The following is a 115343-nucleotide window of genomic DNA, read 5'->3' as shown; positions in this document are numbered from 1 at the left end:
TATCCATTACGTTTGTAAAACTTAGTGCCTTCAACAGTCGTATGATTATCATGTCCGTCAAACACATGGACACCTTCATCTAAAACTTCAGTGCCTTCAGCATTCATTTTATTTACCGTAAGTATACTTTTAACACCGGCTCTACTTCCTGCGTAAGCATGCGAAAGATATACGTCTCCATTATCATCCCATAAAGGACTAGGATCTATAAGTCCTTTGCCTTCCATGACTAATACTGGTTTATCCCAATCTCCATGAGGGTCTTTAGTTTTTACCATGTAAATTCCAAAATCTGGATCGCCCCAATAAATATAAAGTTCATTATTATGGTACCGAATACTTGGTGCCCAAATACCATTTCCGTGTTGAGGGACTTTAAAGGTGTCGTAAGGTACTTGTTGTTTTACGGCATAGTTTATTAATTTCCAGTTTACCATGTCTTTAGAATGAAGAATAGGTAATCCTGGAGCCGAATTAAAGCTGGAAGACGTCATATAATAATCATCTTCAACTCTTACAACATCTGGATCTGAATAATCAGAATATATTATAGGGTTTTTATATGTTCCATCTCCATTATCGGCTACCCAAACTTCAGATACATAATGTTTTTTTTGCGCAAATATTAAAGAGGTACTAATTAGTGTTAATAAGAATATATATCGTTTCATCGGTTATATTTTTGGCTTTAGATATTGTTCATTTACTATCTAAGTAAAAATGAAATTGTGAATGCTTTGTGTTTTTAGTAATATACTTTTTCAACACTTATTATACTAAATAATTTTGATAACAAAAGTTTAGATAATTCTATTACTATCTTTTGTTTCCGTAATAATACTTCAGCACACCCTATAGTTATTGGGTGTGCTGAAAGTTTAAATTTATCTATTTAATTCTAAAGCAGCCAAAATAAATGGACCAGTACCATGTAAATTGTTTACTTTTTTTGCTTCACTAATGTAATATTCAAAAGAACCATCTCTATATGGATTTCCTCCTAAACCTGCTCCTTTACAAGTTTGAGTAAGATGAATTTCTCCATCTTCGTCTACTTTAATCAATTCTTTTATAAGTCCATCAAAAGCTTTGTTTGCAGCACCTTTAAAGCTTTCTGGTAAATAACCTTTGTTAACACCTTTAGCAAATGCATAAGCAAACATTGCTGTTCCTGATGATTCTAAATAGTTGCCTTTTCTATCTGCTAGATCGGGAATTTGATACCAAATACCTGTTGAGTCTTGTACTTTTACTAAAGCTGTTGATAAGTCATTTAAATAGCCAATTAAATTGTCTCTTTTTGGATGGTCTTTTGGTAAATAATCTAATACATCAACTAATGCCATAGCATACCAACCTAAAGAACGCGACCAGAAGTTTGGTGATTTACCAGTTTCTATATCTGCCCAACCCATTTTCTTGCTTTCATCCCAAGCATGGTATAATAAGCCTGTTTTTTCGTCTAATGTTTGTTTATAGCTTAAGTCGAATTGGTGCACCACATCATCAAAGTTTTTGCCATCTTCATATTCTGAAATGTATTTAGCATAAAATGGTTGCCCCATATATAACCCATCTAACCACATTTGGTTTGGATATATTTTCTTATGCCATAAACCTCCAGAATTAGTTCTTGGATGTCCTTCAAATTGCTTTCTTAATGTCTTAATAGCTGTTAAATATCTTTCATCTTTTGTTTTTTCATAGATGAAGAAAAGAATTTTACCAGCATTAATATTATCAATGTTATATTTTTCCATTTTATAACCTTGAATAGTTCCAGTGCTATCAATTAAATCATCGACATATCCTTTTTCATATTCAAAATATTTTTCATTACCAGTTTTTTGATACAGTTTTTCAAAAGATAAGCCTAATAACCCATGTTTGTAATTCCAGTTTATTTTAGCGTGATTATCTACAGCGCTTGCTTTAGGAAAACGTTTCATGATAGATAACGCCATGCGTTCTGACCATTTTAAGTTTTCTGGAACAGCTTTTTCTATTGTAGTAGTTTCTTCTTGAATAGTTTCTTTTTTAGAATCTTTACAAGATGTAGCAAATACCCCTAGAGTTATAGCAATAAGAGCGATGTATTTAGTTGAAGTTTTCATTTTATATTAGTTTATTGTATTCGTTCTTTCTAATGATTCTAATTTTTTGTTTAAGTCAGTAATAAAAGCTTCTTCGGTTTTAATACCATTAGTTTCTTGTTCCCAAGCTCCTAAAAAGTAATATGTTAAAGTCTTAGTAGACGGTTTAAAAATAACTAAGTTGTCATCAATACCTTCTTTCTGTTCTGCTACTTCATCAAGTTTGTAAAACAATGCCATTCCTAAATTATCTGGAGGACTTGTTACGGTCTGTACGCCATAAGTTGCAATATATGCCCATTTTTCACCTTCCTTTTTTTGAAGTGCTAAACCGTGTTTTACAATACCAGTACATAATCCAGAAACTTCTTTTGAAGGTGTTAATTCTACTTTGGTAAATCTGTCTTGCGGATAAATAGTAAGTTTTGATTTTAAATCGATGCTTTCATTACCAGATTCCCATTCTGTGTATTCTATATTTACAGAAGAACTACTTTCTGAGTTTTCAACACTAGCAAAGGTGTTTTTTACTTTTTGAAAATGAACAACAGTATCGGCAACTATGCGTCCGTAACCACCAATTCCCATTGATTTTCCTGCTTTCAATATATCTTGTCCCCAAGGAGCATCTTCATGATACGAATCAAATCCATCTTGACCAACATATGGTAGCACTAACGAATCTACTTTCTTTCCATATATATCAATAGCATTTCTCCAGTCTAAATATAAGCGATATCCTATTTTGCTATTCTCCCAACCTGGGCCTTCATAGCGAATATACCAAGTGTGGTCTGTATGTTCAGCTGGAACTTGAAGTGAATCTACATTTTTGAATGTTCCGTCTATATATTCCTTATGACCTCTTGAGCCATCAACCCATTTTCCTCCTACTGCAACAGAAATTTCTGCATAACTTTTAGAAGTTATTTGTGTTTCAACTGCATCATTCGAGGTTTCTATTGGAATGTCAGATTTTTTTTCTTTACAAGAAAAAAGACTCAAAAACACTATAGATATAATTGCTAAGTTTTTCATGATATAATTTTGCTTATAGTTTGTTTAGTATTGTTTTCCGTTTATAGTGGTGTTTTTAAATATAATAGGCTCTGAATTTTCAACAGATAAAGGTGTTTTAGCTCCTTTTATATGTACATTAGTTAATGTCACATTTTTAACTAGATTTTCTTCTCTTCCTTTAATTAAAATACCATATTTACCTCCATTTTCTACTTCAATATCTTGAAGGTGTATGTTCTTTATTGAGGGAATAAAATTTCCTTCTTGGTTAGCATAAATGCCATAGTAGGTATTGATTTTTAAAACAGCTTCTTTTACTTGACCAACTTTAATATTTTTTACATAAACGTTTTCAACAAATCCACCTCTTAATGTGTTTGTTTTGATTCTTATGGCTCTATCTAAATTAGGGCTATCCATTTTGCAATTTCTAACGTAAACATTTCTTACTCCAGCCGAAATTTCGCTGCCCATAACAACGCCTCCATGACCATCTTGCATATCGCAATTTTCAATTACTATATTTTCACTTGGAATATTTATACGTCTACCTTCTTCATTTCTTCCTGATTTAATAGCAATACAATCATCACCAGTATCAAACGTGCAATTTGTAATATGAACATACTTTGAATATTCTGGATCGCAACCATCATTGTTTGGTCCATGGCTACTAACAGTTACACCATCAACTCTAACATAATTACATTTAATAGGATGTAAAACCCAAAAAGGAGCGTTTGTAAAAGTAACACCCTGTATCAATACATTATCACATTCAAAAGGTTGAAAAAACAATGGACGTAGTTGATGCCCTTCTCCAAAAGTGCGTTCGGCAACTGGTGTTGCGTTTTCGTTCATAGTACGTAACCTCGGTAAATTGTGGTCGTCTCTTTGGTGAGGTTCTCCTTCTATGTTTCCATATCTTTTAGCTCCACACCATGGCCACCAATTTTCTCTGTCTGCTTGACCATTAAAAATTCCTTTACCCGTTACAGCAATATTGTTTTGCTTGTAAGCATAAATAAGTGGCGAGTAATTCATTAATTCAACAGCTTCATAAGATGTATGAACAGCAGGCAAATAAGCACTTTTGTCTGTTGTAAATAATACATTGGCACCTTCTTCTAGATGAAGATTAACATTGCTTTTTAAAACGATTGGGCCAGTTAAAAAGTTGCCAGAAGGAATAACTACTTTACCTCCACCAGAGATATTACAAGAATCAATAGCCTTTTTTATGGCTTGTGTATTTAAAGTTTTACCATCTGCTATAGCCCCAAAATCAATAATATTTAAAGTTTTCTCAGGAAATTCTAGTTTTTTTATTTCTCTGATAATTTTATCAGCAGCAGCAAATGTGTCTATTTCTGGAACCTTTTCTTCATTTGCTTTTTCTTTACAAGAGTTTAAAGAGGCTGCAAAAATTGCAAGACAGAATAATAAGTTTAGTGTTTTTTTTGTGTTTAGTTTCATTGATTTTAGTTTAATTACAATCGATTGTACTAAGGTAAGAAAGTTGATATACTTGGCATAACTTTCTTTTAAAAGATTTATAAATTCAATAAAAAACTATTGTTTTTTTATCAAAACTATAATTTTGGTATCCAATTGTCTTTACCTTTTAAGACTTTATCTAAAGTATATTTTTCGCTTTCTTTTTTAGATAAATTTTTAGCCCATTTTACCCGCTTTTTAGAAGATCCAGGTCCAGTAGAGTTATATTCAGCGTAGCAAGTTGTAAGTTCTGCATTAGTTTTATTCCAATTATGCCAACCTTCAGGTTTTATATGTTTATCCATATAGCAGTTTAACCAAATTGTTTGTGCATAATCCCTCCATGGCCTGCCTAAATAAAAAGTATTTTCTAAAGCGCTTCCGGTTAATTTACAGTTATTAAAAACCATACCATATGCACTTTCTTTATTGGTTGAAGCAGCTGTTATGTATCCTCTATTTTTACTATGGATCTCACAGTTTTCAAAATAGCCCGTAGACCATCCAAAAATAAAATCGACAGTGCCTTCTATATAACAATCTTTGTAATATTGCCTGCTTTGGTTTCCGTGAAGGTAAAGCGTGTCTTGATTTCCTAAGAAGTTGCAGTTTTGAAATATAACTCTATCTCCATCAACGCGTACTGCAACTGCTTGACCAATTGGACCTGCGCTGTTTTCAAAAGTGATATTTTTAGCTTTGAAATTATTTCCAAATACATAGAAAGAAGTAGAACCCGTTGTACCTACTTCTTCTCCAAAGGTATTATGTTTCTGTGCGAAATCATCATAGGTTAAAATAGTTTTATCTTTATCTTCTCCTACAAAAGTGACATTGGTTTTTGAAGTTGGTAAAATTAATTTTTCTTTATAAATACCATTTTTAATATAGATTTTAGTTTCATTTTTTCTAAAATCTGGAACACTATTTATAGCTTCCTGAACCTTTGTAAAGTCACCTGTTCCATTTGAAGCTACAACAAAGTCATATTTAATACCTTCAATTATTCTTTTTTTTTTAGTCGAACTATTAACTAAAGAATGGCTATAAATTTCAATATTTGTGTAGTTTTTGTCTAAGGTGTTTAAATGAGAATCTTTAGCATTAGGGTTTAAGTTGTTTTCTAGTTCCCATTCATTAGGTATGCCGTCTTTATCAGAATCTAATTGAGCTTGTTCTGTTTTTAAAATGGGCCACCCACCAACATCTTGTTGAGAATCTATAATGCCTTTTTTATAATTAGCACTTCCTTCTTTTGTGTTATGCACTATTCTAGCATCAACAGCATCTCTTTGTTTGCTAGCGCCAGCTTCTTTTAAAACGCTTTCGTATGCTTCTATAGCACTTTGCGTTGCAATATTATCTGAAATATTAATTTCAGTATCTAATTTAGCTTCTAGCGGATTATCACATTGAACACCACCATTCCAATTATTTTTTGTAATATCTTCATAGTCATTAACAAAATTTCCATCTACATAAAACTGTCCGTAAGGTTCTGAAGGGCTTACTATTCTATCTAGTTTCGATGATGTTGTTGCCGGTCCCGATTTAAAATAATTATTCACCAAATTGTATGTGCCTTTTTCTCCGCCATAAATATTATTTGCTCCCCAGTTATAAATGACATTATTTCTGAAATCTACAAATTCATTTTCAGAATTTTCAGTAGTAGAAGAACCACTAAACCTAGGGTTTCTACTATTATTACTTACAATTAAGTTATGATGAAAAGACGCTTTTACGCCTCCCCAAATACCGCCGTACCCATGCGCGCCTTTTTCGTGTACCGATTTATTTAAAGCTTCAGAAATAATGCAGTATTGCAATGTAAAATCTTTGTTGTTGTAAAAAGAAGCATTTTCATCTGTTCCCCAACTTATCGAGCAATGATCTATAATTACATTTTTTGTGTTATTGCAACCTAAAGCATCACCTTCATAATTATTTACATCGCCCATTCTAAATCTCAAGTATTGCACAATAACGTTATCTGCTTTTATAGTAAAAGAATAACCTTTAAGTGTAATACCATCACCAGGAGCTGTTTGTCCTAGAATGGTCAAATCACCTTTTCCTTTGTTTACATCAAGTTTAGATTTTAATTCTATAGTTCCGGAAATAGCAAATACAATTGTTCTAGGTCCTTTTTTTTGAATACCTTTTCTAAAGCTTCCTTCGCCTTCATCATTTAAATTTGTAACAGTATAAATGATGCCACCTCGACCACCAGTTGCATGTTTTCCAAAACCTCTTGCGGTTGGGAATGCTAGTTGTTGTGCGAAATTAATGTTGAGAAAGAATAGGATTAGTGTAATTAATAAACCCGTTTTTTTAATCATAATTAATTTTTTATTCTTTAAATTAAATTTAAGTAAAATTAAAAAGGGGGTATGCATAAATGATGCATCCCCCCTTTAATGTTTATATAACAAACTTATTATTTTAATTAACTTTTATTAAAGTCTCCAACGTGGGTCTCCCACTTGATTGTCTAATAATGTTTGATTTGTAATCGTAAAGTCGCCTTCTAAAGCATTTACGAAACCAGGATCTAATTCAGTAAAGGTACCTGTATCAAAAATAAATTGGCTACTATCATAAAAACCAGGAGCATTAAAGTAATTGTTATTATCGAATATTGGATTTTCATCAACTCCAGTTCTATCAGCGTAACCTTCAGAGTCTGTTTCAGTAATTAACATGTTTTTAACAGTAACTAAGTTCGTTTGAAATCTTACATATAGTATTCTTCTACTAGAGCTATCAGAACAGCCATATAGTGTACAACTATCTAATAAAATATTACATATGGCATTACCGTTTGAGGTGCCAGCAGCATCTAGTCTAATAAAATCACGCCCTGGAGCACAGTTATTAAACGTACTTGTTTTAACTGTAAGGTTTAATAAATCTGAGTTTCTAAAATCTATAAAATCACCTCCAGAAGTTAAGATGTTAGTTACAATGCAATTCTCAACAGTTACTGATTGCACTATGGCGTCAGTTACATTACCAGCGATAAAAGAACGGGAAAAATCATGAACTATACACCCGCTAATCAATAATGAATTATAGTTGCCAACTCCAGTATATCTAACTACATCAGAAGTAGATAGATTTCCATTTAAATCTAAATTAATTAAATTTAAATCTGTTGTGCCATCATTAACTTGAAAATTAATTGCTAACAAAGGCTTGCTGTAACTTAGTAAGCCTCTTATTGTAATAGATTTATCTAAGTTTGCAGTTCCCGTTTGTGCTGAGTAATCTCCAGCTTCTAATAATAAAACATCTCCAGAAGCGGCATTTGTAATCATTTGTAGTATATCATCATTAGTAGATACTAAGGTTCCAGTTGCAGGATCTACTTCGGTATTAAATGCAGCTGTTCCTCTTACCTTTGTGTTATTATAAAGAATAACTGAAGTTTCCGCATCCGAAGTTAAGCCTTCTACTGTAGCTAAACCATCTGCTTTTTCTTGAGCTGTAATATCATGTCTAATATCTCCAGGTTGAATAATAAAATGTGAAACATTTAAACCGCCTTCCCATCTTAAAATTGCTTTATCATACTGTATATCTCCAATTTCAGAGGGTAGCATGATTTGTTCAGATAAAGTTTCTGCCTCACCTAATGCCCATGAAGAATCATTTAATCCTCTTAGACTAACCCCTTTTACTCTTATTGAGTAAACTGTTTCACCTTCTAATCTAATTGTGATAGGTAATTGATCAGCAGTAACTTGTTCATTTAAGAAAATAGTAGAAAACGTTGGGTCGTCTGCACTAAACTCTACAATATAATAATCCATATTGTCATTTGTAGTCCAGTTTAACTCTACACTTGTCTGGGTTCTAACATTTGCTGTTAAATTTACAGGCGCAAATTCTCTATTTATAGATAATTCTTCTATTACATCTTCATTATAACCGCAACTTATAACAGTTAATGCTATTATTGTTGTGAATAATGTATTTAATATATATTTTATTTTCATAATAACTTAATATTTAGTTTTGAGATTTTTTTAATAACCGTAATCGTTTACCAATTTATTATTACTTCCATCAATAAATACTTGCCATATAGGCCAAAATTGTTTAGTGTCTGGGTCAACCCCTTCTTTGAAAAGAGAATTTATTTCTTCATCAGGCAGTTCTGTCCAATCTTTAGCTGAATATTCTGCTCCTGGATCAGTTGTTTCACCTCTATTTAAACCGTATATTTCTAATGTCTCGTTATCTGCAGCATATTTGTAATATAAAGTTGTTGGTACGTCTACATAATCTCCCATACGAAGTTGTAAGTCAGTCATTTTTTGTTTTGCTTGCTCTAAATTAGTGCCAAGTAAATTCCATCTTATAAGTGCTAGTTTGCGTTCCATTTCACCTGTAAATTCATATTTATGTTCATTTACAATGGCATTAAACATATCTTCTTTACTTGTTAGTGCATCAACATAGTTATCGACTTTTACAGGATGATTTTCTAAAGCAAATGCTCTTTTACGAATCTCTTTTAAGTAAGGTGCCGCTGCCGAAGGGCCTTCAATTTCATTTGCAGTTTCTGCTGCCATTAAAAGAATTTCAGCATAGCGCATATACATTTTGTTAATACCATCATCATTAGATGAAGTTACCCGTCTATTCATCCACTCATAGCGGTACTTACCAAAATACCATCTGTTTAGTCCAACTAGAGTTTGTTGTGAAAATTCACTTAAATCAGCAGTTCCCCATTCATAAGGAACGCAAGTTAAATCTCTTCTATTATCTGATTCATCATAGTCGTAAAATACGAATGGTAAAGGACCTGCGATACCACCTCTTGCTTGAGCGGTGTGTTGATCTACACTACGATGACGAATAGCAAATGAGAAATTTACACGTCCACGACCATCGGCAAACGGCATTTCCCATAAAGATTCACCTCCAGAATTTGTGTCTTCTTCATTTAGTTTTCTCCAAACAGTTTCAAATGAAGGCTCTAATTGAGCTGTACCACTTGAAATAACTGAACGGCATTCATCAAGTGCTAATTTATACATTTTTGCAACCGATAAATCTGGATCATTACTTCTTCTAACTCCCTCATTAGGATATTGTTGAAATCCGCTAGCTGCTAATGCTAAACGAGCTCTAAGCCCTTTTACAAAAGCTTTGTTTATTCTTTCAACAGAAGATGTAGAAGAACTTTCATTTGGCCAAGGCACTAATGTTGCCGCTTCTCCTAAGTCTGCAATAATTTGCTTATAAATGATTTCACGATTTGATTTTTCTATATATAAAGTTTCTGAATTTATAGGTTCAAATCGCGCAGGAACATCACCCCATGTTTTAAGTAAGTCCCCATAAAATAATGCACGGTAGGTTAAAGCAACACCTAATAAGCGACCAAATTCGGTTCCAGGCTCTGGATTACCAAAATTACGGATACCTTCAATTGATTTGTTAGCACGTTCTATACCTATGTAAATTTCGTTCCAAGAACTATTATTTCTATCCATTTGCGCATTATTCGCTTTGGTGTCATATATCATAAGCTCACCTGTAGAATTCCCTACCGAAGACGAATTGTAATTCCATTCCGTATCTGTATTAAAACCATAAAAAGGAATATGACGACCTCTATATGAGTTTGTATGTGCTATTATTTCAATAATACCGTCAATAGCACCTTGTGCTAAATCAGTGTTTGAGAAAATCACTTCATCATCTAAAGTTGATTTTGCTGGTGCTTCTAAAAACTCTTCGTTAAATTCTTGGCAGGCATTAAATAGTCCTATTATAATGGCTCCCGAAATTATTATTTTTATTATGTTTTTCATTTTCTGTAGGATATATTATTAAAAATTAAGGTTTAACCCGAAAACAAACTGTCTACTTCTTGGGAATGGAGAATAATCTACTCCTGGAGTTAGCGGTGTTCTTCTTCTAGTAGAAACCTCAGGATCTAGACCTGAATAATCAGTAATAATAAATACATTATTAGCTGTAGCGTAAAATCTTAAATTAGATACTCCTAGTGGAGATAGAAATCTATCTGGAACTGTGTAACCTAGTGTTAATGTGTTTAGTCTTAAAAACGAACCGTCTTCTACAGCCCAGTCACTAAAAACATATCGAGGCATATAAGGCGACCACATAGTTGTATTTGCGTTTAGTGCTTCTAATTGTGTAGGATCTGTAACTAATTGACCAGTAGCTGGATTTAAATTTGTCCATCTATTACCATCTGCCATAATAGAGCTTAGGTTTCTGTATTGAGCATTATTATTAGAGGTTGTAAACTCAATTTTATTAGCATTATAAACATCATTTCCAATACTGTAACTAAATGCTGCTGATAAATCAAACCCATGAACTCTTGCGTTAATTATAAATCCGCCAGTAACATCAGGGTTAGAATCTCCTATAATGGTTTGGTCATTAATATCAACAATGCCATCAGGTGTACCATCTGGTCCGCTAATATCTTTTAATTTCATAGTTCCTGGAGTTACATCTCCTAACCATTCATTGTTAACCACTCCAGATTTTAAGCTATAAGTTTCTGTAGTAGCATCATAATCAAAATCTGAAACCTCATAACGGCCATCATTTTGAAAACCATACATAACACCTAGTGGTTCTCCGACAGTAATTAAGAAATCATTTCCTATTTGAGAAGATGCCCAATTTGTGTTTTGACCAAAATCATCTAAGTCTCCTAGAGAATTTATTCTGTTTCTATTCATCCCTGCATTAAAAGAAAAGCTTAGTCCGTAATCTTCTTTTTCAATTGCAGATATATTTAAACTAGCTTCTAAACCTTCATTTTGTACTTCTCCTAAATTTCTGTATTGATTAACGTAACCAGAACCTGGAATCGGGAATCTTATTAAAAGGTCTTGAGTAACATTTTTATAAGCTTCAACAGAACCACTAATACGTCCTTTAAATAGACTAAAATCTAAACCGGCATTTTGTGTTACTGTAGTTTCCCATTTTAAATTAGGATTAGCTAAAGTACTAGCTGGTCTCCAATAGTTTGAAAATGTATTTATTTGAGATGTTGCGGTTGATTGATAACTTTGTATTGTTTGTCCAGCTGGTATATTATTATTTCCAGATTCACCATAACTGATTCTAAGTTTAAGTGTATTTATCCAATCTGCATTTTCTAAGAATTCTTCTTCTGAAAGTTTCCATGCAAAAGCAGCAGATGGAAAATACCCCCAACGGTTATCACCTAAAAATTTACTTGAAGCATCAGCTCTATAAGTAGCTGTTATAAGATAACGATTTTTGAAGTCATAATTTAAACGACCAAAAAACGATAATAATTTATCATCTGGACTGTAAAAATCATCTACTAATAAAGGGGTTCCTTGGCTTGTTAAATTTCTTGTTGTTTGAAAATCAAAAAGTTTTGGATAACCATTTATAGCGGTTGTAAGCTCGTTTTTCTTTGTAATTATCATTTCTTCACCAAGTAGTAATTTTAAACTGTGGTCTTCGTTATTTAAAAGCTTTTCGAAGTTATAGTTTAAAGTGTTTGCATTTCTAAACCTAACGCGTTTTTCATCGCTAGATACTAAAGATGGTGCTCCTTGATTTTCAGCAGATGGGACATTGTTTGCATAGTATGTTGATCGTCCGTAAAAACGGTAGTCTAAATCATTACGGTTGTCTAGACCTAAATCCATTTTGTATTTAAGATTTTCAGTTATTTCCCAAGAAAAACTACCAACCATATTGAAGTTTTTTCTAAGTTTTAACCTTTGATTATCATCAACAGCTACAAAAGGATTTACTAAATAACTTGATAAAGCCTCATCTGTATTATCTGTAGTTAAACCTGGAAGTGGAATAGGAGAATAGCCTACACTATGTCTTAAACGCGCATCAGCAGAAGATACTTCATTTTGTTCATTAGCTCCACCACCATTAATCTCAGTATCAGAGTAACGTAAGGTAAATGATAAATCTACTTTGTCGCTGGCTTTGCTTTTTAAAGATAATGATAAGTTATTCCTTTTAAAATTTGAACCAATCATAATGGCCTTTTCATCGTATCTGGCGTAATTAAAATTAAAATTAAATTTTTCAGAACCACCTCGAATTGATAAATCACGACTTTCAACCTCTCCCATTTGGCCATAAATTTGTTTTTGCCAATTAGTGCCTTCCTGTCCTATATATTGGTCGTAATCTTGCCATAACCCAAAAATATTTTCATAAGAATCTAAATTATCTGAGCCATTACGAAGCAACGCATATTCGTATTGCCATTTAACAAAATCTTCAGGACTTTGAGTGTCTATAGTGTTTGCAATTTTCTTTACACCATAGAACATATTAAAGTTTGCAGTAACTTTACCTTCTTTTCCGCTTTTTGTTGTAATAATAACAACTCCATTTGCGCCTCTTGAACCATAAATAGCTGTAGATGATGCATCTTTTAATATTGAAATATTGGAGATATCTGAAGATGAAACATCGTTAATACTGTTTACAGGAAACCCATCCACAATAATTAAAGGCGAACTATCTTGGGTAATAGAACCACCACCACGTATTCTTATTTTTATTTCAGCATCAGGAGATCCTTCAGCAGATGCTACTTGTACACCGGCCAAACGACCTGTTAAAGCTTCGGCAACGTTGGCAATAGGTTGCTCTTTTAAATCTGATCCAGAAATAGATACTACTGAACCTGTTAAATCAGATTTTTTAGCACTACCATATCCAATAACAACCACTTCTTCTAGAGCAGCTGTATCAGGTTGAAGTTTAACATTTATTACAGTTTTTCCTGCAACATTAACTTCTTGAGTTTTGTAACCAACATAAGAGAAAATTAAAATGGCATCATCATTTTCTATAGTTAATGAATATTTACCGTCAAAATCTGTCGCGACTCCATTTGTTGTCCCTTTAACAAGAATTGTTACACCAGGAAGTGGGTCTTCAAAGTCCCCACCGTCTGTTACAGTTCCAGTAATTTTTCTTTCTTGTTTAGTTTTAGTAATAACTATCTTATTGTTTTCAGTTAAATTAAAATTAAAATTTCCAGTAGAAAGGCTTTCTTTTAGTAATTCATTTGCATTAATAGATCCTTTTTTAATTTGCACTTTAGGAGCATCTTTAAATAGGTCTTCTTGATAAATAAAGGTGTAATCTGTTTGATTTCTTAGTAAATCAAAAATTTCATCAATAGTTACAACCTTGTCATTTTTAATTAAAATTTTAGTGTTTTGAGAGAAAATATCTCCAGATGAAAAACTAAAAACTGTGGTGCAAAATAAGAGTAAAAAAATCCTCATAATAGTTTGTAGTATTTTTTTCTTAAAATGAAAAAAAATGTTAATAAAATTAAATTCCATAAATTTGTTTGTTAGTTGATTATGTAGTTAGTTAATGAGTTAAAAAAAAGGGGATGTCTTCGTTACTGTCCAAGGTATTAGATTTATTCCCTTTATTTTAGAACTATAGTTTTGTCTTTTATTTCATAGTCATTTATAAAGTTAGTCTTTTTAATTGTTAGTAGTATTTCTTCAATATTATCATTTTTACTTAGCACCCCATTAAATTTTACTTTTTCAAGTTCAGAATTAGTAAAAACAACAGTAACGTCGTACCATCTAGATAAAACGGTCATGATTTCTTTTAATGGCTTACTTTTAAAACTAAACAATCCTTTTTTCCATGAGGTTTCACTGTAAATATCTACTGTGTTAATGGTTATGTTTTTATCTTTTACGTTTAACTTAGATTGTTGATTTGGAGTTAGGTTTTTTTTAAAAAAAGAATTGCTAACAGTTACTTTGCCTTCTACTAAAGTTGTATATATGTCTTCACCTTTATAGGCTTTGATGTTGAACTCTGTTCCTAAAACTTCTATCTCTTGGTTTTTGTTAATTACTCGAAACTTAGATCCGTTATGATTTGTACTAGGTGATACATCAAAATAACCTTCACCATAAACAAGTTCAACTTCTCTAGTGACACCTTCAACAAATGCAACAGGGTATTTTAATTGAGATTCTGAGTTTAACCAAATTTCAGTTCCATCAGATAGTTTTACATGAAACTGTCCTCCTCTAGGAATAGTTAGATAATTATAAGTAATTTCCCTACGCTTATTGCTGTCTACGTTGTATATTAATTCCTTTCCGTTACTTTTTACTTTGTCGGTTTTAAAAGTGTTTTCTTCATCTAAAACAACAACACCGCCATCGCCAAGTGTTAGAGTTGCTTTGTCTTTTCCAATTTCAATGTTATTATTAATTACTACTGGAGAAATTTTTTCTAATGGAATGGACTTAATTGAATTATTAATGTTTTTGTTGCCAAAAAAATAAGTCGATGTCATTATTCCAATAATTATAGCAGCTGCATATTTAAGTGTAGACTGTTTTTTCAATCTGTAAACAATTGATTTATGCTTTTTAATCTTTAACAATAGTTTTTCAATACTTCTTTTTGCTTCAGGATTATTCATGCCGTAGTTTATCGCATAATGAGTTTGTACGTAATCTTTAAACACTGTTTCATTTGTAGGGTCTTTAATCCATTCAGAAAGTATATCTAAATCGACTGCCGTCGCCGATTTAGTTATATATTTTACTATAAGTTTTTCAATCTTTTGGGTCATAATTTTGTGTGATTCACATATTACATAACAAGGCTAATTTTAAGAACCCTTGCTTTTTTAATACTTTTTTACATTTTTGTTGTTTTTTTTTGCAATATTTGAAAATAATATAATTCTTCAACATTGTCTACTTTATATAAAGATAACACAATTCTTATAAGTCATCTTATTAAGGGTGACGAAAGCGCATATGCATATTTAATACAGACTTATAATAGACCAATCTTTGTTTATGTTTTAAGTTTGACTAATGATCATGATCAATCTGAAGATATTGTTCAGAATGTTTTTTTTAAGGTTTGGCTTTCTAGAAAAAAATTAAATATTAATTTTTCTATAAAAAGTTTTTTATATAAAGCGGCTTACAACGAATTTATTAATCAATACCATAAAAACAGAGCTATTTCTAATTTAGAAAAAGTGTATATGGATGCTATACAAGAAGCTGCTGATGATAAAAACACAGAGTTGTTAGAAAAAAAAATAGCTTTGGTTAATAAGGGGATTAAGCAATTGCCAAAAAAATGTAAAGAAACCTTTTTGTTAAGCAAAAAGGAGGGGCTTACAAATATTGAAATTGCAGAACACTTAGGTGTTTCAATAAAAACAGTAGAAGGACACCTTACTAAGGCGTATAATTTATTGCGCGAAAAAGTTGGTGGTCAATTAAAAGAAATTTTATTTTTATTATTTGGAATGCCAAATAAATTTAGGTTAAATTAATTCACACTCTAATATTTAGTTTAACCAATAATAATTAAAGTCTTTCTCATCTTAATTTGATTTTTTACACTTTCTTTAAATTGAAATTAATAAAGTCCTTTATATTAAATTTCTAGAATAGGTGTATTGATAATAATTCTTAAAGATTTAATGTTGAAATTTTTATCAATGTAATCGATTACTTAAAATATTTATCTACTTTTGAAAGATTTTACAAAATTGACCATCGCTTAAAAACAACATTGTTTTATTCTTAAAAAATTAATATTTGTGATAAAATAATTATATAAGGCAAATCTATTTAATAACAGGAAAAAGCACATAATATTTTAAATTCATAATTGTTATTTATATAAAAACCAGAATGATAAAACAACTAAACAATACCATAAAAACAACTTTTATAATGTTATTTAAAAATCTACTTTTTGTGTTTCTGCTTTCTCTAACTAGTGTTTATGCTCAAAACCCAGTAGTAAAAATGGATTTTGATCAAGCAGGAAGAAATGAATCTGAAGTCAATCAAACTGGATATACACCATGGGTTATTTCTGGAGCTTCAAGCAGTAGTAAAACTGAAAACGGAATAACCTTTACCGTAACTAAAGTTGGGCCTTTTGGAAATCAATTAAGTTCTAGTTGGTTCAAAACAGGAATACAAGCTTCGGATGAAGGTAAATTAGTAAATGATGGCATTACTGTTAAAGATGGAACAGCAGACCAAGGCGGGCAAATTGAGTTTAGAATAAGTGGTTTAGACGCAGGAACTCATTCTTTACTTGCTTATATAAATCAAACCTCTAGTGATGCTTTTACTTATAGTCCAATAGATGTTTCTTTAGATGGAAACTTGATTGAAGATAATGTGGTACCAACTGTTAGGGCTGCTAATTCAGCTGAAGCAAAATCGGTATATATAACTTTTCAAGCGACAGCTAATACAGACGTTGTTGTTTTATTTGCAGCAGAAACTTCTGGGACTGAAGAAGTGAAAAATGTATTGATTAACGGATTTGAATTAAATACTCCTAATATTTTTGATCAAGCAACCAGTCCTATTCCAGAACACAATAATGAACACGTAGAATTAGCTTCTGGTAACGTTTTGTTACAATGGACTCCTGCTGTTAATACAGTTACACAAAATATTTATTTTGGAACAGATCAAGTTGCTGTAGAGAATGCTGATACCACTTCATTAGAATATAAAGCAAATCAAAGTAATACTAATAATACTTATCAGATAAATGGGTTATATACTGGAGAAACTTATTTTTGGCGAGTAGATCAAATAGCATCTGGTGGTAATATAACTAAAGGTAATATATGGCGTTTTCGACCTGCAATACTCGCATTTCCAGGAGCAGAAGGATATGGTCGTTTTGCCCGTGGTGGTCGAGGAGGAAAAGTAGTAGCTGTAACAAATTTGAATGATAGTGGTCCAGGAAGTTTACGCGAAGCTATAACTAACGATATAGGTCCTAGAACTATTGTTTTTAATGTGTCAGGGATTATAATACTGTATTCTCGTTTGGTTTCAAATCAACCTTATGTTACTATAGCAGGTCAAACAGCTCCAGGTAAAGGTATAACCATTAGAAGAGCTCCTTTAGGTATAACCGGAGACGATAATGTTGTTCAACATTTAAGAGTTCGATTAGGTGGTGGACAAACTTTTGATGGTATGGGTTTAACAGGTGGAGATTATAGTATTATTGATCATTGTTCTATAAGTTGGACAATTGATGAATCATTTAGTTCACGTGGCGGTCATAATATAACATTACAACGAACTTTAATTTCTGAAGCTTTAAATGCTGCTGGACATCAAAATTATCCAGTAGGGACAGAACACGGATATGCAGCTACTATTGGTGGTGATATTGGTAGTTTTCATCATAATTTATTAGCACATAATTACGGTCGTAATTGGAGTTTAGGTGGTGGGTTAGATGGTAGTGGTGCTTATGCTGGTAGGTTAGATATAACGAATAACGTTGTTTATAATTGGGGAGCAAGATCTACTGATGGTGGAGCAAAGGAAGTTAATTTTGTTAATAATTATTATAAGCCTGGAGCAGGAACAACAGCTCTTTATGCATTGAAAGCTCAGAACGAAAAATTGGGTACTGGTGCGCAACAGTATTATTTTGTAGGTAATGTAATGCCTGGATATTTTGATGAAACGAATCAAGAAGACGGAAGAAAAGCTTCTGGAGATGCTGTTGATGTGAATGGTGTTCCTTTTAATAACTGGGTGAATACACCATTTTTTCCTTCGCATGTAACAACACAATCTGCAGGTGAGGCTTATAAAATTGTGCTTTCAGATGTAGGTTGTATTCAACCCGTATTTGATGATCATGATAAAAGAATAATTACAGAAACTTTAGGCGGAACGTTTACTTATAGAGGGAGTGTAACTAATAAACCAGGTTTTCCAGATAACGAAGCAGATGTTGGAGGATATGAAGATTATCCTTTTATAACAAGACCAGCTAGTTGGGATTCTGATAATGATGGATTACCAAATTGGTATGAAGAAATTATAGGAACTAATATTAACTCTGGTCTTGGTGATTTTTCAGATTCTAATGCTGATAATGATTTAGATGGTTATACGAATCTTGATGATTATTTACAATGGATGTCTAAACCTCATTATAGTACTTTATCGGGAGAAAAGATAGATATTAATATTCAAGAATTATCAAGAGGATTTGAGAGCAGTCCTTCATACCAAATATCTAACGTGGTTAATGGAGCCTTTAATTTAGTTGGCAATGTGGTTGAGTTTACACCAACAACAACAGGCTTAGCGTCTTTCGATTTTACTGTTACCGATTCAGCTGGAGATAGTATGACGCGTTCTGTAAATATTCTTAATGGCTTCGATTTATCATTATCAATTAAAAAAAGTAAAGTTTCAGAAGTAAAGGTTTGGCCTATTCCAAATAAAGGAACTTTTTCCATAAAAATGAAGGATAGTAGTGCTAATTCTGAATATGAAATATTTGATATTTTAGGAAAGGAAATTTTGAATGGTACTATTAAAAAAGGCATTATTGAAAATGTAAATTTAAATAAAAGTGGTATTTTTATTTTAAAAGTTATAGAATCTAGTTCTAAACAAGTTATACATACTCAAAAAATAATAGTGCAATAGTTTTTTTATGATGTGAAAATATCAATTAAGGTTTTAATTTTTTTAAGCTTCGGTTTTTTTTGTAACTCCGTTATGTTTTCACAAAAACATATAGGCTATTTATATAAAGATCTAGAGTTTTTTGGTAGTCATATTATATATAAAGGACAAAAGATTCCTTTAGGGGAACACGCATTTTTTATTGACGGTCAACTTTCAAATGAAGAAGTTGATAAATATAAGTATGTATATAATTCTATAAATGAAGCGGTTAAACATCTAATCGATGGAACTGAAGTTTCTCCAATGAGACTTTATATTGCTCCATGGGTATATTGGATTGATAATCCAGATGATCCTGAAATTCGTTTACCAAAAGAGGGTAGTAGGACTCCATTTGGCCTTGAAATTAATTGTGAGTGGTTAAGTTTTCAAGGTTTATCTGATAAACCTGAAAATGTTATTATTGCTTGTAATCGTGGGCAAACAATGGGGTCGAAAGGCAATTTTACTATGCTAAATATTAAAGGGGATGGTGTTTATGCAGAAAATATAACCTTTGGTAATTATTGTAATATAGATTTGGTTTATCCGCTTAACCCCAAATTAAATCGAAAAAAAAGAGGATCGGCTATAGTACAAGCTCAGCTTATATTTTCAAATGGCGATAAAGTAGTTGCCAGAAACACACATTTTATTAGTAGACTTAATCTTGGTCCTTTTTGGGGAAGTAAGCGTACTTTGTTTGATAGATGCCATTTTGAGTCAACAGACGATGCTTTAAATGGTCGAGCAATTTATCTTAATTGTACTTTAGAAGTGTATTCATCCAAACCATTTGGTCATACATCAGGAACTGGTGCTGTCTTTTTTAATAGCGCTATTCAATCTTTTACTCGAGGGAAACAATATTTTGTGAAAGGGAGAGGGCCTGTTACAGCAATTGATACTCGGTTTTCTGCTAAAAATTTAGATTACCTAGGGTGGCGAGATATTCCAGATATTGAATCTCGTTATTATCAATATAATGTTAGTTTGAATGGGAATTCATTATCTATGAGTCACGATTATGATTTTGCTACTGTAGATTTAACAAACAAAAGTTTACTAAATGCATACCGATTTGAGTATAAGAATAAAGTGATATATAATACTTATAATTTATTACGTGGAGATGATGATTGGGATCCTATGGGTGTAAAAGAGTTGGTTGAAAAAGCAGAAAAAGAATCAACTAAAAATTATTCTAATGTACCAACTCAATTAATTATTAAACCAACTCGTCAAACCATTGAAACAGGTAAAGATAGCTTGTTATTAAAATCTACTTTGTATCGTTTTGGTAATTATGATTTTACTGGTGAAAAAATAAGTTGGTCAATAGACTCCCAATATCAATCTTTTGTAAAGTTGAAAATAAAAGAAGATGGTACCTGTTTAGTGATTCCAATAAATAATAAAAATGAAACTCAAAAAGTTGTTATTAATGCATCTACAGCTTCTGGACTAGAAGCTGCAAGTGTACTATATGTGAAACCTTCATTCGTAGTTCCACCAGAATTCATAAAGCTTCCTAAAATAAATAAAGAAGCGGAAGCTTTAAAAGTAGATTACTCTCTAGATATGGATTTTGAAGATCAGTCACTAATAAGCTGGTATAGATGTAAAGATGCTAAAGGTAGTCATCCAATTGAAGTGTCAATTTCCAGATTTAATAAACCAATGAAATCTTATAAATTATCTTTAGGAGATGTGGGTTATTATATCATGGCTAGTGTTTCTCCAAAACATTTACGTTGTCATGAAGGAACTCCAAGAAAGATTGTTTTTAAACATAAAATATCAAAAAAAGATATTAATAATAATTTTAAAGTTTTAATTCCCAATCTTGAAAATATGTCGGCAAAATATCAACCTGAAATTCTTCAAGGATTTTGGACACTTGATAGCTATGCTCCAACAGATACAAAAGATTTTAATTGGGAAGCTGATAATACTCAAGATCCTTGGTATTATGGAGAAGGTATCAATGGAGCAGCTAAAAATAATGGTTTTGTGCAAAATATCAAAGGAGCTCGTATGCGTTACACTCCGGTTGGTGATGCGTTTAGAGATATGAAAATTAGTTTTACAGCTGTTCCATCTAAAACTGCAGGTCAAGGTTTTAGTAGTGCCAGAGCTCAATATATGGATGTTGGTATTAAAATGGATACTAAAAGCATGAATGGGTTTGCGCTTCGCTTAATAAGAACTACCAAATACAGTGATGCTATCGATTTTATTTTAATGAAATATGAAAAGGGAAATGCAACACCTATTAGTGAGCCTATTTCAACAACATGTTACCGTCCAAATTGTGTAATTTCTGTTGAAGTAAAAAATAACAAGTTAATTGTTCATGCCGAAAATACTTTAGAATATTTTACTAAACATGATAGTGCTGAGGTTTCAAAAACGGTAGATTTACAAGTAGATATTAGGCCTAATAATTTTGGTGGTGTAAGTTTTCAGCATACCGGAACTGTTAGAAGTGGTGCAACTTTGATAAAAGATTTAAAAATTGAATGGTTTAATTAATAATGAAAATCAACTAAAATGAAAAAACAAATAATAGCTTTAATAATGCTTTTTTTGAGTTCTATAACTTTTAGTCAAGAAAAAGACTCTATTTCACGTTTTGCTTCCATTATAAAAAAGAATGTTTATAAAGATTATAAAAATATGTATCGCCCTGGTAGTGGTTCGCTTGTTTATCCATTTCTAACACCAGGAAGTAATCAATATGATAATGTGTTATGGGATTGGGATTCATGGTTAAGTAATATAGCGCTTAGACAAATATTAACAGATGTTGGTACGTCTAAAGATAAAGAAGAAGCCATTAAATATGAGCAAGGATGTGTGTTAAACTTTTTGCATTATGGAGATTGGGATGGCTATTTACCAATAGTTATTTGGGAAGACTCTAAACCTAGAGATATTATGCCAGAGAACATTTATGATGTTAATATGCATAAACCTGTCTTAGCTCAACATGCAGCATTTATTACAAAAACAAATAAAGGAGATGCTGAGTGGATTCGCGAAAAATTTTATCATTTACAGGCATTTGTAAACAATTATAAATCGCATCACCGTAATAAAGCCACTGGGTTATATTATTGGCAAAATGATGTTGCTATTGGTGTAGATAATGATCCGAGTACTTTTTTTAGACCAGCAAAAAGTTCAGGATCTATATATTTAAATTGTTTTATGTATAAAGAACTGCTGGCAATGGTTTATTTAGCAAATCAGTTAAATCAAGCTGAGATTGGTAAAGAGTTTGCAGAAGATGCTAAAAATTTAAAAGCTGCTATTCAAGAACATTGTTGGGATGAACGCGATGGTTTTTTCTATAGTGTCGATCTTAATTTAACGCCTGCAAAAAACAGATTAGACAATACATTAGGAAAAGATTTTATGATTCATAGTGGCTACCCGCGTGATTACGATTGCTTAATTCAACGTATAGAAGTGTGGTCTGGATTTTTAGCGCTTTGGTCTGGTATAGCAACACCAGAACAAGCTGATCGTATCGTGAAAGAGCATTTTGCCGACCCAAAAACATTTAACTCTCAATCTGGAGTAAGAACACTTTCTAAAATGGAAAAAATGTATAGTATGCGTGCTAGTGCAAATCCATCAAATTGGAGAGGGCCTATTTGGGGAGTTTCAAACTATATGGTTTTTAAAGGTTTAAAAGATTATTGTTATAATGCAGAAGCTAAAGAACTAGCTTTAAAAACTGTTTGCCTTTTTGGGAAAGATTTTGAAAAAAATGGAGCCTTACACGAGTATTATGAGCCAGAAACTGGCGAGCCTCTCTTAAATAAAGGCTTTCAAAACTGGAATTATTTGGTTTTAAATATGATAGCTTGGTTAGAAGGAAATCCAACTGTTGAAGAGTTTTAAAAGTTTCAGTTTCTTTATAGATTTATTCCAACTTGTTTTCAGATTCATTTGTTTTATTTACCAATATTAAAAAATGAACCCATACAAGTTGCGTTCAAAACTTTCCTAATAAAAATATAAAAGATGAAACAATTTATTGTAGTATGTTTATTTGTTTTCTTGGCTAAACATGCTGTAGCACAGAACAATATTCAATTAAACCCAATTAAAGATGGTGTTTATAAATGGGATGATCTTTCTGTAAATAAAGGAGAAGATAGAGAGTCTAGAAATATATTTGAAGGCGTATCTCCTCATTTTGAATACCTAGAAATTCATGCTACTACCCAATACCCTGGAGCTAAACCTAACAAACCAAATGCAAATGATGACATTGAAGAATGTATTATTGTAAAGGAAGGTTTAATGAAAGTAACTAATGAAGGGAAAACCGAAATTATAGGTGCCGGTGGTGTTGTGTTATTTATGCCTAAGCAGGTACACTCAATTGAAAATGTTGGAGATGGTAACTTAATATACTATATAATGAGTTACAAATCTAAAAACCCTATTAATATAGAACGCGGAGAAATCAATGGTGGTTCTCAGTTTTTTAATCCTGAAAAACTCGTTTATAGGACTAGTTCTAAAGGAGGTGGTATGGCTTATTTTGATAGAGCTACAGCAATGTGTGAACGTTTTGAAATGCACATAACAGAATTAAATAAAAAAGGTCCGAGTCATAAGCCGCATACTCATATTGAAACCGAAATTATTTTGGTAATATCTGGTGATACAAAAATGACGATTGATGGAAAAGTATATGAAGGTACAGCAGGAGATTTATATTTTGCAAACTCTCAGTTACTACATGGTATAAGTAATGCAAGTGATAGATCTTGTAAATATTTCGCTTTTAAGTGGAATTAATTTTAAACCCCAAACAATTAAAAAAATAATGAAATTTTTAAAATTAGTTACACTTGTTTTATTCTTTAACAATATGCAAGTATATGCCAAAGTTTCAAAAGAAAACATTGTCATAAAAGACGGCTATAATATGGTTGTTGCAAAAGATGGTAGTGGCGATTATACATCCATCCAAGATGCTATTTATGCTGCTAAAGCCTTTCCTTATCAGCGTGTTATTATCAATATAAAAAATGGTGTTTATAATGAAAAAGTGCATGTGTATTCTTGGAATACATATGTGTCTTTGATAGGAGAAAGTAAAGAAAAAACTATCATTACTTTCGACGATTATTTTAGTAAGCTTAATTTAGGCAGAAATAGCACATTTCATACATCTACGGTTTTAGTTGAAGGCGATGATTTTATAGCTAAAAACCTGACTATTAAAAACACTTCTGGTCCTGTTGGTCAAGCAGTAGCATTATCAGTAAATGCTAATAGATGTTACTTTGAAAATTGTGCTTTTTTAGGATTTCAAGATACACTTTACACAGCAGGAGAAGGCTTTAAACAATATTTTAAAGATTGCGATATAGAAGGTAGTGTCGATTTTATTTTTGGAGAAGCCACTGTGCTTTTCGAATCTTGTATAATAAATAGTAAGACTAACTCATATATTACTGCTGCTTCAACGCCTAAAGGCGAAAAATTTGGATATGTATTTAAAAACTGTAAGCTAACTGCCGATGAAAATGTAACCGATGTCTATTTAGGACGTCCATGGCGTTTGTATGCAAAAACGGTATTTATTAAATGTGAAATGGGTAAGCATATAAAACCAGAAGGTTGGCATAATTGGTCTAAAAAAGAGGCGGAATCTACAACACTTTATGCTGAATATAATTGTACAGGACAAGGCTCTAAAACAGAAAGTAGAGTAGAGTGGTCGCATCAATTAAAAAAGTCTCACGCAAAGAAATATACCAAAGAGAATATTCTATACGATAAGTCTATAAATTTTGGATGGTTCTCAAATGAGAAATAGAATAATATATAAATTGGTTCTTGTTCTGTTTTTTGCATTCAATTTATATGCGCAAGATAATAGTAAGTTAAAGGTGTTTGTTGATGGTGAAATCCCAGATTTCGATTATGTAAAAAGAACTTTAGCATTTGTTGATTTTGTTTCAGACCAGAATGTTTGTGATGTCTATGTGCTTACTAGTAATAGGTCGACCGGTGGTAATGGCGATTTTTATTATTTTGTGTTTACAAATAAAACATCGGCTTCTAATGATACTTTTGAATTGAATTGTGTCACGTATGCAAATGACACAACAGATGATATAAGGTCTAAATTTACAGAAACACTAAAGTCAGGTCTTGTTCCTTTTCTAAATAGAGGACATGCAAAATATAGTATTGCTGTTAGTCCATTGAAACCAGAAGATGAAAACAGTTTGCCTAAAGTTGATAAAAATAAGAATCCTTGGGATTTTTGGGTGTTTAATTTAGGTTTGTCCGGGGAATTTAATTTAGAAGAGCGTAAAAAAGAATATGCTTATGAATTAGAGTTTAAGGCGAATAGAATAACAGATATTTGGAGAATACGTAATGATTATAGATTTAAAAAAGAAGAGGAGATAATAACTAGAATTAAAGATTCAGAATCTACAGATATACGGGTTCTAAATCAACAGAAGCGAATTAGATCAAGAATTGTTTATAGCTTATCAAATAATTGGTCTGCAGGGCTATTTTTTTTAAATTCACAAGACACTTACAAAAATATTAGATATAATTCGAGTATAGCTCCTGCTATAGAATATAATATATTTCCTTGGACAGAAGTCTCAAGAAGAGCTTTTACAATTTCATATTCTTTAGGTGTTTCATGGTTTGGTTATAACGAAGCAACAATATTTAATAAAACTTCAGAACAGCGTTTGAGACAAAAATTTGAAACAGAATTAGAGGTTATTGAAAAATGGGGCGTTATAGGAATAAAATTAGAAGGAACACACTATTTTCCTGAGTTTAAAGATTATTCTATCGATTTAGATGTTAATTTATCATTTAGAATTGCACGAGGTCTGTTTTTAGAATTTGGTATGGAAGCAAACAAAATTAATGACCAATTTTATTTGCCATTAAGTGAACTTAGTGATGAAGAGTTGTTATTAAATGTTAGAAAACTACCAACGTCCTATGAGATTTCTGGTGATATAGGAATTAGATATCAATTTGGTTCTATTTTTAATAGCATTGTAAATCAAAGACTTTAATACTATTTTGTTTATAATGTTATTCTTTTTTCAATCCTAATTTATGTCCAGCAACCGCATAATAAAGTATAATAATATAACAAGGTAATAAAATCCAGTAGCCTTTAGTAGAAGCCGTTGCAGTAGCTAGAGCTTCGTTCATACCATCAACTAAATAAGCTGCTTTGTTTCCATCAACTAAACGTCCGTACAAAGGAGGGATAATAGCGCCACCAGAAATTGCCATTATTAATAGGGCGGAGGCTGTTTTAGTAAATTTACCTAAACCTTTTAGTGTTAAGGGCCATACCGCTGGCCAAACTAAAGCGTTTGCTATACCTAATGCTGCTACAAGTAAAACAGATGTAAATCCAGTTGTAAAAACAATACAGAAAGACAATATAATACCTAATAAAGCACTTAGTTTTAAAGCCGTAGTCTGACTAATAAATTTTGGTATTAAAATGGCTCCTAAAGCATAAGTAGCTACCATGGCCATTAATGTAAAAGTTGTGAAAAATTTAGCGTCTGTAGCTGGAATTCCTAAGGAAATACCATAGGCTATAATAGTGTCTCCAGCAATTACTTCAACACCAACATACATGAATAATGTTAAAACCCCTAACCATAAATGTGGAAACTGAAAAATACTGGTTTTAGTTGTGACACCGTCTTTAGACTCTTTAATAGGTTCTGCTTCAACGTGTGGAAGCGGAGCTTTTCTAATTAATATAGCTAATACAAATAAGACAATTGCCATAACTATATAGGGTGTAACAACACTGTCTGCCATAGTATCTAACAATTGAGCTTTTTCAGAAGCAGATACAGTAGTTAATTTTTCATTAATTTCATCAATACCAGATAATAAAAGCGCTCCAAAAATAAGTGAACCTAAGGCTCCTGCAACTTTGTTAGCAATTCCCATGATTGAAATACGCTTAGCAGCACTTTCAATAGGGCCTAAAATGGTTATATAAGGGTTAGATGCTGTTTGTAGCAATGTCATACCTGCACCTTGAATAAATATACCTCCTAAAAACATCCAATAGGTTCTGGCTTCAGCTGCAGGTATAAATACTAAAGCTCCTAATCCCATAATAAATAATCCTAAAGACATACCTTTTCTATATCCCGTTTTTTCTAAAATATAAGACGCCGGTAATGCCATAACAACAAATGAAATATAAGATGCAGATGCTACTAAAAGAGATTGCGCTGAGGTTAATTCACTTATAGTTTTCATAAAAGGAATTAAAGCACCATTAATCCAAGTTACAAAACCGAAAATAAAAAATAGTCCGGCTATGATTAGAATTGGAATGAGTGTGCTGTTTTTTTGTTCTACTGATTGGTTCGTGTTTGGCATATGAATTAACTTTTTAAAACTATCTTAAATAGAAATGAAATATTTTTGTTTGTAATTATGAAGCAATTTAAACTTTTCTAATTTATTATTAATCAATATATCAAAAATCAATTATTGATTGCATCTATATGTTTTTGTTTATTTGATTATAAATTGAATCTAATTGAATATTTATTTTTTCACAAATATCTTTAGATTTACCCATTATGGTAATTTGAAGGTTGTTATCTGTTTTATATTTATTAATGTATTTAATACTGAGCCACCCGTTAGGGTAATGTACTTTTAATCCTTCAGACTCATCTTGAAGAAATAAATCAAATTCTCCTGAAACCCAATTAATAAACTTAAAATAAATATCGATAGTTTCTATCAATTCTATCTTAACCAATTTATAATAAGGTTTTGAATATACTATATCATCTTTAAAATCCATATTTTCTATATGACCAATTATTTACTAACGTAAATTAAAGTAAAAGAAGAACTGAAAGTTCAGTTCTTCTTTTAGAAAAAGTAACTAATCTAAACATTATTGAAAACAAACTTCTTTTCAATTTTTATTCACAATAAAAAAAAGAAAAACATAAGGAAAAACTAAACTATTTCGACAGACAACATTTGAATAAAGACCAAGGATAAAGCAGAAATAATTTGCATTACTAATAAAAAACGAAAAGGAGTGATTTCTTTTGAAACCCCTCCTTTTTTAAAATTAAACTAATATTTTTAACTCTTTAATAGAGTTTTATCTGTACTTAATTTACATCCCACCAAAGATTAGTATCTCCTTTATCAGCACCTCCTAGTTGAGATATTCCTTGTGTTACTCCTTCTTCATTAGTGCTATATGAATTAGGAAGATATGTGATACGCTTCATTACACCAAAACCAATTGTTGGATCTTCTGTTGTTATTAATGGGTATAAAATATCAGCATCTGTTCTACGTAAATCAGCCCAAGCTTCCCAAGATTCAGGAAAAAGACCTAAATACTTTTGAACAGCTATTTGTTTTAATTGTTCAGCTTCAGTTCCAGCCCAAGATACAGGTACATCTACTGGAGGAGTTGAATCTGAATAATCACTGCCACGAACTGGAACTGCTCCAGATGTAGTTCCTGCAATATATGTATCAATAGCTGCACTATCAGTTATTCCCCATTGATTCATAGACATTTTTATACCATCTTCATAAAGTGTTTTTGCTGTTCCAGACATATTCCAACCTTTTAAAACACCTTCTGCACGGTTAAAATAAGATTCTGAAGTCATCATAACTTCTATATCTTTTGTTGCTGCATCAGAAAAAGTAGTTTCTTGGTTAGTTAAACTTAAATTACCACCTGTTCTATCTAGTGATGCACCACCTCCATTAGGAAGACCAACATAATCTTCTATAGGGTAAGCCTCTCCTACAGGAGGCTCTGCTGCACTAGACATTGGAGCAAACCATTCACGCATTCTAGGGTCATTATAACCCTTAAGTATACTTTCCATTGATGCTGTCATATAGAACCCCCAATATTTTGCGATATCTACAAAGTTGTTATACGTATCTGAAGTTACATGGAAATAAGCACTGTCATCGTTTGATTCCATTATACCAGCCGCTACAGCTGCTTCAGCATGTGTTTTAGCAGTAGAAGCATCTACATCAGAAACTCTTAAAGCTAAACGTAATCTAAGTGAATTAGCAAATTTTCTCCATTTCTCAACATCTCCACCATATATTTCATCATAATCTCCAAAAACGGCTACTGTTGATTTTGAAGAAGAAGATAAGGTTGTATTAGCAGCTTCTAAAAGATTGAAAAAATCTGCGTACATTGATTCTTGAGAATCATACGCTACAGTCGAACCACCTTTTCCTGCGTCTGTATATGGTACTGGTCCCCAATGGTCGGTGAACCTATGAAACATATAAACTTTCCATATATCTGTAATTGCAGTTGCTTCTGCATTTCCTTCTGTAGCTTTATAAGTATTCAATAAAGATGGTACTGCTATGGTATAAAATCTTAACCAACCTCTACTTCTCCATCCATCGTTGATACCATTAGCATCAGTTTGTGCCGCCCAACCTGGTGTCATATAGTGTGCAAAAACTGTTGAATGCAATGAGGTTGCAAGTCCATAAGTTCCATAATCATCACCTGGAAGACTCCAAGACGCATTTCCTGTTCCTTTATACAAGGCATTTGCAAATGTTGGTCCAGCAAGCGTTCCATCTAATTGATCTGATGTCAGAGAGTTTGGATCACTATTAATTTCATTGAAATCTGAAGTACATGCAGTTATTTGAAACAACATAGCTACTGCAAATAATCTAATTATATTTTTTTTCATAATTTTTTTTTTAAAAGTTGAACTTTACATTAAATCCAAAGTCTCTAGTCGTTGGAATATTAAAAGATTCTATCCCTTGTAAGTTTCCAACACCTACACTTGCTTCTGGATCAAAGTATTTAGCCTTATTAGTTATAAAAAATAAGTTTCTACCAACTATTGAAAAGTTTACACCTGTAAATGGTGTTTTATTTAAAAATTTACGAGGTAAAGAATAACCAAAAACTAATTCTCTTAATCTAATATTTGTTGCATCAAAAACAAAATCTTCTGCAGATCTTGGATCTCTACTAGCTACTTGCGACCAATAATCTTCTGCTGTAATTGATGTTGTATTTGCTGTAAATGATCCACTACCATCGTCTACTACACCATCAACAACAAAACCATCTCTACCAGCTAAAGTAATATCACTTGTACCAACACCTGCCATTCTTGCTTGTGAATATGAAACAACCTCACCACCTATACGAAAATCAATAAGGAAACTAAGTGTAAAATCTTTATATCTGAATCGGTTGCTTAAACCAGCTGTCCAATCTGGATTATAATTACCAGCTAAAACATCAAATCCTGATGTGAATACAGGTAAACCACTTGTACCATCAACAATAATTTGTCCATCATCTGTACGTTCAAAACCTCTTATATATAAGTCTCCAAATTCACCTCCTTTTTTCACAATAGATTGTGCTAATCTTTCAGATCCAGTTGCTAAGTTTAATTCATCTCTATCTTCTAAGATACTAATTACTTTTGTTCTATAAGTTGCAAAGTTTGCTGTTGCATCCCAAGAGAAATCTGTAGTATTAACAATATTTGCATTTAAAACAATCTCGACACCTTTGTTTTCTATTTCTCCACCATTTACTACTTGATTAGAGAATCCAGAAGTTTGAGGCACATTGATTGTGAAAATTTGATCTACAGTATTAGTTTTAAACCAAGTAAAATCTAAGCTAATTTTGTTCTTAAAAAGACGTGAATTAAAACCAAATTCAGTAGAACTTGAAATTTCAGGTTTAAGATTAGGGTTATTTAATAACGTTGAAGCCTGAACAACACCTCCGTTAAAACCATAGAAACCTAATCTATTTGCCAAAAGATACGGCTCAGTATCATTACCTACTTGTGCATAAGAACCTCTTACCTTTAAATAAGATAGAATATCAGATTCTATGTTAAACATATCTGTAATTACACTAGATATACCAATTGAAGGATAGAAGAAAGATCTATCTGCTTCAGGTAGAGTTGAAGACCAATCATTACGTGCAGTAACATCTAAAAACAGGTAATCTTTATATCCAAGTTGAGCTGAACCATATAAAGAATTGATTTTCTTTTCTCTGAATATAGGTGATACTGTATTTTGAGAAAGGTTGTTTAACGAAAAGTAATTTCTTCTTGTAAGCGGCCCTCCACTACTAATACCTGTACGCTTTTGGTATAAAGCATTACCACCAGCATTTATGTTTAATTTAAAATCACCCAAATCTTTATTATAAGTTAATAAGAAATCAGAGTTAATTTCTGTATTATCTCCAAAGGTTTCATTATAAGCTCCAACATCGTTATTAATAACGGCTTGAGCAGCATAACGACTTGAAGTGTTTTTATTAGTGGCTTGATCTAAACCTGTTCTTACCATTAAACTTAATTCATTTGTAAAATCGTAAGTTAAAGAAGCAAAGCTAATAATTCTGTTTCTTTCATCTGTACTTAAATTTCTATTTGCTAGCCAAGATGGATTTAAAGTAGTACTCAAAGAATTTGCATCAGGATAGTTGTACCTTATTTGACCTGCATCATCAATATATTGATAATCTTTATATTGACTGGAAGGTAAACTCCTTGGCATTGTATAAACCGCCTGACCTATTTGACCTTCTCCTGCCGCAACGGGATTATTTATTTCCTGAGAAATAAAGTTTGTTTTTACATCTAATTTTAATTTATCTGTTAAATTACTTGTTAAACGTAAGTTTACATTATGTCTTTCTAATTTGTTACCTTCAACGATACCTTCTGCCTGAGTGTTTGTATAAGAAAAGTATCCTTGAATTTTATCCGTTCCCATAGAAGCAGATAAACTATTTGCCCAATTGTATCCAGATTTAAAAAAATCCATGGCATTGTTTGGTTGTGGGTTAAGTGCATAGGTAGCGGGTCCTGAATAATTTGGATTATGGTCTAATTGCCAAGCATCAACAGATTGACCTGTCATTGCAGGTCCCCATGATGTTTGAGATGAAGAGTTGTAATCGCCTCCATTACCTTGTCCATACTCATTTTGAAGGTTTAATAAATCATATGCACTAGATGTCATAAAATTAGAAGAGACAGAAATTCGTGCTTTTTCAGAATTAGATCCTGTTTTTGTTGTTATAATAATAACACCGTTACTAGCTCTTGACCCATATAGAGCAGCAGCTGAAGGTCCTTTTAATACAGATAGAGATTCAATATCATCTGGATTAATATTAGAAATACCGTCAAAACCAGTAAAACCGCCAATATCTGTTGTTGGAGTTGATACTGTATTATCCATAGGAACACCATCTATTACATATAACGGTTGGTTATTTCCAGTAAGCGATCTATTACCACGAAGTGTAATTCTTGATGATGCACCAACACCACTACCTGAAGTAGAGAAGTTTAAACCTGCTACTTTACCTGAAAGTGAGTTAGCTACGTTAAGTGATCTTGCTTCGGAAAGTTCATCAGTAGAAACTGTTTGAGCAGAATAGGTTAAAGATTTTTTATCTCTTTTAATACCTAATGCAGTTACAACGACTTCATTTAATTGTTCAGCATCTTCCGATAAAGATATATTTAAATTAGTCGTTCCTGTGTAAGCAACTTCTTTTGTTGCATACCCAACATAAGAAACCACTAATGTTGCAGACGACCCTGAAACATCAATACTATAATTTCCATCAAAATCTGATGAAACACCATTAGTTGTTCCTTTAACAACAACACTTGCACCAGGCAGAGGAATACCGCTAGAAGCATCTGTAATTGTTCCTGTTACTGTAGTTTGTGCTTTAGCTGTCTGAAAGCTAAACATGCAAAATACAAACAGTAGTTTTAGTACGTTTTGAATCATAAAATTAGTTTTTGAGTTAATAAATTTTAGTTTTAATAAAAATTTTTATTGAGTTAACAATACGTTAAATCTATAAATCTAAGGTGTTATCATTTGAATTATTTCGACCAATAACAAATTTGAAAAGGTGTTGGTTATTTTTATTGATATATGTTATAAAATAAATCAATAAAAAAGCCTTGGTTATAGATTATAATTCGTGTCCTTTTTAATAACCATTAAATAATTGGAGTTTCTACTGTATAAGCGTATTATACTATTTTATAGATCAATAAAAGCTTATTTGATAATGTAGTACTTGACTTATTGGTGAAGTTTAGTTGCTTTTTAATAGCAAAGATAAGATTAATAAATTTTGTTTAAGTTCGTTGTAACTTTAAAAGAATATTTATTTTAAAACCACAAATTTTACTTTTAATAAATCAAAAGAATTCCCCCCAACCATTACTTCAAAATCTCCAGGTTCTACAACATTTTTCATCTCACGATTCCAAATAGCCAATTCGTCTGATGTTAATTTAAATGAGATGTTTTTAGTTTCTCCTTTTTTGATGAATACACGTTCAAAACCTTTTAATGTTTTTCTTGGAGTTGTTACGCTACTGTAAATATCGTTTATATACAATTGCACCACCTCATCACCATCATAATCTCCAGTGTTTTTCACATCAACAGTAACGGTTAAACTGCCATCTTTTTTGATTTTATTAGCACTCAATTGTAAATTTGAATATTCAAAAGAGGTATAACTTAATCCGTAACCAAAAGTATATAATGGGTTTTCACTTTCACTTACATATCTATGAATAGCAGATGGTTTTTGATTGTAATAAATTGGCAATTGTCCAACAGATTTAGGAAAGGTAATTGGATTTTTTCCTCCTGGATTGTAATCACCAAATAATACATCAGCTACAGCTTTTCCTCCTGCTTCCCCAGGGAACCAACCTTCTAAAATAGCAGAAATATTTTCATTAATCCAATTAACAGCTAACGGACGACCGTTTAACAAGACACAAACCACAGGTGTTCCTGTTGCCTGAATTGCTTGAATTAATTCTTGTTGCATGCCGTGTAATTTTAAAGTAGCAACATCTCTATTTTCTTCTACCAATTCTCTAGATTCTCCTAAAACAACAACGGCTACGTCTGCTTTTTTAGCAATAGCAATAGCAGGTTGTAAGTCGATTTTTTTCAAATTCCAACGCAAGTGTGCTCTGGCACCCCAACCGCCTTCCCACATTTCTATGCGGACTTTATATTTTTTACCAGCTTCAATTTTCTTTGGTGCAGTTACAATACTAGTTGCGCCTTTTTTCCAATTATCAATCACTAATTGGTCATCAATCCACATTCTAATGCCGTCATCAGAACTCAATCCAATCCAACCATCAAATGACGTATCAGATTTGATAAAACCTGTCCAACGAATTGAAAAATTATCATCGTTAACACCTGCTCCAGGATTCCAAGGCCAATCAAATTGTAAATTTTTATCAATACGAGTTAATGCTGGTTTTCCTTCTATTTTTCTATTGTTAAAGTATTCGCCTTTTAATCCGTTTTGAGATTCATCTGGCGTAAATAAATATTTTGATGGAATAATTTGACCTTTTACAATCAATGGTACACCTTCTTCATACAAGACATTCGTGTTTTTACCCACAACCTCTTTTATACCCTCTAAAACCGTAGTTGCTACTTTGTTTTTTACCGAATAGCCTCCTAAACGTGATGCATTGGCATTTGGACCAATTATCGCAATGGTTTTAATGTCTTTACTTAAAGGCAATAATTTGTTCTTATTTTTTAATAAAGTGATGGATTTACGTCCCGCTTCTAAAACAATCTCTTGATTTTCTTTTGAATGAAAACGCTCTTCAATCAAGTTTTTAGCTGTATATGGGTTTTCAAATAAGCCTAATAAAAACTTTAATCGTAAAACTCCTCCAGCAGCTCTATCAATATCTGTCATAGATAATTTGCTTTCATTTACAAGTTCGATAAGTGTTTTTTGCCAAAACTCATTTGAGAAATCATAAAACTGCATATCAACACCTGCTGAAACTGCTTGACGAATACTTTCTTTTGGGGAATCCGCAGCATAATGTGTGGTTTGTATATATTTAATGGCACCTAAATCAGAAACCACAATACCTTTAAAACCCCATTCTTTTCGCAATACATCAGTTAATAACCAATGATTAGCTGCACACGGAATTCCGTCTAATTCAGAATAGGCACACATCGTTCCTAAAGCACCTCCTTTGGTAAATACTTTTTCAAAAGAAGGTAAAAAATCCTCACGAGCTGTACGTTCTCCAACAATTACGGGTGATGAGTTTCCACCTGCTTGTGGATAACTATGTACCGCAAAATGTTTTGGTTCTGCAATAATAGATCGGTCTGATGCTAAAGTATCTCCTTGCATTCCATTGACCATCGCCAAACCGAGTTCTCCTGCCAAATACACATCTTCACCAAAGGTTTCAGCAACTCGTCCCCAACGTGGTTCACGACCAACCCCCAATACAGGTCCTAATCCAAAATGAACACCGTGTGCTCTGGCTTCTGCTCCTATAACGCCACCTACTTTTTTCATCAATTCGGTATCCCAAGTCGCTCCTAAACCAATATTCATTGGAAACGCCGTACTTCCTTCATCTAAATAGCCATGAAGCATTTCACACATGATTAATACAGGAATACCCCATCTATTATTTTTGATAACATCTTTTTGAAGTTCATTAATCATTTTCGCTGAACGTGGATAAATATCATGTATCGCACCAACGCCTAAATCGCCAATTTTGTTTTTTGTTTTGCTTTTTGAAAAGTCTTCACCTTCTTTAAAAAACTCGCCTTTGTACATATCCATTTGGCGGACTTTTTCTTCTAAACTCATTCTGCTCAACAAATCTGTTAAGCGATCTTCTACAGGTAATTTTTCATTTTGATAAGGATATTTTTGCGAAAATCCTTGAAGGATACATCCAAATATAAAGACGACTATTATTGCTGTTTTTCTCATTTTTTGATATTAATTTTGAATCACTTTTAAAATTGTACCGTTTACAAGATTGTCGTGTGATATAAAATAACTATTGTAATTTTTACCGTTTAATTTAATTTGCTTGATGTTTCCGTTGTTATTTACTTCTTTTTCAATAACAATCGTTTTGTTTTTATAATATTTTGGATCTAATTGAATCGTGATTTTATCAAACATAGGTGTGGTAATCGTATATGTTGGGTCACTTGGAACTACAGGATAAATCCCCATCATAGCAGATACCAACCAAGCAGACATCGTTCCTGTATCATCATTTCCTGGTAAACCAGCAGGTTTATTTTGAAAATATTGATGAACGAGTGTTTTTACTGTTTTTTGACTTCGCCATTCTTGACCTTTAACAAAGTTGAATAGATACGGATAGGCAATATCGGGTTCGTTTGCCATATCAAATTGGTCTTTATCAAAAACCTCTTGTAATTTTTTTACAAACGCTTTTGAACCGCCCATTAATTTAATTAAGCCTTTGGTATCATGAGTTGCCATAAAGCTATATTGCCACGCATTTCCTTCAATAAAACCTAAGTTTTTCTGAAAATTAGCGCCAACTTCTGGATTATATGGTGTTAACCACGATCCATCATCATTTTTAGGTCGTAATAAATTGAATTTTTTATCAAATAAGTTACGATAAGAAATCGCTCTTTTTGAAAACACTTTGGCATCTTCTTTTTTACCCAAAGCCTTTGCTAATTGTGTAATCGAAAAATCTGTAATATTGTATTCTTGCGTAGTAGAAACCGAACCACTATGCGTTGTTTTGGTCGTGAGATAGCCTTTTTCGATATAATCTTTTAAGCCTGGACGTAACGGATTGTCTTCAATTTGTGTGGCAGATTTTTTCATAGCAGCATATGCCTTTTCAACATCAAAATCTTTAATCCCTTTTAAATATGTATCTGTAATAATAATTCCAGCAGGATCCCCCACCATTGTGGTTGTTTCCGTAGCATTTAATTCCCATTTTGGCAACCAACCAGATTCGTCATAAATTTGCAACATACTTTTTACCATATTGGATTGTTGCTTCGGATAAACCAAACTCATCAACTGATGTAAATTTCGATACGTATCCCATAATGAAAACGTGGTGTAACGTGTTCCTTCAGTTTTTAATGTTTCTCTGGTTTTCATTTTAGGATAATCGCCATTAAAATCATTCAACGTGTTTGGATGAATTAAGGTATGATACAACGCCGTATAAAAAATAGTTTTATCATCATCACTTCTGCCTTCTACTTTAATTCTTGATAAATACGAATTCCATTCTTTTTTTGAATCGGCTAAAATTTGATCAAAAGTTTTGTTAGCAGTTTCTTTTTCTAAGTTTTCTCTAGCGTTTTCTATACTTACGTATGATACACCAATTTTCATTTCTACCGTTGTTGGCTTATCAAAATGATAGTGCATATACGCACCAATACTATCTCCAACGACTTCTTTGGTAAAGCCTTTTTTGATTCGTGTTTTGCCGTTGTATCCCATCCATTGTCCTTCAAGCCCTCTGTTTTTTGCAGGTTTTTTCCAAGCTCCAAATGTTTTGGCTGGTGTAGAAAAACGCGCTACAAAATATACAGGATAAGCTTCCTTTGGTTTGTAATAACAAAAAGAACCTACGGAACGAATCCCTTCAATTTCTGTGGATGAAACAACTTTCACCATCGCACCTTCCTCATTAGTCAATCCTAAACCTAAATTGATTAAAATATTAGCATTGCCTTTAGGAAAATGATATTTGCTAACCCCTACACGAGTGGTTGCCGTGGCTTCTACTTTAATCTTATATTTTTCTAAAGTATTTGTGTAATAGCCAACAGAAGCATGCTCGTTTTTATAGGTTGAACCGTATTTTAAATAATCGGTTTCTAAATTTCCTGTGGTTGGCATTGCTAAAATAACACCCAATTCTGGACAGCCAACACCACTAATATTTACATGACTAAAACCTGTTAAAAAAGTATTTGTATTAGCATAAGGTGTAGACCACCAGCGGCTATCTTTATCGAAGGGTAAATTTTGAGGACCAGCCACATTAAAAGGAGATACGTTTGCCATACCTCTAACCGCAATAGGCCCGGGATTGGTTGTTCCAAAATTTGAAGAACCAATAAACGGATTGACATACGCTGCGGGTTGTTGTCCCCAAATATTAAAACAACTCAAAAAAGCTATCATACAGATGGCTTTTAAGAATTTATTTTTCGAATTAAAAAACATAGGCTGTTTTATCTGTTTACTTTATTTATTTTTAAAGTCCATGCTTCTTTACACGGCAAGTTATTTCTTAATGATTCAGGAATAATCACTTTAAAACCGTTCTCAAACTTCTTCCATTTCAACTTTGTTTTTGAACCAAGCATCGTGATTTTAGCTCCTTTTTTAGGACTAATAGATTTTATAATAACTTCTGAAGGAATTTTCGTTTCACCATCTTTTGCCATATAAAACAAGAATACATTGCCGTCTTTATTTTGAGTCATACAAATATTATCTTCTTTAAAAGGGGCTATAGGTTTGGTGTTATAAATACCTGTTCCATTTACTTTTATCCAATCGCCGTAAGCTGCTAATAAATCGTAAGCGCCTTCCTGCCATTCGCCATCAGGACCTGGTGCTACATTTAGTAATAAATTACCACCTTTAGCTACGACATCAATCAGCATTTGAATGCCTTCTCTACCTGTCATATATTTTGCATCAGGTGTATACGACCATCCGCCACCTGAAGTAATACAAGATTCCCAAGGGTAAGGCAATGTTTTTTCAGGAACACGATTTTCTGGTGTTAAGTAATTTTGATTTTTACCATGAACCGCTCTATCAACTACAATTAAACCAGGTTGCTTTTCACGTGCTTTTACTACCAATTCGTCCATTTTAACATCTTGATTAACAACTCTATGTTTTATAAAGCCATCACCAGATTTATTTTCTTCAAATTTAGATACATAACCTTCTTCTACTGTTTTATTAGATGTTTTAGCTACCCAGCCTCCATCAAGCCATAAGATATCTACATCACCATAATCGGTAAGTAATTCTAAGATTTGATTATGAGTAAAGTCTACATACTTTTGCCATTTTTCAGGATATATTTCAGGATCGTAATTTACATTTCTATCAAACGGTGGAAAATAGGGATCCCAATAACTTTCGGTGTGCCAATCGGGTTTTGAGAAATACGCACCAATCCACATGTTTTCTGCCCTAAACGCATTAAAAACTTCTTTTGTAATATTAGACCTTGGGTTAGTGCTAAATGCACATTCTGGATCGGTTACTTTATAGTCTGTATATTTAGAATCGAACATAGAAAATCCATCATGATGTTTGGTGGTAAAGACCATGTATTTCATACCTGCATCTTTAGCGGCTTTCGCCCATTTTTCTGGATTAAATTTTTCAGGATTGAATGTTTTCTTTAACCCTTCATAATCTTGTACATATTGAAAATAGTTGGAAGGATTACTTCCTTTTGTTCGTTCACACCACCCATAATCTTCAGGGCATAATGACCACGATTCTACAATACCCCATTGACTATATGTTCCCCAATGCATTAATAATCCGAATTTTTTTCCTTGCCATTCATCTAAGTTTTCTAAAACTAATGGATCTGTTTCTGGCACGTATCTTTCATCTTCATAAATGGCTTGAGAGAATACATTTACTGAAACTAATAATACTATAATTGCTATTCTTTTTTTCATTTTATATTTTTTTTAATTTACTAAAACTTCATCGGCGAATATAAATACGCCATCACCTTTTGGGTTTTTCTTTAAATTTGTTGCAATTACTTTTATATAACGGGCTGCTTGTACTTCAAAATTAATTTTAAAATCTTTTATATGTGTTTTATAGTTAAGAATGTAAGGGATTTTTATCTTACCAACTTGTTTATACGATTTTCCATCATTTGAAATCAACACATTTATATCTGTTGGATAATAAATACCAGATAGTTGACTTTCTAACAATCCCATAATAACTTGCTTTACCGTTTGTATGTTTTCTAAATCTATAATCACTTCCATATTTTCAGTTAACCACCCTTGCCATTGTCCGTCATGAAAGTTTTTTGATCCTCTAATGGCATTCACTAAGGTATAATTGTCTCCTAAATAATAATCATTTAAGGGTGTGTTATAATTGACTTTATGTGCTACTGCTTTATGAAAATGAATGGTATCTGTATAGATTTTTCCAAACGGTTTTTCATTTTCAAAAAGTGATGCTTTTACAATAGTCGTTTCTTTCAATTTTATGGTATCTGTATATTTAATTGCTGTTTCATCTATTTTTTTATCACCCAAAACATATCGAATATCGGCATTAGAGAACTCGGTATTTAATGACAGTCCCACTTCTTTCATTGTAATATTTGCTTTAGAATTGAATGTTATTTGATAAGCGCTTTTTGCATAATTAATATCTAGATATTCATACCGTTTAAACATGGTTTTAATTCTAGATGAAAACACATCCCAATTACGCGATTCTTTTGGACTCCAAAGCGTTTCTGAAAGCGCTGCAAGTCTTGGGAAAATCATGTATTCTGATTGTTTTGTAGTAGGAATATATTCCGCCCATAAATTTGCTTGACCACCAAGCACATGCTTTTTTTGTGCAACCGACATTGAATCTACAATGGGATCGAATTGATATACTTTACTTAACGGTGTATAGCCTCCAAAAGCTAAAGGTTCTTCACTTTGAATTCCTTGATAATGATCGAAATAACAATGTGTTCCTGGTGTCATAATAACATCATGTCCTTGCTCCGATGCTTCAAAACCTCCTTTTACACCTCTCCAACTCATAACGGTTGCATCTGGTGCTAAACCACCTTCTAAAATCTCGTCCCAACCTATTAATTTCTTCCCTTTTGAGTTGATGTATTTTTCAATACGTTTTACAAAATAACTTTGCAGTTCGTGAGTGTTTTTAATATCTTCTTGTTGCATCCTTTTTTTACAATGCGGACATTTTTCCCAATTCGTTTTTGTGGCTTCATCGCCTCCAATATGAATGTACTTAGATGGAAAAATAGTCATCACCTCATCCAATACGTTTTCTAAAAAATCAAACGTACTGTCCTTGCCTGCACAATAAATATCTGTAATGGGCCATACGCCTCCTGATGGTACAGAAATATGTTCGTTTAAACATGATAATTCTGGATAAGCAGCAATGGCACAACTAACATGAGCAGGCATTTCTATTTCTGGAATAATTTCTACATTTTTGGACTGTGCATAGCTTACAATATCTTTTAATTCGGCTTGTGTTAAAAACCCACCAAAAGTACCTTTCTCATCAGGATTAGCTCTAGGTCTACCATTCCACATTGCAATATGTTCTTGGTCTACGCGCCATGCGCCAACTTCGGTTAATTTAGGATATTTTTTAATTTCTATTCGCCAACCTTGGTCGTCTACTAAATGCAAATGCAAAGTGTTCATTTTATGCATAGCCAAACGGTCTATTGTTTTTTTAATGTAGTCTTTTCCAAAAAAATGACGTGATAAATCCAGCATTAATCCGCGATATTGAAAACGAGGTTTATCTGTAATACTAACATTTGGAATTAACCATGCTGTGTTTTTTACAAGATTTTGACTTTCTATTTCTATAGGCAATAATTGTCTTATAGTTTCTAATCCGTATAAAAAACCAGCATTATTTTTAGCGGTAACATCAATATGATTTTCTGTAACTTCTAGTCTGTATGCTTCGTTTTCAAAACTTGTATCAACATTAAATTTCACATAATTGCTAGTAGGTGTTTTTGATGTTACTATTGGTCGCCATTCTGCTGTTTTTTCGAATTTATCAATTAATATATTGCAAATTTCTTTTTGAGCATCAGCATTAGCAGCATTAGCAATCACAAACTCTGTATTTTTTGAAAATTCAAAACTTCCTGCATTGAGTTTTAACTCTGCTGGTTCTGGTATAATTTGAATATCTTCTTTTGTAAATACTTTTTGTTGTGTGCAAGCACTAAATACTAGTACTAGCATTAGTCCTAAAATGTTTCGTATTACACTCATAATTATAGTTTTAAATAGCAATGTGTGATATTTTGTTTAGTTTTTTGACGAAATAAAAACATCATCAATTAAATAACGTGATAGATTCTGTTTTTCGTCCGCACCTTTTAATGGTGGATCGTTTGTTTCATTAGGCGTTGTTCTGTTAGGTAAATCATTATAAGCTCCTGTTCTAAACGATAGTCTTTCTACTGATTTTACAGCCATTACCGCAGGAACATTTTCAGCAACTCGCTGATTATTAATAATGATAGTATAACTACCCAAACCTTTTGTGTTGTATTCAATTTTAAAAGCATACCATTTTTCGGTATCAAACTTTAGTAATGATTTTATTGTTGCACCTTCAACTGTTTTTATATACCCATCTGTATCAAATGAGATTTGTACAGGTCTGTTTCCAAATCGATCTACAATATCAATATCAAATTGGGTAGTATCTTTCGCTACAACTTTTACTTTAAAATTTGCTGTAACAGATTTCCCTTCCTGAAAAACACGTATCGCACGACAATAATCATAAGGATCCATATCGCTCATTTGCAAACATTTATTACCGCCTTTCTCTTGTGTCAAACTTGCTTTTGCCCATTTTGGAGAATTCAAATTCCAGTCGATAACATGCCCTGAGACTTTCATATTCTCAAAATCATCTTTAACAGCTTTCTCTACTTTGTATTTAATAGGTGTTGGAATGCGACAGACCCACATATCTTCTTTATTCATGCTATAAGTCATCCACATGTCTGTTCCTGGAGGGTTTCCATTTCCAGGAGTAATGCCTCGCATATAACACGGTCCAAAATCTTTCCAAATTCCAGTAAATCGTCTTGCAGGAACCTCTGCTTGCACCAACAAAAGATTGTCGTAAACAATGCCATCATCACTAGTTACAATAGACAGTGGGAAACGATATTGGGTTTGATCTATAGGATTATACGAAATGGCATATCTGCCATCTTCTGTTTGTTGCCCCCATACTTTACCACCAGACATTACAAGTGTATTTACTTTAACAGGGTCAGAAAAAGTATGACCACCGTCGTTTGAAAGTGAAGCATAAGATTTTTTAAAAAGTCCAACAATTTTCCCATCTTTTCTTTGATACCAATTAAAACCTTGTTTAGATTTATTGAAAGTATAAAAACCATCAACGCCATTATCTTCTTCAAACCATTGTAGCTTCATTAATTTATCGTTTAAAAGCGCATTACAAGCTGCTAAAAAACCGTTGTCTTTTGATGTTTTATAAAATGGATAAGACGTATTTGATTCGTTCCAATTTGTTTGACTATCATAGCGAATAAAATAGATAGGCCCCATACTTCCATCTTTATAAATTTCACGAACCACACGCCCAATACCATTTTCTCTAAAAGGATTTTGTGTGTGTCCATAAAAAGCCAAAGTTAATAACCGACCATTAGGTGCTAAATAAAAACCCATACGTTGATGCATCATATAACCTGTTGATCCTTTTGGAATCTTAACCCCTTTTGGTGCTTTATAAGGCGGAAAAGCAACTTTAGGAAAACTCCAATCTTTTCCATTTTTAGACGTCATTATCATGGTTTGTACAGGCGCTCTGTGCTCATCCTTTTCTCCACTTATATAATGTTGATAAAATTCACCGTTCCAATAAGCTAAATTAGATGCATGATTATAAGTCCATCCATAACCATCACTTAATTCTGGGTGTGTTCTATTTGCTCGTAAAGTCTGAATATTTTCGACACCAATAGCATATCGTAAACCTGCTTCGTGTATGAATGGATTAATATGTGTACCTCCTATATAACGTACTGGTTCACTAACACTACCTGTTTGAGCTTTTGAAATTTGAGTATGTACAACACACAAAACAACAAAATATTTTATGACTCTTAATTTTAGTTTGGAAACTAAAACCGTTTTTATGGCTGTGTACTTCATTTTCATACGCTATTATTTTAAAATTGGCGTTAGTTTAAATTCATAATAATACGTTTTATCTCTTAGCAGGTATTTCTCCATTGGCCATGCGCCCCAACTATCAATACTTCCTAATCCCATTTGTTTATCATCTATTTTTAAACTGGTAAGGTTTCTTTCTTTTAAATCGTCTGTATTTCTTTGGTCTTTTTCTAAACCATCATCCAAATCTTCTGTTAAATAATGTAATGCGGTTATACTAAACAATGCATCCGATTCAATGCGCAATGTCATGGTGTTATTTGATATATTGCTCCATCTCACATCGGTTTTATTTCCTGTTTCTTGCGGACGGATATATGGGTAATATTGTTCTGAAACTGTTTGATTATAGACTCCAATTTTAGCGCTATAATTCCTGTCGCTATAATTTTCGTAAGGTCCTCTTCCTAAATAAGATAAATTACTGAATGTTTTAGGCAATATCATTTCCATGCCAAAACGTGGTAATAGAGGTGTTTTTTCATTTTTATTGATATTTAATTTTTGCTGTACTTGTAAAACGCCTTCGCTATTAAATGAGTAGATAATAATCAACTCCGAAAACACATCGGGCAGCTTATAAACCGCTGTTGCAGTTGTGCTATTATTTTTAATGTTTTTATAATCAAAACTTATTAAAATCGGGTTTTCTACAGCTTGTTTCCAAGGCAATAGTTTTTTCTGAAATTGCGCCCCCATATCGTTATCGGTTGGTGCTCTCCAAAAATTAGGTTTTAAGGAATAGCCGGCTTTTAAAATAACGTTATGATTAAAGATGTACTTATTAATAAATCCTGTGTTTTTATCAAAAGCTAATTCTGCTTTATCGCTTTTAAAAACAACAGATTGTTCGTCTTGAGTAATAGTTGTTTTAGCACCACTCTCTAGAGTCATCGTATTTTTCCATACGCCTTTTAAGTGAAGTTGTTCTGTTGCTATTTCAAAGTCTTTAGGTAAAAAGGGTTCTTTTTCTTTTAAGCGATAACTAATATTTACAAAGGCTTCTTGATAAGTTTTTCCTTCTAAATGAATTGGCAACGAATATGTTTTGTCTTGTTGCGGATTAATTTCTAAATCATTAATTATTCCGTTTTCAGCTTCAACACCATCTAAAAGTAATGTCCAATGCAAGCGTACATTACTTAAATCTTTAAAGAAAAATTCATTAAAAACATTGATGTTTATTTCATCTTTATTCTTCCAAGAGGTATGAATATCCTGAAGTACATTTCTAACTTCAAAAGCATGTGGATTAGGGAGTCTTTCTGGATTAAAAATGCCATTATTTAAAAAGTTATTATCACTTGGTGTGTCTTTTGGTCCAAAATCACCACCATAGGCAAAAACCTTCGATCCATCTTTTTTAGTTTTATAAATAGATTGGTCTATCATATCCCAAATAAAACCACCTTGAAAATTTTTATGCTTTCTAATGACGTCCCAATAGTCCTTAAAATTTCCCATAGAATTCCCCATTGCATGGGCATATTCACATTGAATAAATGGACGATTTGGATTTGGGTTGGCTGCGATATATTCTTCCATACCTTTTGGCGAATTATACATGGGATCTACAATATCTGAATTCCAATCGTATTTTAAGGTTTTACCTTCCCAACCTCCAACTGTTGCACGTTCATATTGAATGGGTCTTGATGGATCTCGATCTTTAATCCAAAGGTAGCCACGGTAAAAATTATACCCGTTTCCTGCTTCATTTCCCATACTCCAAATAATAACCGAAGGATGATTTTTATCGCGTTCAACCATGCGTTGCATACGCTGTAAGTGCGCCAATTCCCAATCGGGTTTGTTGCCTAATGTTTTAGTGATGTTATACCCCATACCATGAGACTCCAAATTAGCTTCATCTACTAAATAGATGCCATAGGTATCACATAACTCATAAAAATACGGATCGTTTGGATAGTGTGACATTCTAACCGCATTGAAATTAAACTGCTTAAGCATCTTAATATCTTGCTCCATTCTTGCTCTTGAAATGGTTTGCCCTGTAGTTGGGTCTGTTTCATGACGATTTACCCCTTTTATATAAATAGCTTTACCATTAACCAATAATTGTCCGCCTTTAATTTCTACTTTTCTAAAGCCTACTTTTTGCGGAATAACCTCAACAATAGTTCCTTTTTTATCTTTTAAAATGAAAAGAACTTGATATAAATTTGGCGTTTCTGCAGTCCATTTTTTAGGTTGTTTTACATTAAAAATAAAACTTGATTTTATCTCATTAACTTGAATTGTTTTTGAAGCGACTACAGTTTTATGATTTTTTAATTGAACCTCTAAAGCATAGTTTTCTTTTTTATTGACACCTGAAAATTTTGTTGAAATGTTTAAAGTACCATCTATAAAAGCATCATCTAAATTTGGCGTGATTTCAAAATCGACTAGATGGGTTTTGTTCCGAGCATATAAATAAGTGTCTCTTGTAATACCACTCATTCGCCAAAAATCTTGACATTCTAAATACGAGCCATCACTCCATTTCATCACTTTTAAAACAATGGTATTTTCTCCTGTTTTTAAATAGTTGTTTAAATTAAACTCTTGAGCTAATTTTCCATCTTCTCCATAACCTACATAAACGCCATTTACCCAAACTGTAAGATTAGATTTTGCGGCACCTACATGAAGTAACACATCTTTACCATTCCAAGACTCATCAATAGTAATTGTTTTTCTATAAACTCCTGTAGGGTTATATTTCGTGGGTACTATTGGTGGATTTACAGAAATCCAATGTGCAAATTCGTAAGTTGTATTGGTATATATTGGATAGCCATATCCATTTACATCCCAATTGGCAGGGATTTTAAAATCATCCCAATTGGTATCGTTAAATACTGTTCTTTCAAATCCTACAGGTAAATCATTAGGGGCATCTAAATATTTAAACTTCCAATCACCATTTAAATTTAAATAGTTTTTAGAATACTTCCAATCTCCTTTTGCTGCCGAAGCTTCATTTTCGTACACATAATATGAAGCATGCATTGGCATACGATTATCTTCGTTTATCTTTTCGTTTAACCATAAAGGGACTTTGTTTTGCCCATTCATAGTTAATGATGCTATTAAAAATAGTATTATGTATAGGGTGTTATTCATTTGTTAATTATTCCAAGTCATTTTAAATTTGGAATCTTCCATTCTGTTTCCTTTTTCTTCATCGCAAACAGCATAGTTAAATCCTGATCGTAAACTATAGCCACCATGTTCGCCGTTTTTATTTATTGCGATAAAACCTACTTGTAAGTACTCCATATCTTTATGGTTTTTGTGCTTATCATAAATACGTTCCACAATTTCTTTACAGGCTTCATCAGGGCTTTTACCTTGGCGTATCAACTCAACAACCATGGCGCTTCCTGCTGTTCTAATAACCGCTTCTCCTAATCCTGTTGCTGCTGCTGCTCCCACTTCATTATCTAAAAATAAACCGGCTCCTATTATTGGTGAATCGCCAACGCGACCATGCATTTTCCATGCTGCTCCACTTGTGGTACATCCTCCCGAAATATTCCCGTCTTCATCAATAACCAACATGCTAATAGTATCGTGATTTTCTATATTTATTACAGGTTTATATTTTGATGCTTCTAACCATTTTTTCCAATCTTTTTCTGATTCTGGCGTTAGTAAATTTTCTTTTTTAAAGCCTTCTTCTATAGCAAATTGAAACGCACCTTCTCCAGATAACATGACATGTGGCGTATTTTGTAATACTCTTTTTGCTACAGAAATAGGGTGTTTAATACCTTCTAAAAAAGACACCGAACCACAATCGCTATTATGATCCATAATACAGGCATCTAAAGTAACTCTACCTTCTCTATCTGGATAACCACCATAGCCAACACTTCTAATTGCAGGATCGGCTTCTGGTATTTTCATTCCTGCTTCAATGGCGTCTAAGGTTGGTTTTCCTGCTTTTATCTGTTTCCAGGTTTCTTCATTTGCTGGTAAACCATGGTTCCAAGTAGAAATAATTAAAGGTTTTTTTTGAGATTTATCAGTTGCTACTGCAACAATAGATTCTTCTTTTGTTATTCCTTTACACCCAAAAACAGTGCTTATTCCTAATGTTCCTAGAGCTGTTGTTTTTATAAAATCTCTTCTGTTTGACATAAAATTAGAAATAAATGGTATTCTTATTTTAAACTATCTTTCATTTCTTTAATAGCTTTTAACTGTGCGTCAGTTAAAGCGGGCCCATCAAAAAAGGTAACACCTTTGGCTCCATTAACTTTCGCTAATTGAATGGCTTCTTTTAATTCGTCTTCCGATTTAAATGCTGGTAAATAAACGCCTGTATTTATTTTTGTTTTCTTTCCTTCTAAATCTGTTACTCCTTGTTTAGTAGCGTAACCAACCCAGTCAACTTCTTCATTATAAAACCCATGATAAATCATTGGATACACTTCATCAATTTTCCATTTATCCCAACGCTGACGCACCATATGGTCTGCCATTTCTGGATACGGAAATACAGCGGCTGTTAGATTTTTATTATACTTATGTACGATATCGTAAGCGTCATCTACTACGGCTTTGATTGCATTTAATCTAAAATTTTTCCATTCCATATCAATGGATGTGTTATGACTCTCTTTTGGATTTTTATGATGCGTTTTTTCGAACGAACTAATACATGCATCACAGTAGCAAAAATCGTATTCTGGTAATTCTGAGTCTTGAACTAAATTGTATTTAGGAAGTAGGCCTATTGGTAAAAAAATATCACTAAAACGAATATAATCTAAGTGTACACTTTCAATACTATCTACCTTTGCTAAACCTTCAACTAAGTTTAATACGTGATTTCTAGAAGCTTCTTTTGTTGGGCATAACCATTGATAGTAATTTACATAAGGACGCGTGTCATAACATGATTTGCCTTCTTTACTCACGGCATACCATTCTGGGTGTTTTAGTGCTACCGTATCTCCAGGACGGTTCATAGCCATAACCCATGCATGCACTTTCAATCCTTTTTTTGTTGCTATGGGAACTAAACGTTTTAAAAGTGCTGGATCTGTATTGGTGTTTATTAAGACCTCATCAATACCTGAGTTTTTATATTTTTCAAATTCTTGCGAATAGTCATCATTTGCTCTTTTAGCATCTGCTGTAATCCAAACAGCAAAGTCAAACGGTGTTTCTATTTCTGCAGCTGTTATTACTTCAGAAGCATTTGTATCTGTCTTTTTTGATTCTGTATTCGCACATGAAAACATGCTAATCGTAAATACAAAAAGAGAAAATTTTATAAGTTTCATCGTATATTTATTTTGATATGATTGTACCATTTTCTTTAATAATAATTGTTTTATTTGAAAAAGAACTTTTTATAGAAATATTAAATCCTGTTGCATGATTTTCTAATTTAGGACTAAGGGTATTATCATCAATAATGATGTGTTTTTTAGAAATACTATTTAGACTTGTAGCCCAAGACTTATACTCTTTGAAGTATTTTTTTTGAGCGCGATAAAGTGCAAATAATTCCCATTTAATTTTTTCGTCTTGCGGAATTGTAAAAAGGTCTTCACCACCAACTTCTTTTGTAGAAAAATAAACATACCCCCATTTTTCTGGTTCATGCATATTGATTACCCCCATTGGAGACCAAACCCAATTGTATTCTGGAAGAAACTTTCCGCTAGTATCCTTTTTCCGTTTATACTGTCCATTAATAATATCATGTTGCCAATTAACTCTTGAAAAATTCACTCTCCAAAAATCATCTTTAGGAACATTTTTATGAAAGTAAGAGGTCTTATATGCAGCCCATGGAATGGCCATTTCTAAAATCCAACCGGTGTCTGTATCATTAGGATTATTTATTGTTCCATTTATTTTAACAGCCGATTTTAAACCCGTTAAAGTCCAATCATTTAAAACAACATTTCCTTCTTCTCTGTAAGGTTTGTTTATAAATAAATCCCAAACAGTATTTAAAGCATTAATTTCAAGTTCGTAATAGGTTTTAGCATCTCCCTCAGGATCAATAAACACTTCAAAATCATTATTGTAAAAAATAATAGTATCTCGTTGTTTTAAGTTTGCCCATACATGAGGTTCTTCAATTTTTGCTAAAATATAATAGTAAGTATCATCCCAAAGCATTTTTATCTGAGTTTTATATTTGGGTTTAATAAAACCTTCAATATCTATAAAAGTTTCAGACCATTTTGCTTTATTCCAAGATGTATCAGATGCATCACCATCAACTACAATTTTTTCTAAAGTTTTATATGCAATACATGTTTTAGGCGTGATTTCTTTATCTGATTGTGCACATCCTAAAACAGAAAAACAACTCATTGTTAGTAGCCATAATAACCCAAATGGACTTTTCATATATTATAAACTGTTATTTTTAGTAAACTCAATAACTTCACTTAATTTCCCAAAAGCCATAGCTACAACCGTATCGGCTGCTCCATAATAAACGGCTAATTTATCCTCTTCTGTGTCATATAAAGCTGCACAAGGAAACACCACGTTAGGAACATCGCCAATTTGTTCATAAGCCACTGCTGGTCCTAATAAATAAGGTTGTGTTCTGTACTTTACTAAGTCTGGTTTATTTTCATCTAAAAGTGCTGCGCCCATTGCATAACGAAATCCGTTACAGGTGTTTATTACACCATGATATAACATTAACCAACCTTCGTCTGTAAGGATAGGGATTGGGCCGGCTCCAATTTTGGTACATTGCCACGCACTGTCTTCAAAAGCAGTAGGCTTCATAACACATCTATGTTCTCCCCAATATTTCATATCTGGACTATAGCTAATCCAAATATCGCCAAACGGTGTATGTCCATTATCACTAGGGCGACTTAACATGGCATATTTTCCATTTATTTTCTGTGGAAATAATACCCCATTTCTATTGAATGGTAAATAGGCGTTTTCACATTGAAAAAATTCTTTAAAGTCGAAGGTATATCCAATACCAATGGTTGGTCCGTTATAGCCATTACACCAAGTAATCCAATAGCGATCTTCAATAAACACCACACGAGGGTCGTATTTATAATCAGATTCTATCATCTCTGTATTACCCGCTTTCATTTCAATAGGGTCATGATTAATGTCCCAATTAATACCATCTTTACTAAAACCTGCAAAAATATTCATTTGCACTGCTTTATTATCACATCTAAAAACACCAGCAAAACCATCACCAAAAGGCACTACAGCACTGTTAAATATACTATTAGATGAAGAAATTGCGTAACGATCTATAATTGGGTTTTCAGTATAGCGCCACATTACGTCGTTACTATTTTCTGGTTTATCTTGCCAAGGAATATTACTCACTTTATTTAATTATTTACTATTGAACTTGATTTGACTTTTTTTTAATAAAATTTTGCCCATATTTAATCGGGTAATTTTCTAACAACATCCAGCCATGTATATTTTAATATAGCAGAAGTTATTAAAAATACAATTAAAGAGATGATAGTTTTTGGATAATCTCTAACTAAAAGAAATATAGGAAGTACAATCATACTGGATTGCCAAACAATACCTATGATACAGTTAAGCATATCCTTACTAAAATCTTTGTTTTCAGTGAACGATGTATCTTGATTTTTTAGTGCTGTATATACCGGTTTCCAAAACCCCCAAGGTTTTACATTTTTATAAAAATCTTTTAAAACAGAAATATCTGTAGGTTTGGTTAAAAATGTTCCTAATATGCTACCTAGTACAGAAACACCAAATATGATTGGAAATAAGTATATGGCTTGTAATTGAGATAAATTATAAAAAAATGATCCCTCCATAAAGCTTGCTTTATTTTGATCTAGAACAAACTGTAATGATGCAACTATCAATCCTGCAAACATACCCCAGAAATAACCCCAACCATTAAAACGCCACCAAACCCATTTTAAAAAATTTGCTGCTACATAGCCTCCAAATAAGGAGCTCGTAATCCATAATGTTAGTGAGTTAATAGAATCTGCATAAAAGCCCATAAAAACACCTAAACCAACCACAATAAAGGATGCAATATGACTCACTTTTATATAATGTTCACTTGTTGCTTCTGGTTTGAAATATTTTTTATAAATATCGTTTACTATATATGCTGGTCCCGCATTTACAAAGGCTGAAAATGTAGACATAAAAGCTGCTAATAAACCTGCTAATAATAAGCCTTTTATTCCTACTGGAACGTGAAAATTAATAATGGTAGGTAATAGTATTTCTAAATCACTTCCTGATAATGCTGGATTAGCAACCATTTGAGGTGCTAAAGTCACTAATGCGATAACTACAATACCACCAATTAACAAATATCTTGGAATGAATAAAATTAGATTGGTAAATCCACTCATATACGCTGCTTCCTTAACCGATTTTGTTGAAAGAATACGTTGTAAATCGTAACTTGGAGTTGGTCCTGCTATACTTGCAAAAAAACCTTTAAATAAAGACATTCCAACTAAGGCGCCAAACATTTTATACCCTTCAGAATCTATTAAATTATTAAAAGCTTGATATTTAGAGCTCCAATGTGGCCCGAGTTCCATCCCGAAAAACACATTTTTCCATTCTTCTGAAATTACAGATGTTACTTGGATATCTGTAAAATAAATAAGCGTATAACCTGCGACTAATACACCTGCAATAACCATAATTCCATACTGCAAAACTTCTGTTGCTACCACAGAGAACATACCGCCTTTAACTGTGTAAATAGTGGTTAATAAGATGATGATTAGTGCATATGATTGTTCGGAATTAAGCAAGACACTGTCTCCCATACTTAATGTTAAATCCCAAGGTAAAATAACAGTCATAAATTTACCGATGCCTTCAAAAAAGTAAGCAATAAATCCTATGGCAGATACAATAGCAAAAACAGCCACGATAATATGAGACGCTCTACCAGCTTTATCATTTCCAAAACGTGTTAAAATCCATTCAGACCCTGTCATTACTTTAGATCTTCTTATCCAAACGGCTAAGAACATCATGATAAACACTTGATTCCAAATGGGCCAAAGCCACATAAAGAAAAAGCTCTTTACGCCATACAAGAATAAGATACCAACCATCCATGAGGTTCCAGATATATCGAACATTCCTGATCCATTACTCAGCCCTAAATAGTACCATTTTATAGATTTTCCTCCTAAAAAATAGTCATCCAATCCTTTAGATGCTTTTTTTGAAATCCAAATACCAACGCTAACGGTTAATAGTATATAAAATATAATAATGCTTAAATCGATAGTGCCCATATTAGTTCATGTTGTTATTAGTTAAACCCCATGTTTTATTTGGTTCTGATCCCATAACAAAATGTAATATGCCTCCTTCTAATATTTGTTGATGTGAAATGGATGTTTGATTGAATGTTTCTCCATTTAATGTAGCAGATTGTATATAAAAGTTTGTGTTTGAAATATGCTCTGCTTCAACAACAAATGTTTTTCCTTCGGGAAGTTTTATTGTTGATTTCTCAAAAAGAGGACTTCCAATTTCGTAATTTCCTGAAGCAGGATTCATTGGATAAAATCCTATAGAACTAAACGCATACCACGCAGACATTTGTCCGCAATCTTCATTACCACTTAATCCATTTGGTGTTGCATTATATTGCGTGTCTAAAATATGATGTACCCAATATTGTGTCCGCCACGGCTTGTTTGCTTTGTTAAACATATAAGCAATATGGTGACTTGGTTCATTTCCGTGTGCATATTGCCCAATTAATCCTGAAATATCCGCAGAAATATTATCACCTGTAATTTCTGAACTTTCAGTAAATAATTGCTCTAAACGGTTTGTAAAAATAGCATCACTTCCGTGTAACGAAATAAAATCTTCAACATTATGAGGCACAAACCAACTGTGTTGCCATGCATTTCCTTCTGTATAATCTGTTTGCTCTCTATGGTTTGAGTGTTTTGGGTCGAAAGGTTCATTCCAAGATTTTCCATCTTCAGATTTGCCTCGCATAAATCCTGTTTCTGAATCAAACAGGTGTTGATAAGCTTTAGAGCGATTCAAGAAATAGGTATAATCATCATTTTTACCTAAATCTTTTGCCATTTGAGCAATACACCAATCATCAAAAGCATATTCTAAAGTTATGGTTACAGATTCGTCTAATAAATTATAAGGAATGTAGCCGTGTTTTTTATATAAGTTTAACCCGCGTTCATCTTGCATCATGGTTTGTTTCATGGCTTCATAAGCTTTTTCTGCATCAAAACCTTTAATGCCTTTTTTGTAAGCATCTACAATTACAGGGATAGAATGATACCCCGTCATGGTATTGGTTTCATTAGCATACAAAGTCCAAACCGGTAATATCTTTTTAGTTTCGTAATACGCTAACATAGAATTAACCATATCTGAAACTTTGTCTGGAGCTAAAAATGTTAGTAATGGATTTTCTGCTCTAAACGTATCCCAAAGCGATAATGTAGAATATGCGGTATAATTGGTAGTTGTTACGATACTATCATTTTCCTTTCTAAACTCTCCGTTTTTATCGCTATACGCTACAGGAGCAATTTGAGAATGGTATAGTGCGGTGTAAAAAATGGTTTTCAATGAATCTACAGGCGTTTCAACTTCTATTTTAGATAAAGCAGTATCCCAAATAGTTTCTGCATTTGTCTTTATTGCTTCAAAATTAAACTCATCTGAATCTAAATTGTCTTTTGCGTTTTTAATACTTACTGATGATACTGCAACTTTTACAAGTAATTCATCGCTATTGTTTGACTTAAAAAATAATTGTGAAGCTACTTTTTCTCCTTCAATTAAATCACCTTCAATTTGTTTTCCATCACCAAATAATAAATATTCTGAAATTGGTTTAGAAAATTTAGCAATAAAAAACACCTTTTGGTTTTTCGCCCATCCTTTACTAAAACGATAGCCACTTATGGTATGTTCGTCTTCAATGGTTATAGCTGTTTCATGAGGCATATCCCAGTTAATAGCAAAACCTAGATCTATAACAACAGATTGATTATCATTTTCAGAAAATGTATATTTATGATATGCTGTACGTAATGAAGATGTTAACTCAACATTTATTTTAGGTGTTTCAAGAAAAACCTGATAATATCCTGGACTCGCTTTTTCGTTAGAATGACTATAAGATGATTTATAAGCTAATGAATCTCTATTCTTTGTGTTAATAGTTAAATCAACTTGTTTGTTTGTTGGCATGAGTAAGATATCAGCCAAATCACCAATACCTGTTCCGCTTAAATGTAGATGACTAAATCCAGCAACTATAGAATCTGAATAATGGTAGCCAGAACACCAATCCCAACTAGAAATACCATTATCTGGACTTACTTGAACCATTCCAAATGGAGCTGTTGCTCCAGGATATGTATGTCCGTGTCCTCCTGTTCCAATAAACGGATTTACATAATTTGTTATATATTGTTTTGTTGGGGTTTTTTTATTAGTCTTTTCTTTGCAACAAACAGTTAAAACTAAAAATAAAATAAGCAGAGTAGAGTTTTTCATATAGCGTGATCATAATTTAACTTTAAAATTTCATTAATTTTACTATTTATAAAAGTAATTTAGACGGATAACACATAAACAAGCCTAAACACCAAAAAAACATCATCAATATTTTTAAATAATGAACTTTAAAAGCGATAAATTTTATTTAATTTCATGGAGATACCATGTTGTTTTCTGGGGTGTATATTTTTTGTTCAACACCTTTCGTTGGGGAAGTTATTTTGATGATTATGTATACTCTTTAAAGTCTAACTTGTTAGGATTTCCAATACATATGGTGTCATGTTACTTGAATATTTTTGTTTTAATGCCTTTTTTAGTGTATCGAAAAAAATACACGCTTTATGTTTTTTCAATTTTAGCTACCATATTCATTATGGTTATTGTAAAGTTTAATTTAACTTATTTTTTAATAAGCCATAATGTTTGGCCTGAAGGACCAGAGTCTATTACTAGTTTAACGCTAAATTATACTATAGAAATGATGATAGGTGAGTTGTATGTTGTAGCATTTGTTGCAGCTATAAAAATTACTTTAGATTTTATAAAAGAGCATAAACGTGTTGCTGATCTTGAAAAAACACAATTAGAAACAGAACTCCTTTTTTTAAAGAATCAGATATCTCCTCATTTTTTCTTTAATACACTTAATAATATTTATTCCTTATCTGTTGAGAAATCTAGTAAAACACCTAAAATAATATTAAAACTTTCAGAGTTAATGCGTTATATGCTTTATGAAACAAAGACAAAACGCCAAAGCTTACAAAATGAGATACTTTGTATTCAAAATTATCTAGATTTAGAGCGTGTTAGGTATAATGACTCTTTAGAGGTTAATATGTATATATCTGGAGATTTAGAAGATAAAGAAATTGCCCCTATGTTGCTGTTAACATTTGTTGAAAACGCATTTAAGCATGGAGCAAATAAAAATATAGGCGACGTAAAAATTGACATTAACTTTAAGATTAAAGAAAAATTTCTTTATTTTACCATTACAAACCCCATGCCAAAAATTACAACCCATACAGATAACCTAAAACAATCTAGTGGTATCGGTTTAGATAATGTTAAGAAAAGATTAGATTTAGGATATGATAAAAACGATTATTATCTATCTATTAAAAATAAAAAAAATAAATTTGTTGTAAAACTCAAAATAAGAGTTAGTTAAATATATAATTTTAAAAGTAATTCTAGTTAAAATACTATAAACTAAGCAAATAAATATGGAAGTAAGGTGTTTGATTATTGATGATGAACCATTAGCTATAAATGTTATTAAAAATTATTTAAATCAAATTGAAGATTTTGAAATAGTAAATGCTTTTAGTAACGCTATAGATGGTTTGAATTTTTTAAAAAATCACACCGTTGATGTTATTTTTTTAGACATCAATATGCCTGTTTTAGATGGTATAAATTTTATTAAAAGTATAGAAAACCCTCCTTTGTTTATTATTACAAGTGCTTATGATGAATTTGCAATTGAAACCTACGAATTAGATGTTTTAGATTATTTAGTGAAACCGATTGAGTTTCCTAGATTTATGAAGGCTATAAATAAAGTCAATAAAAGGCTTGACTCAAATACGAATATAACTGTAGAAAAAATTAAAGAACGCTCTTTTATCTTTGTTAAAATTGATAAAAAGAAAATGAAGAAGATTTTTCTTGATGAAATTTTAATTATTGAAAGTTTAAAAGATTATTTAAAAATAAACACGCTATCAGGCAGGTATATTGTTCATAGTACTTTAACCGATTTTACTAATTTGTTACCCTCTAGAGACTTTATAAGAATACATAGATCTTATACTATTGCTATTGATAAAATTGATGCTGTAGAAGGAAACAGTGTAGAAATTGAAGGACTTAGATATGTTATAGGGAGGTCTTACCTAGAGGAAGTAAAACAGAAAATTTTAAATTCTTCTATTTAGTATAAATAAAAAATTGATGGCTATCGTCTATTTAATAGAGATAACCATCAATAACCAAAAAACAACTAAACTAATTTTTAATGCTATTAATAAATTCTATATAATATTTTTAAAAATGATAACGCTTAAAAGCTTCAATAGCAGCGTATTCTGCTAATCCTAAATCGTTATATTTTTTTGCGGTTAATCTGTTTCTGTCTTCTACACGTACCCAAAACTCTCTAGAATCGTCTCCTTGAAACATAACACCATCTTTTTGAGATTGGTGATAAAAAATAGCATGACGCTTTTTAAGAACTTGGTCTGGACTCATAGGAACAGCCATTTCTATTTGGTAAGAATCCCACTCATGCCATGCGCCACGGTATAACCAAACCCAACAATCATCCATGTAAGGTTTGGGTTTTAATATTTTTAAGGTTTCAAATAAACTATCTAAACAAACTTTATGTGTACCATGTGGGTCTGCTAAATCTCCAGCTGCATAAATTTGATGTGGTTTTATTTCTTCTATAAATTGGCACATAATTGCTATATCTGCTTCAGAAAGGTTACTTTTCTTTACAGTGCCTGTTTCGTAAAATGGAAGATCTAAAAAGTGAACATTTTTATCAGGAAGCCCTATATACCTTGTAGCTGCTAAAGATTCACTTCTTCTAATCAATCCTTTTAGTTTTCTAACTTCTATAGAATCAATATCGTTTTTAGCTTTATTTCTCAAAAAATCAATAATCTTCTTAGATTCTATTGATTCTGGGTTTAATGTCATCGATATTTCAGCAAATTTCAAAGCTTCTTCGTTAGAAACAGCAATATTTCCTGACGTTTGATACGCTACATGTACATCATGACCTTGCTCTACTAACCTATTAAATGTGCCACCCATAGAAATGACATCATCATCTGGGTGTGGACTAAAAATAATAACTCGTTTTTTTAAAGGTGTAGAACGTTCCGGTCTGTAAGTATCATCAGCATTTGGTTTTCCACCAGGCCAACCTGTAATAGTATGCTGTAATTTATTAAACATCTTTATATTTAAATCGTAAGCTGTCCCTTCTTCTGTTAAAAGGCTTGCCATGCCATTATCATTATAATCTTTATCGGTAAGCTTTAAAAATGGTTTGTTTGTTAATTCGCTCAACCAAACAACCGCTTTAAGCTTTAATGCGTCTGACCAAACACAAGACTTAACCAGCCAAGGTGTTTTTACTCTAGTAAGTTCTGAAGAAGCATCACTATCTAAAACAAATGTTGTGTTGTTGTGTTCTTGCAAATAAGTTGCTGGAACTTGTGAAGAAATTGTTCCTTCTATCGTTTTCTTTAAGATTTCAGCTTTACTAATTCCCCATCCAAGTAAAACAATTCTTTTGGCATGTCTTACAGTGCCTATACCCATTGTAATAGCCTTTCTTGGCACATTATCTATCCCTAAAAAAGAAGGCGCAGCATCTATTCGTGTAATATGGTCTAATGTAATACTTCTAGTTCCAGAATTAATATGAGAACCCGGTTCATTAAAACCAATGTGTCCTGTTCTACCAATACCCAATAATTGAAAATCTAATCCGCCATAAGATTTAATTTTCATTTCGTAATCAATGCAGTACTGCTGTAATTCTTCTGCGCTTACTTTTCCATCTGGAACATTAACATTTTCGGGTAATATATCTACATGATTAAAAAGGTGATCATGCATAAAGTAAAAGTAACTTTGAATATTATCCTTGTCCATTGGGTAATATTCGTCCAAATTGAAAGTGACTACGTTTTTAAAGCTTAAACCATCTTCTTTGTGCATTCTTACAAGTTCTTCATACACTTTTATAGGAGAAGATCCTGTAGCTAACCCTAAGACACAAGTTTCATTGAGTTCTTGTTTTCTTTGAATTAAGTTTGCTATTTCTTGAGCTACTAAAATAGAAGCTTCAAGAGATGAATCGAAAATTACATTATGAATTTTTTCAAAACGGGTATCTTCAAATTTCCCTGCTTCTTTATAGCTGATACTCTCTTTAATCATTTGGTTGTCCATTTTGTTATTGTGATAAAATTACTTATTACGACTTGTTTGAAATCTAAAAATTCGACTAATAACCTTTGTGCTTCGGCAAAGGAATTATATTATTCAATAATGCTTATTTCTCCTATAGAAATATTATTACCGTTACCTACTTTAGATTTGGCTACAAACCGTATATATCTAGTATTTGTTGTATTAAAGGTTTTTATTTGCTCGATAGGATTGTTTTTAATATTTGAAAACTCGCCTTCAGATTGTTTTTTCCAGTTTTTGTTATCGATACTTGTATAAAAGCTATAGTTTGAAATTAAATTTAGATTGCCCCCAACTTGCTGCGGAAAATAAGAGAAACCTTTTATTTTTATAATGCTTCCCATGTTTATAATTATTTCTTGTGGTAGTTTATGGTTGTTATCTCCAAACCCCCACGTTGTGATTGGATTGCCATCAATAGTTCTGTCTACGGTTTTGAAATCGCCACTAGTGGTAGAAATCACACGCCATTTTTCTTTAGACATTCCATAGTTTACTGTTTTTATAGAACTACTTGTTTTTTCTTTTGTATTGTAAGCGATGGCTTTTATTTTTACAGCTTTAGGATATTTAAAAGGCACTTTGTATAAATCACTATTTATAGAAGGCTCAGTTCCATCAAGCGTGTAATACATAATGTTTTCTGCTTTAGTAGTCATTGTTACCAATCCATTTTTATCTCGTTTAATGCTTGGTTGACGAACCAATGTTGGAGCATTATATGCTTTGGCTGCAGAAAGAACGATACTTGCTTTAGCATCCGTAATATTAACTTTAATAGCAGATGTAGTTACAGTTTGAGTTCTTAATATTCTTTTATAACCAATTGTAGTTTCGTTAGCAATTGTTTTCCATTCTCCGTTAACTTTTGCTTCAACATTAAAAGCTTTAACACGTTGTCCCAATTTTATGTGCTCTTGTAGTAGTATTCTATTAATAGATGTAGGCTTTTTAAATTCAAACACAATAGAGGCTGTTGTAATTCCATCATCAGTTGCCCAATAGTTATTGTTGTCACCATCTATTACATTTTTAGCAGCGTATGTATTGCTGTTACCACGTACATTATCTGTAGAAACGTTACTATTAGTGAGTAATTCGGTTTTAAAATCGGCTTTAATAATTGCTGTTAATTCTTTTAATCTTGTTTCATCATATTCGTTAACTAGACCACGTTTATCAACAGGAAGGTTTAGTAATAGGTTAGCGTTTCTACCTATAGATTCATAATAAATATCAACCAATTCTTCTAAAGGGCGTACTTTATCATCTTCAATAGCATGGTAAAACCACCCTGGTCTTATAGAAACATCAGCTTCTCCTGGCACCCATTTTTCACCATCTTCATGTCCCGACATAAATTCTGTATAGTGTACCTTTCCTGCTAATTCATCTTTTTGACGTAATAAACACCAATTAGTTTTTCCGGCTCTCCCTTCTTCATTTCCAATCCATCTGGCTTCAGAGGGACCAATACCCCAAACTAAAGTCTTTGGAGTAATGTCGTATATCATTTTAAAGGTTTCATCCCAATTGTAATATTCAAGCGTATTTATTTTTCTTGTTTCGTTAGCGCCTCCATAATAACCATCACCACCATTGGCACCATCAAACCATATTTCGAAAACATCTCCGTAGTTGGTTAATAATTCTTTTAACTGATTTCTAAAATAAGTAACATATTCTGGCTTGCCATAATCTGGGTGGTTTCTGTCCCAAGGAGAAAGGTATATACCTAGCTTTAATCCGTATTCTCTACAAGATTCTGCTAATTCTTTAATAATATCACCTTTGCCATTTTTCCAAGGTGCGTTTTTTACTGAGCGCTCAGTATATGCTGATGGCCATAAGCAGAATCCGTCATGGTGTTTCGCGGTTATTATGATACCTTTCATACCTGCTTCTTTAACAACACGCGTCCATTGTCTTGTGTCTAATGCTGTAGGATTAAATAATTCGGGAGACTCATCTCCATACCCCCATTCTTTATTTGTAAAAGTATTTAATGAAAAATGTACAAATGCATAAAATTCCATATCATGCCAATTCAATTGCTTTTGAGTTGGTGTTGGTTCAAATGTTATTGGAGGAGTTACAGATTCTTTACAACTATGAATTAGAATAAAACAAAAAACGTAAAGTATTGTGATTTTGTAATTTTTCATAAAGCTGTTTTTCTTGAAAGCAATCAGTTTATAATATTAATTTAATTAATGTGCATTATTAACACTTTTTCGACAAAGGAACAATTTGAGAATACGTAGGTTATAAATAATCAGTTGTTTTTATTATATGCAATTTACTATGTGTTTGTTTTTATATAAGGGATTATTCATTCATTTATATGGATGTTTTTTCTGTTCTCGGTCTTTTTTGCATAAAATACTTTAAGTTTTTATATACCTTTAAATTTGTTAACTTCACGCAGTTTTAAATATTATAAAGAATGAAATTTTATCTAAAAATCAACTTGATTGTTATTCTACTAATTTCAACAAGTTGTATGGCGCAACAAACAACAGTTTACACCATTGGAGATTCAACCATGGCAAATAAAAAAAATCCTGAAACAAACCCAGAACATGGTTGGGCACAAGTTTTGCCACAGTTTTTTAATGAAAATGTAGTTATTGATAATAGAGCAGTAAACGGAAGAAGTACTAGAAGTTTTATAGGAGAAGGTCGTTGGGATTCTATACTTAAAACATTAAAAAAAGGCGATTTCGTTTTTATTCAGTTTGGACATAACGACCAAAAATTTAAAGCACCATCACGTTATACCAATCCACATACGGGTTATCGCCAAAACTTAATTAAATTTGTAGAAGAAACTAGAGAGAAAGGGGCAACTCCAATTTTGTTTTCTTCGATAGTTAGAAGAAATTTTAATGAGCACGGTACATTAATTGATACTCATGGCGAATATCCTTTAGAAGTAAGATTAGTTGCTTTGGAATACGATGTTCCTTTTGTAGATCTTCAATATTTAACAGAGGTTTTAGAAATGTCTTATGGTGTTGAAGGGTCTGAAAAACTACATTTGCATTTTGAGCCAGGAGAAAATCCTTATTATAAAAATGGTAAACATGATAATACCCATTTATCAAAATTAGGAGCTACAGAAATAGCTAAACTTGCTGTAAAAGAATTAAAGAAAAAGTCTCCTAATTTGGCTGAATTTATAAAGTAGTTTGTAAGCTTTTTAGTTAAAAAAAAGGTAAACATTTTAAAGAATAATGTGATTAAAAGTAGTTTCTTTTTTGTTAACAAAAATGTACCCCTATCCATTTTTATACTGTGTTTTAATTTGCTACTTTTGGATTCGAAATAATTTAAAATAAAGAAATGAAAACAATTAAAATTTTAAGTATTGTATTTGTGGCTGCAATCATGTCATCTTGTAATAACAAAAGTATTACCAATAAGCCTTTAAAAACTGAAATTGATTCAGTGAGTTATGCTATTGGATTAGATGTTGCAAAAAACATTAGTGCAACTGCCTCAGAAATAAATAAGGATATTTTAATACAAGGACTTGTTGATGCTTCAGATTCTACTGCTTTAAAAATAGATAAGGATAATGTACAACAAATTATTTCTTCATATTTTCAAAAGAAACAAGTTGCAGATAGAGAAAAACAAGAAGCAGAAGCTGCTGCAAAAGCAGAAAAAGAGTTTGCGCATGTTAAGGCTGAAGGAGAGAAGTTTTTAGAAGCTAATATGACTAAAGATGGTGTTGAAATTACTGAAAGTGGTTTACAATACATTGTTTTAAAAGAAGGGGCAGGAAATAAGCCAACAGCTGCATCTACTGTTAAAGTGCATTACCATGGTACATTAACTGATGGAACTGTTTTTGATAGTTCTGTTGAAAGAGGTTCTCCAGCACAATTTGGTGTAGGTCAGGTAATAAAAGGTTGGACAGAAGGTTTACAATTAATGTCTGTAGGTTCTAAATATAAATTCTTTATACCTCAAGAATTAGCTTATGGAGCAACTCCAAGAGGAGGGAAAATTAAACCATTTTCAGCTTTAGTTTTTGAAGTAGAATTATTAGAAATAGTTAAGTAATATTTTTTTACTTAACTTAAATATAAAGGCAGGAAGTATAAATCTCCTGCCTTTTCTTTGTTTAAAAAAGTTCTTCTTCTAGAACTAGTAATTTTGAGTGACAAATATCACATTAATATAGATTAGAAGTATTATTTTTGAACCCGTGAAAATAGTTTCTTCCATATTATCTTTATTCTTAATTGCAATTATTTTGTTTAATAGTTTGCGGGTGTCTTTTACTTACGCATACTATCTTGTTGATACGACTGATTTTATTCAAAGACTTTGCGAAAACAAAGACAAGCCAATAATGCAATGTAATGGTAAATGTCATTTAAAAAAGGTTGCTCAAAACAACAGTGCAAATGATGATAAAGTGCCTTTAAAAGAAATAGATTTTAAGGAAGTTATCTTATATATTGTTGCGGAAACAGCATTCAATTTTACCTACACCACGGCTAGCGAAAATGAAATAAGTAATTACAATAATTTATACACTTATTCTTTAATTTCTACTTTAGATCATCCACCACAATCTTTGTTCTCACATAATAAAATTAAAAACACAGAAGTTTAAGTAAACTTCTGAAAATCTATTTATTTCAATTTTAAACATAAAAAATGAGAACATTTTACAGTGTGCTATGTTGCATGCTTATTTCTGCTATGTCTTTTTCACAAGAAAAAAAAGATAAAGCAACAGATTCTATTGCTTCAAAAACAGTAAAACTTGATGAGGTTTTAGTAAAAGGAAATTCTATTACAGACCCTGTTTTAACTAAAGTTTCTAACGATTGTCAAAAAAATATTGTTCAACCTAAAAATGTAGCCGATTTATTTAATAATATCAATGGGTTTTCTGTAATAAAACGAGGGAATTATGCTATCGATCCTTCATTTAGAGCCTCACAATACGAGCAATTAAATATTCAATATGATGGAGGTACTAAAGCGATGCATGCGTGTCCAAATAGAATGGATCCTATAACAACGCATATTATTCCAGAAGAAATTTCAAAAATAGAAATTATTAAAGGACCATACACAGTAAGATATGGCGCTACGTTTGGAGGTGTTATTAATATGGTAACCGATAAACCAAATTCCGAAAATACAGGTTTTCATGGAAAAGTTTCTGGAGGTTATGAGTCTAATGGAGACTCGTACGTAACCATGTTGCAACTACAACAAGTAACAAAGAATTATGATATTGTAGGGAATATGGGGTATAGAGATTTTGGTAGTTATGAAGATGGTAACCAAACAGAAATTCCATCGTCATTCCGAAGTACAGATTACGGAATTAAAATGGGTTATAATTTTACCGATAACCAACGTTTGCAAGCGCATTGGAGACAGTCGTTTGGTAGAGATGTTTTGCATGCAGGTTTGCCAATGGATACCAATTACGATAATAGTAGTGTACTATCATTAGATTACAAATGGTCTATGATGGATGATGTTTTTAAATCTATTACAGCAAAAGCTTATTATAGTTATGTAGATCATTTAATGACTAATAAAAACCGGCCTTCGTTTATGATGGTTGATGCAAAATCGGCAGTAGAAGCTACAACAATAGGAGGTAAGCTAGAGTTAAATTGGAAGCCATTAAAAAAGCTTAACCTGTTTTCTGGTATTGATGTAATGCATATTGCTAGAGATGGAGGTAGAGATAGATTGGTAAAAATTATGAATGGTAATATGTTGCCAACACCAAAATTGTTTAATGATAAAGTATGGCAAGATTCATATATAGATGATATTGGTGTGTTTACAGAAGCAAAGTGGGCTTTAAATAAATCAACTGTTGTAACAGCAGGAATTCGTGCAGATTTTGTAATATCTGATATTAAAGATCCAGAAGCAGATTTTGAAGCGATGTATGATTTAAAAAAACGTACCGAAGAAAATCTAAGCACTACCGTTTCTGTTAAAAAGATGGTGTCTAATAATTTTACGCTAGAAGTTGCTTATGGTAGAGGTGTGCGCTCTGCAAATATGATTGAACGTTATATTAATCACTTTACTGTTGGGCAAGATTCGTATGAATATATTGGGAACCCTAATTTAAAAGCAGAAGTTAATAATCAATTCGAAATTGGTTTTAAAGGACATGAAGATTTGCAAGGGAGTTTAAATACTTTTAAATATGAAACGTCTTTTTATTATTCTTTTTTCGATAATTATATTGTTGCAGTTGAAGACGCTAGTTTAACTAGAAAATATATGCCTACTCAGCAACCAGTAAATCCAAAAGTGTTTCAAAACATAGATGAAGCTTATAAAACAGGTTTGGAAGTTATGGCTCAATTAGATTTTTTAAATGATTTTTATTTTAAAACAGAAGCAGCGTATGTGTATGCGAAAAATAAAGATTTTAATGAATCATTACCACTTATACCACCATTTAAAGTAATACTGTCAGCTGGTATAGATAAAACAAAATTTTGGGCTAATGCACGTTATAATATTACGAGTAAGCAGGATAATATTTCTAATACCTTTGGTGAAACAAAAACCGATGGATATCAAACTTTAGATATACGTTTGGGAGTGAAGCCTTTTAAAAATGTATCTTTAGGAGTCGCTGTTTTAAATGTATTTGATGAAACGTATCATGATCATTTAAATTTTTCGTTTAATAACCAATCAAATTTTGGTAGACTTCCAATTAATGAACCAGGAAGAAATATAACAGTATTTCTACAAAAGAAGTTTTAGTTTAAAAAGAGACTGTTTGAGGTATAATTGTCAAGTTGGAATAAATTTTCAGACAGTCTCTTTTATTAAAAAAACTAAAAATTATTCGTCAGGGTTTTCTTTTTTCTTGCCACCCATCATAAATTTAACAAGGAAACCTATTAATGTAAGGCATACAATGCCAAATACAGCAATCATGATGGCGCCATTAGTCCAACTATAAAGTGGTATATTTTGAATTAGCATAGTTTTAAAATTTTGATAAATGTAAAAATCAAAAACGGTAATAAATATGACTTTTGTTAGATAATAGTAAATGGTTTTTGTTTAAAATTATAGCATAGTGCAAATAACAAATCAAGGTTGTAACTTTGCAGTCTTAATTAATTTGAAAAAATATGAGCCATAAAGCTGGTTTTGTAAATATTATAGGAAATCCTAATGTGGGGAAATCTACATTAATGAATGCGTTTATTGGAGAGAAATTATCAATTATAACGTCTAAAGCACAAACAACACGTCATAGGATATTAGGTATTGTAAACGGAGATGATTTTCAAGTGCTTTTTAGTGATACACCTGGTATCATTAAGCCAGCATACGAGTTACAAGAATCTATGATGGGGTTTGTAAAGTCGGCTTTTGAAGATGCAGATATTTTACTTTACATGGTTGAAATTGGTGAGCAAGCATTGAAAGATGAAGCCTTTTTTAAGAAGATAACCAGTTCTAAAATACCAGTTATACTACTTTTAAATAAGATTGATAAGTCTGATCAAGGTCAGCTTGAAGAGCAGGTACAACTTTGGGCAGAGAAAGTGCCAAATGCCGAAATTATACCTATTTCAGCTTTAGAAGGCTTTCAAGTAAAAGAAGTGTTTGATAGAATTATTGAGTTGTTACCAGAATCGCCAGCATTTTATCCTAAAGATCAATTAACAGATAAGCCAGAACGTTTTTTTATAAATGAAACCATTCGTGAAAAAATCCTTCTTCATTATAAAAAAGAAATTCCTTATGCTGTCGAAATAGAAACAGAAGAGTTTTTTGAAGAAGAAAATATTATTAGAATGCGTTCTGTAATTATGGTAGAGCGAGAAACCCAAAAAGGTATTATTATTGGTCATAAAGGCAGTGCTTTAAAACGAGTAGGCGTTGAAGCTAGAAAAGATTTAGAAAAATTCTTCGGAAAACAAATTCACTTAGAGTTATATGTTAAAGTGAATAAAAACTGGAGAAGTAATCAAAACCAATTAAAACGTTTTGGTTATAATAACTAATAAAAAGGTAATACTAGTTTAATTATTAACTAACATTGAAATAGCCATAATGTTTCATCTTTGTATCGAGTTATTTAGTTAGTATTGAGTTAGTTTAGTTTTAGAAGCTTTGGTTGAGTCTTTTCAATCAGAGCTTTTTTGTTTTAATATCCGAAGCATAAAATCATTAAGTTCGTGCATTTCTGTCTTGCTAGACGCTTTTCCAATTCTTCCACCAAAATACAATACAAACCAAATAATTACCATAAGTAGCATGAGGCCAACTTGTATGGCATAGCTACTTTTTAAAGACGCATTGGTATAAGCCCAAACACCAAAGGCAATAAATAAGCCTGCTACCATAAAATGCAGAAACATAAAAAGTGTCCAAACTGTTGGGTTAGGACCAAATAAGCCATTAAGCATACTAGTATTATTATCAACTTCATTAATTTCTAAATGTAATTGAGGCGACCAAAAATGTTGTTTATGTTTTGGGAATTTAATAAAAACATGGTCATCTATTCTATTTACAATAAAATCAGATTGCTCATTTTTTTTCAACTCAAAGTACTTTAAAACAGTCTCGTTATTCTGGTTTAATTCAAGTTTAAATCGTGGTCGTAAAACAATGTTGTTAGTTGTTGGCATTAAAGAGTTTAATTGGTATTGTAAAGTACTATTTTTTATTTAAAACTAAAAGCGCTTCAATCTTTAGGAAAAAACAGCAATACGTCGCTTATATTTTCTATTTTTGCAAAATATTTCAAAAGAAATATAAATTAATCAGTTTTAAGCTGTTAGATAAATTAGAGTATGAGTAATATAGTAGCAATTGTAGGGAGGCCGAATGTAGGTAAATCAACGTTTTTTAATCGTTTAATTCAACGAAGAGAAGCCATTGTTGATGCTGTTAGTGGAGTTACTAGAGACCGTCATTATGGTAAAAGTGATTGGAACGGTAAAGAGTTTTCGCTTATAGATACAGGGGGCTATGTGTTAGGTAGTGATGATGTTTTTGAAGCTGAAATAGATAAACAAGTAGAGTTAGCTATTGATGAAGCCGATGCTATTATCTTTATGGTTGATGTTGAAGACGGTATAACAGGAATGGACGAAGATGTTGCTAAATTGTTACGTAAAGTTAATAAACCAGTTTTTTTAGTTGTCAATAAAGTTGATAATGGAAAACGAGCAAAAGATGCTGTTGAATTTTATTCGTTAGGATTAGGCGATTATTATACCATTGCAAGTATAAATGGTAGTGGAACGGGTGAATTGTTAGACGCGCTTGTTGAAGCATTGCCAGAGAATGTTGAAGAAGAGGAAGAAGAAGTTGAAGCTTTACCACGTTTTGCTGTTGTTGGTAGACCAAATGCAGGAAAGTCATCGTTTATAAATGCTTTAGTTGGTGAAGATAGATACATTGTTACAGATGTTGCAGGAACTACTAGAGATTCTATTGATACAAAATATAATCGTTTCGGATTTGAATTTAATTTAGTAGATACAGCAGGAATTCGTCGTAAAGCAAAAGTAAAGGAAGATTTAGAGTTTTATTCGGTTATGCGAAGTGTACGTGCTATTGAGCATAGTGATGTTTGTTTAATAGTATTAGATGCTACTCGTGGTTTTGACGGACAAGTACAAAATATTTTTTGGCTGGCAGAACGTAACAGAAAAGGTATTGTTGTTTTAGTAAACAAATGGGATTTAGTAGAGAAAGACCATAAGTCTATGAAAGAATATGAAAAAGCTATTAAAAAACAGATGGAACCATTTACAGATGTTCCTGTTGTTTTTATTTCGGTTCTTACTAAGCAACGTATTTTTAAAGCTATTGAAACAGCTGTTGAGGTTTATAAAAACAGAACAAAAAAGATTAAAACAAGTAAGCTTAACGAAATCTTTTTACCAATAATAGAAAATTATCCGCCACCAGCATATAAGGCAAAATATGTGAAGATTAAATATGTTATGCAGTTGCCAACACCGCAACCGCAATTTGCTTTTTTCTGTAATCTTCCACAATATGTAAAAGAACCTTATAAACGCTTTTTAGAAAATAAACTACGTGAGCATTTCGATTTTAAAGGGGTTCCAATAAGTGTTTATATGCGTAAGAAGTAAAATTTAAAATATTTTTATAAAATTAAAAAAGGTCTATACTTTAATAAAAGTATAGACCTTATTTTTTACGAGAATAATAGTTGTTTAATTTGATGTTTTTTTACTCGTCATAGTATAAAAACCTATTGCATTAATATTTATGTAGTTATCTTATTATTTTGTGAGATAATTAATCTATTTTTATAGTAATTATCATCAATCAAATAAACTATTATGAGAAAAATCATTTTTGCATGCTTATTAGCATTTTTAACTATTAGTGCTTTTGCACAAAAAACTATTGAAAATCCAGAATACGGATTAAGTTCAGTCCCTGGTTCAATAACTAAAATTGAATTATTAGATACAACAACCGTTTTGCATTTTCATATTAAAACGTACCCTGGAGGGTGGGTGTCTATACCTAGTAAAACTTTTATACAAGATTCTAATGGAGGCGATCAGCTTTTTATAATTAAGGCGGAGGGAACAAAAATAAATAAACGACATATTATACCTGAGTCAGGTGAAATATTTTACACCTTGTATTTTCCGAAGTTAAATTCTAATATAAATACTATAGACTACGGTGAGGCAAATGATGGTGGTAATTGGTCTGTTTATGATATTGTAGTAAATGAAACTGAAGACACTTCAGTATTGCCAAAGGTACTTAGAGGTAATTGGTTGTTAGCAGATGGTAGTAATCTATTTAATTATGGGTTTTATGTTAATAATGCTATTGTAGACCGTGCCGTTTGGAATTATCAATCAGTTAAAAATAAAGGAAAAAAATACGAAATAATTTTAGAAAGAAACGGAGTATTAAAAACCATTCATGCAAAGCTAGGTAAAAAAGGATTGGTAGCTTTTGGAAGTAATGAAAAGGACTTGAAACTTTATAGTTTGGATCGTATTTATAATTCTAATTATAAAATAGTAGATAATAAACCATATAACGAATCCATGTTTCAAATAGATTCTACAACGTATTCAGGAGTTATAAAAGGATACACTAGTAAGATAGAAGAGAAAACAGGGATGGTATACGTAAACAACGTTTTCGCAGGTAATCAAGATTCTTATATGATAAAGGTTGCTGATGATGGAAGTTTTTCGGTTAAATTCCCAGTAAATTATCCACAACCTATTTTTGTGCGATTACCATATGCTAATATATCTGTTTTTGTAGAGCCAGGAAAAGAAACATTTCATGTAATAAACGGAGATAAATCTTTCTTTATGGGAGATTGTGCTCAGGTAAATACAGATTTAGATTTAATGAAATCTATTAGAGACACAGGGTTTAATAGTATACAGAAAAAAATAGGAGAATTGTCTCCAGGAGAATTTAAGAAACTATGTTTTGAAAGTAAAGAAAAGCAGTTGAAGGAATTCAATGAATTTCAGATAAATAATATTATAAGTGAAAAAGCAATACAAATAAAAAAAATTGATATTGAGTATAATGCTTTAGAGAAACTTTCAGGTTATGGTTTGTATAGAAGAAGTATCGAAAGGAGAAATAAATCAGTTAAAAAAGAAGAAGATAAAATGCCTTTTAAAGCGTTTAAAGTAGATGCTTCTTTTTATGACTTTATTTCAAAAGATAATTTAACTGATAAATTCCCTGTATTAACCACCAATTACTATTATTTCATTAATAGGTTGATGTATGCAGATATTTTTAAAAATAATGCACAAACTAATTATACTACATCTGAAATTGTAGATTTATTACAAAAAGATAATAAAGATTTGAGTGTTGATGTATTGAAAATGTCTGAAATGAGTAAGGAAATAGAAACACCAGAAATACAATTAAAGCAGGCAGAATTTAAAAAAGCACACGGTGATACCCAACAGGCGTTTTATAAAAAATATATGAAAGATTATAATGCCTATGTAAAAGATAATAATATAAAGCCTATACATAATGATCATATTTTGAATGTAGTTGATTATTTGAAAATTAAAGGAGAAGAATTAAATCAGGAAGAGCAAGAGCTTGTAGAAGCTTTCAAAAATATACGAACAGATGAAGAAACAAGAAAAACAAAAAAATTCAACGATACTTATGGTCTTATAAAGGCAGAGTTATATAAGAAATATAGTAAAGAAATTAGTGGCTTTTATAGAAATAAATCATCTATAGAAATAGATAATAGTATGAAGTCGTTTTTTGGTGTTTCAAATAGTTTTTTGTTAGATATTATTACTTCTCAGAGAGCTAGTAGGAGTTTAAACGATTTTAATGTTTATAGCGATAATGATCTAAAACTACTTAAAAAAAATATTAAAGACCCTTTAGTGTATAATTGTTTAGTAGCTGCAAATGAATTGACTAAACTAAAAATAGAACGAAACAAAACTTTAGGTGGTTATACAGTTAATACGGTTAATAAAACAGAAGGAGACGAATTGTTTGATGCTATAGTTAAAAAATTCAAAGGAAAAGTAGTCTATGTCGATTTCTGGGCAACATGGTGTGGTCCATGTATGTCTGGTATAAGAAAAGTTGCGTCTTTGAAAGAAGAAATGAAAGATGATGATGTTGTGTTCTTATATATAACAAACCAAACGTCTCCAGAAGGAACATGGAAGAATAGTATTCCTAATATTAAAGGCGAGCATTATAGAGTTTCTGCAGATGAATGGAATTATTTGTCTGAAAAGTTTAAAATTTCTGGAATACCTCATTATGCTTTAGTTAATAGAGAAGGTAAAGTAGTGAGATATAAATTAGGACATAGAAATAATACTAGTTTAAAAGTGCTTTTAAAAGAAGAGTTAGAAAAGTAAAAGTATTGAATGTTTAAAAAAAGAGGGATAGATTTTTATAAAAATCTATCCCTCTTTTTTTGTTTTCGATAAAACTAAATGATTACCAACCACCAGAAGCACCTCCTCCGCCAAAGCCGCCGCCTCCAAAGCCACCGCCAAAACCGCCACCGCCAGATGACCATCCGCCACCAGAGCTACTTCCAAATCCTCCAGAAGAACCGCTTCTATAATTTCCACGTCCCATATTGCTTAAAATAATAGCTTCTAAAATATCAATGCCACCAGACCTGTTACCTCTATTATTTCCACCACCTCGTCTATTTTTAGAAATAGAAATAAGAATGATTATAAATATAAAACCGAGAATAAATATAAGTTCAATAGGGAATTCGTTATTGGATGATTGTCGTGTTCCTTGGTATTCGCCATTTAAAACTTCAAAAACAGCATCTGCACCACGATTTAGCCCACCATAATAATCACCTTGTTTAAAATAAGGAATAATGTCTCTTTCAATAATACGTTTAGATAAGGCATCTGTTAAAAGGTATTCTATTCCATATCCAGTATTTATAGCAATCCTTCTATCATTTTTAGCTAGTAAAATTAAAATACCATTATCTTCTTTTTCTTGGCCAATACCCCATTCTTGTCCCCATTGCGCACCTAAATAGTTTATATTCTCTCCATTGGTTGAATTAATAATCGCAATAACTATTTGAGTAGAAGTCGTATCAGAATATTTTATTAATTTTTGTTCAAGACTGTTTTTTTGCGAAGCAGAAAGTAATTTAGAATAATCATAAACACTAGTTTGAAAATCTGGTTTTTCAGGAATTTCAAATTGTGCATAAGAAAAACTAAACGATATTAAAGCAACAAAAAACGAGAGTGTAATCTTGTTTTTTATTTTAGAGTAAGCCTGAATACTAAATACTGAACACTGCATACTTTAAGTCTATCCTTTAGAAATTTCATTAGATAATTCATCAACATCACCAGCTTCCCAAGGGAAATATTTTTTTAATTGCTCGCCAGATTTTATAATGCCTTCAACCAAACCTTGTTTAAAGTCTCCTTGTTTAAAATGTGATTGCATGACATCTTTAGTGCTATCCCAAAAGTTATTAGAAACAACATCGTTAATACCTTTGTCTCCATAGATAACAAAGGTTTTATCTTCTACAGCCACATAAATTAAAACACCATTTTGAAGTTTGGTGTTATCCATTTTTAAGGTGTAAAACAATTCTAAGGCACGATTTGTAGCATCGCCTTTACAGGTTCTTTCTAGGTGTACTCGTATTTCTCCCGAAGTATTTAACTCAGCAATTCTAATAGCTTCAACAATGTCACTCTCTTCAGATTGCGTTAAAAAATCTTCAATTTTAGACATTAAAATTCTACTTTAGGTGCGTTTTCACTTCCGGAATCAGATTTGTATAAAGGCATCCCTTCAAAACCTCTCATGCTGGCTATAAAATTGGTTGGAATTTTTTTGATAATAATGTTGTATTCTCCAGCAATTTGATTAAAACGATTTCTTTCTACATTAATTCTATTTTCTGTTCCTTCAAGTTGAGATTGTAGCTCTAAAAAACTTTTGTCAGCTTTTAATTCTGGGTAACGCTCTACAGTAACTAATAATTTAGATAATGCGCCACTTAAACCCTGTTGTGCTTGTTGAAATTGAGCCATCTTTTCAGGTGTTAAATCGCCTGCGTTAATGGTGGTTTTTGTCGCTTCAGAGCGTGCTTTAATAACGCCTTCTAGTGTTTCTTTTTCATGAGCAGCATAGCCTTTTACGGTAGCTACTAAGTTAGGTATTAAATCAGCTCTTCTTTGATAAGAGCTTTCAACATTTGCCCATTGTGCTTTTGCTAAACCTTCTTTTTCAACGAGCATATTGTTTGTTCCAATTCCCCATTTAAATATTAAAAGAATTACAGCAATGATAATAATTAATGGTAAAAATTTCTTCATAATAAAATAAGTTTAAAAGATGTTTTTATTTGTTAGTATGTAAGACACAAAACTTGTGAAAAAGTTACATGGTTATTAGTTTTTAAAGAGGTAAAACTTAGAGGTGTTCTTTTATTTTAATAAGTTGGTTTTTGATATCTTCCAATTTACTTACTATTTCAAAATTGTTAAGGGTGTCTTTTTTGCCTTCTTTTAAATGTGTTTTGGCGCCTTCAAGTGTAAAACCACGTTCTTTAACAAGATGATAAATAAATTTAAGATTTTTAATGTCTTCTGGTGTGAATTTTCGGTTGCCTTTAGCGTTTTTTTTGGGTTTTAAAACATCAAATTCTTTTTCCCAAAAACGAATTAACGAAGTGTTTACGCTAAAAGCTTTTGCAACTTCTCCTATAGCATAATAACGCTTTTCAGGTAAATCTATATACATACTAATCTAGAGATTGGTTTTCTAATGAAGCATGCTCCAATAGTTTGCTAAATTCTTCAGCAGTTAAACTTCCATAATAAAAGTTTATAGGGTTTATTCTTTGTTTGTCTTTAAAAACTTCGTAATGGCAGTGTGGTGCTTCAGAACGACCTGTACTTCCAACAAAACCAATGAGGTCGCCTCGTCTTACTTTTTGGTTTTTTCGAACATTGTATTTGTACAAGTGTGCGTAAAGACTAACGTATCCAAAACCATGATCGATTCTAATATGTTTACCATAGCCACTAGAACCAGAATCTGCACGAATAATAACACCATCGCCAGTTGCATAAACAGGAGTGCCTCTTGGAGCCGTAAAATCCATGCCCCAGTGCATTTTTCTAGTTTTGTTAAATGGGTCTGTTCTCATGCCATAACCAGATGCCATTCGGGTTAAATCTTCGTTACTTACAGGTTGAATGGCAGGAATAGCAGCTAATAATTTTTCTTTTTCTTCAGCAAGTTTTGTTATTTCATCTAAAGATTTAGATTGTACAACAATTTCTTTTTCAAGAATATCTAATCGCTTATTACTCTCTTTTATGAGTTTAGAATTATCAAAACCTTCAAATTTTTTATATCTATTTACACCACCAAAACCTGCTTTTCTTTGTACTTCTGGAATAGGGTTTGCTTCAAAATATACACGATAAATATTATTGTCTCTATCTGCAATATTAGCTAACACAGCCTCAGCTTCATCCATTTTCTTATTCAATAACTCAAATTGTAATTGTGAGTTTTGTAGTTCTCTTTTTAAGGCGCGTTCTTTAGGAGATTCTACATATTGACTCGCAATAAAAACGAATAAAAAACCAAAAAGTGCAGATGCTAATAGAAACAGTGAAGCATACTTAAAAGTTGTACGCTTTTTGCGTTCTATTTTTTTATATGAAAGCGATTCGGAATCGTAATAATATTTTACCTTACTCATTACTTAAAATATACTATTTTTGCAATTCATGAAATTCAACTTAATGGTTGTATTTTATATGCAAACGACCAAACCTACAAAAAATTATTAGAATACTACTCATAGTAGTGTAATTGTAGATTTGCTCGCTTAAGCATTTAAAATGGAAAGTAAAGATAAAAATTGTTTTGCAATTAATATAATTTAATAGAAAAGAGAATATATAAATGAAGTCTCAAGATATTCGATCTAAGTTTTTAAGTTTTTTTGAAGAAAAGCAACATGCTATTGTTCCATCGGCACCAATGGTGTTAAAAGATGACCCAACTTTAATGTTTGTAAATTCTGGGATGGCTCCTTTTAAAGAATATTTTTTAGGAAATGCACAACCTAAAAGCAATCGTATTGCCGATACGCAAAAATGTTTGCGTGTATCTGGAAAGCATAACGATTTAGAAGAGGTTGGGTACGATACGTATCACCACACTTTATTTGAAATGTTAGGTAACTGGAGCTTTGGCGATTACTTTAAAAAAGAAGCCATTGCGTGGGCTTGGGAACTTTTAGTAGATGTTTATGGTATAGATAAAGATATTCTTTATGTTACTGTTTTTGAAGGTTGTGAAGAAGATAGAATAGGTATGGATACCGAAGCTTATGATTTTTGGAAAGAACTTATTTCTGAAGACCGTATTTTAAAAGGTAATAAGAAAGATAACTTTTGGGAAATGGGAGATCAAGGTCCTTGTGGTCCTTGTAGTGAGATTCATGTAGATATTCGTTCCGCAGAAGAAAAAGCTAAAATTTCTGGGAAAGATTTAGTGAATATGGATCATCCACAAGTGGTAGAAATTTGGAATTTGGTATTTATGCAATACAACCGTAAAGCAGATGGTTCTTTAGAATCGTTACCAAATAAGCATATCGATACAGGTATGGGATTTGAGCGTTTGTGTATGGTGTTACAAGGTGTGCAGTCTAATTATGATACCGATGTATTTACACCTATAATTCGTGAAATAGAGACTATTACCAATAAGAATTATGGAAAAGACGAAAAAGCAGATATTGCTATTCGTGTAATATCTGATCATGTTCGTGCCGTAGCATTTTCAATTGCAGATGGGCAGTTGCCAAGTAATACAGGTGCTGGATATGTTATTAGAAGAATTTTGCGTCGTGCCGTACGTTACGGTTTTACGTTTTTAGATAAAAAAGAACCTTTTATATATAGATTGGTTGATGTATTGAGTAAAAAAATGGGAACAGCTTTTCCTGAATTAAAAGCTCAAAAACAACTTATAGAAAATGTTATTAAAGAAGAAGAACAGTCTTTTTTAAGAACGTTAGATCAAGGACTTGTATTATTAAATAGAATAGTTGAAGAAACTAAAGGCGATACTGTTTCTGGTGAAAAAGCATTCGAACTGTATGATACATATGGTTTTCCAATAGATTTAACAGCTTTAATTCTTTCTGAAAAAGGATTAAATTTAGATGAAAAAGGCTTTAATGAAGAGCTTCAAAAACAAAAAAACCGTTCAAGAGCAGCGAGCGAAATGTCTACAGATGATTGGACTATTTTAGTTGATGATATTGGGGAAGAATTTGTAGGATATGATACTTTAGAAGCTCAAGTAAAATTAACACGATACAGAAAAGTTGTTTCTAAAAAAGATGGCGAAATGTATCAGTTGGTGTTTAATATAACGCCGTTTTATGCTGAAGGTGGCGGACAGGTAGGAGATAAAGGATATCTGGAAGATGCTCATGGCGATGTGGTTTATATTTTAGATACTAAAAAGGAAAGTAATGTTATTATCCATTTTACAAAAAATTTACCAAACCATATAAATGAAACGTTTAAAGCTGTTGTTGATGAAAAACAACGTTACAGAACTGAGTGTAATCATACAGCAACACATTTATTACACCAAGCTTTAAGAGAAGTTTTAGGAACACATGTAGAGCAAAAAGGTTCTGCAGTGCATTCAAAACATTTACGTTTCGATTTTTCACATTTTTCAAAATTAACTATTGAAGAATTACGTGATATTGAAAATTTTGTAAATGCTAGAATAGAAGGGAAATTACCGCTTATAGAAAAACGAAATGTTCCAAAAGAAGAAGCTATTGCAGATGGAGCTATGAGTTTGTTTGGTGAAAAATATGGAGATACCGTTCGTGCTATTCGTTTCGGACAATCTATAGAGCTTTGTGGAGGAACACATGTTAAAAATACAGCCGATATATGGCATTTTAAAATTGTGTCTGAAGGCGCTGTTGCAGCAGGAATTCGTCGTATTGAAGCTATTACAAATGATGCCGTTAAGGATTTTTATTTTGAAAATAACCGCGCTTATTTCGAAATGAAAGATTTACTTAATAATGCTAAAGAGCCTGTAAAAGCGTTACAGAATTTACAAGACGAAAACACGAGTCTTAAAAAGCAAATTGAAGCATTATTAAAAGATAAGGCTAAAAACATAAAAGGAGAACTTAAAGCTGAATTACAAGAAATAAATGGTATTCAGTTTTTAGCTAAGAAATTAGACTTGGATGCTTCTGGAATTAAAGATGTGGCTTTCGAGTTAGGAAGTCAATTTGAAAACTTGTTTTTATTATTTGGAGCAGAACAAAAAGGAAAAGCATTGTTGTCTTGTTATATTTCAAAAGAATTGGTAGCAAGCAAAGGTCTTAATGCAGGACAAGTAGTTCGTGAACTTGGAAAATATATTCAAGGAGGTGGTGGCGGACAACCATTTTTTGCAACTGCAGGAGGTAAAAATCCAGGAGGGATTGATGAGGCTTTAGAGAACGTTAAATCATATTTGATTTAGTCTCGCAAAGGCGCCAAGACGCAAAGTTGTATATTAACAAATAATGGATAAACAAGAAGAATCTTTTGAGAATTATTTGGCTTCAATAATTGTAGATTGTTGTTATCATATTCATGTAGGTTTAGGTCCAGGATTATTGGAGTCTGTTTATGAAGAGGTTTTATTTAGAGAATTAACTGATAAAGGTTTAAAAGTAGAACGTCAAAAACAATTACCAGTTATTTGGAAGGGTGAAATTTTAGATTTAGGGTTTAGAACTGATTTAATTGTTGATAATAAAGTGATTATTGAAATTAAATCAGTTTTAGAGATTCATCCTGTGTATAAGAAACAATTGATGACATATTTAAAATTATCTGGATTGAAATTAGGGTTGTTAGTTAATTTTAATAGTCCTTTAATAAAAACAGGAATTACAAGATTGGTAAATGGCTTAGAGTAGTATTTATTGCTTTTAAACTTTGTGTCTTAGCGCCTTTGCGCGAAAAAAATATTTTCAGATGAACCTTCAAACCAAAATACCATTAGAAAAGCAGTCTAATAACCAAATAGACTACCATTCTAATGTGTTATTATTAGGTTCTTGTTTTTCAGATAATATTGGTAAAAAATTAGATTATTTCAAGATTAAAAATACCCAAAATCCTTTTGGTGTTTTATTTCACACTAAAGCAATAGAAACGTTAATAGAAAGAGCTGTTAATGGAGGTAAGCACTCTGAAAACGATTTGTTTTTTTATAATGAACAATGGCATTGTTTTGATGCGCATTCTAAGCTAAGCAATACATCTAAGGATGAATTGTTAAAAGTATTGAACGTTATTCTAGAAGCAACAGACAAACAAATAAAGACATCTTCTCACATTGTTATTACTTTGGGAACATCTTGGGTTTATCGTTCTGTTGAGTCAAATAATATAGTTGCCAATTGCCATAAAGTACCTCAAAAGCAATTTAAAAAAGAGCTGTTATCTGTTGAAGAAGTATCAGATTCTTTACAAAGCATATTAAACTTGATAAGAAGTGTTAATTATGATGCTACTGTAATTTTTACAGTTTCTCCAATCCGTCATACAAAAGATGGATTTGTCGAGAATACGCAAAGTAAATCACATTTATTAACTGCAATCCATCAAGTTGTATGTAATCAATCATATTATTTTCCATCGTATGAAATTATGATGGATGAACTTCGCGATTATCGTTTTTATGCCGAAGATATGATTCATCCAAACCAAACAGCAATTGATTATATCTGGGAAAAGGTTAAGCAGGTTTGGATTTCTACTGAAGCTTTAAAAACAATGGAAGAAGTTGATGCTATTCAAAAAGGACTTCTGCACAAACCGTTTAATCCAACATCTGAAGCACATAAAAAGTTTCTTCAAAAATTAGAAACTAAAAAAGAGACTCTACAAACACAATTTTCTCATATCGTATTCTAAATATACGTAATTCATCGTATTGATTTCATTTTATTAAAGTTGCAGTTTTGTGATGCTATTAATCATAAAACAAATTCTAAAATGAGAAAATTAAAACAATGCATGTTATTTCTAACAGTAATTTCAGTAATAACATTTTCATCTTGTTCAACAAGTGACGATGGTGGATCTGGTGGAAATGCACCTTCAGGAATATTAACTGCGAAAGTTGATGGAACATCATATAAATCTATGGAGATTTCATCATCTGCTACCGTTGCAACAGCTGGACCTGGTAAAAATTTAATAATTATAGCTACAAATAGTGATGGTAATGCTTTTGCATTAACTGTATTTGGTTATGCGGGAGCCGGTACTTATGAATTTACAGGAGCAAATCTAGCAGTTACAAACTCAGCATCTTATACCGAAACAGATGTTAATTTAAGTAATCCTACTGCTTCAACTACAGAAATTTGGCAAGCACCCTATGATGATACATTGGTGGGGTCTATTTCAGTTTCGGAAGAAACAGATACTAAGGTTATTGGAACATTTAACTTTAAATGTAAAAATGTGTTAGGAAATAATTCTATAAAGAATATTACTGATGGATCTTTTAATCTAAATAAGAAAACCATATAAACTATTTAAACAAAATCAACAATGAGAAAATTTAGTCAATTAATGTCATTCTTAATAGCGATGCTATTAGTGACAACAGTAAACGCTCAAAAGGCAGAAGTACCAAATTTTAATTATGATTTGGGTGGTAAGGTTGAAAAAATGACCCTTACTAGTTCGGGAGTATTATTAATTACACACGGAAAAGGATTAGCAGGTATTAAACCTGGACAAGAAGGCTTACTTTTTAACTTTGATGATTATGGAAAAGTAAAAGAAGAAGAAATAAATATAATACCTAATACGCCTTATGTTATGGTTGGTCAAGCAGGATTTGCAGGTATTTCTGCAAAGCAAAGTGTAATAGATGTAGTTTCTGGCAAAAGATTATTTGATACAAAAGCAAACGGATGGAAAGCAGCAGGACAACCAACCTTATTGTTGCCAGAAAATAAACTTATTGTTTCTGGTCAACGTACAGCAAAAGAAAAGTATGCACAGGCTATTGGGATTTATGATATGGGAACAGGGAAAGAAGAAAAACTTTTAACTTTAAAAGGTTCTGAAATTATGACTGGAACTCCTAAAATAATTCATGGTGGCTTAATTGTTTCTTCGCAAAAACGTTTGTATAGAATTGATTTAGCAACGGGTAATGAAACTTGGACAGCCGATTTAAAAAATGTTGCTTTTGTTGAACCTGCTGAAGATGGAAAATCGTTATATGCTTTCGTTAATAAAGGAAAAAATCATGAGGTGCACAAAGTAGGTAGTAATGGATCAGAATTGTGGTCTGATGGGAAAAAATTAAAAGGGTTTGTTTCAAATTTCGAGATTACACCTAAAGGTCTAGCTATTGTTAGTGATGTAGCTAGTTCGGGTAAAGGAGGTTTAGCAAAATTAGCAGCTGCAAAAGCGCAAAGTAATATTTCTTTTTTATCGGCAAGTACAGGTGAAGATCTTTGGGAAAAAGCTCCAAAAACTAAAGGATATGTTCAACACTTTTATATTATGGATGACGGGATTTTATTTGGTATTGGAGAAGGTGGAATTAACAAAATATCGTTTGAAGGACAGCCTTTGTTTAAAAAGCCACTAAAAACAGGTGAAAATATTCATACCATGGCATTAACTAAACAGGGTATGATTTACATAACAGATAGTGATGCAGATATTATTAATTTAGAAACAGGAGAATCTATTTGGAGTAAACCTATAAAATATAAGCGCGCTAAAGCAGTAACAAGTGTATATGATCAGGCGCATAGTCGTTATTTAATTAGTACAGGAGAAGAAATGATTGCTATAGACGAAAACTCTGGTGATGTAAGTGCCTTAGCATCTTATAGTTTTGATGAAAAGGAGGATCCAACAAGTTTAGAGATTAGAGATAGTGGGTTATTGTTGTCTTCAGATCAGAATATGATGATGCTTGGTTTTGATGGTTCAGAAAATTTTCATGAATATTTTCGTTCTCCAGGTAAAAGTGCTTTTGCCGTAGTGGCCTTAAGTGCATTGGCTTTGGCATCTACGGCTGCAATGGCTGATGCAAGTTTTCAGGCAGGAGCTAATAAAAATCATTTAGGACAGTACAATCAATACGGTGCTCAAAAACAGCGAGAAGCCGATGCTTTTGCTGCTATTGCTACCGCATCGTTTAACGAAATGGCGAAACGTTTTAGAGCAACAGCTGCAACTAAAGATGCTCAATTTATTTTAACAAAACTTGATGATGGCGTAGGTTTGGTGAAAGTTAATAAAGATTCTGGAGTGGTAGAGAAAGAAATTGTTTTAAAAGACAAAAAACCAACATATGAAGTTGATGAGATTGGTGGGTATTTATATTACTTGGCTAATGGAAGTACCATATACTCTTACGACCTTAAAGAATAAATCTTGTTGTTGAGATTTGTTTGATTAGGCGTGGTAAATTAATTATTGCGCTTAATCTTTTTTTATAACACTTAATCGAAAAATTGTCTGATGTTCAATATATTAGGTTAAATTTAAAATGCTATTAATCAGTTCATATTAAAAAACATCAGCTGTTCAAATCAATAAAAAGATTTGTGGTTGGTGTTTTTTTTATGCTGTCACTATAATTTAAATTTTACATTAATATTAAGCTTTAAATTTTAAATGCGATGGATTTTAATTTGTTTTTTAGTATAACAATTTATCTAATAGTGGCGTTGTTAATTGGTATTTCGATTAAAGTTTTTGTAGAAACAAAAATGAAAAGTAAGTTAGATGTTGAAATTTGTTCAAGGTTATTAAGTAAGCTAAGATTAGAGGAAAAACGTTTTACTCTAATTTCAGAGAAATTATTATTGTCTGACGAATTTTATATAGGTATAATTAATAGGCTTTTTAAAATTACTAACGAACTTCTTATGTTGCAAAAAAGATACTTTATAGAATAATGTTTAATTTACCTTAATGTTAAAATATTTTATTTTCATTTTTTGTAGTCTGTCTTTTGTTTCTTACTCACAAATAAATAGTAAGAGATTAGATAGCTTATTGAATGTCTCTAAAAATCAAAAAAAACTTCCTTTAATAGCAACTCTTAATGAACTTTCCTGGGAGTTTAGAAATTCTAATGCCGATTCAGCACTCTTTTATGCTATGCGTTCACTAACAGTCTCAAAGGCTATAAATAATGATAAAGCAATTGCTTCAGCATATAACAATATTGCTTCATCATTCGAAACTTTAAATAAAATTGATAGTGCCGAAATATATCATCAAAAAGGATTAGAAATTAAATTAAAAATAAACGATACAATTGGTATTGCAGATACGTATTGTAATATAGGTATTGTAGAGGATATTAAGGGAAATTATGATCTTGCTTTAATAAACTACTTTAAAGCATTAAATATTTACGAAAAACATTCTAAAGATTTTGAAAAAGTTCCAACAGTTTTAGTTAATATAGGTATTGTTTATAAAAAACAAAAGGAGTATGAGAAAGTATTAAATTATTACCAAAGAGCTCTTTTGATTTATGAAGAAAATAATTTTGAAATAGGAGAAGCCATTGTAACGGGTAATATAGGTTCTGTTTTTACTTTACTTAAAGATTACAAGAAATCTATTGAATACTCAGAAAAAGCAGCCCGGTTATATAAGAAATTAGGTTATACTAGGTATGTACCATATATGAAATCTAATATGGCTGTAGCTAAGGATAGTTTAAAACAGCATGAAGAAGCAAGAATAGATTTCTTGTCTGCAATTTCAGATTTTAAAAATGACAAGAATTTATATGAATTGTCTAATACTCAAATTTCTTTAGCTAATAATTATGTTTTAACAAGTCAATACACTAAGGCGAAGAAATTGCTTTTTGAAGCTCTGGAAATAATAGAAGAAAATAATTATGTAGAATTTAAAATTGACGCTTTAAAATCATTAGCTAAATTAGAAGCTTTAACAGGAGATTATTACAGTGCCTATAATAATTTTGAGGCTTATAGTCAAGCAAAAGATGCTTTTCTCGAAGTGAAAAAAATAAAAACTATTTACGAGTTAGAAACTAAATATCAAACAGAAAAAAAAGAAAAAGAAATTCTATCTCAAAGAGCAGATTTAGCCGAAAAAGAACTTCACATAAATCAAAAAAACACTCAAATAATTGGCTTAAGTATTTTAGCAATTGTATTGTCGATATTAGGCTATCTTGTTTATAAACAGCAAAATTTAAAGAATGAACAACTTAAAAAAGAAGGTGAGTTAAAAGAAGCATTAGTTAAAATTGAAACTCAAAATAAACTAAATGAGCAACGATTAAAAATATCACGTGATTTGCATGATAATATAGGTGCTCAACTTACTTTTATTATCTCATCTATTGATAATTTGCAATATGGGTTTAAAATTACAAATGAGAAATTAACTAATAAGTTAAGCTATATTAGTGCTTTTACAAAAGACACTATATATGAATTGCGCGATACTATTTGGGCAATGAATAAAAATGCTATTTCTTTAGAAGATTTACAAGGGCGTATTTCAAATTTTATTGATAATGCAGATGCTTCATCAAGTTCAATAAAATTTGATTTTAATATTGACGAATCTCTTTCAAAAGAGTTAGAATTTAAGTCTGTTATGGGAATGAATATTTATAGAATTATTCAAGAGGCTATAAATAATGCTATTAAATATTCTGAAGCTTCAAATGTTAATGTAAATATAGAAAAGTTGAAAAGCAATATAAAATTTACAGTTAAAGATAATGGTAAAGGGTTTGAAGAAAATAATGTTATGTTAGGAAACGGACTTAATAATATGAAAAAAAGAGCTCATGATATAAGTGCTACTTTTAAAATTAAAAGTAGTTTAAATAAAGGAACATCAGTAATCTTAGAAATCTAATCTGTTAGGAAATGAATATTAAAATAGCTATTGTAGATGATAATTCTTTCTTAATAAGAATGGTTGCTGAAAAATTATCATTTTTTGAAAGTTTGAAGATTATCTTTTCGGCGTTAAATGGTTCTGATCTGTTAGTTAAACTTGAAGAAAATCACAATATCGACTTAATTTTAATGGATATTGAAATGCCTGTCTTAAATGGAATTGAGGCTACCGAAATAGTAAAACAAAAATATCCTCACATAAAAATTATAATGCTCACGGTTTTTGATAATGATGAAAATATTTTTAATGCAATAAAAGCTGGAGCCGATGGGTATTTACTTAAAGAAGTTAAAGCAAAAGATTTGTGTGAAGGTATAAAAGATACTTTAAATGGTGGTGCAGCAATGAATCCGTCTATTGCTATGAAAACTTTAAAATTGCTTAGAAACCCTTTTGATATAGAAAACACTCAAGAACAAGAAGATATTAAATTGACAGCTAGAGAAATTGAGGTTTTAGAACATTTAAGCAAAGGCTTGAGTTATAATTTAATTGCCAGTAATTTAATTTTGTCTACAGGTACAGTAAGAAAGCATATTGAAAATATATATAAGAAATTACAAGTACACAATAAGATAGAAGCTGTACAAAAAGCAAAAAAGAATAACTTAATATAATGTTAGTTTAACTTTCTCTTAATAAGAAAAACGTGTAATTGCTATATATTTGTAGTGCTATTAAGCTTGAGTTAATTACATTAGTTAGACTTCATATGTCGAAGATAAACTGATGTTTTTTGCTTTATAATAAGTTCTTCCATTAAATAATATTCTAATTTTCGTTTCTCATAAAGGGTGTTAGTTCCAAAATATTTCTAAATTAGGGGATGCGAAAAATTCTATTCGGTGTTGTTTTAACTTTAATAATACTTTTCACTTTTAAATATTGTGAAGATAAAAAGGGTGATGAAATTCTACTTCGGGAAAACTCGATACTTATACAGGAGCAAATTAAAAATGTTGGGAAGCTAGTTGTTACCGAAGGGCATTTTAGCGAAGTTTTTAATTATAAAAATTCAAAAGACATTTTTGGAGATTATTTCACATCCGAGAAAAAAGCATTGGTTGTTGTTAATGCAGATGTAACTATTGCTTACGATTTAAGTAAAATTGAATTTGAAGTTAATGAAACGGATAAAACACTTACCATATTAAGTATTCCAAAAGAAGAAATAAAAATAAATCCAGATTTTGAATATTATGATATTCAAGCAGATTTTTTAAATCCGTTTGAAGCTAAAGATTATAACAATATTAAAAATATTGTAAAGCAATCATTAAATAAAAAATTAGAAGCATCCGATTTAAAAAAGAATGCTAAAAATAGATTGATCAGTGAGCTTTCAAAATTCTATATTCTAACAAACTCTTTAGGGTGGACCTTAAAGTATAACGAAAACCAGATGCAATCTATTGATGATTTTCAGGGGTTGAAATTATAATTTACTATTTAAGCTACTCCAGCCACCACCATTCATACACTCAATACCATTGCTTTTTAAAATGGATGCAGCACTAGCAGAGCGCATGCCACTAACACAACAAGTAATTACAGGTTTGTTTAGTTTTTTTATGTCTTTAATTTTAGAGCTAATATTCTGTAACGGAATATTTTTAGAACCAGAAATAGCTCCTTGGCTATATTCTTCTTTAGTACGAACATCAATAATAATAGTACCTCTTTTTTGAAAGTCGTTAATCATATCTTTTTTGTTCCCAAATAGCATATCTAATAAACCCATGTTCATAATTTGTTTGTGCAAATATCATTAACTTATAATAAAAGAATGTAACATCTGTTACTAAAAATTTTATGTATATTTCAACCAGAAATTTATAAGTAGAATGGAAGCGTACGTTACATTAAATATAGAAAACAAAGTCGGGTATATTGAGTTTTATCACCCAAATAGAAACTCAATGCCTAGTGATATACTCACTCAATTAGAACAGACAATTATTGGTGCAGGGAAAAATGATGCTATTAAAGTTATTGTTTTAAAAAGTGGAGGTGATAGAACTTTTTGTGCAGGTGCTAGTTTTAATGAGGTTGTAGAGATTGAAGACGAAGAGGCTGGATTACAGTTTTTTTCTGGCTTTGCAAAAGTAATTAATACCATGCGTAAATGTCCTAAATTAATTATAGGCCGCGTGCAAGGTAAGGCTGTAGGAGGAGGCGTTGGTTTAGCGGCTGCAACCGATTATTGTTTAGCTACCGTATATGCATCTATAAGATTAAGTGAATTAAGTATAGGTATTGGCCCCTTTGTTATAGAGCCCGCTGTGTCAAGAAAAATTGGTAAAACAGCTATGGCAGAAATGACTATTGATGCCGAATCCTTTTTTTCTTCAGAATTCGCAAAAAGCAAAGGTTTATATGCTGAGGTATTACAAACTACAGAAGCATTAGATATTGCTGTTGAAACGTTAGTAAATAAATTAGCGAGCTATAACCCAGAAGCATTAATAAATATGAAACAAGTGCTTTGGGAAGATACAGGTCATTGGGATGATTTATTGTTAGAGCGAGCTAAAATTAGCGGAAAGTTAGTGTTAAGTGAATTCACTAAGAAAACTTTGAAGCGTTTTAGATAGAATTTTTTAATTACTTAAGAACGATATATAAACAAATAAAGGTTAGCATTTTAAATGCTAACCTTTATTTATATAAATTTTTTAAAGAGATTTTTTTAATCTTCGTTAGGAAAAGATACTTTTTCTAGTGCTTCTTTTTCTTTTTTAATTTTCTCTTTTTGATTTTTAATTTTTTCATCCAATTCATTTAATTTTTCATTGGCTTTTTTAATTTTCTCTCTTTTTTCATTAGCTTCTTCTTCAGAGATTTCTTTATTACGCTCTTTTTTTTCTAAACGTTCTTTAGCTTCTTTTACTCTTCTATGACCATCATTTAAAGTGCGTTCACCTTCTGTTATTTTTTCTTCTTTGTCTTTTATTTTATTGCGAGCTTCTTCTGCTCTAGCTTTTCCAAATTCTCTTCCGCTTAAGCCGTTTTTGTTTTTTCCGTAAGCATTACCATTATTATTTGCCTCTTTTTTTATTTTCTTTTCGGCTTTATCTTTTTCACTCGTTTTGTGTTCATGTTGCTTTTCATCATCATCATCATCATCATCATCATCATTTGTTTTGGTGCCTTTTTGTTTAGCCTTTTCAGCTTTCTCTTTTCCTTTATTTTTTAGTTCATGATGTTTTTTATTAGCATCTTCAGCTTCATCTTGTATGTCTTTTTTTGCTTTAGCACCTTTTTGTTTGATGTCTTCAGTTTTGTCTTTCCCTTTCTTTTTTAACTCATGAACCTGTTCCTTAGCTTCTTTAGAGGTATTGTTTCCTTTTCCTTGTGCTACTGTTTGTTGAGTTCCAAGAAACATGAATAAAATAGTAGCTGTGAATATTATTTTTAATATTTTCATAATCTGTTTTAGTTTAAATGTTGTCTAATTCTTTTAAGTCGTCTTGTACATCATTAGTAATTTCCTCAAGACTTTTTATGTCTTTTTCTACTGCTTGCTCAATAGAGTCAATTTTTTGTATAGATTGTTCAATCTTTATTTCATTTTCTTTTTTCTTATCTGTACAAGAGACTAATAAAAGAAGTATTATACCACATGATAAAAGTGTTTTCATAATTTAAAGTATTAGAGTTAATATGTTTTTAGACACTAAAATAGTGAAATAGTCACTTGTTTTATATTAGTGCATAAAAAAAGCAACTCTTTCAAGTTGCTTCATTTTTCTTAATCAAATATGTTTTATTGTTGTACTCCTGGAGGATACTTCTCCATAATTTTAGCAACAAACTCTTTTATACGTGCTTCTTTTTTCTCCATATTTCGGCTTAAATAGCCAGTACCCATACCTTGCCAAACTAATTCTTTTTTGTTAGCATCAATAAGGTCTACATATAAAACACCTTGTGTTGAAACAGAAGTGCTAGGTTGATTCCAACCCCAGCCCCAACCAGGTCCGAAGCCACCAAATCCTCCCCATCCCCAAGCGCCATTGCCCCAAGAGTTGTTGTAAACATCTACGCGTTGTTGAGATTTTGTAAATAAACTGACTAATAAATCAGGTTTCTCAGATTTTGTAAAACCTTTAGCTAAAAGTTCGGCTTCAATAGCACGAAGTATTCGGCGTTTGTCTAAATCGCTAATTTCGGCTTTATCAATACCAGATTTAAAGAACGCAAAGGTTTTGTATTCGCCAAATTTTGCATTTTTATCATAATCGGCAGCTACTTTAACCGAGCTGCAAGATGTTGCTACTATTAGCAATGCTAAAAGAGGTAGTGTTTTTAATAAATTTTTCATAATGCATTTTTTTTATGGTTAATGTGTTTGTAAAACGAATACTAACAGTGTTTTATCTGATAAATATCTTCATAAACAAACGTATTTATATGTATCAATAATCATACCAAGGCTTTGCTTAAATAAAAGTAAGAATCATGGGATGTTATTTTTTTATAGCGTTTGTTTTTTTATCATATCCGTAGGGGCAATGTCTACATCCGCTTTCACAACAATATCCGCGTTTTAAGTGGTATTGCTCTGTAAAACAGCGATATCCTTCTGGTGTTAGATAATAATCGCCTTCTTCAACTGGGATTAATTTCTTCATATTACAACAAAGGTAATGCATTTTGGATTGATTTTTGAAAGTAAAAAAGTATGATTTTTATTTCGAAATATATAGTGCCAAAAGGGTATACTGGTCTTGCTGTTTTTCCGTTTGTGTTTTTAAAATCAAAAGATTTAAAAGGAGATAAAACATTATTGAATCATGAGAATATTCATTTAAGACAACAATTAGAAATGTTGGTTATTCCTTTTTATTTGTTTTATGTTGTAGAGTTTTTAATTCGGTTATTACAGTATAAAAATTGGCATGAGGCTTATAGAAATATTTCTTTTGAACGTGAAGCATACTGTAATGAACCTAATCTAGATTATTTAAAGCAACGCACATTTTGGTGTTTTTTGAAGTATCTTCGCAGTCATGACTTTTAAGCTTCAAAATAGCATTAATCAACAAGTAAAACTGCCTAAAGAAAAAGGCGTAGAATTGTATGTAAAGCGAGAGGATGAAATACATCCTTTTGTGTCTGGAAATAAATACAGAAAGCTTAAATATAATATAATTGAAGCTCAGAAATTAGGCTTTAAAACTTTGCTTACTTTTGGAGGTGCCTACTCAAATCATATAGCTGCAGTAGCTTCTGCAGGACAAATTTCTGGATTTAAAACGATAGGAGTTATAAGGGGCGATGAGCTCGAAAGTAAAATAGATAGTAACCCAACCTTGCGTTTTGCTAAGCAATGCGGTATGGAGTTTAAGTTTATTTCTAGATCGCTTTATAGAGAAAAAACATCAGAAGATTTTTTAAATAATTTGAAAGATGAATTTGAAGAATTTTATCTCGTTCCAGAAGGCGGTACAAATCATTTAGCTGTTAAGGGGTGTGAAGAAATTTTAACTGATATTGATGCTTCTTTTGATTATATATGTTGTGCAGTTGGCACAGGAGGTACTATTTCTGGACTCATAAATTGTTTAAAACCTAGTCAACAAGTTTTAGGATTTCCAGCCTTAAAAGGCGACTTTTTACAACAAGATATTAGTAAATTTGCAATTAAGAGTCATTGGGAATTAATAACCGATTATCATTTTGGTGGTTATGCCAAAATAAATGAAGATTTAGTAACGTTCATTAATCAGTTTAAAAAAGATCATAAAATCCCTCTAGATCCAGTTTATACAGGAAAAATGATGTTTGGAATTTTCGATTTAATAGAGCAAAATTATTTCCCTAAAGGCTCCAGGATTTTAGTAATTCATACAGGAGGTATACAAGGTATTGATGGAATGAACGATGTTTTAAAAAAGAAAAGTTTACCAATAATAGAATAATTTAATGAATAGAGTTTTATTAATAATATGTTTAGGTGTTGTGCTTTTTAGTTGTAAGGCTAAAAAAACAGTAGTTACAAAACATCCTAAAACAACAACAACTTCTACTAAAGAAGAGCCTCGTAAGGATGTTGTAACGCCCAAAGTGTATGCTAGTAAAACTGAAAAATATATAGATATTTATAAGGATATTGCTAAAAATGAAATGAGCCTTTATGGTATTCCTGCCAGTATTACCTTGGCTCAAGGTGTTTTAGAATCTGGTTCAGGTTACGGAACACTTTCTATAAAAGCAAATAATCATTTTGGAATTAAATGTCATGATTGGACAGGTGCCAGAGTATATCATGATGATGATAAAGCGCAAGAGTGTTTTAGAAAGTATAAAGATGCTAAATACTCGTTTAGAGATCATTCCTTGTTTTTATCAAAGCGAAAGCGTTATGCGAAGCTTTTTAAATTAAAGAAGGAAGATTATAAAGGTTGGGCTAGAGGTTTAAAAGCTGCTGGGTATGCTACCGATAAAAAGTATCCAAACAAATTAATAAGCCTTATTGAAAGGTACGAATTATATAAATTTGATAGGGAAGTATTAGGGAAAAACTATACGAAGTATGTAGAACCTATAATCGTTAGAAAAGAAGATAAAGATATTAAACGAAGTAATAATTCCACTCATATTGTTTCAAAAGGAGATACTATGTACTCTATTGCTAGAAAATATAATATTACGGTTGATGCGCTTAAAGAAATAAATGGATTAAGCGATACAACACTTAGTATTGGGCAAGAGTTGCAAGTTAAGGAAGGAGTGTTAAATGCTGTTACCAAAATGGTAAAACATATTGTTGTAAAAGGAGATACTTTGTATTCTATTTCTAAGACATATAATATGACTGTACAGGAACTTCAAAATATTAATGGTTTAAGTGATTTGGTGCTTAGTATAGGGCAGGAGTTACGAGTAAAACCAACATCGAAAAATTAAATAGTAATGAATTATCAAAGAAGTAGTGCTTTGTTTACTGAAGCAGAAAAAGTTATTCCAGGAGGTGTAAATTCACCAGTTAGAGCATTTAAAGCAGTTGGGGGAACTCCCATTTTTGTAAAAGAAGCTAAAGGCGCATATTTATATGATGAAGATGGGAATAGGTTAGTTGATTATATCAATTCATGGGGTCCTATGATTTTGGGTCATGCACATAAACCAGTTGTTGATGCGGTTGTAGAAAAAGCCAAAAAAGGAACATCGTTTGGAATGCCAACAGAAATTGAAACACAAATTGCTGAGTTAGCAGTTTCTATGGTTCCGAATATTGATAAAATACGATTTGTAAATTCAGGTACTGAGGCTTGTATGAGTGCCGTACGTTTAGCGCGTGGTTTTACAGGTAAAGATAAAATTATAAAATTTGCAGGTTGCTATCATGGGCATAGCGATTCGTTTTTAATACAAGCGGGTAGTGGCGCTGTTACTTTTGGTTCGCCAAATAGTCCTGGAGTAACAGAAGGTACGGCAAAAGATACTTTGTTGGCACGTTATAATGATATTGAAAATGTACAAGCATTAATTGAAGCTAATAAAAATGAAATTGCTTGTATTATTATAGAGCCTGTAGCTGGTAATATGGGATGTATTCCTCCAAAAGAAGGTTTTTTAGAAGCTTTGAGAAGTTTGTGTGATGCCAATAATATATTGTTGATTTTTGATGAGGTTATGACGGGGTTTCGTTTGTCAAAAGGAGGCGCTCAAGAGTTGTATAATATAGCGGCAGACATTGTTTGCTTTGGGAAAGTTATTGGTGGCGGATTGCCTGTAGGTGCTTTTGCGGCAAGAAATGAAATAATGAATTATTTAGCGCCACTTGGGCCTGTTTATCAGGCAGGAACCTTAAGTGGAAATCCGTTGGCTATGGCGGCAGGTTTAGCCATGTTAACAGAATTGAATGATGATGTTGAAATTTTTAACAGTTTAGCTGAAAAGACCGCGTATTTGCATAAAGGCATAACGAAGGTTTTAAATGATAATAAAATAGTACATACTATAAACAGAGTGGGATCTATGATTTCGGTGCATTTTGATGAAGCGCCAGTAACAGATTTTGAAACGGCAGCTAAAGGAAATAATGAAATCTTTAAAACCTTTTTTCATGGTATGTTAAATGAAGGTGTTTATATTGCTCCGAGTGCTTTTGAAACATGGTTTATTACAGATGCTTTAACTTTTGATGATTTAGATTTTACTATTAATGCAGTAAATAAAGTTGCAAAAACATTATAAAGTAAAAAGCGCATTTCTATTTTAAGAAATGCGCTTTTATTAACAAACTATAATCAATAAACTAACCAAACTAAATCATCTTTGTTTTTTGTTTCCTCTCATGCCTTCTTTTTTGTTATGAGCCATTCTAGATTGAACTTTTTCCCATTTAGCATATTGTTCTTCATTTAAAATCTTTTTCATTTTTGCTTTAACTGCAATTTTGTGATCAAGCATTGCATTCATCATTTCTAAACGCTCTTCTTTTGAAGGTTTTTGAGCATTTTCAGCTTCTTTTCTAGCTTTTCGTTCTGCCATTTTAGTTTTACGTAGCGTAGCATTTTCTAGATTTATTTTATAGACATCATCTTGTTGCGATTTGTTTAAATCTAAATGAAGTGTCATTTTTTTTGTTTGTAGTGTTGCCATTTCTTCAGCAGAAAGATTCATCATTTTTTGACGGTTTTCGTTTCTGTTAGGACGTTCTTTTCTTTCTCCTTGAGCAAAGCTTTGAATAGATATTAAAGCGATTGCAATGATTATTATTTTTTTCATAATGTAAATGTCTTTTAAATGTTTATTTGTTGCTTTGACGTTTGTATTTTGAAAAGGTTTAAACCAGGTTTGAATTTTAACTTGATGTTAACGTTTTGATTGTTTTGCACTTAGTGTTTGTTGGTGTGTTTTTGCGTTAGGGATTGAACGGTTTGTTTGAGCTCGCCGACGCTAGGAGGAAGCGAGTAGTGAAAGCCCGACCCTTTTGGGGAGCGCCCAATAAATTATTTAAAAATAGGAATTTGTAAATTCAATCCTGTTTGAAAATCTGGAGCATTGTTTACTAAGAAATCTTCTTTAAAATATACAGATACTTTGTAGTTGGGGTGCCCGTAAGTATAAATGAGAGACCAAATAGATAGTGACCTGTATAAAGTGCTAAACCCATGTTGCCAGCCTCCTTTAATTGCACTCCAGTTTCCTTTTAGCGTATAATAATTGGATTCTTTTACTTTGTTGTATCGCGATTGAATTTGGTAGTTGATACCTAACGCATGGTAATTGTTTTTTTTAGTGTATTTTGTGTATTCTATATTGCCTTCTGCTGTTGCTAAAAACGGATTGTTTCCTAAATCTATAACGGTATCGAAATTAACAATGTTTTTACGTAAAAGATTTATTCCAACTCCTAAATTGAGTTCTTTTTTATTTTTTAGTTGAAACATTTTTATGGCATTGGCCGAAATTCCAATATCTATAGATGGGTTGAATTTGGTGGTGTTAATTCCTAAATGACTTCCAAAGTTTAGGAAGAAATGTTTTGTTTTATTTATAGATAATTCTGGGTAATAGTAGTGGTTAAACTCAATGCCGCCTATAAAGAAATCATTGTTATTTAGCTCAAGTGTGTTGTTATTTCTATCTGTATATTTAAAATTTACTTGATTTAAACCGTAATATCGGCGACCATAAGGGTCTTCACCGCCATTAATATTACTATGAAACCATTCAATAGTTTCATCGCCTGTAAAAAATGAAAAAGGATGTTTCCCTTTGGTAATTAAATAAGAGCGCATTGAAATGCCTAATTCGTGTTTTTTTGATAAAGGAATAGTGGTCGTTAATTTAAACTCTTTAATAACGGCGTCAATTACAATATTCATATAATCGGCAGGAGTAGTTTCTTGATCAATGAAGTGAAAATTTCTTTGATATCGACTACGCTTACTTTGTTCTTCTCTAACAATAGGGTCTTTAGGTAAATAAGCTTCTATATATGGGTGGAAATTATTACCACTTACAGAACTTATATTAAATGTCGCAGTTTTTGGAGGTGTAAATTTAAAGTTGGTGTTAATGCGAGTACTAAAAATTCCAAAATGATGCGTTGTTAAAAGAGTAGGGTTGTCTGTGCCATTTTTAAATGATAAACTATCTTTTTGTGCTATTAAAATAGAACAAAAACAATATAAATTTAATAGCGCAAATTTTTTTAGCATCGAAGGTAAAAATAAGTAAAATTTTAAATTCTTTCAATATTAAAAATGAAGGACTTATTTCTTAAAAAATTAACATAACAAGATTTTTGTCTTAAAGAAAATATAAAACTTTAATTTCTAGTGTTAAAGCTTTCTAAATTATTTTAATAACTAGATGTAAATATGTCTATTTGTATAAGTTTAGTTTGAAGTATATAATTTTCTAAATAAAAATCATTCTTTTTAGTGTTGAAAATTATTATTTATAAGAATTAGTTTAGTTGGTTAGTTTGTAAAAATCAGTAATTGTAAAATTACTGGTTTTTTGTTTTAACTAATATTTATATCATTAATGAGGTTTAAAGTTGTAATGTATAGTTTTTTGCTTTCCATTTTACTTTTTAACCAAGCATAAAAACTCATTACAAAAATATCTTCACGTTGTTTTTCTATCCATTCAAACGAGTTTTCAACAGTTTCTTTAAATTTCACAGATGTTATTATTGTTGGGTTTTTATAATAGCTTTCAACAAAACTTAGATATGTTAATACGCGTTCTTGTTTTATGTCTTTTAGGTAGCTACCGTAGGTTCTTTTAAAACTTAATAGTCTGGACTCTACTAAGTCTAAGTTTTCGAGTTCTATGTTGAGTAGTATCTCCATTAAATTCTTTTTAATAACCCATTCTTTTCCAGATTTTTCAATATACCAATGGTCTGTATGATAAAATTTAGATAGTATAGCAGATGCTTGTTTGTAGTTTCCTTTTTGAAAATAGAACATAACTAAACCTAAATGAATATCTAATACCGTTTCTGTATCTTCATGTTTAATATTAATAAAAGGTGTTAAGCTTTTTATAGCTTCATCTGGTTTATTAGAGTAATTTAAATTAAGCGCTAATAATAAATGGTACTTTAGTTTGAACGCGCTGTAATACTTTTTTTTAAGATGTAGCATTTCTTGATGCATTAAACTTAAATACTGTTGAGAATCTTTAAAATTTTTATTTCTGAATAACGTGTTGGCAATTAAGTAAAGAATTTGGATGTGATAATAAACAGATTTGTCTTTGTTTTTATGATTAACTATAGATTTGTAGGTGTTAATTAAAAAGGGTTCCGTTTTTAAATAATCGTTAGTTGCAAAAGCTGAAAGTCCAAAAATAGACATTAATTGGTAAAGCGATTTAAAAGACATGGAGTCATTAATACTAATGTTATGCTCCTTAAGGATGTTGTTTAAAATGGTTTGAAAATCTATAACAGCGCCTTCGTAGGTTATGCTGTTTAAGGTTTTTCTAACCTTTGCATATACCATATTAAGTTCGTCTTCTAAAAAGTGATTTTTTTGGTTTTCTTTGAATTTAGAAATAAGATTCTCTAAAGAGGTGGAAGGATTTGCATAAGCATATTGAATTTTTGTGTGGTATATTTCATTTAAATATGGAAACAAATGATTTTCTATAGCTAGCAACTCTGCTTTGTCTAAAATTTTAAAAGCCACTTTGTATTGCTTGTGTGTTAAACATTTTCTTGAAGCAAGTATGTATTTTATGATTTGCATGTTTGATGAGTTTTCTTCTTGTAAACTCACATTTGCAATAAAATCTATAATAGACTGGTATAAGCGTTTGCGCAATGCATGGTAAGCATTTACTTTTTCGTTTCCGTATAACTTATGGCAGATGACTTTAGAAGTGTATTCGTTTTTTAATAAATACTTGAATAATTGAATGTTTTTTGTGTCTGTACGTTTGTTCTTTTTCTCTAGATATGATATGAAACTTAGAGCCTCGTCAGTAGATAATGTAGAAATTATAGCGTTTAAATCATTCATTTAATCGTCATTATTTTTGTTAAAATGTATTTAAAAATATGAATTAATTATTTAAAATTATATTTTATATCGTCAGTATTTTGTAAAAGTAGTGTTTTTAGTGATTCTAATATGTTGCAGTTTTGCCTTGTAATCATTAAAACAAAAATTATGAATTATCAAACAACGGTTTCAGTTGATGAAAAATCAAAAGAACCAAAAATTAAGAAAGACAAAAAGATTTACGATCAAAAACCAACAGCTGCTTTTATAGGAGCGTCTTGGTCTGCTTTATTAGTAGGAATGGTATCATTTTGTATTGGTTTATGGAATGCAGATATGATGCTTAATGAAAAAGGCTACTATTTTACAGTTCTACTTTTTGGTTTATTCTCTGTAATATCTGTTCAAAAAGCAGTGCGAGATAAAATGGAGGATATTCCAGTTACCGATATTTACTATAGTATTAGTTGGTTTACAACCATAGCATCTATTGTATTGTTGGTTGTTGGTTTGTGGAATGCCGATTTACTTTTAAGCGAAAAAGGATTCTACGGTATGGCGTTCCTGTTAAGTTTATTTTCGGCTATTGCAGTACAAAAAAACACTAGAGATGTGCAGTATATAGAAAGAAATGAAAAAATAGATGAATAATAAGTTGAAGTATTGTTGTCAAAACAAAAAAACAAAAGGGTTGTTTTGATGATTGGTTAGTAACCCTAAACCTCGTGACTTTATAGTTGCGGGGTTTTAAAAAGAGTTTTCTAATTTTAAATAAGTAATATGGAACGTATAGGGTATAAGGTGCTTATTGTAATTGGAGTTTTATCACTGATAATGATTAGTTTAATTCCTCCAATAGCACAAAGTCATAATTATCATAATTTTAGTGATGGTAATACGCTTTTTAAAATCTCTAATTTTTGGAATGTTATATCAAACATCCCATTTGTCATTATTGGATTTTTAGGGTTGTATAAGTTGAAAGGAATTAAAAAAGAGAACTTGCAGTATGCTTCTTTTTTTACAGGAGTTATACTTGTTGGTTTTGGGTCGGGTTATTATCATTTAAACCCTAATGATGTTACTTTAGTTTGGGATAGATTACCCATGACAATTGTATTTATGTCTTTAGTGTCAATTATAATTAGTGAGTTTATTAGTTGTAAAAAGGGGCGTTATTTGCTGTTTCCAATGCTAGTGTTAGGTATATTATCAATTGTTTATTGGATTGTTTTTAACGATTTAAGACCTTATGTCATTATTCAGTTTTACCCCATGCTAGCTATCCCAATTATCTTGATTTTCTTTAAATCTATGTATAATAAGACTTTTGGGTATTGGTTATTATTGTTTGCTTATATAATTGCAAAATTTTTTGAGTATTTTGATAGTGAAATATTTACTTTTTTAGGAGTTCTTAGCGGGCATTCATTAAAGCACATCATATCTGTATTTGGCATATTTGTATTACATTACATGTATATTAAAAGACAAAAATTAATAGAATGAATTCAAAAATTCAAAATGATATAAAAGAACTTGTTGAAGCGCAAGTTATATCTCAAGACACAGCTTTTAAAATAACGTCTTATTATCAATCAAAACAAGTTGATTCTCCAAACAGATTATTTACAGTTTTTGCTGTTTTAGGATCTACTTTAGTTGGTTTAGGCATTATTTTAATATTGGCTCATAATTGGGATGATTTTTCAAGAACAATAAAAACGGTGTTTGCCTTTTTGCCATTAGTTATTGGACAACTATGTGTTGGGTATTCTATTCTAAAAAAGAGAAGTGTCACTTGGAAAGAAGCTTCAGGCGTATTTTTATTTTTTGCTGTTGGTTCTAGTATGGCATTGGTGAGTCAGATTTATAATATTCCAGGTAACTTAAGTAGTTATTTGTTAACCTGGACCATGCTTGGTTTACCACTCGTATATTTGTTACGATCTAACGCATTGGGTATTTTGCATATTGTATTTGCTACTTATTATGCCGTAGAACATGGTTACTTTTATAATTCTAGCGGTACACCTTGGTTGTATATTCTATTAATAGTAGCCATATTGCCTTATTATAGTACGCTTTTAAAACAAAAAGCGACTGCCAATATAACCTCTGTGTTTAACTGGCTAGTACCATTAAGCATTATTATTGTTTTAGGAACTTTTGTAGAAAGTAATGGCGTTTTTGGGTATTTAATGTATGTGTCACTTTTTGGAGTATTGTACAATTTAGGAAAGCTTCCGTATTTTAATAATCAGAAATTAAGAAAAAACGGCTATTTAGTTTTGGGGTCTTTAGGAACTGTTTATATGTTACTATTAGCTAGTTTTGAATGGTTATGGACAGACCTTTTTAACGAAGCTATGTTGTTTAATTCTCAAGAATTTTACATTTATATATTCTTCTTTTTACTAGCCTTTGTTGTTTTAATATATGGAAAAAAGAATAATTGGTTAAAAGGTATTAATTTATTTCAGTATGTATTCATCATATTTTCTATAATCTTTTTTATAGGTTTCAGTAATGATATCATTCCCGTTATACTAATAAACCTTTTGGTATTGGCATTAGGAGTTATGGCTATAAAATTAGGAGCAGATAAACTTCATTTCGGGGTTTTAAATTACGGGTTATTAATTATAACCATATTAATTGTTTGTCGATTTTTTGATACGAATATGAGTTTCGTTTTAAGAGGGTTATTATTTGTAGGAGTTGGTTTTGGATTCTTTTTTACTAATTATTTGATGCTGAAAAAGCAAAAGAAATTAAAATCTTAGAGTATGAGAATGTTAAAAAAGGTTTCAAAATATATCTTTTATGTTCTTTTAGTGCCCATTAGTTATTTGTTGGTTTCACTAATACTGATGTCTATTACAATAAATAAGAATAATGAAGATTCAGATTTAAGCAATACTATATTCTTAAACTCAAACGGTGTTCATTTAGATGTCATATTACCAATACATCATATTAATAAAGAATTATTAAAAGGTTTAAATATGAATGATAACAGATATGCGTCATTTGGTTGGGGCGAAGAGAATTTTTATTTAAACACACCTACTTGGGGCGATTTAACTTTTAAGCATGCTTTTAAAGCAATGTTTTTAAAAAGCAATACATTGATTCATTTAACTAGGTTTAACACGAAATCTGATAATTGGGTAGAAGTTAAATTAAGCGATAATCAATTAAAAAAGCTCAACCAGTATATCTCAAAATCTTTTGTTTTAAATGAAGATGCTTCTAAAATTATGCTAAAAGGAAAAGGCTATACATCTAGTGATGATTTTTACAAGGCAAATGGGAATTATTCTTGTCTTTTTACCTGTAACACATGGGTGAATTCAGCATTTAAAAATAGCGGTTTAAAAAGTTGTTTTTGGACACCTTTAGAATTTGGATTAATTAATAAGTACAATAATTAAAAACATATGAAAACAATACACCTATTTATCGTATTTATAGTTGTAGCATTAGCGCAATTATTTATACCTGCTCAAATGATTTTAAATCAGGAATCTATTTTAAAAACGGGTACAGCTTATAAGTTTAAAACACAACCTGTAGATCCAAGCGATCCGTTTAGAGGAAAATATATAAACTTGAATTATGACATAAATTCGTTTAAAACCACTGACTCTTTATGGAAAAGAAACGAACCTATGTATGTTTATTTAACAAATGATAGTTTAAGTTTTGCTAAGATTGATGTGGTAAGTAGAAACCTATTAACAGAAAACAGGAATGATTATATAAAAGTGAAAGCAGGCTACTATGATAATTATTCGAAAATAATAAACATTCAATTTCCGTTTAATAAATACTATATGGAAGAAACAAAAGCCTATGATGCTGAGGTTGCTGTAAGAAACAGGCAACGCGATTCTTTACCTAATAACACCTATGCTTTAGTTTATGTAAAAGAAGGTGAGGCGGTTTTAGAAGATGTTATTATTGATGAAATTTCTATTAAAGATTATGTTGAACAGGAGGAATGAAAGTCTAGAAAGAATTAAAAAAAAAGAGGCTGTCTAAAAAGTAAAGACAGCCTCTTTTTAATATTATAAAATACTGAAGTAAGTTTAGTAATATGAAAAACTAAACAACTTCAACAAACAATCCGTCATCTGTTTTTTCAACTTTAGCAAGATTGTTTTTAGTTAATTCTTTAATGGTTTTATCCCATTTTTTATTTGATAAGCCAGACTGAACTTTTAAATCATTCAATGTTAATTTTTCAGCTTTCTTTAAAATTTCAAAAACAGCTTTAGCTTCATCACTCACAGCAACCGCTTTTTTCTCTGGACGCATTTGCGGGAAGAATAAAACTTCTTGTATCGATTGGTTATTGGTTAAAAACATAATAAGTCTGTCCATACCAATTCCCATACCAGATGTTGGAGGCATACCGTACTCTAAAGCACGTAAAAAGTCATGATCAATAAATTCGGTAGCTTCATCATCACCTTTGGCAGCAAGTTTAAGTTGGTGCTCAAAACGCTCACGTTGGTCAATAGGGTCGTTAAGTTCAGAATAAGCATTTGCTATTTCTTTACCACAAACCATAAGTTCAAAACGTTCGGTTAATTCTGGGTTTTCTCTGTGTTCTTTACATAACGGACTCATCTCTTTCGGGTAGTCTGTAATGTATGTAGGTTGTATGTAGTTACCCTCACATTTTTCGCCAAAAATTTCATCAATAAGCTTGCCTTTACCCATGGTTTCATCGACTTCAATACCTAAGTCTTTTGCAGCTTGTCTTATTTCATCTTCGGTTTTTCCTGTAATGTCAAATCCTGTAAAGTGTTTTATAGAATCTGCCATCGTTACTCTAGCGTAAGGCGCTTTAAAATCTATTTCATGCTCGCCAAAAGTAGCTTTAGTGCTTCCGTTAACGGCTATGGCACAGTGTTCTAGTAAACGCTCACAGAAATCCATCATCCAGTTGTAGTCTTTGTAAGCTACATAAATTTCCATAGCAGTAAACTCAGGGTTGTGAGTTCTGTCCATGCCTTCGTTTCTAAAGTTTTTAGAAAACTCATAAACACCATCAAAACCACCAACAATTAATCTTTTAAGATATAATTCGTTAGCAATTCGCATATACAATGGCACATCTAAAGCATTGTGATGTGTTATAAACGGACGCGCAGCAGCACCACCAGGAATAGGTTGTAATACAGGTGTTTCTACTTCAAAATAACCAGAGTCATTAAAAAATGAACGCATGGCATTAAACAATTTAGTACGTTTTACAAATACGTCTTTAACTTGTGGGTTTACCACTAAATCGGCATAACGTTGTCTGTAACGTTGTTCAGGATCTGTAAAAGCATCATATACAACGCCGTCTTTTTCTTTAGGAAGCGGTAACGGTTTTAAGGCTTTACTTAATAGGGTGAAATCTTTTACTCTAACCGATTTTTCTCCAACTTGTGTTGTGAATAACTCGCCTTCAATACCAATAAAATCGCCAAAATCTAAAAGCTTTTTAAATACATCGTTGTATTTTACTTTGTCTTCACCTGGGCAAATTTCATCACGGTTAAAATAAACTTGTATTTTTCCTTCAGCATCTTGTAATTGAGCAAAACTAGCTTTACCCTGTACTTTTACCATCATTAACCTACCGGCAATAATAACTTTTTTACCATCTTCAAACTGGTCTTTTACCTGTTTAGAGGTATGGTTTACTGGGTATAAATCTGCTGGATAAGGATTGATTCCTAATTCGCGTAATTTTACTAACTTTTCTCTTCTTACTAATTCTTGTTCTGAAAGTTGCATGCTAATTAATTTTGAATGCTGTCTTTTGCGACAGACGGGTGCAAAATTACATTATTTTCAAAAAAATAGCATACAACTTATTGGTAGATTTTTGTTTTAAGATAAAAAGAAGTTAAAACTTAGCTTTTTGCTTCTTTAGGTTTTAAAACTTCGCCTTTAATTCGTAATATTTTATTAGGCTCTGAAGCATTAGATGTTACAGTAATAGTTTTATTAAAAGCACCAATTCTACTTGTTGCATATTTAATTGTAATATTACTTGTTTCGCCTGGTAAAATAGGTGTTTTAGAATACGAAGGCACGGTGCAACCACAAGAAGTTTTTACTTTAGAAATAATAATTGGGCTTTTACCTGTATTGGTAAATGTAAAAATACGTTCGCCATTCGCTTTCTGTTCAATACTACCGTAATCTATAACATCTGTTTTAAAAGTTAATACGCCTGCATTTGTGATATCTGCCGTTTCTTGAGCAAAATTTGTGGCATAAACAAATAAGCAGATTACTAATACTAATTTTGTTTTTACTGTTTGTAATCTGTGCATTGATAAATTCATAATGTTTGTATTTTGATTAATAATGGCACAAACATGATAAAAATACTAAATAACAAGTGGTTATTTAAGGTTGAAATGAGTACTAGTACCTAGGTTGATTTTTAATAACTACTTGTTAAATAGTGATTTAATTTCGTCTCTAGATTGCACATTTAGTTTTTTGTAAATATTATTTAAATGTGTTTTTACTGTACTTAGGCTAACAAAAACAGCTTCGGCTATTTCTTTATTCGATTTGTTTTCTAGTAAAAGGTTAAGAATATTTTGTTCCTGTTTGGTAAGTTGTTCTTTGGCTTTACTAATTGTTTTGGTTTTATGTTTTTTTCGGGCAAGCCAAAACCAAAAATTAATGATTAACGATATAGCTAATAAAAAGTATACCAAATAATTCCAATTGAAATCAGCATCAGTTGTGTTGTTATTAATTATAAATTCATCGGAGGCTAATTCTTCTTTATACTGTTTTGTATAAGGTGAATTAGGATAACGTTCTATTAACCTATTTAGTAAATCATGATAATACGTATTGTGTTTTAAATCTTCAAGGTAGTATTTATGAAGATTGTTTCGTCTATCTGATAAAAAGGAGTATGCATAAAGTTCGGCAATGGGTTCGTTTTGTGTGGCTCCAAAATTTTGTAATGTTTTAAACCATTTTTTGTTATTAAGTTTCCTGTTGGCTTCACTTCTAAATTGGCTGTAAGCAAATTTCATTTCATCTTTTAAAGAATCCATTTTAATAAACGCCGTTGCTTTTTCATTATTCGATTCAATATCGCAAAACATTTGCTTTTCAAACGAAAAAGGAAAAGCAATGGTATCGTTGTTTTTTGCTATGAAAACAACTTCTTTACTGTCATCACAATGTCCGTTAAAATGATTGCTGTTTTGTTCGTTATCAAAGCAATTATCAACATGAATCCTGTAAATTCTGTTTTCTAGGTCTAATTCATTGCCCGAAAACTGAAAGTAACCCAAGCTATCGGTATTTACTTTGGCAATAATTTGTTCGAAATAAACACCTGAAATTTTTCGATAATCTTCAATTATAGAAAGGTAAACATTGTTATTCCATTGTTTATTATCAACATGACCTGTAAAGCGATATTGCGCTTTCGCGGAAAAAGACATTATTAAAAACAATATCAAAACTAAGTTTATTCTCATGCTACTAATCTACTATAATTTATTTTAAAATGAAATAGACTTATAATTTGCTCGCATGATAATTATCATAAGAAAATAGAATTAAAAGAGCTTATTTTAATGAGTTTATAAAGGATGTGGTTTTTTCATTCTTCTAATATTTAGTTTACTGTAATTCTTAAAACATATAGCATTATGAAACATCTTATTTTGAGTGTTATTACACTTGTTTCTATTCATTTTAATACAGCCGCACAAGATTTGTCACCTTATATTAAAGTTGGAGAGTCTACAAAGTCAATTCAGGAAGTTACTAAAGAAGTCATTAGCACATTAAAAGATAATGCTTTTAACGTTTTAGGAACTTATAACCCTTCTAATAAAAGTTCGTTAGGAGTTGTTGCGTTTACTAGAGCAGATTTAAAAAATAAAGTAATAAAAGTAAAGGATAGAGGTGCTTTAGCCGCAGTAATGAAAGTTGGTTTGGTAGAAAATAATGGAAAAGTAATTATTTCATATACCAATCCAGATTATTTATTAAGAGCTTATTTGCCAAATAATTATAGCACATATAAAAGCACGTTTGTTAAGTTTAGTACCGATTTAAAAACTGCTTTTACTCCCTTAGGGAAAGAGTTTAAACCTTTTGGAGGAACTGTTGAAGCAGACAAATTAGCAAAATATCATTATAAAATAATGATGCCTTATTTTACAGATCCTATTGAATTAAATGAGTTTGCAACTTTTGAAGAAGGTTTACAAACAATAACTAAAAATTTGGAAGCAAAAAAAGGAAACACTGTTAGGGTTTATAGTATCGTTTATAAAGATCAAAAAGTCGCTGTGTTTGGTATTGGTTTACTAGATAAAGAAGAAGGTGAGCCTTACTTTTTGCCAAAAATAGGAGCAGATCATCTAGCAGCATTGCCTTATGAGATTATTTTACAAGGAAATGAAGCAACGATGTTGCATGGCAAATATAGAATTGCTTTGCATTGGCCAGAACTAACAATGGGAACCTTTATGAAAATTATGAGCACTCCTGGCGATATTGAAGATGCATTGGAAGCATTGTGTGAATAATATTTTTTTGAATTGAATTTGTTGATGCTGTAACATTAATAGTGTTATTGCGTCAAATAAGTATCATTAATCAAATAAAACAAATCAAATCATGAGTTTCTGGAGAGTTCTACTGTCTATTATTTGTCCGCCTTTAGCTGTTTTAGATAAAGGATGTGGCTCTATTATTATCGTTTTTCTATTATGGCTTTGTGGCTGGGTTCCTGGCGTTATTGCAGCCTTAGTTATTCTTAATAATCCTAAAAATTAAAACATAAAAATATTGTAATTTTGCAACCTATGAATAAGCAAATTGAACTGCAAGATTTAGGTTTTAAAGATTATAAACAAACTTGGGAATACCAAGAACAGTTGTTTAAAGGTATTGTTGATGCTAAAATTAAAAACAGAAAAGACAATACGAATTTAAAAACTAATAATTACTTCTTATTTGTAGAACATCCGCATGTGTATACTTTGGGTAAGAGTGGCGATTTATCAAATCTACTTTTAAGTGAAGAACAGCTTACCGAAAAAGGCACTACTTTTTATAAAATAAACCGAGGAGGCGATATAACTTATCATGGTCCTGGACAAATTGTAGGGTATCCTATTCTAGATTTAGAAAACTTTTTTACCGATATACATAAGTACCTACGTTTTCTTGAAGAAATGATTATCCTAACGCTTGCCGAATATGGATTAAAAGCCGAAAGAAGTCCTGGGGAAACAGGTGTTTGGTTAGGTGTTGGCACACCGTTTGCCCGTAAAATTTGCGCAATGGGTGTACGAGCCAGTCGCTGGGTAACGATGCATGGTTTTGCACTTAACGTGAATGCCGATTTAGGTTATTTTGATAATATTATACCCTGTGGTATTCGTGGCAAAGATGTTACATCTTTACATGTTGAATTAGGTAAAACTATTGATGAAGCTGAGGTGAAAGAAAAATTACTGAAGCATTTTACTGAGCTTTTTGAGGCGGAGTTTTATTTAAAAAAGGAGTGAAGTTAAAAAAGAATATAAAGATAGCTTTGTTTATAAGTGAGATTTTAATTGTTGGTTTGGCGGCTTCAGTTTTATATGTTACGTTAATTGTTCAAAAAACAGAGATCGACTTCTTTATACTTTTATACTTTGGTATTGTTTTATCAGGTCTTTTTAGTGTCGTTTATCAACTGAAAACTATAAAATATTATAATTCAAAAATAATTAAACCTATACTATTAGGTGCGGCTTTTTGGATTGGAAATATTTTATTTTCAATATTGATATTTTGCTATTCGTTATTTATTATATATAAAATACTTTTAAAGTATTATGATCTTGATTTTGAAATGAGTACTGATGATTTTATTGGTTTGTTAATTATAATATTTATTCTTTTAACAAGTGCTTTTATAGCTTTAGAAGCGAGTGATTTGTACAAAAGAGTTTTAAAAACAAAAAATCAATCACAGACAGATACAATTGATGATATTATGGGGTGTAAAGATGATGAATTTTGATTTTTATGTTAGCCCAAGTAGCTAATTAAGTTTGTTTTCAAAATCAAGTTGATTCAATACTTCTCAGGAACAAAAGTTTGGTAATTCATAGGTGGGCGTACATAACTTTTATAATCTGGCAAATCAGGAAGTTCAATGGGTTTTAAATCCATTTTTTCATGAGGAATCTGACTTAAAACATGACTAATACAATTTAAGCGTGCTTTTTTCTTATTATCTGCATTCACAACAAACCAAGGTACTTGCTTGGTGTCTGTATGTGCAAACATATTGTCTTTTGCTTTAGAGTATTCTAACCAACGTGAACGCGATTCTAAATCCATCGGGCTAAATTTCCAGCGTTTTAATGGGTTACTTATACGGTTTTTAAAGCGTTTTTCTTGTTCTTCATCACTTACCGAAAACCAGTATTTTAAAACAATGGTTCCAGACCGTACTAGCATACGTTCAAATTCAGGGCAAGATCGCATAAACTCATTGTATTCGTCATCAGTACAAAAGCCCATAACTTTTTCTACACCAGCTCTGTTGTACCAACTTCTATCAAAAAGTACAATTTCACCTGCTGCTGGTAAATACTGTACGTATCTTTGAAAATACCACTGTGTTTTTTCTTTTTCGGTAGGAACACCTAAAGCTACTACTTTACAAACTCTAGGATTTAAAGGTTCGGTAAATCGTTTGATGGTACCACCTTTTCCAGAGGCATCTCTACCTTCAAAAATGATAACCACTTTTAATCCTTGTTTCTTTACCCACTCTTGAAGATGAACTAGGTCTTCATGTAAAATAGCTAGTTCTTCATCGTAGTTAAATTTTTTCTTTTTGGTTGTTTCGTTATTAGGTGTTTTCATTCCTACAAGTTAATAAAAAAATGAAAAAGTATATGTGTAGGTATTTCATTTTTTTGACTTGTTTTTTACGAAAACAATTATTCTTAGCTAATTAATTTTCGGCATTAAAAAATACTTTGTAAAAATGCATTTTCTTTTCATCATCATATCCGCGCTCTAAATATTCGGCAGAAGCATCTGGTGCATCAATATCTAGTTTAATTTGTATGTTGGTGTCTAGTTTGATATCGGTTTTAAACTTTTTCTTTTCTTTATTTACTACAGCTTCAGCAACATCAAATTGGTTTCTAAGTACTATGTTTTGTTCACCTTCAAATTCTTTTTTAAAATCTTCAAACTCTCTAATGTGTTTTTCTTCTTCAAAAAGTTCTTCTTTAAAACGTTCTACATTTACTATTTCATTTTCCTTAAAAAAATCGATGGTTTTTGCTAAAAAAGTATTTTGTTCTTGTGCGCCATAACTAGTTTTTAAAACTTCGGTTGAAAATTCTTTACACAATTCTATATACTGTTGTGTGTGATTGTTGGCATCATCAGCATATTTAATGTTTAAAAAATGATTAATCCAATATTGTGCATCGTAACTATTATTATCTACACTTAAAATAATATTGCCTTCCGTATCACTTTGATTCAAAATTAAACAGCCTTTATCTACTTTTTTAGAGCTAATACCTTTCTGTACTAAAACATCATAACTATTGTCTTCTAAATAGGTTTGAAAGAAATTTACTTTACTTTCAATTTTAAAAATACCAATAGCATTGGTGGTCATGTCTCTAAATTCAATACCTTCAAACATAACGACTAGTACATCGCCTGTTTTTATATTGGCAGATGTCGATTGCTCGTATAAGTGCGTTACAATATGTTTTGAAACATCAACAAATGCATCGTCGTCATTAAAAATTTGCGAGCTATAGCTATTAATTTCATTTAGCGTAATGTTAGCATGATGGTTAAAACGGTAGCTTTGTACGACGCTCCCAAAAGGTCTTAATAGAAAAGGAAGCATTAAATCGTAACTAGCTTCATCAAAATCTACTAGCTTGTCTGAAAAGGCATTTTTTGTATCGTTAAATTTATTACCAACTTTATGAATAATGAATTTTGAAATAGAGGCATTTTTTCTTGAAATCATGTTTTGTGTGTTAAGAGTACAATAGTATTAAAATAACTTTAATTTTTTGAAAAAAAAGAACGCCAAAGCAACCACGCTTTGGCGTTCAAGATTCGAGGACTTTCGATTTGGTTATCGTTATACTGCTAACAGATAGTGTTCTGTCTGTTTAGTGATTATATTAAATTTTAAGTTGTTCTAAATAATTGATTAATAGCTGGGTTAAAGATAAAGATTAGTTTTTTACCTACAAAAGGGATAATGATAAATTAAGTAAGACATTAATTTATTTGATAAAGCAAAATAGAGTTGTTTTCTCCCTTGGTAATAAATTCTAAATTTCTGTCTTTATCTATATTGTCTAAATCAATATTAGAGTTTCCGTAAACAGGAAAATTGCTTAGTAGTTTTGCTTGACTGTCGTAGAGATATACTTTTTGAGTTTGTAAATCGGTTAGTGTAACGTAAATTTTATCGCTTAGATAGAATATTTTTGGGTTACTATAATTACCATAATCTAATTCTATGCTTTTGTTTTTTATTGTTAGTTTGTTTTCAGTAAGTGTTACAAGTGTTTTGCTAGTGGTTTCAATATAATGTGTCTCAGATAGGTTTAAGTTTTGGATTGCTGTATTGCCTTTTGTGTCTATAGTAATTAAACTACCATTATTAGTAGTTGTAGTAAATTTGTTTTCATATAAGAATAAAGGTTCTTCCGAATATGTGTTTGATGTTTTTGGCGTTACTCTCGTTTTTCCTGTTCGGTTTAAAATGTAAAGTTTATTTTTAGTTTTAAAAACAATAAAGTCTTTGCTTCCAATTCTAAAGTGTTTAGGTTGAGAAATAATAGTATTGTTAGCTCCATTAAACTTAAACCCTTTTACTATTTTGGCTTTAACATCATACATTAAAGTTTGTTTGCCTTGAGTAACTAATAATCTGTAATTCTTGTTTTTGTCATAATCAAAAACAGATAATGGTTGTGTAATATTGTCGTTAAATTTAGCAGGAAAAGGCGAAACATTATTGCCATTTCTGTCTAAAACATAAACGCTGTTTGGTGTAGCGAAAGCTAATTGTAGTCTTCCGTTTTTGTATATATCTATTTGATTGATGCTTCCTAAAACAGGTCCTTGTAATTGTTTTTTCCAAAGAATTTTTCCTGTATTAGAAATTAAATATAAGTTGTTTGTAATATCTTGTACTACTATTTCCTTTTGTTTTGTGATGTGATTGGTAACAAATTGAGGAGTGTTAAGGATCTCTTTTTCTAATTTAATATTTAGTTCTTCTAAAACAGAATTTAGTATGACTTTCGTTTTGCTCTTTTTTATAATACCATTTACGTGCGCAAAATTAGTGTCGTAAATAAATTGTAAAGCAGTAGCGTTGTATTTATTTAATTTGCCAATAGATTGTAATCCGTTTTTCTTTAAAATATTTTTTAATATTAAAGGATTTGCAACAATAATTAAGGACGATGCATCGCTTAATTGTTCTTTAATGTCTTTATAATAGGTTTGTTCGTTTAATGTGGTTTTGTTTTGATAACTAGCAATAATATTTTCAAGAATCTCTGTATTTTTAGCAAACACAAAAAAGTTGTCTAGTATACAGTATTTGGTTGCGTTTTTTAAAGTAACTAGCGGGTAAAATGTATTTGAGAACAAATTAGGTTTGCTAAACGAATAAATATCAATTTGTCTATAAGTTCCTATGTTGTTTTGTTCGCTTAGTAAGGCGTCATTAGTAGCAATAATATCTATGGAGTTTAAAATAATCGCTTTGTTTTTGTCTTCATAAATAACACCAACTTCAATAATGTTATCAAAAAGAGAGGTTGTATTTAATATTGAATCTTTTTGGTTAAACTTAATTAAATTAGTTTCAAAAATTTTATAATCATCAAATGTGAAACTCATAAAGCCATCACTGTTTGAAGGTGTTATATTTTGAATTAAATTTTCCTGAGGAATTGTGCCTTTAAAAACATTGATTAAGCTTTTAGTAGAATCTGAAGCTTTGGTAATACCATTAATTACAATGTCGTCTTGATTAATATCTACATCTGTAGCAATGTAATTTGTAAAGCTGTTTAAATTTAACGAATCGTTTATAAAAAAGGATTTTATAAAAGGGTTGTTAGGTTTAATTATAATAGAAGTTGTTTTGTCGTTACTTGTAGTAGTGTATATTTTTTCTAAATCAGAATTTATATCTTTTTTATTGAAAGCATCGTCTGTAATCGTTTTAGATGATGATGCAAAAAAGGTGCTGTCAATAAGTGTGCTATAAAATGTATTGTTGTTAAAGGTCGATTTTGTAATGGTTCTGTTTTTATAAATAAGAGATTCTTCTGTGTAGTTTTTTAGCGAATCTTTTTTAAACAAAAGGCTGTGGTACTTTGTGATGATGCTATATTGCAGACTATCATTATTATCTAAAGAAAAGCAAATTAAAACGTCGTTCTTAGGTTTTAAAAGAGATAAGTCTTCAAGTTTTTTTTCTAAGTTTCCGTAAGACGTTGTTTTTGATAGTTTTTGTAAAAAATCACTATTATTTAAACTGTTTTTTAAACTTTCTAAATTAGATGTTTTTATAATTAATGACGTTTTTTTTGGAACAAAATCTATAAGTTTAGATTTGTTGGAGGAGGTATTAGTGCAACTAAAAACAATAAAAAGAAAGAGGGTAGAATAAAAAAATCTCATGAAATGAATTAATTTATACAAACCTACATATTTTTCATTTTATAGCATATATAAAATAGGCTAATCTAAATATCTAGTTTTAGTTGTTCTGGTAATAATCTAAACGATTTTCTATGGTATTTTGTTATACCATATTTTCTTATGGCTTCTCGGTGTTCTTTAGTTGGGTAGCCTTTGTTTTGTTTCCAATTATACATAGGATATTCTTCATGAATGGTATTCATATAAATATCTCGATATGTTTTAGCTAATACTGATGCCGCTGCAATACTTAAATATATGCCATCACCTTTAATAATGGTTTCAAATTCAATATTATTATAAGGTTTAAACTTATTGCCATCAACAATAATAAATTCTGGCTGCGGACTTAATTGATTAATTGATTTATGCATTGCTAAAATAGAAGCGTTTAATATATTGATACTATCAATTTCTTCTTGAAAAATATGTGTTACTCCAAATGTTAAAGCTTCGTTTTCAATAATAGGTTTTAAAAGATCTCTTTTCTTTTCGCTAAGTTGTTTTGAGTCATTTAATATAGAATTATTAAAATTTTCAGGAAGAATAACCGCAGCAGCAGTTACAGGGCCTGCAAGACAGCCTCTGCCAGCTTCATCTGTGCCGCATTCTAAAAAGTAGTTGGAATGGTTTTTAAGTAACATATTGCTAAAATACTATCAATTTTATAATTTCATGCAGTAACTATTATGCATGTATAGTAATTTTTTGTTTTTATTGCTAATTTCATATTAATGATAGTTGTGTCAATGATATCGACGCTTTTTTTTGCTTAATTAAAATTATATTATGAAGTTTGTTAATGACTAATTCAAAATAAATATTTCAATTTGTATTTTATAACAAGATGAATAATATTTAAAAAAGAAAGTCAGCTTAATAAAGTTGGCTTTCTTTATTTAAAATATTTACGTTCAGTTTACGTTCAAATAATTACTTTTGTTGTGGAAAAATACATCTATGAATAAATTAGTTTTAATCTTTTTTTTAACGGGAATTACTTTGTCAAGTATGGCACAAGTTAAAAAGCAAAAAAAAACTAGCCGATTAGGTAAAGAATTGGGGTTAATCGAAGTTAAAGATTCGGTTAATGAAAACGGTAAAAAATTAGCCAAAATTGAAGATTACTTAATCATTTCTCATACAAATGATACCACCTTTGTGGATACTACTTTAAGCATCCAAAAAGAATATAAATTTAATTATTTGCGAAAAGATAATTTTGGTTTAATGCCTTTTTCAAATTTGGGGCAAACCTATAATAGTTTAACACATGATTTTCAAGAGACTAGTTTAATGCCAAGTTTCGGAGCTAGAGCTAAGCATTTTAATTATATGGAAATTGAAGATATCAATTACTATCGAGTACCAACACCTTTAACAGAACTATTTTTTAAAACAGCTTTTGAGCAAGGACAATTAGCCGACTCGTTTTTTACGGTAAACACATCACCTCAATTTAATTTTTCAATAGCCTATAAGGGTTTACGTTCTTTAGGTAAATATCAACATATTTTAACTAGTACAGGAAATTTCAGATTCACTTCTAATTATCAAACAAAGAATGAAAGATATAATGTTAGAGGGCATATAGTAACCCAAGATTTGATGAATCAAGAAAATGGTGGGTTAAGAGATGATAATATACAATATTTCGAAACTGGAGATCCCGAGTTTCTCGACCGTTCTATATTAGAAGTGAATTTCGAAAATGCCGAAAGCATGTTACGAGGTAAACGTTTTCATTTAGATCATAACTATAAAATAATAAAAAAGAAAGACTCGCTTTCTAAAAACAAATTAAGTATTGGGCATATTGTATCCTTTGAAGATAAGTATTATCAATATGATCAATCAACAGCTCAAACCGATTTTTTTGGAGATGCTTTTAAAACATCTAAGCTACAAGAACGTGTTACATTAGAAAACTTATACAATCAAGTAAGCCTAAATTATAGTAATAATATAGTAGGTGACTTGCAATTTAATGTAAGCGCTAATAACTATAATTATGGTTACAATAAACTTGTAGGTTTAAACGGTACTACCATTACAAATAGATTAAAAGGAAATATATTTTCAGCAGGAGGGAAATACCACAAACAATATAAAGGTTTCGATTTACAAGGAGAAGCAGGTCTAAATGTTTCTGGCGATTTCGATGGCAATTACCTTAAGGCAAATGCCACTTTTAAGTTAAATGACGATATTATAGCAATTGCATCAATAAATCATAGTTCAAAAGCACCAAATTATAATTTCTTATTATATCAAAGTAATTATATCAATTACAATTGGCAAACTAGCTTTAATAATACCGAGACCCAGCAACTAGCATTTCAATTAAAGTCGAAAAAAATAGCAAATATTTCAGTAGATTATACTACAATAAGCGACTATGCATATTTTAAAAAGCAAGATTCTATAAGTCCAGTAAAACCATTTCAAAATAGTGAAAACATTAATTACTTAAGGGTTAAGTTAGAAAAAGAATTTAGAGTTGGTAAATTTGCATTAAACAATACCATTTTATATCAAAATGTCGATGGTGCCAATAATACATTAAATGTTCCCGAAATTACTACGCGTAACACTCTATATTTCGCAAGTAACTTGTTTAATAAAGCCATGTATTTACAAACAGGCGTTACTTTAAATTATTTTACAAAGTACAATATGAATGCTTACGATCCTGTTTTAGCAGAATTCTATGTTCAAACAGAACGAGAATATGGGGAATTCCCGCGTTTAGATTTCTTTGTCAATGCAAAAGTGCGTCAAACCAGAATCTTTTTTAAAGCCGAACATTTTAATTCAGCATTCACAGGCTACAATTATTATTCGGCACCTAATAATCCGTACCGCGATTTTACTATACGTTTCGGTATAGTTTGGAATTTCTTTTTGTAAAAACAAACACAATAATATATATAATTTGAGTTTTATGGGTGTTCTCCAAGGGTTGGGCTTTCACTACTTGCTACCTTCTGTCATCGGTGAGATCAAACAATCATCCTGCGGAGAGCGCAGTCTAACCGTTCAAGTCCTAACGCGTGATCGTAGTTTCTAGGTTTGTTTTCAAAAACATGCTATATGATCTACCAAAGTAATATATAAACGTTTCATATAAATATAGACTAAGGGTCTAAATAAATAATCTTATATACAAAGGCATTCCTATTAAATAGTGTTGAAGTATTATTATTAGCTGAATATATAAATGCCAAAAACATGTATTCATATTATATAGTTATATCAAATCACCTATATTAAGGAGTATATAATGAATAAAACAGCATACAT

Annotated in this window: 87 protein-coding genes and 1 pseudogene (1 of these 88 running past the window's edge); 39 read left to right on the top strand and 49 right to left on the bottom strand. The window is 31.3% G+C overall.

Annotated elements, in window-relative coordinates:
* The 9 genes from ACH5TW_RS07375 to ACH5TW_RS07335 form a co-directional block, all read right to left on the bottom strand.
* Positions 1 to 671 carry the start of a glycoside hydrolase family 43 protein gene (locus tag ACH5TW_RS07375; RefSeq protein ID WP_439335863.1) on the bottom strand. The gene continues 955 nt to the left of window position 1, outside the view, so 671 of the gene's 1626 nt are visible here — the first part of the coding sequence; its start codon is at positions 669 to 671; the stop codon falls past the left edge of the window.
* A 213-nt stretch (positions 672 to 884) separates the two neighbouring features.
* Positions 885 to 2114: a glycoside hydrolase family 88/105 protein gene (locus tag ACH5TW_RS07370; protein ID WP_439335862.1), complete on the bottom strand. Its 1230-nt coding sequence runs from the start codon at positions 2112 to 2114 to the stop codon at positions 885 to 887.
* A gap of 6 nt (positions 2115 to 2120) precedes the next feature.
* Positions 2121 to 3131: a DUF4861 family protein gene (locus ACH5TW_RS07365; protein WP_439335861.1), complete on the bottom strand. Its 1011-nt coding sequence runs from the start codon at positions 3129 to 3131 to the stop codon at positions 2121 to 2123.
* A gap of 24 nt (positions 3132 to 3155) precedes the next feature.
* The gene (locus ACH5TW_RS07360) at positions 3156 to 4589 is read right to left on the bottom strand and encodes a glycoside hydrolase family 28 protein (protein WP_439335860.1); all 1434 of its coding nucleotides are present in this window, start codon (positions 4587 to 4589) and stop codon (positions 3156 to 3158) included.
* Between the two features lie 116 nt (positions 4590 to 4705).
* Positions 4706 to 6952 (bottom strand): pectinesterase family protein, encoded by a 2247-nt coding sequence (locus ACH5TW_RS07355; protein ID WP_439335859.1) that lies wholly within the window; start codon positions 6950 to 6952, stop codon positions 4706 to 4708.
* 117 nt (positions 6953 to 7069) lie between these two features.
* Positions 7070 to 8611 carry a DUF5123 domain-containing protein gene (locus tag ACH5TW_RS07350; RefSeq protein WP_439335858.1) on the bottom strand — a complete coding sequence of 514 codons (1542 nt, stop codon included), beginning with the start codon at positions 8609 to 8611 and terminating at the stop codon, positions 7070 to 7072.
* A gap of 30 nt (positions 8612 to 8641) precedes the next feature.
* Positions 8642 to 10441, bottom strand: a complete 1800-nt coding sequence (locus tag ACH5TW_RS07345; protein WP_439335857.1) for a RagB/SusD family nutrient uptake outer membrane protein — start codon at positions 10439 to 10441, stop codon at positions 8642 to 8644.
* An 18-nt stretch (positions 10442 to 10459) separates the two neighbouring features.
* Positions 10460 to 13921 carry a SusC/RagA family TonB-linked outer membrane protein gene (locus tag ACH5TW_RS07340; RefSeq protein ID WP_439335856.1) on the bottom strand — a complete coding sequence of 1154 codons (3462 nt, stop codon included), beginning with the start codon at positions 13919 to 13921 and terminating at the stop codon, positions 10460 to 10462.
* Between the two features lie 152 nt (positions 13922 to 14073).
* On the bottom strand, positions 14074 to 15252 hold the full coding sequence (locus ACH5TW_RS07335; protein ID WP_439335855.1) for a FecR family protein: 1179 nt from the start codon (positions 15250 to 15252) through the stop codon (positions 14074 to 14076).
* A gap of 123 nt (positions 15253 to 15375) precedes the next feature.
* Between ACH5TW_RS07335 and ACH5TW_RS07330 the strand changes: the two genes are divergently transcribed.
* The 7 genes from ACH5TW_RS07330 (at position 15376) to ACH5TW_RS07300 (ending at position 26250) form a co-directional block, all read left to right on the top strand.
* Positions 15376 to 15975, top strand: a complete 600-nt coding sequence (locus tag ACH5TW_RS07330) for an RNA polymerase sigma factor (RefSeq protein ID WP_439335854.1) — start codon at positions 15376 to 15378, stop codon at positions 15973 to 15975.
* Positions 15976 to 16339: 364 nt separating this feature from the next.
* Entirely contained in the window at positions 16340 to 19141 is a 2802-nt protein-coding gene (locus ACH5TW_RS07325; RefSeq protein ID WP_439335853.1) for a T9SS type A sorting domain-containing protein, read from the top strand.
* Positions 19142 to 19213: 72 nt separating this feature from the next.
* Entirely contained in the window at positions 19214 to 21697 is a 2484-nt protein-coding gene (locus ACH5TW_RS07320; RefSeq protein WP_439335852.1) for a pectinesterase, read from the top strand.
* Between the two features lie 18 nt (positions 21698 to 21715).
* Positions 21716 to 23074, top strand: coding sequence for an MGH1-like glycoside hydrolase domain-containing protein (locus ACH5TW_RS07315; protein ID WP_439335851.1), 1359 nt, complete (start codon positions 21716 to 21718; stop codon positions 23072 to 23074).
* 123 nt (positions 23075 to 23197) lie between these two features.
* Complete coding sequence (locus ACH5TW_RS07310; protein ID WP_439335850.1) at positions 23198 to 23983, top strand: cupin domain-containing protein; 786 nt, start codon at positions 23198 to 23200, stop codon at positions 23981 to 23983.
* 28 nt (positions 23984 to 24011) lie between these two features.
* Entirely contained in the window at positions 24012 to 25010 is a 999-nt protein-coding gene (locus ACH5TW_RS07305) for a pectinesterase family protein (RefSeq protein ID WP_439335849.1), read from the top strand.
* Positions 25000 to 26250 (top strand): hypothetical protein, encoded by a 1251-nt coding sequence (locus tag ACH5TW_RS07300; RefSeq protein ID WP_439335848.1) that lies wholly within the window; start codon positions 25000 to 25002, stop codon positions 26248 to 26250. Before ACH5TW_RS07305 ends, ACH5TW_RS07300 begins: the two co-directional genes overlap by 11 nt.
* 19 nt (positions 26251 to 26269) lie before the next feature.
* Here the strand turns inward: ACH5TW_RS07300 and ACH5TW_RS07295 are convergent, their stop codons facing one another.
* From ACH5TW_RS07295 to ACH5TW_RS07220, 16 genes are all read right to left on the bottom strand, one after another.
* A complete protein-coding gene (locus ACH5TW_RS07295) occupies positions 26270 to 27598 on the bottom strand; it encodes a sugar MFS transporter (protein WP_439335847.1) in 1329 nt (442 codons plus the stop codon).
* A 124-nt stretch (positions 27599 to 27722) separates the two neighbouring features.
* The gene (locus ACH5TW_RS07290) at positions 27723 to 28034 is read right to left on the bottom strand and encodes a hypothetical protein (RefSeq protein WP_439335846.1); all 312 of its coding nucleotides are present in this window, start codon (positions 28032 to 28034) and stop codon (positions 27723 to 27725) included.
* Between the two features lie 322 nt (positions 28035 to 28356).
* Positions 28357 to 29946 carry a SusD/RagB family nutrient-binding outer membrane lipoprotein gene (locus ACH5TW_RS07285; RefSeq protein WP_439335845.1) on the bottom strand — a complete coding sequence of 530 codons (1590 nt, stop codon included), beginning with the start codon at positions 29944 to 29946 and terminating at the stop codon, positions 28357 to 28359.
* 10 nt (positions 29947 to 29956) lie between these two features.
* A complete protein-coding gene (locus ACH5TW_RS07280; RefSeq protein WP_439335844.1) occupies positions 29957 to 33061 on the bottom strand; it encodes a SusC/RagA family TonB-linked outer membrane protein in 3105 nt (1034 codons plus the stop codon).
* A gap of 388 nt (positions 33062 to 33449) precedes the next feature.
* Entirely contained in the window at positions 33450 to 36092 is a 2643-nt protein-coding gene (locus ACH5TW_RS07275; RefSeq protein ID WP_439335843.1) for a glycoside hydrolase family 3 N-terminal domain-containing protein, read from the bottom strand.
* Between the two features lie 9 nt (positions 36093 to 36101).
* Positions 36102 to 38351, bottom strand: coding sequence for a GH92 family glycosyl hydrolase (locus tag ACH5TW_RS07270; protein WP_439335842.1), 2250 nt, complete (start codon positions 38349 to 38351; stop codon positions 36102 to 36104).
* Between the two features lie 8 nt (positions 38352 to 38359).
* A complete protein-coding gene (locus ACH5TW_RS07265; RefSeq protein ID WP_439335841.1) occupies positions 38360 to 39844 on the bottom strand; it encodes an alpha-L-fucosidase in 1485 nt (494 codons plus the stop codon).
* Between the two features lie 12 nt (positions 39845 to 39856).
* Positions 39857 to 42190 (bottom strand): glycoside hydrolase family 20 protein, encoded by a 2334-nt coding sequence (locus tag ACH5TW_RS07260; protein WP_439335840.1) that lies wholly within the window; start codon positions 42188 to 42190, stop codon positions 39857 to 39859.
* 36 nt (positions 42191 to 42226) lie between these two features.
* Positions 42227 to 44128 carry a six-hairpin glycosidase gene (locus ACH5TW_RS07255; protein WP_439335839.1) on the bottom strand — a complete coding sequence of 634 codons (1902 nt, stop codon included), beginning with the start codon at positions 44126 to 44128 and terminating at the stop codon, positions 42227 to 42229.
* A gap of 6 nt (positions 44129 to 44134) precedes the next feature.
* Positions 44135 to 47272, bottom strand: a complete 3138-nt coding sequence (gene lacZ, locus ACH5TW_RS07250; RefSeq protein ID WP_439335838.1) for a beta-galactosidase, LacZ type — start codon at positions 47270 to 47272, stop codon at positions 44135 to 44137.
* 3 nt (positions 47273 to 47275) lie between these two features.
* A complete protein-coding gene (locus ACH5TW_RS07245; protein WP_439335837.1) occupies positions 47276 to 48292 on the bottom strand; it encodes an isoaspartyl peptidase/L-asparaginase family protein in 1017 nt (338 codons plus the stop codon).
* Between the two features lie 23 nt (positions 48293 to 48315).
* Positions 48316 to 49443: a glycoside hydrolase family protein gene (locus ACH5TW_RS07240; protein WP_439335836.1), complete on the bottom strand. Its 1128-nt coding sequence runs from the start codon at positions 49441 to 49443 to the stop codon at positions 48316 to 48318.
* 7 nt (positions 49444 to 49450) lie between these two features.
* The gene (locus ACH5TW_RS07235; RefSeq protein WP_439335835.1) at positions 49451 to 50527 is read right to left on the bottom strand and encodes a carbohydrate-binding family 9-like protein; all 1077 of its coding nucleotides are present in this window, start codon (positions 50525 to 50527) and stop codon (positions 49451 to 49453) included.
* Between the two features lie 3 nt (positions 50528 to 50530).
* Complete coding sequence (locus tag ACH5TW_RS07230) at positions 50531 to 51496, bottom strand: glycoside hydrolase family 130 protein (protein WP_439335834.1); 966 nt, start codon at positions 51494 to 51496, stop codon at positions 50531 to 50533.
* Positions 51497 to 51558: 62 nt separating this feature from the next.
* Positions 51559 to 53436, bottom strand: coding sequence for a sodium:solute symporter family protein (locus ACH5TW_RS07225; protein WP_439335833.1), 1878 nt, complete (start codon positions 53434 to 53436; stop codon positions 51559 to 51561).
* Position 53437: 1 nt separating this feature from the next.
* A complete protein-coding gene (locus ACH5TW_RS07220) occupies positions 53438 to 55693 on the bottom strand; it encodes a GH92 family glycosyl hydrolase (protein WP_439335832.1) in 2256 nt (751 codons plus the stop codon).
* Between the two features lie 121 nt (positions 55694 to 55814).
* Here ACH5TW_RS07220 and ACH5TW_RS07215 point away from each other — a divergent pair, with 121 nt between their 5' ends.
* Complete coding sequence (locus tag ACH5TW_RS07215) at positions 55815 to 56873, top strand: sensor histidine kinase (protein WP_439335831.1); 1059 nt, start codon at positions 55815 to 55817, stop codon at positions 56871 to 56873.
* Positions 56874 to 56928: 55 nt separating this feature from the next.
* Positions 56929 to 57642 (top strand): LytR/AlgR family response regulator transcription factor, encoded by a 714-nt coding sequence (locus ACH5TW_RS07210; protein WP_439335830.1) that lies wholly within the window; start codon positions 56929 to 56931, stop codon positions 57640 to 57642.
* 109 nt (positions 57643 to 57751) lie between these two features.
* Here the strand turns inward: ACH5TW_RS07210 and nagB are convergent, their stop codons facing one another.
* Together nagB and ACH5TW_RS07200 are read right to left on the bottom strand one after the other, a co-directional pair.
* The gene (gene nagB / locus ACH5TW_RS07205) at positions 57752 to 59665 is read right to left on the bottom strand and encodes a glucosamine-6-phosphate deaminase (RefSeq protein ID WP_439335829.1); all 1914 of its coding nucleotides are present in this window, start codon (positions 59663 to 59665) and stop codon (positions 57752 to 57754) included.
* A 101-nt stretch (positions 59666 to 59766) separates the two neighbouring features.
* Positions 59767 to 61863, bottom strand: a complete 2097-nt coding sequence (locus tag ACH5TW_RS07200; RefSeq protein WP_439335828.1) for an alpha-L-fucosidase — start codon at positions 61861 to 61863, stop codon at positions 59767 to 59769.
* Between the two features lie 281 nt (positions 61864 to 62144).
* Between ACH5TW_RS07200 and ACH5TW_RS07195 the strand changes: the two genes are divergently transcribed.
* From ACH5TW_RS07195 to ACH5TW_RS07180, 4 genes are all read left to right on the top strand, one after another.
* A complete protein-coding gene (locus ACH5TW_RS07195; protein WP_439335827.1) occupies positions 62145 to 62888 on the top strand; it encodes a rhamnogalacturonan acetylesterase in 744 nt (247 codons plus the stop codon).
* Between the two features lie 155 nt (positions 62889 to 63043).
* Positions 63044 to 63769 (top strand): BamJ family beta-barrel-assembly machinery protein, encoded by a 726-nt coding sequence (bamJ, locus tag ACH5TW_RS07190; protein WP_439335826.1) that lies wholly within the window; start codon positions 63044 to 63046, stop codon positions 63767 to 63769.
* Positions 63770 to 63914: 145 nt separating this feature from the next.
* Positions 63915 to 64328 (top strand): hypothetical protein, encoded by a 414-nt coding sequence (locus tag ACH5TW_RS07185; protein WP_439335825.1) that lies wholly within the window; start codon positions 63915 to 63917, stop codon positions 64326 to 64328.
* A 44-nt stretch (positions 64329 to 64372) separates the two neighbouring features.
* Positions 64373 to 66475 carry a TonB-dependent receptor gene (locus tag ACH5TW_RS07180; RefSeq protein ID WP_439335824.1) on the top strand — a complete coding sequence of 701 codons (2103 nt, stop codon included), beginning with the start codon at positions 64373 to 64375 and terminating at the stop codon, positions 66473 to 66475.
* Positions 66476 to 66556: 81 nt separating this feature from the next.
* On the opposite strand, the gene ACH5TW_RS07175 is transcribed toward ACH5TW_RS07180, so the two are convergent.
* Positions 66557 to 66700 carry a hypothetical protein gene (locus ACH5TW_RS07175; protein ID WP_439335823.1) on the bottom strand — a complete coding sequence of 48 codons (144 nt, stop codon included), beginning with the start codon at positions 66698 to 66700 and terminating at the stop codon, positions 66557 to 66559.
* Positions 66701 to 66852: 152 nt separating this feature from the next.
* On the opposite strand from ACH5TW_RS07175, the gene era reads away from it, so the two are divergent.
* On the top strand, positions 66853 to 67734 hold the full coding sequence (era, locus tag ACH5TW_RS07170; RefSeq protein WP_439335822.1) for a GTPase Era: 882 nt from the start codon (positions 66853 to 66855) through the stop codon (positions 67732 to 67734).
* Positions 67735 to 67857: 123 nt separating this feature from the next.
* On the opposite strand, the gene ACH5TW_RS07165 is transcribed toward era, so the two are convergent.
* Positions 67858 to 68364 carry a GTP-binding protein gene (locus ACH5TW_RS07165; protein ID WP_439335821.1) on the bottom strand — a complete coding sequence of 169 codons (507 nt, stop codon included), beginning with the start codon at positions 68362 to 68364 and terminating at the stop codon, positions 67858 to 67860.
* Between the two features lie 165 nt (positions 68365 to 68529).
* Here ACH5TW_RS07165 and der point away from each other — a divergent pair, with 165 nt between their 5' ends.
* Both der and ACH5TW_RS07155 read left to right on the top strand, forming a co-directional pair.
* Positions 68530 to 69843 (top strand): ribosome biogenesis GTPase Der, encoded by a 1314-nt coding sequence (gene der / locus ACH5TW_RS07160; protein WP_439335820.1) that lies wholly within the window; start codon positions 68530 to 68532, stop codon positions 69841 to 69843.
* 213 nt (positions 69844 to 70056) lie between these two features.
* Complete coding sequence (locus ACH5TW_RS07155; protein WP_439335819.1) at positions 70057 to 72624, top strand: TlpA family protein disulfide reductase; 2568 nt, start codon at positions 70057 to 70059, stop codon at positions 72622 to 72624.
* 82 nt (positions 72625 to 72706) lie between these two features.
* Here the strand turns inward: ACH5TW_RS07155 and ACH5TW_RS07150 are convergent, their stop codons facing one another.
* From ACH5TW_RS07150 to ACH5TW_RS07130, 5 genes are all read right to left on the bottom strand, one after another.
* The gene (locus ACH5TW_RS07150; RefSeq protein ID WP_439335818.1) at positions 72707 to 73555 is read right to left on the bottom strand and encodes a TPM domain-containing protein; all 849 of its coding nucleotides are present in this window, start codon (positions 73553 to 73555) and stop codon (positions 72707 to 72709) included.
* Positions 73556 to 73564: 9 nt separating this feature from the next.
* The gene (locus tag ACH5TW_RS07145; protein WP_439335817.1) at positions 73565 to 74002 is read right to left on the bottom strand and encodes a TPM domain-containing protein; all 438 of its coding nucleotides are present in this window, start codon (positions 74000 to 74002) and stop codon (positions 73565 to 73567) included.
* Positions 74002 to 74589 (bottom strand): LemA family protein, encoded by a 588-nt coding sequence (locus ACH5TW_RS07140; RefSeq protein WP_439335816.1) that lies wholly within the window; start codon positions 74587 to 74589, stop codon positions 74002 to 74004. Before ACH5TW_RS07140 ends, ACH5TW_RS07145 begins: the two co-directional genes overlap by 1 nt.
* A 97-nt stretch (positions 74590 to 74686) precedes the next feature.
* Positions 74687 to 75016: a MerR family transcriptional regulator gene (locus tag ACH5TW_RS07135; protein ID WP_439335815.1), complete on the bottom strand. Its 330-nt coding sequence runs from the start codon at positions 75014 to 75016 to the stop codon at positions 74687 to 74689.
* Position 75017: 1 nt separating this feature from the next.
* Entirely contained in the window at positions 75018 to 75989 is a 972-nt protein-coding gene (locus ACH5TW_RS07130; protein ID WP_439335814.1) for a M23 family metallopeptidase, read from the bottom strand.
* Positions 75990 to 76195: 206 nt separating this feature from the next.
* Here ACH5TW_RS07130 and alaS point away from each other — a divergent pair, with 206 nt between their 5' ends.
* The 8 genes from alaS to ACH5TW_RS07090 all read left to right on the top strand — a co-directional run bounded on the left by alaS (position 76196) and on the right by ACH5TW_RS07090 (position 86725).
* A complete protein-coding gene (gene alaS, locus ACH5TW_RS07125; protein ID WP_439335813.1) occupies positions 76196 to 78808 on the top strand; it encodes an alanine--tRNA ligase in 2613 nt (870 codons plus the stop codon).
* 43 nt (positions 78809 to 78851) lie between these two features.
* Positions 78852 to 79250, top strand: coding sequence for a GxxExxY protein (locus tag ACH5TW_RS07120; protein WP_439335812.1), 399 nt, complete (start codon positions 78852 to 78854; stop codon positions 79248 to 79250).
* Positions 79251 to 79308: 58 nt separating this feature from the next.
* A complete protein-coding gene (locus ACH5TW_RS07115; protein ID WP_439335811.1) occupies positions 79309 to 80253 on the top strand; it encodes a GSCFA domain-containing protein in 945 nt (314 codons plus the stop codon).
* Between the two features lie 81 nt (positions 80254 to 80334).
* Entirely contained in the window at positions 80335 to 80877 is a 543-nt protein-coding gene (locus ACH5TW_RS07110; protein ID WP_439335810.1) for a DUF6252 domain-containing protein, read from the top strand.
* A 21-nt stretch (positions 80878 to 80898) separates the two neighbouring features.
* Positions 80899 to 82749, top strand: a complete 1851-nt coding sequence (locus ACH5TW_RS07105) for an outer membrane protein assembly factor BamB family protein (RefSeq protein ID WP_439335809.1) — start codon at positions 80899 to 80901, stop codon at positions 82747 to 82749.
* A gap of 630 nt (positions 82750 to 83379) precedes the next feature.
* Complete coding sequence (locus ACH5TW_RS07100; protein ID WP_439335808.1) at positions 83380 to 85239, top strand: tetratricopeptide repeat-containing sensor histidine kinase; 1860 nt, start codon at positions 83380 to 83382, stop codon at positions 85237 to 85239.
* A gap of 11 nt (positions 85240 to 85250) precedes the next feature.
* On the top strand, positions 85251 to 85901 hold the full coding sequence (locus ACH5TW_RS07095; RefSeq protein WP_439335807.1) for a response regulator: 651 nt from the start codon (positions 85251 to 85253) through the stop codon (positions 85899 to 85901).
* A gap of 209 nt (positions 85902 to 86110) precedes the next feature.
* Positions 86111 to 86725, top strand: a complete 615-nt coding sequence (locus ACH5TW_RS07090; protein WP_439335806.1) for a DUF4230 domain-containing protein — start codon at positions 86111 to 86113, stop codon at positions 86723 to 86725.
* On the opposite strand, the gene ACH5TW_RS07085 is transcribed toward ACH5TW_RS07090, so the two are convergent.
* Positions 86720 to 87025: a rhodanese-like domain-containing protein gene (locus ACH5TW_RS07085; protein ID WP_439335805.1), complete on the bottom strand. Its 306-nt coding sequence runs from the start codon at positions 87023 to 87025 to the stop codon at positions 86720 to 86722. The two genes, ACH5TW_RS07090 and ACH5TW_RS07085, sit on opposite strands and share 6 nt — an antisense overlap.
* Positions 87026 to 87128: 103 nt before the next feature.
* Between ACH5TW_RS07085 and ACH5TW_RS07080 the strand changes: the two genes are divergently transcribed.
* A complete protein-coding gene (locus ACH5TW_RS07080) occupies positions 87129 to 87878 on the top strand; it encodes an enoyl-CoA hydratase/isomerase family protein (protein WP_439335804.1) in 750 nt (249 codons plus the stop codon).
* Positions 87879 to 87973: 95 nt separating this feature from the next.
* Here ACH5TW_RS07080 and ACH5TW_RS07075 read toward each other — a convergent pair whose 3' ends face one another.
* The 4 genes from ACH5TW_RS07075 to ACH5TW_RS07060 form a co-directional block, all read right to left on the bottom strand.
* Positions 87974 to 88711 (bottom strand): hypothetical protein, encoded by a 738-nt coding sequence (locus ACH5TW_RS07075; protein ID WP_439335803.1) that lies wholly within the window; start codon positions 88709 to 88711, stop codon positions 87974 to 87976.
* Between the two features lie 13 nt (positions 88712 to 88724).
* On the bottom strand, positions 88725 to 88925 hold the full coding sequence (locus tag ACH5TW_RS07070; RefSeq protein WP_439335802.1) for a hypothetical protein: 201 nt from the start codon (positions 88923 to 88925) through the stop codon (positions 88725 to 88727).
* Between the two features lie 125 nt (positions 88926 to 89050).
* A complete protein-coding gene (locus tag ACH5TW_RS07065) occupies positions 89051 to 89608 on the bottom strand; it encodes a DUF4136 domain-containing protein (RefSeq protein WP_439335801.1) in 558 nt (185 codons plus the stop codon).
* 145 nt (positions 89609 to 89753) lie between these two features.
* Positions 89754 to 89918: a C1orf53 family protein gene (locus ACH5TW_RS07060; protein WP_439335800.1), complete on the bottom strand. Its 165-nt coding sequence runs from the start codon at positions 89916 to 89918 to the stop codon at positions 89754 to 89756.
* A gap of 50 nt (positions 89919 to 89968) precedes the next feature.
* On the opposite strand from ACH5TW_RS07060, the gene ACH5TW_RS07055 reads away from it, so the two are divergent.
* The 4 genes and pseudogenes from ACH5TW_RS07055 to hemL all read left to right on the top strand — a co-directional run bounded on the left by ACH5TW_RS07055 (position 89969) and on the right by hemL (position 93489).
* Positions 89969 to 90307: a hypothetical protein gene (locus tag ACH5TW_RS07055; protein ID WP_439335799.1), complete on the top strand. Its 339-nt coding sequence runs from the start codon at positions 89969 to 89971 to the stop codon at positions 90305 to 90307.
* Entirely contained in the window at positions 90297 to 91208 is a 912-nt protein-coding gene (locus ACH5TW_RS07050; RefSeq protein ID WP_439335798.1) for a 1-aminocyclopropane-1-carboxylate deaminase/D-cysteine desulfhydrase, read from the top strand. The genes ACH5TW_RS07055 and ACH5TW_RS07050 overlap by 11 nt, the downstream gene beginning before the upstream one ends.
* 4 nt (positions 91209 to 91212) lie before the next feature.
* Positions 91213 to 92013 (top strand): annotated as a pseudogene (locus ACH5TW_RS07045) (glucosaminidase domain-containing protein); the annotation flags it as partial.
* A 189-nt stretch (positions 92014 to 92202) separates the two neighbouring features.
* Positions 92203 to 93489 carry a glutamate-1-semialdehyde 2,1-aminomutase gene (gene hemL, locus ACH5TW_RS07040; protein ID WP_439335797.1) on the top strand — a complete coding sequence of 429 codons (1287 nt, stop codon included), beginning with the start codon at positions 92203 to 92205 and terminating at the stop codon, positions 93487 to 93489.
* A 75-nt stretch (positions 93490 to 93564) separates the two neighbouring features.
* Here the strand turns inward: hemL and ACH5TW_RS07035 are convergent, their stop codons facing one another.
* The 3 genes from ACH5TW_RS07035 to ACH5TW_RS07025 all read right to left on the bottom strand — a co-directional run bounded on the left by ACH5TW_RS07035 (position 93565) and on the right by ACH5TW_RS07025 (position 97280).
* A complete protein-coding gene (locus ACH5TW_RS07035; RefSeq protein WP_439335796.1) occupies positions 93565 to 94023 on the bottom strand; it encodes a DUF4890 domain-containing protein in 459 nt (152 codons plus the stop codon).
* A gap of 224 nt (positions 94024 to 94247) precedes the next feature.
* A complete protein-coding gene (locus ACH5TW_RS07030; protein WP_439335795.1) occupies positions 94248 to 95462 on the bottom strand; it encodes a hypothetical protein in 1215 nt (404 codons plus the stop codon).
* 309 nt (positions 95463 to 95771) lie between these two features.
* The gene (locus ACH5TW_RS07025) at positions 95772 to 97280 is read right to left on the bottom strand and encodes a tetratricopeptide repeat protein (RefSeq protein ID WP_439335794.1); all 1509 of its coding nucleotides are present in this window, start codon (positions 97278 to 97280) and stop codon (positions 95772 to 95774) included.
* 150 nt (positions 97281 to 97430) lie between these two features.
* Between ACH5TW_RS07025 and yiaA the strand changes: the two genes are divergently transcribed.
* The 5 genes from yiaA (at position 97431) to ACH5TW_RS07000 (ending at position 101272) form a co-directional block, all read left to right on the top strand.
* Positions 97431 to 97913, top strand: coding sequence for an inner membrane protein YiaA (gene yiaA, locus ACH5TW_RS07020; protein WP_439335793.1), 483 nt, complete (start codon positions 97431 to 97433; stop codon positions 97911 to 97913).
* A 129-nt stretch (positions 97914 to 98042) separates the two neighbouring features.
* A complete protein-coding gene (locus ACH5TW_RS07015) occupies positions 98043 to 98771 on the top strand; it encodes a ceramidase domain-containing protein (protein ID WP_439335792.1) in 729 nt (242 codons plus the stop codon).
* A complete protein-coding gene (locus tag ACH5TW_RS07010) occupies positions 98768 to 100048 on the top strand; it encodes a DUF2157 domain-containing protein (protein WP_439335791.1) in 1281 nt (426 codons plus the stop codon). The genes ACH5TW_RS07015 and ACH5TW_RS07010 overlap by 4 nt, the downstream gene beginning before the upstream one ends.
* Before the next feature lie 3 nt (positions 100049 to 100051).
* The gene (locus ACH5TW_RS07005; RefSeq protein WP_439335790.1) at positions 100052 to 100699 is read left to right on the top strand and encodes a TIGR02117 family protein; all 648 of its coding nucleotides are present in this window, start codon (positions 100052 to 100054) and stop codon (positions 100697 to 100699) included.
* A 6-nt stretch (positions 100700 to 100705) separates the two neighbouring features.
* Positions 100706 to 101272, top strand: coding sequence for a GDYXXLXY domain-containing protein (locus tag ACH5TW_RS07000; protein WP_439335789.1), 567 nt, complete (start codon positions 100706 to 100708; stop codon positions 101270 to 101272).
* Positions 101273 to 101372: 100 nt separating this feature from the next.
* Here the strand turns inward: ACH5TW_RS07000 and lysS are convergent, their stop codons facing one another.
* The 3 genes from lysS to ACH5TW_RS06985 form a co-directional block, all read right to left on the bottom strand.
* The gene (lysS, locus tag ACH5TW_RS06995; protein WP_439335788.1) at positions 101373 to 103061 is read right to left on the bottom strand and encodes a lysine--tRNA ligase; all 1689 of its coding nucleotides are present in this window, start codon (positions 103059 to 103061) and stop codon (positions 101373 to 101375) included.
* Between the two features lie 119 nt (positions 103062 to 103180).
* Entirely contained in the window at positions 103181 to 103618 is a 438-nt protein-coding gene (locus ACH5TW_RS06990; protein ID WP_439335787.1) for a DUF1573 domain-containing protein, read from the bottom strand.
* A gap of 108 nt (positions 103619 to 103726) precedes the next feature.
* Positions 103727 to 104785 carry a LuxR C-terminal-related transcriptional regulator gene (locus ACH5TW_RS06985; protein ID WP_439335786.1) on the bottom strand — a complete coding sequence of 353 codons (1059 nt, stop codon included), beginning with the start codon at positions 104783 to 104785 and terminating at the stop codon, positions 103727 to 103729.
* A gap of 174 nt (positions 104786 to 104959) precedes the next feature.
* Here ACH5TW_RS06985 and ACH5TW_RS06980 point away from each other — a divergent pair, with 174 nt between their 5' ends.
* The 4 genes from ACH5TW_RS06980 (at position 104960) to ACH5TW_RS06965 (ending at position 107334) form a co-directional block, all read left to right on the top strand.
* Complete coding sequence (locus ACH5TW_RS06980; protein ID WP_439335785.1) at positions 104960 to 105847, top strand: hypothetical protein; 888 nt, start codon at positions 104960 to 104962, stop codon at positions 105845 to 105847.
* A gap of 91 nt (positions 105848 to 105938) precedes the next feature.
* Positions 105939 to 106097 carry a YqaE/Pmp3 family membrane protein gene (locus ACH5TW_RS06975; protein WP_158845287.1) on the top strand — a complete coding sequence of 53 codons (159 nt, stop codon included), beginning with the start codon at positions 105939 to 105941 and terminating at the stop codon, positions 106095 to 106097.
* A 29-nt stretch (positions 106098 to 106126) separates the two neighbouring features.
* Complete coding sequence (gene lipB / locus ACH5TW_RS06970; protein ID WP_439335784.1) at positions 106127 to 106834, top strand: lipoyl(octanoyl) transferase LipB; 708 nt, start codon at positions 106127 to 106129, stop codon at positions 106832 to 106834.
* Positions 106831 to 107334 (top strand): hypothetical protein, encoded by a 504-nt coding sequence (locus tag ACH5TW_RS06965; RefSeq protein ID WP_439335783.1) that lies wholly within the window; start codon positions 106831 to 106833, stop codon positions 107332 to 107334. Before lipB ends, ACH5TW_RS06965 begins: the two co-directional genes overlap by 4 nt.
* A gap of 53 nt (positions 107335 to 107387) precedes the next feature.
* Here the strand turns inward: ACH5TW_RS06965 and ppk2 are convergent, their stop codons facing one another.
* The 4 genes from ppk2 to rnhB all read right to left on the bottom strand — a co-directional run bounded on the left by ppk2 (position 107388) and on the right by rnhB (position 112684).
* Positions 107388 to 108188 (bottom strand): polyphosphate kinase 2, encoded by an 801-nt coding sequence (gene ppk2, locus ACH5TW_RS06960; protein WP_439335782.1) that lies wholly within the window; start codon positions 108186 to 108188, stop codon positions 107388 to 107390.
* Between the two features lie 91 nt (positions 108189 to 108279).
* Positions 108280 to 109329, bottom strand: a complete 1050-nt coding sequence (locus ACH5TW_RS06955; RefSeq protein WP_439335781.1) for a nucleoid-associated protein — start codon at positions 109327 to 109329, stop codon at positions 108280 to 108282.
* A gap of 260 nt (positions 109330 to 109589) precedes the next feature.
* The gene (locus ACH5TW_RS06950) at positions 109590 to 112019 is read right to left on the bottom strand and encodes a ribonuclease HII (RefSeq protein WP_439335780.1); all 2430 of its coding nucleotides are present in this window, start codon (positions 112017 to 112019) and stop codon (positions 109590 to 109592) included.
* 65 nt (positions 112020 to 112084) lie between these two features.
* Positions 112085 to 112684, bottom strand: a complete 600-nt coding sequence (gene rnhB / locus ACH5TW_RS06945) for a ribonuclease HII (RefSeq protein ID WP_439335779.1) — start codon at positions 112682 to 112684, stop codon at positions 112085 to 112087.
* 316 nt (positions 112685 to 113000) lie between these two features.
* On the opposite strand from rnhB, the gene ACH5TW_RS06940 reads away from it, so the two are divergent.
* A complete protein-coding gene (locus tag ACH5TW_RS06940; protein WP_439335778.1) occupies positions 113001 to 114950 on the top strand; it encodes a putative porin in 1950 nt (649 codons plus the stop codon).
* Positions 114951 to 115343 lie beyond the last annotated feature (393 nt).

The sequence above is a fragment of the Thalassobellus sediminis genome (genome assembly GCF_044386045.1).
In the GTDB taxonomy this organism is placed as follows: domain Bacteria; phylum Bacteroidota; class Bacteroidia; order Flavobacteriales; family Flavobacteriaceae; genus Thalassobellus; species Thalassobellus sediminis.
This window is presented reverse-complemented; position numbering and strand designations above follow the sequence as displayed.

Coding starts and splice junctions, on each gene's coding strand:
- ACH5TW_RS07370 (WP_439335862.1), bottom strand. CDS start 2,114: ATGAAAACTTCAACTAAATACATCGCTCTTATTGCTATAACTCTAGGG.
- ACH5TW_RS07365 (WP_439335861.1), bottom strand. CDS start 3,131: ATGAAAAACTTAGCAATTATATCTATAGTGTTTTTGAGTCTTTTTTCT.
- ACH5TW_RS07360 (WP_439335860.1), bottom strand. CDS start 4,589: ATGAAACTAAACACAAAAAAAACACTAAACTTATTATTCTGTCTTGCA.
- ACH5TW_RS07355 (WP_439335859.1), bottom strand. CDS start 6,952: ATGATTAAAAAAACGGGTTTATTAATTACACTAATCCTATTCTTTCTC.
- ACH5TW_RS07350 (WP_439335858.1), bottom strand. CDS start 8,611: ATGAAAATAAAATATATATTAAATACATTATTCACAACAATAATAGCA.
- ACH5TW_RS07345 (WP_439335857.1), bottom strand. CDS start 10,441: ATGAAAAACATAATAAAAATAATAATTTCGGGAGCCATTATAATAGGA.
- ACH5TW_RS07340 (WP_439335856.1), bottom strand. CDS start 13,921: ATGAGGATTTTTTTACTCTTATTTTGCACCACAGTTTTTAGTTTTTCA.
- ACH5TW_RS07335 (WP_439335855.1), bottom strand. CDS start 15,252: ATGACCCAAAAGATTGAAAAACTTATAGTAAAATATATAACTAAATCG.
- ACH5TW_RS07325 (WP_439335853.1), top strand. CDS start 16,340: ATGATAAAACAACTAAACAATACCATAAAAACAACTTTTATAATGTTA.
- ACH5TW_RS07320 (WP_439335852.1), top strand. CDS start 19,214: ATGTTTTCACAAAAACATATAGGCTATTTATATAAAGATCTAGAGTTT.
- ACH5TW_RS07315 (WP_439335851.1), top strand. CDS start 21,716: ATGAAAAAACAAATAATAGCTTTAATAATGCTTTTTTTGAGTTCTATA.
- ACH5TW_RS07310 (WP_439335850.1), top strand. CDS start 23,198: ATGAAACAATTTATTGTAGTATGTTTATTTGTTTTCTTGGCTAAACAT.
- ACH5TW_RS07305 (WP_439335849.1), top strand. CDS start 24,012: ATGAAATTTTTAAAATTAGTTACACTTGTTTTATTCTTTAACAATATG.
- ACH5TW_RS07300 (WP_439335848.1), top strand. CDS start 25,000: ATGAGAAATAGAATAATATATAAATTGGTTCTTGTTCTGTTTTTTGCA.
- ACH5TW_RS07295 (WP_439335847.1), bottom strand. CDS start 27,598: ATGCCAAACACGAACCAATCAGTAGAACAAAAAAACAGCACACTCATT.
- ACH5TW_RS07290 (WP_439335846.1), bottom strand. CDS start 28,034: ATGGATTTTAAAGATGATATAGTATATTCAAAACCTTATTATAAATTG.
- ACH5TW_RS07285 (WP_439335845.1), bottom strand. CDS start 29,946: ATGAAAAAAAATATAATTAGATTATTTGCAGTAGCTATGTTGTTTCAA.
- ACH5TW_RS07280 (WP_439335844.1), bottom strand. CDS start 33,061: ATGATTCAAAACGTACTAAAACTACTGTTTGTATTTTGCATGTTTAGC.
- ACH5TW_RS07275 (WP_439335843.1), bottom strand. CDS start 36,092: ATGAGAAAAACAGCAATAATAGTCGTCTTTATATTTGGATGTATCCTT.
- ACH5TW_RS07270 (WP_439335842.1), bottom strand. CDS start 38,351: ATGTTTTTTAATTCGAAAAATAAATTCTTAAAAGCCATCTGTATGATA.
- ACH5TW_RS07265 (WP_439335841.1), bottom strand. CDS start 39,844: ATGAAAAAAAGAATAGCAATTATAGTATTATTAGTTTCAGTAAATGTA.
- ACH5TW_RS07260 (WP_439335840.1), bottom strand. CDS start 42,190: ATGAGTGTAATACGAAACATTTTAGGACTAATGCTAGTACTAGTATTT.
- ACH5TW_RS07255 (WP_439335839.1), bottom strand. CDS start 44,128: ATGAAAATGAAGTACACAGCCATAAAAACGGTTTTAGTTTCCAAACTA.
- lacZ (WP_439335838.1), bottom strand. CDS start 47,272: ATGAATAACACCCTATACATAATACTATTTTTAATAGCATCATTAACT.
- ACH5TW_RS07245 (WP_439335837.1), bottom strand. CDS start 48,292: ATGTCAAACAGAAGAGATTTTATAAAAACAACAGCTCTAGGAACATTA.
- ACH5TW_RS07240 (WP_439335836.1), bottom strand. CDS start 49,443: ATGAAACTTATAAAATTTTCTCTTTTTGTATTTACGATTAGCATGTTT.
- ACH5TW_RS07235 (WP_439335835.1), bottom strand. CDS start 50,527: ATGAAAAGTCCATTTGGGTTATTATGGCTACTAACAATGAGTTGTTTT.
- ACH5TW_RS07225 (WP_439335833.1), bottom strand. CDS start 53,436: ATGGGCACTATCGATTTAAGCATTATTATATTTTATATACTATTAACC.
- ACH5TW_RS07220 (WP_439335832.1), bottom strand. CDS start 55,693: ATGAAAAACTCTACTCTGCTTATTTTATTTTTAGTTTTAACTGTTTGT.
- ACH5TW_RS07215 (WP_439335831.1), top strand. CDS start 55,815: ATGAACTTTAAAAGCGATAAATTTTATTTAATTTCATGGAGATACCAT.
- ACH5TW_RS07210 (WP_439335830.1), top strand. CDS start 56,929: ATGGAAGTAAGGTGTTTGATTATTGATGATGAACCATTAGCTATAAAT.
- nagB (WP_439335829.1), bottom strand. CDS start 59,665: ATGATTAAAGAGAGTATCAGCTATAAAGAAGCAGGGAAATTTGAAGAT.
- ACH5TW_RS07200 (WP_439335828.1), bottom strand. CDS start 61,863: ATGAAAAATTACAAAATCACAATACTTTACGTTTTTTGTTTTATTCTA.
- ACH5TW_RS07195 (WP_439335827.1), top strand. CDS start 62,145: ATGAAATTTTATCTAAAAATCAACTTGATTGTTATTCTACTAATTTCA.
- bamJ (WP_439335826.1), top strand. CDS start 63,044: ATGAAAACAATTAAAATTTTAAGTATTGTATTTGTGGCTGCAATCATG.
- ACH5TW_RS07180 (WP_439335824.1), top strand. CDS start 64,373: ATGAGAACATTTTACAGTGTGCTATGTTGCATGCTTATTTCTGCTATG.
- ACH5TW_RS07175 (WP_439335823.1), bottom strand. CDS start 66,700: ATGCTAATTCAAAATATACCACTTTATAGTTGGACTAATGGCGCCATC.
- era (WP_439335822.1), top strand. CDS start 66,853: ATGAGCCATAAAGCTGGTTTTGTAAATATTATAGGAAATCCTAATGTG.
- ACH5TW_RS07165 (WP_439335821.1), bottom strand. CDS start 68,364: ATGCCAACAACTAACAACATTGTTTTACGACCACGATTTAAACTTGAA.
- der (WP_439335820.1), top strand. CDS start 68,530: ATGAGTAATATAGTAGCAATTGTAGGGAGGCCGAATGTAGGTAAATCA.
- ACH5TW_RS07155 (WP_439335819.1), top strand. CDS start 70,057: ATGAGAAAAATCATTTTTGCATGCTTATTAGCATTTTTAACTATTAGT.
- ACH5TW_RS07150 (WP_439335818.1), bottom strand. CDS start 73,555: ATGCAGTGTTCAGTATTTAGTATTCAGGCTTACTCTAAAATAAAAAAC.
- ACH5TW_RS07145 (WP_439335817.1), bottom strand. CDS start 74,002: ATGTCTAAAATTGAAGATTTTTTAACGCAATCTGAAGAGAGTGACATT.
- ACH5TW_RS07140 (WP_439335816.1), bottom strand. CDS start 74,589: ATGAAGAAATTTTTACCATTAATTATTATCATTGCTGTAATTCTTTTA.
- ACH5TW_RS07135 (WP_439335815.1), bottom strand. CDS start 75,016: ATGTATATAGATTTACCTGAAAAGCGTTATTATGCTATAGGAGAAGTT.
- ACH5TW_RS07130 (WP_439335814.1), bottom strand. CDS start 75,989: ATGAGTAAGGTAAAATATTATTACGATTCCGAATCGCTTTCATATAAA.
- alaS (WP_439335813.1), top strand. CDS start 76,196: ATGAAGTCTCAAGATATTCGATCTAAGTTTTTAAGTTTTTTTGAAGAA.
- ACH5TW_RS07120 (WP_439335812.1), top strand. CDS start 78,852: ATGGATAAACAAGAAGAATCTTTTGAGAATTATTTGGCTTCAATAATT.
- ACH5TW_RS07115 (WP_439335811.1), top strand. CDS start 79,309: ATGAACCTTCAAACCAAAATACCATTAGAAAAGCAGTCTAATAACCAA.
- ACH5TW_RS07110 (WP_439335810.1), top strand. CDS start 80,335: ATGAGAAAATTAAAACAATGCATGTTATTTCTAACAGTAATTTCAGTA.
- ACH5TW_RS07105 (WP_439335809.1), top strand. CDS start 80,899: ATGAGAAAATTTAGTCAATTAATGTCATTCTTAATAGCGATGCTATTA.
- ACH5TW_RS07095 (WP_439335807.1), top strand. CDS start 85,251: ATGAATATTAAAATAGCTATTGTAGATGATAATTCTTTCTTAATAAGA.
- ACH5TW_RS07090 (WP_439335806.1), top strand. CDS start 86,111: ATGCGAAAAATTCTATTCGGTGTTGTTTTAACTTTAATAATACTTTTC.
- ACH5TW_RS07085 (WP_439335805.1), bottom strand. CDS start 87,025: ATGGGTTTATTAGATATGCTATTTGGGAACAAAAAAGATATGATTAAC.
- ACH5TW_RS07080 (WP_439335804.1), top strand. CDS start 87,129: ATGGAAGCGTACGTTACATTAAATATAGAAAACAAAGTCGGGTATATT.
- ACH5TW_RS07075 (WP_439335803.1), bottom strand. CDS start 88,711: ATGAAAATATTAAAAATAATATTCACAGCTACTATTTTATTCATGTTT.
- ACH5TW_RS07070 (WP_439335802.1), bottom strand. CDS start 88,925: ATGAAAACACTTTTATCATGTGGTATAATACTTCTTTTATTAGTCTCT.
- ACH5TW_RS07065 (WP_439335801.1), bottom strand. CDS start 89,608: ATGAAAAATTTATTAAAAACACTACCTCTTTTAGCATTGCTAATAGTA.
- ACH5TW_RS07060 (WP_439335800.1), bottom strand. CDS start 89,918: ATGAAGAAATTAATCCCAGTTGAAGAAGGCGATTATTATCTAACACCA.
- ACH5TW_RS07055 (WP_439335799.1), top strand. CDS start 89,969: ATGATTTTTATTTCGAAATATATAGTGCCAAAAGGGTATACTGGTCTT.
- ACH5TW_RS07050 (WP_439335798.1), top strand. CDS start 90,297: ATGACTTTTAAGCTTCAAAATAGCATTAATCAACAAGTAAAACTGCCT.
- hemL (WP_439335797.1), top strand. CDS start 92,203: ATGAATTATCAAAGAAGTAGTGCTTTGTTTACTGAAGCAGAAAAAGTT.
- ACH5TW_RS07035 (WP_439335796.1), bottom strand. CDS start 94,023: ATGAAAAAAATAATAATCATTGCAATCGCTTTAATATCTATTCAAAGC.
- ACH5TW_RS07030 (WP_439335795.1), bottom strand. CDS start 95,462: ATGCTAAAAAAATTTGCGCTATTAAATTTATATTGTTTTTGTTCTATT.
- ACH5TW_RS07025 (WP_439335794.1), bottom strand. CDS start 97,280: ATGAATGATTTAAACGCTATAATTTCTACATTATCTACTGACGAGGCT.
- yiaA (WP_439335793.1), top strand. CDS start 97,431: ATGAATTATCAAACAACGGTTTCAGTTGATGAAAAATCAAAAGAACCA.
- ACH5TW_RS07015 (WP_439335792.1), top strand. CDS start 98,043: ATGGAACGTATAGGGTATAAGGTGCTTATTGTAATTGGAGTTTTATCA.
- ACH5TW_RS07010 (WP_439335791.1), top strand. CDS start 98,768: ATGAATTCAAAAATTCAAAATGATATAAAAGAACTTGTTGAAGCGCAA.
- ACH5TW_RS07005 (WP_439335790.1), top strand. CDS start 100,052: ATGAGAATGTTAAAAAAGGTTTCAAAATATATCTTTTATGTTCTTTTA.
- ACH5TW_RS07000 (WP_439335789.1), top strand. CDS start 100,706: ATGAAAACAATACACCTATTTATCGTATTTATAGTTGTAGCATTAGCG.
- lysS (WP_439335788.1), bottom strand. CDS start 103,061: ATGCAACTTTCAGAACAAGAATTAGTAAGAAGAGAAAAGTTAGTAAAA.
- ACH5TW_RS06990 (WP_439335787.1), bottom strand. CDS start 103,618: ATGAATTTATCAATGCACAGATTACAAACAGTAAAAACAAAATTAGTA.
- ACH5TW_RS06985 (WP_439335786.1), bottom strand. CDS start 104,785: ATGAGAATAAACTTAGTTTTGATATTGTTTTTAATAATGTCTTTTTCC.
- ACH5TW_RS06980 (WP_439335785.1), top strand. CDS start 104,960: ATGAAACATCTTATTTTGAGTGTTATTACACTTGTTTCTATTCATTTT.
- ACH5TW_RS06975 (WP_158845287.1), top strand. CDS start 105,939: ATGAGTTTCTGGAGAGTTCTACTGTCTATTATTTGTCCGCCTTTAGCT.
- lipB (WP_439335784.1), top strand. CDS start 106,127: ATGAATAAGCAAATTGAACTGCAAGATTTAGGTTTTAAAGATTATAAA.
- ppk2 (WP_439335782.1), bottom strand. CDS start 108,188: ATGAAAACACCTAATAACGAAACAACCAAAAAGAAAAAATTTAACTAC.
- ACH5TW_RS06955 (WP_439335781.1), bottom strand. CDS start 109,329: ATGATTTCAAGAAAAAATGCCTCTATTTCAAAATTCATTATTCATAAA.
- ACH5TW_RS06950 (WP_439335780.1), bottom strand. CDS start 112,019: ATGAGATTTTTTTATTCTACCCTCTTTCTTTTTATTGTTTTTAGTTGC.
- rnhB (WP_439335779.1), bottom strand. CDS start 112,684: ATGTTACTTAAAAACCATTCCAACTACTTTTTAGAATGCGGCACAGAT.
- ACH5TW_RS06940 (WP_439335778.1), top strand. CDS start 113,001: ATGAATAAATTAGTTTTAATCTTTTTTTTAACGGGAATTACTTTGTCA.